A 105,665-nucleotide genomic window follows, 5' to 3' on the forward strand; every position below is an offset into this window, starting at 1 on the left:
GCCCACTTCCCCCTCGCCCGCCAGCGCCCTGGACACCCCTTTCGCCGTGCGCGGCACCCGCTGGCTCGCCGTCGGCAGCCTGCTGGGCCTGATCGTGCTCGGCCTGGCCTGGGAACTGTGGCTCGCGCCCTTGCGCGAAGGCGGGTCCTGGTGGGCCATCAAGGTGCTGCCGCTCACCGCGCCGCTGGCCGGCCTGCTGAAGAACCGCATGTACACCTACCGCTGGGTGAGCCTGCTGGTGTGGCTGTATTTCACCGAGGGCGCGGTGCGCGCCACCAGCGAGTCGGGCACCTCGATGTGGCTGGCCTGGCTGCAGGTGCTGCTGTGCGTCACCCTCTTCGCCGCCTGCGCGCTGCACGTGCGCATGCGCCTGCGCGCCGCCGGCAAGGAAGCCGTGGCCGCCGACGTGGCCAGCTCCAACGCGGCCGCCGAATCCCGCGTGGCCAAACCATGAGCGCAGCGCCGGGCCGTTCCCAAGCAAGCTCGCACCGCAGCCCGCTGGGCGAAGGTGTTCCAGTGAACACCACCCTGCTGCAAGCGCTGCGCGAGGCCGTGGGGCCGGCGCAGGTGCTGACCCACGAAGACCCCGCCGCCGACCTCTCCGCCTGGGAAAACGACTGGCGCAAGCGCGCGCAGGGCCGCGCGCTGGCCGTGGTGCGCCCGGGCAGCACCGCCGAGGTGGCCGCCGTGGTGCGCGCCTGCGCCCAGGCCGGTGCGGCGATCGTGCCGCAGGGCGGCAACACCGGCCTGGTGGTCGGCTCGGTGCCCGACGATTCCGGCACCCAGGTGGTGCTGAGCCTCACGCGCATGAACACCGTGCGCGAGATCGACGGCGCCAACCTCACCATGACCGTGGAGGCCGGCTGCGTGCTGCAGTCGCTGCAGGACGCGGCCGAGAAGGCGGGCTTCCTCTTCCCCCTGAGCCTGGCGGCCGAGGGCAGTTGCACGATCGGCGGCAACCTCGCCACCAACGCCGGCGGCACGCAGGTGCTGCGCTACGGCAACGCACGCGAGCTCTGCCTGGGCCTGGAGGTGGTGACCGCGCAGGGCGAGGTGTGGCAGGGCCTCACCGGCCTGCGCAAGGACAACACCGGCTACGACCTGCGCGACCTGTTCATCGGCAGCGAGGGCTCGCTGGGCGTGATCACCGCCGCCACGCTCAAGCTCTACCCGCTGCCCGCCGCGCAGCTCACCGCCTGGGCCGCCGTGCCCACGCTGGACGCGGCCGTGGCGCTGCTGGGCCTGGCGCACCAGCACCTGGGCGCGGGCCTGACGGGCTTCGAGGTGATGGGCCAGTTCGCCTTGAGCCTGGTCGACCGGCATTTCCCCGACCTGCGCGTGCCGCTCTGGCAAGAGAGCCCCTACTGCGTGCTGCTCGAGAACAGCGACAGCGAGTCGGAAGAACACGCGCGCGGGCAGTTCGAGCGGCTGCTGGAGACCGCCTTCGAGCAAGGCCTGGTGAGCGACGCGGTGGTGGCCGAGAGCCTGGCACAGGCGCGTGGCCTGTGGCACATCCGCGAGAGCATTCCGCTGGCGCAGGCCGAGGAAGGCCTGAACATCAAGCACGACATCAGCATCCCGGTCTCGCGCATCCCGGCCTTCTGCGCCGAGACCGACGCTTTGCTGCAGCGCGAGATGCCCGGTGTGCGGCTGGTGAACTTCGGCCACCTCGGCGACGGCAACCTGCACTACAACGTGCAGGCACCGGCCGGCGCAGATGCCAAAAAGTTCCTGGTTGAGCAGGAAACGCGCGTGAACACCCTGGTTTTCGATGCGGTGGCGCGCTACGATGGATCGATCAGCGCCGAACACGGCGTGGGCAGCCTCAAGGCCGCCCACCTGCCCCACTACAAGGACCCGGTTGCCCTGGGCCTGATGCGCGCCATCAAACAGGCGCTCGACCCCCAACAACTGATGAACCCTGGCCGCGTGCTCACCCTTCCATGAACCTCCGCCGTCCCGCCCGCCTGCTGCTCGTGTGTGCGCTCGCCGCCACCGGGTTGGCGCACGCGGTCGAGGCCAGCCAGCGCCAGGCCTGGCGCGAGCAGGCGCTGGCGTACGAACACGGGGAAGGCGTGGCGCGCGACACGAATGCGGCCATCGCGCTGTACTGCCGCGCCGCGCTGGCGGGGGATGCGGCCTCGGCCTACAACCTGGGCTGGCTCTACGCGAACGGCAGAGGCACGCCGCGCCACGACGGCTACGCCGCCCACTGGTTCGCTCGCGCTGCCCTGCTGGGCGACACCCAGGCCGAGGCCATGTTCCAGCGCCTGGGCACGCCGGCCGAAAAGCCCGACTGCGTGCTGCAGGCCGAGCGCGCCGACCAGCAGCGCACCAACCAGCTTGCCGAACAGGCGCGGCTCGACGCCGAGACGCAGGCTGTGATCACGCGCTACCGCGACTGGGTCAACACGCCCGAACAGCAGCGCATCATGAAGATCGTCTACAAGCTCGCGCCGCAGTTCGGCATCGAGCCCGGCCTGGCCTACGCGGTGATCAAGGCCGAGTCGAATTTCAATGTGCATGCCCTGTCGGACAAGAACGCCCAGGGCCTGATGCAGCTCATTCCCGAAACCGCCGCGCGCTTCCGGGTGAACAAGCCCTTCGACCCCGAGCAGAACATCCGCGGCGGCCTGTCTTACCTGCAGTGGCTGCTGGCCTACTTCAAGGGCAACGTGCCGCTGGTGCTCGCCGCCTACAACGCGGGCGAAGGCACGGTGGACCGCTTCCGCGGCGTGCCGCCCTACCCCGAGACGCAGGGCTACATCAAGCGCATCCAGCAGATCTTCGCCCTGCAGCAGCACCCCTTCGACGAGCGCATCACCGCGCCGTCGCCGGCCTTGCCCGGCATCGCGGCTGCCCGGCCCTGACCGGGGCCCGCAGGCCACGCGAGCGCGGCGTGCGCTCGACTCAGTAGTAACCCCATGAGGTAGTCCTACGACTATCAGGCGGGGGTGCGCGTTCCTAGAATTTTCGTATCACAAGCCATGCGCCCCAGCACCCGGGCATGGTCACAGGAGACGAAGCTTCATGAACATCGCGCAGCTGCTCGTGCGTTCGGCCCGAACCTTCCCCGACCGGGATGCCGTGCTGCTGGGTGCGCGTGTGTGCTGCGACTACCGCGAGCTGGCGCGCCGGGCCGGGGCGCTGGCCACCGACCTGACGCAGCGCCTGGGCCTGCGACCAGGCGAGCGCGTCGCCCTGCTGCTGCACAACTGCCCGCAGTACCTGGAGATCCTGTACGGCGCCTGGTTCGCCGGGCTGGTGGTGGTGCCGATCAACCACAAGCTGCATGCGCGCGAGGTGGAGTACATCCTGGCCGACAGCGGTGCGCGCGCGCTGTTCACCTCGCAAGATCTGGGCGCGGACCTGCGGCCCGACCCGGCCACCGCGATCGACGTGGACGGCGCGGACTACACCTCCATGCTCGCAAGCGATGCGGCAACACCGGTGCACCGTGCCCCCGAGGACATCGCCTGGCTGTTCTACACCTCGGGCACCACCGGCCGACCCAAGGGCGTGATGCTCACCCACCGCAACCTGCTGTCGATGACGCTCTGCTATTTCTCGGACGTGGACACCGTGCGGCAGGGGGACGCGAGCCTGTACGCGGCGCCCATGTCGCACGGCGCCGGCCTGTACAACCTCCCGCACGTGCTGGCAGGTGCGCGCCATGTGGTGCCCGACTCCGGCGGCTTCGACGCCGATGAAATCCTCGCGCTGGCCGGCCGCTTGCGCGATGTGTCGATGTTCGCCGCGCCCACCATGGTCAAGCGCCTGGTCGAGAGCGCGCAGGCCCGCGGCCTGGACGGCGACGGCATCAAGACCATCGTCTATGGCGGCGGGCCCATGTACGCCGCCGACATCCAGCAGGCCATCGCCGTGATGGGGTCTCGCTTCGTGCAGATCTACGGCCAGGGCGAATGCCCGATGGCGATCACGGCGCTCTCGCGGGAACACCTGGCCAATCTCGGTCATCCGCGCCACGCGCAGCGCATGGCCTCCGTGGGGGTGGCGCAGAGCAGCGTGGAGATCCGCATCGCGCAGCCCGACGGCACGGCGCTGCCCTGCGGCGAGACCGGGGAGATCCTGGTGCGCGGCGACCCGGTGATGCCGGGCTACTGGGGCAACACGCAAGCCACCGCCCAGACCCTGCGCGACGGCTGGCTGCACACCGGCGACATCGGCGAACTCGATGCCGACGGCTTCCTCTCTCTCAAGGACCGCTCCAAAGACCTGATCATCAGTGGCGGCTCGAACATCTACCCGCGCGAGGTCGAAGAGGTGCTGCTGCGCCACCCCGGCGTGCGCGAAGTGGCCGTGATCGGGCGCCCGCACAGCGAATGGGGCGAAGAGGTGCTGGCCTGCGTGGTCGCGCGCCCCGGCCATGCGCTGGACACCGGCGAGCTCGACGCGCTCTGCCTCGCCAGCATCGCGCGCTTCAAGCGCCCGCGCCGCTACCTGCTGCTCGACGAATTGCCCAAGAACAGTTACGGCAAGGTGCTCAAGACCGCTCTGCGGGACCTGGGCGATTCCCCCAACGACAGGAGACACAACCCATGAAACTGGTCACATTCGATCTGCCCGGCGGTCAACGCCACATCGGCGCCCTGCTCGCGGGCGAACAGCGCCTGGCAGACTTCACCGCGTCCTCCACCTCGCCCGCCATGCGCGACATGCTGGCGCTGATCGACGGCGGCGAGGCCGCGCTCAAGGAAGCGCGGCAACTGCTGGACAAACCTGCCGTCACGCACGCGCTGGCCGACGTGAAGCTGGCCGCGCCGCTGCCCGAGCCGCGCCAGATGCGCGACTTCCTGTGCTTCGAGAAACACTTCCGGCAGGCGCGCGCCAACCGCCACCTGTTCGGCGCCACCGACGGCGAGCGCGACCCGGCCAAGGTGGAGATTCCGCCCATCTGGTACGAGGAGCCGATCTACTACAAGTGCAACCGCTTCTCGGTGGTGGGCACGGGCGCGGACATCGTCAACCCGGCGTACTGCCAGATGCTGGACTACGAACTGGAGTTCGCCGCCATCCTGGGCAAGAGCGGCAAGAACATCCGCAAGGAAGACGCGCGCTCGCACATCTTCGGCTACCTGATCTTCAACGACGTGAGCGCGCGCGACCAGCAGATGCGCGAGATGGGCGGCACGCTCGGGCCCACCAAAGGCAAGGACTTCGACACCGGCAACGTGCTGGGCCCGTGGCTCGTCACGGCCGACGAGGTCGGCAACCCCTACGACCTGACCATGATCGCGCGCGTCAACGGCGAAGAATGGTCGCGCGGCAACAGCGGCGAGATGCACCACCGTTTCGAGGACGTGCTGGTCCACGCCTCGCGCGACGAGACGCTGCACGCAGGCGAGTTTTTCGGCTCAGGAACGGTCGGCAGCGGATGCGGACTGGAACTGGGCCGGTTTCTGAAACACGGCGATGTCGTCGAGCTGGAGGTGGAGAAGCTCGGCGTGCTGAAGAACCGTGTGGTGTTCCTTCCCTAAAACCATCTGGAGACAAGCCATGCACACCCTTATCGCGACCCTGCGTTCCCTTGTGCGCCCCCTGGCGGTGGCCACGCTGCTGAGTGCGGCGGCGGCCCCCGTCTGGGCCCAGAAGATCGTGTTCGGTTTCTCGGCGTCCACCGCGTTCGCCAACGCCTTTGTCGCGGCCAACGAGGGCATCTTCAAGAAGCACGGCCTGGACGTGGAAATGAAGCTGGTGCCCAACTCCGCCACCACGCCGGCGGCCCTGATGGCCGGCAGCCTGCAGATCGCCACGCCGACCGCGCCCAACACCATGCAGGCGGTCGAACAGGGCCTGGACCTGGTGGTGCTGGCCGGTGGCGGCTACTACACCAAGGGCATGGAAGACGTGGCCATCATGGTGCGCCCCGACAGCCCCATCAAGACCGCCAAGGACTTCGAGGGCAAGCGCGTGTCCACCCCGGGCCTCAACGCCTTCCTGCACGTGCTGTTCCGCAAGTGGATGGCCGAGAACGGCGGTGACTACAAGAAGGTGACCTTCACCGAGAACGCGTTCGCGCAATCCGTGGACGTGCTGCGCAACGGCCAGGTCGACGGCATCCTCGCGGTGCAGCCCTTCCTCTCGCGCGCCGAAGAGACGGGCGCCGGCCGCGTGGTTGCCTACTACATCGCCGCGCTGGAAGGCGAGGTGCAGTCGGGCTGGCACGTGGCCAACCGCAAGTGGGCCGACGCGAATCCCAAACAGGTCGAGGCCTTCCGTGCCGCCATTCAGGAAGCCTCGGCCCTGGCCCAGAAAGACCCGGGCGTGGTGCGCAAGGCCAACCTGGTCTACATCCCCTTCCCGGCCGAAGTGCAGGCCAAGTTCCCCGACCCGAAGTTCCGCCCGGTGATCACGCCCGAGGTGGTGCAAAACTGGAACAAGATCATGATGGACCAGGACATGCTCAAGAAGCCGATCGACCCGGCGAAGCTGATCTACAAGTGAGCCGCATGAGCCAAGCCAATGCGCCCGTCCTGTCCGTCACCGGGCTGGACTTCACCGTGGGTTCCCTCAACATCCTGAACGACATCTCGCTCACGGTGCATGAGAAGGAGTTCGTCTGCATCGTCGGCGCCTCGGGCTGCGGCAAGACCACGCTGCTGCGCCTGATGGGCGGCCTGCTGAGCCCCACCCAGGGCCGCGTGCTGTACCGGGGCCGTCCGATCGACGGGCCCGACCCGGAACTCGCGGTGGTGTTCCAGGACTACGGGCGCGCCCTGCTGCCCTGGCGCACCGTGGCCGGCAACGTGGAGCTGGCGCTGGAGGCGCGCCGCGTGCCCAAGAACGAGCGCGCGCCCATCATCCGCGACATGCTGGAACGGGTGGGCCTGGCCGAGCGGGCCGACGCCTACCCGATCCAGCTCTCCGGCGGCATGCAGCAGCGCCTGCAGATCGCGCGCTGCATGGCGCAGGCGCCGCAGGTGCTGCTGATGGACGAGCCCTTCGGTGCGCTCGACGCGATGACGCGCCAGACCCTGCAGGACGAAGTGGCCCGCCTGTGCGCCGACGCCGGCGTAACGGTGGTGTTCATCACCCACGACCTGGAAGAAGCGATCTACCTGGGCGACCGCGTGATCTCGATGGACAAGCACCCGGGACGGCTGTCGGAGACGCTGACGATCGAGCTGGAACGGCCGCGCGACCAGCTCACCACGCGGGAGGACGCGCGCTTCCTGGCCTACCGGCACCGCCTGTTCAACCTCCTGCCACCGGGGCACTGAGATGAATGCATCCATGGCGCGCGTGTTCAAGGGGGTGCTGTTCCCGGCGGCGGTCCTGATCTTCTGGGAATTCGCGGCCCGTTCCGGGCTGCTCAAGGCCGAGAGCCTGTCGTCCCCCTTCGCGATCTTCCGCGCGGCGGTGGGCGTGGTCGCCGACGGCAGCCTGTTCAAGGCCGCGCTGGAGACCTTCGGCGGCGCGGTCGGCGGGCTGGTGGTGGGGGCCACGGCGGGCATTCTGGTCGGCGTGGCCTTCGGCCTCTCACGCCACCTGTCGCAGCTGATGCGCGTGTCCACCGAAGCGCTGCGACCCATCCCCTCGGTCGCGCTGATCCCGCTGGCGCTGCTGATCCACGGCTACGGGTTCCAGATGGAGAGCAGCATCGTGGCCTTCTCGTGTTTCTGGCCGCTGCTGATCATCACCGAAAGCGCGGTGCGCGGCATCGAGCCGCGCCTGCTGGAGGTGGCACGCATGCTCAACTTCGGCCTGCGCGAACGCGTCACCAAGATCGTGCTGCCGGCGGCGCTGCCGCGCATCTTCGTCGGCCTGCGGCTGGCGGCCGCGGTGTCACTGGTGGTGGCGGTCACGGTAGAGATCACGGCCAATCCGATGGGCCTGGGCTACGCGCTCATCGTCGCGCAGGAAAGCATGCGGCCCGACCGCGTGTTCGCCTTCATCGGCTGGATCGGCCTGATCGGCTGGGCGCTCAACGCCTCGCTGCTGCGCGCGCAGCAGCGCTGGTTCGGGCGCATGGGCAACTGGGCGGAGCAATCGTCATGAAACAACGGCACGGTGTCCTGATGTGGTTTGCCAGCCTGGGTGTGCTGGCCGCGCTGGTCGGCCTGTGGCAGCTCGCCGCGCACCTGGAGCTGGTGTCGCCAGTGTTCTTTCCGGCCCCGCTGCGCAGCTTCGAGTCGCTCTGGGACCAGATGGGCACGGCCGACTTCTGGCTGGCCTTTCGCGAAACCCTCACGCGCATGGTGCTGGGCTTCGTGACCGCCTCGGTCGCGGGCATCGCACTGGGCGCGGCGATCGGCCTCTCGCCCCGGCTGCGCGCCTATGTGGAGCCCACGCTGGAGCTGATCCGGCCGCTGCCGGCTTCGGCCATGATCCCGGTCTTCGTGCTGCTGATCGGCCTGAACGACCGCATGATCGTGACGGCGATCGCGTTCTCCTCGCTCTGGCCGGTGCTGCTCAACACGGTGCACGGCTTCAAGACCATCGAGCCCCGGCTGCTGGAGGTGGCGCGCATCCTGCACCTCTCGCGGCTGGAGATGGTCTGGAAGATCGCCCTGCCCAACGCGCTGCCCGACATCTTCGCCGGGCTGCGGCTGGCGCTGACGGTCTCGCTCATCCTCGCGGTGGTGGCCGAGATGCTGGCCGGCACCATCGGCCTGGGCCAGAACATCACGCTGGCTGCGCGCTCGTTCCGCAGCGCCGACCTGTACGCCGGGATCATCGTGCTCGGCGCGGTCGGCTACGTGTCCAACATCCTGCTCCAACGCGCCGAACAGCACCTGCTGCGCTGGCGCACGCCCTGAACCCGGCATCCCCCACCCCAACCACAGGAGACAACCCATGAAATGGCAATACACCAAGGGACTGCACGACATCGGCAACGGCAACTACGCCTGGCTGCTGCCCGACGGCACCTGGGGCTGGAGCAATGCCGGCCTGGTGACCGACAGCGGCGAGTCGCTGCTGGTGGACACCCTGTTCGACCTCAAGCTCACGCGCGAGATGCTGCATGCGATGCGCAACGCGGTGCCCGAGGCCAAGGAGATCGCGCAGGTGGTCAACACCCACGCCAACGGCGACCACTACTTCGGCAACCAGCTGGTGGCCGACTCCGAGATCATCGTCTCGCAGGCCTGCGCCGACGAAATGCTCGCGCACCCACCCCAGGCCCTGATCGACCGCTTCCGCAACTACAAGGAACTGGGCGACGGCGGTGAGTTCCTCATGAAGGCGATGGGCCGCGTGTTCGATTTCCGCGGCATCGTCTACACCCCGCCGACCAAGACTTTCAGCGGCGAGATCGACCTCAAGGTGGGCAACAAGACCGTGAAGCTGGTCGAGGTGGGCCCCGCCCACACCAAAGGCGACGTGCTCGCCTACATCCCCGAAGACAAGATCGTCTACACCGGCGACATCCTGTTCAACGGAGGCCACCCCATCGTGTGGGCGGGCCCGGTGGACAACTGGATCCGCGCCTGCGACCTGATGCTCGGCTGGGACGTGGAGGTGGTGGTGCCTGGCCACGGCCCGATCACCGACAAGACCGGCGTGCGCGCGCTCAAGCACTACCTGGAGTACGTCAAGGCCGAGGCGCGCAAGCGCTACGACCAGGGCATGACGCTGGAACAGGCGGTGGACGACATCTCGCTGCGCGAGTTCAACTCGTGGACCGACGCCGAGCGCATCTACGTCACCGTCAACAACCTGTACCAGGAGTTCAGCGGCGACACCTCGCCGCCGGACACCGTGAAGCTGTTCGGCCTGATGGCGCACTACGAAGAGCGCCAGCGCAAGCTGCACGGCAACATCATCGGCTGCGGACCCAACTGCAACCACGCCAACCACTGACCCCCAGATCCCACCTCAAGGAGACACACATGGCCTGGAGAATCCGCCGCGTCGTGACCGGGCACGACGCCCAGGGTCGCTCGACCTTCATCATGGATGGCCTCGCGCCCAACATCAAGGAAATGGCGTCCATGCCGGGCGTGGCCTTGACCGACCTGTGGGAGACCACCACCGCCCCGGCTGACAACACCGGCACCGCAGACGCCGCCTCGCGCCCGGTCAAGCTGGAGCCGCCGCAAGTGGGCAGCATCCTGCGCATCGTGGAGTTCCCGCCCGACACCATGTGGCAAGGCGCGGACGCGGCCAAGGCCTTCGAGTCGATCGGGGCCGGCCACGCGCCCGACGCCCATTCGGACGACCCGATGCGGCACAAGACCAGCACCATCGACTACATCGTGGTGCTCAAGGGCGAGATCTACGCCATCCTGGACACGGGCGAAACGCTGCTCAAGGCCGGGGACATCCTGGTCCAGCGCGGGACCATGCATTCCTGGAGCGTGCGCGGCACCGAGCCCTGCATCGTGGCGGCCATCCTGATCGGCGCCACGCCGCACGCCTGAGCCGCGCCCACAGCCCGTTCAGGGCGAGGGCGGCATGCCCAGGATGCGTGCGATCAGCTCGCCGGTGGAGTTCACGTCCAGCTTGCGCATCAGGCGCAGACGGTGAGCCTCCACCGTGCGGTGGCTGACGTTGAGGTCCTTGGCGATCTGCTTGCTGGTCAGGCCGGTGATGACGCGGGCCGCGATCTCGCGTTCGCGGGCCGTGAGCGGCGCGTTCACCGGCCGGGCCTCGCTGATGTCATCGAACACCCAGATCACGGAAGCGAAGGGCGATTCCGGCGTGAAGGAGCGCCCGGACACCGCGCACCAGAACATGCGCCCGTTGGCGTGCCGCATGATGCGCTGGTCGCGGTGGTTGCCGTTCTGCCGCATGCTGGCCACCCAGGTCTCGCCGATGTGCTCGAACTCCTCGTGCGAGGGATACAGCATCTCGGTGGACTGCCCGACCAGGGCGCTCACCGGGTAACCGAACATCTCGGACATGGCCCGGTTGCAGCGCTCGATGATGCGCTGGCGGGTCACCATCAAACCCACCGGCGCGAGCTCGAAAATCATTTCGGGCTCGGCAATGGATTCAGACAGGGTCTTGGGCGTCATCGGGCGTGGGGGTGATGGGCCATTATGGCGCAGGGGTTCGGCGCGCCACCGCCTCGGGGCCGGGCCGAAACAGGCACAATTCCATCCATGACAGACCGCCCCATCCGCTCACAGTACGAAGATTTCATGCGCCACGTGTACACGACGGGCGTGCAGAAAACCGATCGCACCGGCACCGGCACCACCAGCGTGTTCGGCCACCAGATGCGCTTCGACCTGAACGAGGGTTTCCCGCTGGTGACCACCAAGAAGGTGTTCACCAAGGCCATCATCGTCGAGCTGCTGTGGTTCCTGCGCGGCGACAGCAACGTGAAGTGGCTGCAGGAGCGCGGCTGCACCATCTGGGACGAATGGGCGCGCGAAGACGGCGACCTCGGCCCGGTGTACGGCGTGCAGTGGCGCAACTGGCCCGCGCCCGACGGGCGCCACATCGACCAGATCAGCGAGGTGGTCAAGCAGCTCAAGACCAACCCCGATTCGCGCCGCATCATCGTGAGCGCCTGGAACGTGGCCGACCTCGACAAGATGGCCCTGATGCCTTGTCACGCGTTCTTCCAGTTCTACGTGGCCGACGGCAAGCTGAGCTGCCAGCTCTACCAGCGCAGCGCCGACATTTTCCTGGGCGTGCCGTTCAACATCGCCAGCTACGCGCTGCTCACCCACATGCTGGCGCAGCAGTGCGACCTGGAAGTGGGCGAGTTCATCTGGACCGGCGGCGACTGCCACATCTACAGCAACCACCACGAGCAGGTGGAGACGCAGCTCGCGCGTGCCCCGCACCCCTACCCCACGCTGCGCATCAAGCGCCGCCCCGCATCGATCTTCGACTACGAGCTCGACGACTTCGAGATCCTGGACTACCAGCACCACCCGGCCATCAAGGCGCCGGTGGCGGTCTGAGCCCGCGCCCGGCGCCGCGCGCGTGATCTCCCGCCGCCAGCTCTGGGCGCTGCTCGCCCTCACGCTCATGTGGGGCGTGAACTGGCCCATGATGAAGCTCTCGCTGCAGGAGCTCACGCCGCTGTACTTCCGCGCCAGCACCATGATGCTGGGCGCGCTCGGCCTGTTCATCTACGTCGCCCGCCGGGGCGAGCGCATGCGCCCCACGGGCGCCGAATGGGCGGCCATCGCCTGGCTTGGCCTGCCCAACGTGCTGGGCTGGCACACGCTCTCCATCTTCGGCGTGCAGGAACTCGCCTCGGGCCGGGCGGCCATCCTGGGCTTCACCATGCCGATCTTCACCGTGCTGATCGGCGCGGCCTTCTTCGGCGAGCGCATCACGCCGCGCGTGCGCGCGGCCGTGGTGTGCGCGGGCATCGCCATCGCGCTGCTGCTGTGGCATGAACTGCAAAGCCTGAGCGGCCGCCCCACCGGCATCGCGTGGATGCTGGGCGCCGCCTTCTGCTGGGGCGTGGGCACGCTGCAGTTCCGCCGCGCCCACCTCACGCTATCCCCCATGGTGGTCACCGTCTGGATGCTGCTGCTGGGCAGCGGCGTGGTGTGGGCGCTGGCCCTCGCGCTGGAGCCGCTGCCCCGGCTGGCCGGCTTCTCGGCGCCGATGTGGATCAGCCTGGCCTATGGCGTGTTCATCAACTACGGCGTGGCGCAGCTGATCTGGTTCGGCATGGCGCGCAACCTGCCGCCGGCCACCAGCGCGATGAGCGTCATGGCGATCCCGCTGGTGGGCACGCTGAGCGCGACCTTCATCGTGGGCGAGGTGCCGCACTGGCAGGACTGGGCCGCCATCGGCTTCGTGATGATGGCCATTGCCAGCGTGCTCTGGCCCGTCCGGCCTGCGCTGCCGGCGGCACAATAGGCGCATGCCCCAGCCCACCACCCGACTGCACCTGATCCTCGCGCGCGCCGCCAATGGCGTGATCGGCAAGGACAACGCCCTGCCCTGGCACCTGCCGGAAGACATGGCGCACTTCAAGCGCACCACGCTCGGCCACCCTGTGATCATGGGCCGCAAGACCTGGGATTCGCTGCCACCGAAGTTCCGCCCGCTGCCGGGCCGGCTCAACATCGTCGTCACGCGCGACACCGCCTGGCAGGCCGAAGGCGCTTCCCGCGCGAACTCGCTGCCGCAGGCCGTGTCGCTGTGCCCGGCGGGTTCGGACGCCTGGGTGATCGGCGGCGCACAGATCTACGCCGCCGCCCTGCCGCTGGCCGACACCGCCGTGGTCACCGAGATCGCGCGGGATTTCGAGGGCGATGCGCACGCGCCGGTGTTCGGCCCCGAATGGCAGGAGACCGCGCGCGAGACCCACACGGCCGCCAACGGCCTGCCCTTCGCGTTCGTGACCTACACCCGAACCACGACGCGGTAGACGCAGCGCGACGCGCCGGCGAGCACGTGCTGTTCGCGCGTGATGCGGCTCTCGCCGCCGATGATGTCCTGGAACAGCTGCAGCTCCGAGCGGCAGAAACCCTGACAGCTGCGCGCCGCGGCACAGATCGGGCAATGGTCCTCGATCAGCAGCCAGTCCTTGCCGTCGCGCTCGACGCGCGCCATGTAGCCCTCTTCGCTGCGCACCACCGCAAGCTGCTCCAGGCGCCTGGCCACGGTCTTGCCGTTGCAGCGCTGCTGGTACACGGCGCGGGCATCGGCCTCGCGCTGCGAGATCAGCCGCTCCAGGCCCTGTTCGCCAAACAACTGCCGCACCGAGCCGATCAGCTGCACCGTCAGCTGCGCGTGGGTGTCGGGGAAGCGGCGGTGGCCGGCCTCGGTCAGCGCCCAGTTCTGGCGGGGCCGGCCCACGCCGGCGGCGGCTTCCTGCTGGCCCTCGAGCCAACCCGCCGCGACCAGCTTCTGCACCTGCTGGCGCGCCGCTTCCGGCGTCAGGTCCAGCGCCAGCGCCAGACGGGCGGTGGAGGTCGGCCCCCGGGATTTGACAAGGAACAGGATGCGATCCGCCGTCGGGGATGCACCCTGAATATCCAGGTCTTTACTTGCATAAACCATGGCGCAATCCTAATATGCAAACATTCACTTGGATAATAACCGCGCCACCGCGCACTGTCGAGAATCGCCCATGTCGTCCCTCACCGCCCCTCTCCCTGCAACGGCTTCCTGGGGCGATCTGCTCAAGGGCAGGAACGGCTGGCTCGCGCTGGCCCTGACCGGTGGCGTGGCCCTGCACGCCATCAACGTGCACATCGTCACCACCGTGCTGCCTTCCGTGGTGCAGGACATCGGCGGACTGGACTGGTACGCCTGGAACACCACCTTGTTCGTGGTGGCGTCCATCATCGGCGCCGCGCTGTCGGTGCGCGTGCTGTCCTCGCTCGGGCCACGCGGCGCCTGCCTCGCGGCGCTGGGCCTGTTCGCCCTGGGCTCGGCCGTGTGTGCCAGCGCGGGCTCCATGGGCGGGATGCTGATCGGCCGCAGCGTGCAAGGCCTGGGCGGCGGCACCCTGGCGGCCCTGAGCTACGCCCTGATCCGTGTCGTGTTCGAGCCTGCCCTGTGGTTGCGCGCGGTGGCCCTGGTCTCCGGCATGTGGGGCATCGCCACGCTGTGCGGCCCGGCGGCGGGTGGGCTGTTCGCCGAGGCCGGCCACTGGCGCTGGGCCTTCTGGATCCTGCTGCCGATCTCGCTGCTGCAGGCGCTGGTGGTCGTGGTGCAGTTGCGCCCCGCGTCCGGCGCCGCGCCAACCCGTGGACCCAAGCCGCAGGTGCCGTTGGTGCAGGTGGGGCTTCTCGCGGGCTCCGTGCTGCTGATCGCGGCAGGAAGCCTGTCGCCGCAGTTGCTGTGGCAAAGCCTGGGCCTGGCCGGCGGTCTGGCCCTGGGCGCCGCCGCCATCGGGGTGGACCGCCAGGCGGCGGTGCGCCTGCTGCCTTCGGGCGCGACGGCGCTGGGTTCGCCGCTGGGCACCGTGTACGCCATCGTGGCGCTGCTGCTGGTGGGCATGACGACCGAAATCTACGTGCCCTACTTCCTGCAGGTGCTGCACGGCCACACGCCGCTGGCGGCGGGTTACCTCACCGCGGCGATGGCGGCCGGCTGGAGCGCGGGCTCGCTGCTGTCGTCGGGGCGCAGCGGCGCGGCGGCCGCGCGCCTGCTGCGGGCCGGCCCGCTGCTGACCACCCTCAGCCTGCTGGCCCTGGCCGTGGTGATACCGGTCGGTGCGGATCTGAACCCGGGTGTGCGCCTGCTGCTTTGCGGCCTGCCCCTGGCCGGCGCGGGAGCGGGCGTGGGCATGGGCTGGCCCCATCTGCTGAACCGCGTGCTGAGCCTTGCGCCGGCCGGGGAAGGTGGCATGGCATCGGCCGCCATCACCACCATCCAGCTCTACGGCATGGCCGTGGGCGCGGCGGTCGCGGGTCTGGTGGCGAACGCCGCGGGCCTCAGCGACCCGGGCGGGCCGGCGGGTGCGCGCGCCGCCGCGGTCTGGCTGTTCGCGAGCTTCGCCCTGGCGCCGGCGCTGGCGACCCTGCTGGCCCGCCGCATCACGCGCGCACCGGGCCCGTGAGGAGACACCATGCGCGAACGGCTCGAGAAGATGCTGGCCGAGGGCCGTGATGGAGCCCTGCTGCGTTTCGGCCTGGGCCAGGCCTGCCTCAAGGACGAGGACGCCGAAGCCGCCGTGCGGCACCTGACGCAGGCGACGGCACAGAACCCGCGCCACTCGGCCGCCTGGAAACTGCTGGGCGTGGCGCTTCGCCGGCTCGAGCGCCTGGACGCGGCCGAAGCGGCCTGGACGCAGGGCCTGGTGGTGGCCGAACAGCAAGGCGACCACCAGTCGGTCAAGGAAATGACGGTCTTCCTCAAACGCCTGCGACGGCCTGCGCCGGGGTGACAGGCCATCGGTTGGGTCTCGGTTCATCGCATACTTGGCACTTCCGGCCGCAGGGCCGGCAAACACCAACAACAACACGATGGGTCCATCATGAAACTCGCCACCTGGAACATCAACTCCCTCTCCGTGCGCCTGCCCCAGGTGCTCGACTGGCTGGCCGCCAATCCCGTCGACGCCCTCGGGCTGCAGGAACTCAAGCTCGTGGACGAGAAGTTCCCGCACGACGCGCTCAAGGAAGCGGGCTATCACGCGGCGGTCTTCGGCCAGAAGACCTACAACGGCGTGGCCATCCTGAGCCGCACACCGCTGACCGATGTGGTGCGCAACATCCCGAACCACGCGGACGAGCAGTCGCGCGTGATCGCCGCGACGCTGGACACACCCGAGGGCCCGCTGCGCATGGTCAACTGCTACTTCGTCAACGGCCAGGCGCCCGGCTCCGAGAAGTTCGCCTACAAGATGCTCTGGCTGGAGGCGCTGCACCGCTGGCTGCAGGAAGAACTGAAGGTGCACCAGCGCCTCGTGCTGCTGGGTGATTTCAACGTGGCGCCGGAAGACCGCGACTCGTTCGACCCCGTCGGCCTGAAAGACACCATCCACCACACGGTGGAAGAGCGCGCGCATTTTCAGGCCCTGCTCGATCTGGGATTGACGGACGCCTACCGTCTGTTCGAGCAGCCGGAGAAAAGCTACTCGTGGTGGGACTACCGCATGCTGGGCTTCCAGAAGAACCGGGGCCTGCGCATCGACCACATTCTGGTGAGCGGCGCGCTGCGCGACCGCGTGACGGCCTGCCACATCGACCGCCTGCCGCGCAAGAACCCACAGCCCAGCGACCACGCGCCGGTGGTGGTCACGCTGGGCTGAGCCCGTTCATTCCAGGTTCAGCTCCTGGATCTTGCGGGTGATGGTGTTGCGCCCGATGCCGAGCTTGTGCGCGGCTTCGATGCGGCGCCCGCGCGTGTTGGCCAACGCGGTCTGGATCAGCCGCGTTTCGAAGCGGCGGGTCAGCACATCCCACACGTCGGTGCGGCCGTCTTCGAGCAAGGCCTGGGCCTCGGCCTGCAGGCCGCTCTCCCAGGCCGGGGGGCCTGACCGGGCGTACTCGGCCTCGAGCAAGGCGGTCACCGGTTCGGCCGGCGCGATGGCCACCGGGCTGCTGGCATGGACCGGCTCGGGCACCACGGCCGGCATCGAAAAGACGGCCGGTGCCGCCGGAGCCTCCGACGCCGCCGACAGGACCGCCGACGGCGTGCCGGTCATGGACAGCACCTCGGGCGGCAGGTCCTTGAGCTCGATCACCTGGGCCGGGGCCATCACCGTGAGCCAGTGGCAGACGTTCTCCAGCTGCCGCACGTTGCCGGGGAAGTCGAAGGTGCCCAGCAGCTTCAAGGCCGCCTCGGAAATGCGCTTGGGCTCCACGCCGAGCTGCTTGGCGCTTTGCTGCAGGAAGAAGCGCGTGAGCATGGGCACGTCTTCGCGCCGCTCGCGCAATGCCGGCAGGCGCAGGCGGATGACGTTGAGGCGGTGAAACAAGTCCTCGCGGAACACGCCTTCCTTGACGCGCTGCTCCAGGTTCTGGTGGGTGGCGGCGATCACGCGCACATTGGCGCGCACGGCGCTGTGGCCGCCGACGCGGTAGAAGTGGCCGTCGGACAGCACGCGCAGCAGGCGCGTCTGCAGGTCGAACGGCATGTCGCCGATTTCGTCGAGAAACAGCGTGCCGCCGTCGGCCTGCTCGAAGCGGCCCCGGCGCATGGTCTGCGCACCGGTGAAGGCACCGCGCTCATGGCCGAACAGCTCGGACTCCAGCAGGTCCTTCGGGATGGCCGCGGTGTTGATCGCCACGAAGGGCCCGGCGGCGCGCGGCGAGTGCTTGTGCAGCGCGCGCGCCACCAGCTCCTTGCCCGAACCCGACTCGCCGGTGATCAGCACCGTGACCTGGCTCTGGCTCAGCCGCCCGATGGCGCGGAACACGTCCTGCATCGCGGGTGCCTGGCCGAGCATTTCAGGGGCGGCGCTCATGCGCTCTTCCGCCACTTCCTCGCGAAGGCTTTCGTCCACCGCGCGGCGGATCAGCTCGACCGCCTTGGGCAGATCGAACGGTTTGGGCAGGTACTCGAAAGCGCCGCCCTGGAAGGCCGAAACGGCGCTGTCCAGATCGGAGAACGCGGTCATGATGATGACCGGCAGGCCGGGCAGCTTTTCCTTGACCTTCTCCAGCAGCTCCAGCCCCGAACCACCGGGCATGCGGATGTCGCTCACCAGAATCTGGGGGCCTTCGTGTTCGGGCGTGTCGGTCAGGGCCTTGAGCACGTCCTGCGGGTTGGTGAAACTGCGCGTGGGCAGGTTCTCGCGCAGCAGCGCCTTTTCGAGCACGAAGCGGATCGATTGATCGTCGTCCACTATCCAGATCGGCTTCATTGAGTTGTCTTCCCTTCTTGTGGCGCGGCGTTCGACGGTCGTTAAGTCACTAGGGCAACGGAATCAGAATCTTGAAGTCCGTTTCGTTCGGCACGCTCTCACACTCGATCAGACCGTGGTGCTGCTGGACAAAGGTTTGCGCCAGCGTGAGCCCCAGGCCGGAGCCGCCATCGCGTCCCGATACCAGCGGGAAAAAGATGCGGTCCTTGATCGAGTCTGGAACGCCAGGCCCGTTGTCGATCACATGCAATTCCAGTGCCAGCCGATAGCGCTGCTTACCAAACGTCACCTGTCGACCCACGCGCGTGCGGAACACGATGCGCGCGTCGCCGGCCGCGATGCGTTCGCTCAGCGCCTGCGCGGCGTTGTGCGCGATGTTGAGCACGGCCTGAATGAGCTGCTCACGATCGCCGCGGAACTCGGGAATGGAGGTGTCGTAGTCGCGCACGACCTTCAGGCCCTTGGGGAACTCGGCCAGGATCAGCGAACGCACGCGCTCGCACACCTCATGGATGTTCACGTCGCCCACCACATGCGGCCGGCGGTGCGGCGCGAGCAGTCGGTCCACCAGCGATTGCAGGCGGTCGGCCTCGTGGATGATGACCTGGGTGTATTCGATCAGCTCGCGGGACTCCAGCTCCATCTGCAGCAACTGGGCCGCACCGCGGATGCCGCCGAGCGGGTTCTTGATCTCGTGCGCGAGATTGCGGATCAGTTCCTTGTTCGCCTGCGCCTGATCGATCAACCGCTCTTCGCGTTCCTGGCGCGCCTGCTGCTCCAGCGGCAGCAGTTCGACGATCACCTCACCCGGGTTGTCGGTCTGCGCCACCACCACGTGCACCGGCAGGGCTTCGTGGTTGATCCGCTTGAGCCAGGCGTCGTAGCGCAGCGCCGCGAACTGGTTGCCGCTGGCGCCCTGCAAGGCGTTCTCCAGCAGCGGCGGCTCGGTGAAGCAGTCCTGCAGCCGCGCACCGGTAATGCTGCGGCGGGACATGCCCAGCGCGTCCTCCAGCGCGGCATTGGCATAGAGCACACCGCCGTGCTGATCCACCACGGCCACGAGGGTGGCCAGGAGATCGAGGGACTGGAAACGGGCAGACACCGAAGAAAATTTGCGCTCGGCGAGTGAGCCAACCGGATCGGTCTCGGCGCGGCGCCGGGACGCGGGAAGGAGGGAGGGGAAGGCGGGCTTTTTCAAGCCACTCATTTTGCGGCAGAACCCACGCCGTTGGCGGACCCCGGCAGTCGGCCCAGCTCGCGCTGCAGACCGGCCACATCACTCTCGGCGCGCGCCACCGCGGCCTTGAGTTCGGCGACGCGATCGAGGTAACGCTGGTAGTTGCGCGACTCGATGCCCTGCTTCTCGGGCTCGCCGTTCGCGTATTCCTTGCGCGCCTGCGCCAGACGCTCCTGCGCCTTGCGCAATTCGGCTTCGAGGATGGCGCGCGCATCGCTGTCGCGCGCGCGCTGGGCGGAGGAATCGACGCGCTCGGACCCGCTGCCGCTGCGCGTGGGAGCGGCGGCCGCGGGCGGGGTGCGCGGCGGCGTGGGCCGCGTGCCCTCGATGATGGTGATGTTGCCGCCCTCCATCGGACTGCACCCCTTGGACTTGGCCACCTGCGCGTCGTTGGTGTACTCGTTGCCGCAGCGGTAGATGCGTCCCTGGGCATGGGCATCCAGAACGCACAGCGCAAGCGTGGCCACGGCCAGCGACCGGATCGTGAGTGAAGGCATCGGGTTCAAGGTGACATCAACTCCAGGAGGCGGTTGGGGTATGGGCGGGCGCACCGATATGCGTTTTTCAGTATGACCGAAAACTGTTTCAAAAGTGCCTGGCCTGCGTGTGAACGGTGGCGATTGGCCGCCCGAACAACAAAAAAGGGGCCACTTGCATGGCCCCTTTCGGGTTGGCCCAGGCAGCCCGGCAAAGCCGGGCAAGCCATCACAGGCTGTAGTACATGTCGAACTCGACGGGGTGAGGTGCCATGCGGAAACGCGTGACTTCGCTCATCTTGAGTTCGATGTAGGCGTCGAGCATGGAGTCGGTGAACACACCACCCTTGGTCAGGAAGCTGCGGTCCTTGTCGAGGTACTCCAGCGCCTGGTCGAGGCTGTGGCACACGGTCGGCACCAGCTTGTCCTCTTCGGGCGGCAGGTGGTACAGGTCCTTGGTGGCGGCTTCGCCCGGGTGGATCTTGTTTTCCACGCCGTCCAGACCCGCCATCATCAGGGCCGAGAAGGCCAGGTAGGGGTTGGCCGAAGGATCGGGGAAGCGCGCTTCGATGCGGCGGCCCTTGGGGTTCGCCACGTAAGGAATGCGGATCGAGGCGGAACGGTTGCGGGCCGAGTAGGCCAGCTTCACCGGGGCTTCAAAACCGGGCACCAGGCGCTTGTACGAGTTCGTGCCGGGGTTGGTGATGGCGTTGAGCGCGCGGGCGTGCTTGATGATGCCGCCGACGTAGTACAGGGCGAAATCGCTCAGGCCGGCGTAGCCGTCACCGGCGAACAGGTTCTTGCCGTCCTTCCAGATGGACTGGTGCACGTGCATGCCGGAGCCGTTGTCGCCGGCGTAGGGCTTGGGCATGAAGGTCGCGGTCTTGCCGTAGGCATTGGCCACGTTCCACACCACGTACTTGAGCACCTGCGTCCAGTCGGCGCGCTCGACCAGCGTGCTGAACCTGGTGCCGATTTCGTTCTGGCCGGCGCCCGCCACTTCGTGGTGGAACACTTCAACGGGAATGCCCAGCGATTCGAGGATCAGAGACATCTCGGCGCGCATGTCCTGCGTGCTGTCGACGGGGGGCACGGGGAAGTAGCCGCCCTTGACGGTGGGACGGTGGCCGCGGTTGCCGCCTTCGAGCTTGGCACCGCTGTTCCAAGGGGCTTCGTATTCCTCGATCTCGCACATCACGCGGCCGGGTTCGTTGCTCCAGCGCACGCCGTCGAAGATGAAGAATTCGGGTTCCGGTCCGAAGAAGGCGGTGTCGCCCAGGCCGGAGGCCTTGAGGTAAGCCTCGGCGCGCTTGGCGATGGAGCGCGGATCGCGGTCGTAGGCCTTGCCGTCACCGGGTTCGATCACGTCGCACTGCAGGAACAGCGTGGTTTCTTCAAAGAAGGGGTCGATGTTGGCGGTGTTGGGGTCGGGCATGAGCTGCATGTCCGAGGCTTCAATGCCCTTCCAGCCAGCCACCGACGAACCGTCGAACGCATGGCCCGAGCTGAACTTGTCTTCATCGAAGTGAGACACGGGCACGGTGACGTGCTGTTCTTTGCCCCGGGTGTCGGTGAAGCGGAAGTCAACGAACTTCACTTCGTTGTCTTTCACCATTTGCATCACGTCTGCGACGGTCTTGGCCATCAAATACTCCTGTAGCTGGGTGAGTGGAAAAATTGAAAACGACGCTGCTGATAAGCAGAATTTGTGCCACAAAGTGGTTCACGCGGGAGCGGCTTCACGGGGCAGCGGGAATTATGGCCCAGGCCGTGCGCCACAAAGGGTCGGCCGACGGGCACCCGGGGCCGTGAGAAGCGGTGGATTGCACCTTGTCGGGCGCAGACCGATCAATTCGCACCCATTGTGTGCATCCATCAATTGCACCGATTTGGTGCGGCTCAGTTTCGCACCATTTCGGGGCCCAACTTCGCGTCGTGCCGATGCAGGCCCGCCAGCAACTCGGCATACGCCGGCGCCACGGCCTCGGTGGCGCCCTTCACGCCCAGCTCGATGTGCCGGCCGAATTCCGGGTGATCGACACTGGGCAGGCTGAAGACTTTCACGGCGTGCGCGCGCTCGATCTGCTCCATGAGCGGGGTCAGGGTGGCTTCCATGGCGCCGAACACGATCACCGAACGCTCCTGCCAGGCCCCCTGGCGATGCCACTGCGCGTACTCAGTATCGAGCACGCCTTCGATCATGGGCCAGGCCATGACCGGAAAACCAGGCACGAAATGCACGCTGCCGCCGCCCGAACCGTCGCAACTGAAGCCGGGAATCTTGTTGTACGGGTTGAGGATGAGGCGCGCGCCCACGGGGAACACGCCCATGTTGTAGCGGTGCACGTTGTCGGGCCGCTCGGGGTCGAACACCTCGCCGCGCTCGGCGGCGGTGTCGCGCATGCGCGACTCGATCAGCTCCTTGGCCTGCGGGTGCAGGGCCAGGTCCAGGCCCAGCGCAGCGGCGGCGCACTGGCGCGTGTGGTCGTCGGGCGTGGCGCCGATGCCCCCGCAGCAGAACACCGCGTCGCTGCCCGCGAATGCCTCGCTCAACGTGGCCGTGATGCGGTCGCGGTCGTCGCCGACCAGCTTGGCCCAGGAAAGGGACAGGCCGCGCTGCGCCAGCAGCTCGATGATCTTGGGAAGGTGTTTGTCGCTGCGCTTGCCGGAAAGGATCTCGTCACCAACGATGATCAGGCCGAAGGTGGGTGTCATGAAAGAGTGGGTGGGTGGTTGAACGAAGGCCCTGCTTCCTCGGCAGGCAGGGTCAATGGGGCGAGTGCGACCGGCTCGGCGTCCCGCACCTCCGCCGTGGCTGCCTGCGCCCGCTGGCGCTGCAGCACGGTCAGGCAGAAGTGGGCGAACCAGAGCGAGGCGAACGCGAACACCAGCGTGTAGATCCAGATCGCCACGGGCACCAGCAAAGGCGCCAGCGCAATGAACATCGCACCCGACGCCCACAGCAGGCTGGGCGCGGCGCCCAGATAGCCGCTGAGCACCCCCATGACAAGCAGGCTGCCTCGGTGCTGGCGCAGGATGGCTTTGCGCTCGTCGCCGCTGGCGTGCGCGGCAAGCGCGTCGAAGGCAAACACGCGGTAGGTGAGCCAGCCCCAGATCACGGGCGGAAGAATGAGCACCAGGGGCGGCACCAGCCACAGCGGCATGGACACGATCAAGGCCAGCACCGCCAACAAGGTGGAACCCAGTGACCACAGGACGCTCACCAACAGCGACCCGCCCTGCTTGCGCTCGAGGCTGGGAAAGCGGCGCTGACCGACCAGCTCCACCATCGCCGGCGTCATGAACATGGCCACCAGCAACAGGCACAGCAGCACGATCACCGGCGTGGCCAGCACCAGCACCAGCAGCGGCGCGAACACGGTGCGCAGCGAGCCCAGGCCGAGGCGCTCCAGCCAGCCCAGGAACATCTGGATGAGGTCGAACGCCTCCAGCCAGGCCGTCACCGAGGTCACGGCGTTTTCCCAGAAGAAATAACCCAGGCCGAACGACAGCACCACCATCAGGATCAGCGGGAGAAACGACAGGGCGATCACCCGCGGATGCATGCAATAGGCGATGGCGCGCCAGAAGGAATCGAACAGCAGGGACATGGCGGCAAGAATACATCCAATCCATGTCACAACCGCCCGCCACCGCCGCGCTAGGATCGCCCTCATGACACACATCGACATCGCGGGCGTCGGCCTGGAAGTGGCCCACATCCCCGGGCCGGCGGAACGTGCTCCCCTGGTCTTCCTTCACGAGGGCCTGGGCAGCGTGGCCATGTGGCAGCTGCGAGGGCGGCACTGGCCCGCCGAGCTGTGCGCCGCCACCGGGCGCGCCGGGTGGCTGTACTCGCGCCGGGGCTACGGGCAGTCCGCCCCCGTGGCCGACGTGCGCGGCCCTTCCCGGTGGCAGGGCCCGTGGCACATCGGCCGCCATGAGCCCGACTACATGCACCACGAAGCCTGGCAGGTCCTGCCAGCGTTGCTGCAAGCCCTGGGCGTGTCCCGACCTGTGCTCGTGGGCCATTCGGACGGCGCGACCATCGCCCTGCTGTACGCCAGCCGCCATCCGGTGACAGCCTGCGTGGCCATGGCACCCCACGTGTTCATCGAAGACATCGCGCTCAATGCGATTGCCCAGGCCAAGGTCCTCTATGAAAGCGATCCCGAAGGGCTTCGTCAGCGCCTCTCGCGATACCACGCCGACGTGGACAACGCCTTCTGGCAATGGAACGATGTCTGGCTCAGCGACGCCTTTCGCCGATTCGACATTCGCACCGAATGCGAATCCATCACTGCCCCCCTGCTCCTCGCGCAAGGCCTGGGCGACGAATACGGCACGCTGGCCCAGCTGGATGAGATCGCCCGGACAGCGCCCCACGCGCAACGCATCGAGTTGCCCGAATGCGGCCACAGCCCCCACCGCGATCAGCCCGACGCGCTGACCAGCGCGCTGGTGAACTTTCTGGCCGGCGTGGGCTAAGGACCTCACTTTGGTGCGTCAAACGGCAACCAAACCCCAAGAAGTTCACACCAACCGCGTACACGCCAAGCCACAAATCCCGCCGAAAGTCCGGCAAACCTCTACACTTTGATACAAATCGACGCCACCCCCCGCCACACATGAATACTTGGAACAACCCATGGCTGCTCGCCGTCCTTGCGCCCGCTCTGCTGGCCGTGGGAGCGTTCCTGCACCGCGTCTGGGTGGACAAGCAGGCACGGGAGCGTCGCCGCATCCCCAAGCACTGGCCACTGAGCACCCGCGCGCTGGCCAACAGCGAAGAAGCCCGCGTCTGGCACTGGCTGGCCCGCGCCTTCTACGACCACCACGTCATGATCAAGCTGCCGGTCACGCGCTTTACCCTGCCGCGCGACAAGGAGCAAGGCATGGACTGGTACAAGCTGCTCGGCGGCGTGTATTGCACCTTCACCGTGTGCCGCTCGGACGGGCGCGTGCTCGGTTGCCTGGACGTGCCGGGCAGCGCGGGTTTGCCGCGCAGCACCCGCACCCTCAAACATTCGCTGCTGACCCAGTGCGGCCTGCCCTATTGGGTGGTGCGCTCCAACAGCCTGCCGACGGTGGCAGAGATCCGGGCCGAGTTCCTGGGTGAGTCCTCGCTCAACCACGCCATGCGCGAACGCGAGATGGAGGAGCGCGCCATCATTGCCGCACAGGCCAATCTGCGCACGGCCCTCACACGCCAGCGCAGCAACCGCAACAGCGACTTCAGCCCGCTGTCGAACTGGCCCAACAGCACCACCGGCGACCCGCGCAGCGACTTCAACTCCCAGTGGCAGGAAAACTCCTTCCTCATGCCGCTGGACAGCCGCAAGGGCGACCTGCTCTGAAGGGGCGGGGCGGGCCCGCCGCGCTAGGCGCCGGCGGCCGCTTGTTTCTGCGTCAGCGCCAGCACCTCCGCCGCTGTGAGCCACCGCCACTGACCGGGCTTGAGCTCGGGCGACAACACCAGGCCACCGATGGACGACCGGTGCAGGCCTTCCACCCGGTTCCCCACCGCCGCGACCATGCGCTTGACCTGGTGGTACTTGCCCTCGGTCAAGGTCAGCCGCAGATGCAGTTCGCTGACCGCCTCACAGGCCTGGGCCTTCACCGGCTGGGGATCGTCGTCCAGCACCACGCCGTCCAGCAGGCGACTGACCTGCCGCGCATCCAGCGGGTGCTTGACCTGGGCCTCGTACACCTTGGGCACGTGGTGGCGCGGCGAGGTCATGCGGTGGATGAACTTGCCGTCGTCGGACAGCAACAGCAAGCCCGTGGTGTCCTGGTCCAGCCGCCCGACCGCCTGCACGCCCGCAGCGGCCCCTCCCCCACGCTGGCGCAAGGGACCGGGCAGCAGCGTGTAGACGCTGGGATAGGTGCTGGGCTTCTGCGAGCACTCGTAACCCGCCGGCTTGTTCAGCAGCAGATAGGCCCGCGCGTGGTAATGCCACAGCTCACCCTGCACGCGAAACACCAGCCCCTCCTCCTCAAAGAGAGCTGAGGGATCGGTGCAGGGCTGTGTGTCTTCGCCCACCGACACCAGGCCTTGCTGCACCAGGCCGCTGCAGATGCGGCGGGTGCCGAAGCCTTGGGAAAAAAGAATGTCCTGCAATTGCATCATGGTGTGGGAATTGTCGCCGCTCACACGACTCAGACCACGACACCAGCACCGCCCTCACTGACAAGCATGAAGCAACGGATCAAGACCTGGCTCAGCACCCAGGACAGCCTGCGCCACCACCGCTGGCTGCGCTGGATGGGGCCCGTGTTGCAGCAACCCCGGTTGTGGCACTTCAGCCGCAAGGGCATTGCGATGGGCGTGGCGGTGGGCATCTTCTTCGGGCTGCTCGTGCCGATCGCGCAGATGCCCCTGTCGGCCGCCGCTGCCGTGCTGCTGAGGGCCAATCTGCCGATGGCCGTGGCCAGCACCTTCGTGACGAATCCGGTGACCTTCGGGCCGGTGTACTACGGCGCCTACCGCCTCGGCAAGGTGGTGCTGGGCGAACCCGGCGTCACCGAGAGCGAGGCCATGGCCGCGCTGGGCAGCTCGCCAGCTCAAGACCCGATTGACGCTGCGCCATCGACCTGGTCGCAGCGCATCGCCCGAGGCATCGAACACCTGAGGACAGCGGGCAAACCGCTGGCCGTGGGCCTGGCCATCGTGGCCACCCTGAGCGGGCTGATCGTCTATTTCCTCATCAGCGGGCTGTGGATTCTCAAGACGCGCTGGGAGCGCAGGCGCCGGCTGCGCGGGCGTTCGCCGCCGGAGGCTTGAAACCACCGTCGAAAAAAAGCCCGCCCGGCAGGATGCCGGGCGGGCTTTTCAATGAGATGGTGGAGCTGGGGGGATTTGAACCCGAGGCCGCCCCAAGCGGGCCGCGCCTTACCGGCTATCGGTGCGATTCTAGTGCGAATCGCGGAAGCCACCGGGCACTGTATAGTTTTCCAGTGTCTTACATCGGCCCCGATACCTCACGAACGAATCGCGCCTGCGAGAAGTGCGCCCACTTCGGCGGCTGGCCGGGCGACGTGGGCATGGCCGCGTGGTGCCTGGAGCACCGCTACAACAACGCGCTGTCCTACCATGGGTGTTGCAGCTGGGAGGCCCAGCCGGTCGGTTGGGTTGAGCCACCGGACCCCGGCCCTACCCCAGGGCTGGCGATCTACGGGAATGGGCGTCCCAGCGGCGCCCGAATTCGCTGATCAGAAGAACTCGGCCCAGATAAGGGCCCCGATAGCCAGACCCCAGATCACGGCCAGGGTGACCACCATCTCGGTCATGGCGTCAGCGCGTCGTAGGAGCCTTCGCAGGTGAGGCCGGCAATGCGGGCTTTGTCAGCATGTTTCGCAACTCGTTCCTCAGCCTCATCAAGCCTTCGCTGCACGTCGGCAAGCAGTCGCTCGGTGGCTTCGGCTGCCTGGCTTCCGCCGGGAGAGGTGGGATCGGTGCGGCAGGCGCGGGCACGGGCGGCAGCGAGTTCGTCGCGCAGGCCGCGACCAGCAGCAGCGGCACCAGCAACAGCGCCCTCCAGGGCGTCCGACTTCTTCCGGGCATCATTGACCTCCTTCTGTACGGCCGCGGTGCGGCGGTTTCCTTCATCGAACGCGGCCCGCACGGCGCGGCCCGACTCTCGTTCCCAGTCCACGCGCTGGCTCACCACCTCCAGCTCGGCCAGGCGCAGGCGGTTGGTCTGCAGGGCCGCGAAGGCGCCCACCACCAGCACGCACGCGATGGCGGCCTTGGTGATCACGCCTCGCCCCTCGTGGCCGGTGCCGACCCGATCTGCAGGGACACGTGGGGCAATGGCCAGGACAGCGGCCAGCGGTAGCCCGACACGCGGTCTTCGGGGAAGGCGCGAATGTTCACCTCGTCGCCCTGGTTGCCGCCCAGGATGAGCAGCCGACCGTCGATGGTCAGGCCCTCCAGGAAGCCCACATGCCCGCCACCGTCGCGCGTGAACACCACGATGCAGCCAGGCGCCGGGCCGTCGAGCTTCTGCCCCCAGGTGAGGTAGGACTTGGCCGACTCGAAGCGGCTGGAGACGATCCCGACGTTCTCCAGGCAGAAGCCCACGAAGGCCGCGCACCAGGGCGTTTCATCGTCCTTGATCCCACCGCGCTTGATCGCCTTCCACATCTGCACGATCAGCGGATGGTGGTTGACGCCCTTGATCTCGCGCACACCGATGTGCCGGCGTGCTTCCTGAATCCATGCGGGGGTGCTCATTTCATGATCTCCTTTGCATCGCGTACCAGCTCGGCCAGGTCCATGGCCTTGCGCTTGTCGGCCCAGGCGAACCCGGCCCGGACGATCACCCAGCCCGGCAGGCCGCACGCGAAGATCAGGCCGCCAAGGGCCATCAGGCCCACCACGCCACCCACCGCCAGGTGCTGCAGCTGCAGGTACTCCACCGCCATGGCGCCGCCGCCCACGCTGGAGACGACTGTGCAGATCAAGGCCATGGCCCACTCGCGCTTGCTCTTGGGCTGGACCCACAGCATCACGACCACAGCGGCCAGGCCGGCCGGGATGCCGAAGGCGATGGCCGCCTTGTAGAGCAGGTATCCGCCGGCGGCGGTGGATGAGGTCGGTTCGCTCATGGCAGCGGGATGTGGGGAGAGGTGGGGTCAAAGCGATTCGTGAAAGCTGCCACCAGGCGCGCGACGGCGCCGCGCCACCCCTCGTCGAACACCAGTCGCTCACAGCGCTGGGAGAACGTGTTCTCTCCCTTGCGCGGCAAATCCCACAGGAGCAGCGCGAAGGTGGTGTAGTTGAGGTAGGCGCTCAGCAGGCCGGCGCACGCGTAGACCGGAAAAAGCACCCGCCAGCCGCCCTTGCGCTCGTACTGGATGCCCAACAGGAACGCGGGGGCCAGCGCCAGCGGCAGATAGATGAGCTGGGCCAGCAGCAGCTCGATGAAGGTCCGAGGCAGCAGCAGGACCAGGATCTGCAGCACCTCGCGCACGAGGGGCAGAAGAAGCGAGAGCACGCCAGCCAGTTGGGAAAGGGTCAGGATGTCCATGGCCGGTGATGGTCAAGTCCCGTACCCCGCTGCGCGCCGAAAAGTTATCCCCGCGCGTGCCCGTTGGTCGGCTTCAGGCGTCGCGCACCAGGATCAGGATCTCCACCTCCTTCACGCGACCGCCCGTGGTGGCGAGGCGCACCGTCACCTTGTAGCGGCCCAGGTGCACACCGCCGGACAGCCACACCTTCACGACCTTGCCGACAACCGCGTGCGACATCACCGTGATGCCCGGGTCTGCCGTCACCACAGCCGTGGCGGCGGTGTCGGTCAACCCATCCAGGTACTCGGTGAAATCGATGTCGTAGTCCTGCACGTCGGCAGGCTGCTTGGTGAACTTTTCCAGGATGCTCATGGTGGTGGCCTCAAACGGTGGCGGTGTAGTCGCCAGGGGGTACATCGGCGCCGATCTCATCGGCGGGCACATAGGCGGTGAAGGCACCGGCCGGCACGGCCGCCACCACCGTCGCGGCTGGCACGTACGCGACGTAGATCGACGGTTCGGAAGACAGCGTCACGGCCGTGCCAGGCACGAACGAGGTCAGCAGCTCCATGAAGGCGCCGAAGGCCGTGCCGTTGCCCGCTGCGCTCGCCGCGCCAGGCAGCAGGCCTGCGCCAGCGGTCAGCAGTGCACCAGGCGCCAGCGTTCCGCTGCTGGCCGAAGCGCTGCCCGGGATCAACGAAGCGGCCACCGACAGCGTCTTGCCCGTGGCGGTGCCGCTGGTAGATGCCGACGCGGATCCTGGAACGAGAGACGCCGCGACAGGCAGCGTGGCGCCGGCCTGGGTGGGGCTTCGAACCGCCGATGCAGCGCCAGGCAGCAGACTCGCGGCCACGGTCAGCGTGGCGCCCGCGCCGGTGCCGCTGCGCGTGCCATCAGCGGCCCCAGGGATCAGACTGGCCGCCGCGGTGAGCGTCGCACCTGCGGCCACCCCACTGCTGCCGCTGGACGCGCTGCCCGGAATCAGGCTCGCGGCGCTCGTGAGCACCTGGCCCGCCGCCGTTGGGCTGCGAACCGCAGTGGCAGCGCCGGCCACGATCGAGGCGGCCACCGTCAGCACCTGGCCGGCGGCTGTCGGGCTTTGGACGGCCGACGCGGCCCCTGCAATCAGGGAGGCAGCCACCGGGAGCGTAGCACCTGCTGCGGTCGCGTTGCGCTGGCCGGTGGCGCTGCCTCCGATGATGCTGGCAGCAGCTGTGACCGTGGCGCCGTTCGCCGTGCCGCTGGTGGCGGTGCTCGGCTTGCGGATCACGTAGGCGAGCGTGCTCCAGGAATCGCTGGCGATGCGCCATTCGGCCGCCGCCATCGCCTCGCTGTTCGTCGTCTCAAGGTTGCGCGCCGCGAGGGTGCCGGACACCACACCGCGGTCCACGCTGTTGAGGGTGGACCAGGCCGCAGCGTTCGCGATGATCGGATCGTCATCGACAGCGCCCCACATCACCAAACGGCCGCCGCCGTCGGTGCTTCCAGCGCTGAATGCCGGCGACAGCATGCTGGTCTCGGCCGTGCCGGCGCTGGCGCGCGTGGTGGCCGCACCGATCGGCGTCGAGGCGTCGAACTCACCCGCCCGCACCTTGAGCACTGCAGCCGTCCACTGCTCGCTGGCGTTCGGCGTGAAGGTGCGCGTGCTGGCACTCCATGCACCGGTGGCGATGTAGCGCCAGGCCTGGCAACGCACCTCCGTGCCGTTCGAGGCCACCGGGCCGGCAATGGAAGTCGGCACTTCGCCGTTGGGCCCGTTCGGGGCAGTGATCGCGGTCGTGTCCGTGCTGTCGTCCCACGCCAGGTGAAACAGCAGCATGTCGCCGGCCACCGCGGCGGGGTGGCTAACGGCCCAGCTCGAGCTCGCCGTGTTGTTGCCGCTCGCTGTGACGTCGCCCGACACCGGGAAAGCGACCGTGGGCGTCACGGTGTCCAGGGCGCGCGCGGCGACCGTGGCAATGGCGATGGCCGACCCGTTGGTGTTCTGCGTGGTGGCCGACTCGGTGCCGTTGGCCGTGATGGCCTTCTTCCGGATGCGCGAGCTGGCCCAGTAGGTGAAGGCCCCGGTGGTTTCCTTCGTGTCGAGGGAGGTCCAGCCCGCCTCATTCGCGGGGTAGCTCCCGGACGTGGCGTTCAGACGCGTGTCGACCGCCAGGGCCAGGCCGTTCGCCAGGCCGCTGCCGCTTGCCGTTGCAGCGGTGGTGCCCACTCCGGTGGCCTGCGCGCGGTCCGTATCCGTGGGGAAGGTGCCGCCCACATCCTGCAGGAAGCTCACCCAGCAGCCTGCGCCGGCCACCGGGTTGGTGGCGGCCAGCACTGGCGTGAAGGTTCGGCCCGTGCCCCAATTCAGCACCGACGCCGTCGCGATGGCCACGGCCTGGGCCACCGAAGAGGCCGCGACACCGTCGATCGCGAACGTGCCCGCGAAGTCGCTGGTCAGCGACACGAGGGCCGCGTCCGGGGTTCCGGCGTCGTCCGACTCGTGCACCTCGACCACCACACGCTCGGCCCACTCAGGAACGGCGATCGTTTGAACTCCAGGCGCGGCCGTCTGCCCCAAGTCGAAGAACAGCGGCACCCCGATGACGCTGGGGCGAAGCACCAGGGCGCTGCCGTCGCCACAGGGCACGGCAGGGTTGTCCAGCATGTCGGGCTGGCCGGCCACCGTGTCGTCGTACCGCGTGCCCCCGGCCTCCATCGGCCAGTCATGCAGCAGGCCGCGCGTGCGAGCTGGGACGGTCGAGCGGAATTCACGGCGCCACTCCGCCTCGGTCAGGAGGCCAGACCACATCCGCCAGTGACTGATCGTGCAGTCGATGTAGCCGGTGATCTCCCCATACCCGCCGATCTGGAACGAGCGGTCGCCCAGGGTGCCAGCGTCTGGCGCGAAGGTCAGGCTCAGGATCACCACGCCGTCCAGCTTGGCGCGCAGCGTGCCGGCCTCGTGCTCGATGCTGATCCCGTTGTATTCGCCGGGCGCGAGGTTGAAGGTGGTGCCGTTGGTGGTGGTGGCGCCGCTCTTGCGCCCGCGCAGCTCCACCGAGGTGCCGCCGGCAATCTGGAACAGGCCCCAGTAGTTCGTGGCCGTCAGGTCGCCGAAGAAGCCGCACACCAGCGAGTCGATGTTCGTCGCGGCCTCGATGCGCACGCGCCCGCCGGCGGAGAGCGAGGTGTTGAGCGCTGGGACGGCGTGCCCGTCAGGCTCGTAAACGTAGACCGCCTGCAGGTCCGTGTCGATGCGGACGGCCATGGTTCGGGGTCTCTCAGGTCTTCAGCGGCAGGGCCTTCGCCTCGATGACGGCGCCCGGTGCAACGGCGTCCACGGCGCCAGCGGCCTTGCCATCGCGCTGAGCTTGCAGCGCCGAGATCTGCGCATTGAGTTCGTCCACGCGCTTCTCTTCGAGCCTGGCGTCGATCAGCTTGCGAATGTGCAGTTGCTGCTCGCGCAGTTCCTCGCGCTTGTGCATGAGGGCCTGGTTGACCTGCTCCAGCTGTTCCAGGCTCATCTCGCTCAGCTTGAAGCTGCCCGTGGCGGAGCCGTCGGCGTTCGCGGTGGTGGTGGGCTTCGCGGGTTGCTTGAATTTCGGCATGGTGCGCTCCATCAGGTGTTCGTGATGCGGAAGGTGCTGGCGTTCAGCGTGAAGGTGCCGGCCACGCTGATGACGTCCACGCCGAAGTCGTTGACGGCGACCAGCTCGTCGGCGCTGGATGCGCCGCCGCGCGCCTTGTAGTACACGGCCTTGCGAGCGGTGATCGTGCTGGTGGGCCACGTGGTGCCGCCCAGCGTGATGTCCAAGCGGTCGTTCGCGGTGTCGAGCGAAACGCTCACGGTGACGGTGTTGCCCCCCGCCGTGTAGCCGGTGCCGACCACCTCGTTCGTCACGTCGTTGCGGAAGTCGTGCGCGTCCTTGTCCTCGGCGTAGCCCGAGGTGGTCAGCATCGCCTTGAAGGCGTCCGTGTCGAAATCGATGTTCCCGCGTGCCCACAGCTCCAGGGCGCGGTTGTAGATCAGTGAGGACATGGGGGTTTCTCCATTCGGGCGGGTTGGTCAGTGCCGCAGAATGGTCAGCCCCCCCGATGGGCGTCATGCCGGAAAGTGATCGCGCCGCCCTAGAATTCAGCGATGGACAACGACACCCTGCGCATCGTTCTGGCCGCCGCCCTCGCGCCCCTCGTCTGGGCGCCCGTCCACTGGCTAGTTGATCGACGCGCCGCCAAGAACGCCGCCCGCGACGCCGCCCGCCGGGTAGATCAGCTGGAGCGCGCGGAGAACTTCGGGCGACAGCTCGCGCGCCGACTGCGCAGCCTGCTCGGCCGCTGGTGAGAGCGCCTGTCCGATCGCCCGCTCGGTGCGCATCGCGCCGGCCCGATCGGAAATCAGACCAGCCACCGGCCCCACCACTGGAATTCGCCCCACCGCGCCACTGCTGAGCTGGGACAGCAGGTTCATGACGGCCGCGCCCGTGCCGCTGGTGTTCGTGCCGTACTTGGCGCCGGCCGGGATACTGTTGATGTCGCTGGCCACCTTGCCGGCCAGGTTCAGGCGCACGATCTCGGCGGGGGTGAAGAAGACTTCCAGCTTCTGCGGCCCCATGGCGCGCAGCGTGTTGAGGTAGCGGTCAGCCGTGAAGGCCTTGTCGCCGCTGGGGTTCTCACCGAACGCCGCGCGCTTCAGGTGGTCGGCGACCTGGGCCCGAGCCTGGGCCATCGCGTCCGGGCTGTTCTGCAGCACGTTGCGCATGGACTGCACGTCGCCCACGTCGGCATTCAGGATGAAGTTGCGCACGAAGCTGTCCGGCGCCTCGTTGTCCAGCGCCGCCTTGAGCGCGGGCGTGGCCTCGATGGTGGCGAAACGGTCACGCGCGGCGCGGCGCGCCTGGTCGAACGCGGCGCGCGCTGCGGCGCCTTCGTCGATCGGGGCGGCCTGCGGCGGGATGGCCGGGCCCAAGGCGGTGCCGGGCACGGGCTGCTGCGGGAACTCCACACCAGCGGAAAGCGCGGTACCGGGCGGCGCAGGCAGTTCAGGCGCCATGCGCGGCACCACATCCGTCACGCCGTCGTCAAACACCTCACCGGCGGCGCGCGCCACGTCGTCGGCCATGCCGCCAGCACCTGCTGCAGCCTGGGCCGGCGCGGCGGCCAGAGGCGTGCCGTGCAGCGCGTCGCGCACCACGCCCACGGCACGGGCCCCAGCCGCGTCCCCTGCCCGCTCGGCCTTGCGCTGGGCCTGCGACAGCAGGGTGTCGATCTGCACCGCCGCGTCCACGTTGAACGGCGCGCGGCCGTCGGAAATCGTGTTGAGCAGAGAACGCACCTCGGACGGCAGGAACGCGCCGAACATGCCTTCGTCCAGCGCGCGGTTGGCGTTCGTGCTGAAGGTGGCGCGTTCCAGGTCGGCGGCCCGGCCGGCGTTCATGCCGCGCGCGGTGGTGTACAGCTCGTCCACGTTGGAGCGCACCGGCGCGTCGGCCGCGCGCAGGGCGTCCATGAAGGTCTGGCCGGCCGTCACGCGGTCGGTGGCCTCCCGGGCCCCCATGTGGTCGAACACTTCGCCGAGGCGCTGGTTCTGCAGGTTGAAGCGGTCGGCCAGGTCGTTGCCCATGCCGCGCGCGCCGCGGTTGAGCTGCACGCCGGACAGGTTCTTCTCGTTTGCGAACTGCATCGGGTCGCGCGTCATCTGCCCCATGGTCGGCGCAGCGTCTCCCGCCAGGCCCACGGCCTCGAACTGCGCACGGCGCACCATCGCAGCAGGATCCAGGCGCGCGCCAGTGCGGCCCGCCTCTTCGACCTGCCGGCGCACCGATTGAAGGATCACGTCCGGCGCGTCTTGCAGGTTCATGCCCTGCGACTGCAGGATGTTGTTCACGCGGATGTTGACGCCGTCGGGGGTGAACACCTGCCCGCGAGGCGTGGGCGAGGTCAGGGCCTGCAAGCCGCGCGCGCCGGCCTGGGTGACCTTGGCGACGGCCGGGGTCATCACGCCCCCGGTGGCCGCGCCCAGGGCGGCCTGGCCAGCCTTGGCGCTCCAGAAGTTCTCCGTGTTATCCACCACCGGCTGGAACAGCGCCGAGACGCCGCCAGCGACGGCCCCGCCGCGCGCGAGCTGGCCCACGGTGGTCGCGCCCTTGAGTGCGCTGCCGCCGACGTAGTTCACCGGGTTGACCAGGTTGCCGCCGAGGCGCGCCCAGTCGAACCCCGGATCCTCGCGCTCCCCCGTGATCAGGCCACCGAGCGTCGGAGGTTGCGAGGCGCGGCGCTGTTGGTCATACCCCTTGTTGACGCCTTGCACGATGCTGTCCACGCCCTGCACGCCCGAAGAGCGCGCCACGGGCAGCCCCTTGTCGGCCAACCAGTTGCCGGCGTTGTCCACCGCCCGCCCCACGCTCTCCGGCACCAGGCGGCGCAGCAGCTGCGCGCCGGCGTCGATCGGGTCGCGAAGGCCCATGGCCAGCCCGCTGGTTGGCGCGTCGACCTTGGGAGCCGAGGGAGCCGCAGGCGCAGCCTTCGGCCCGCCGCCGAAGTTCTGCTGCGCGTAGGCCAGCACATCCTGCTCGCTGGCGCCGTCTGGCGCGGAGATCTCGTAGGTGCCGCCGTCGGGGCCGGTGATCTTGAACTTGGCCATGGGTTACTCCACTCGCTGGATCGACCAGCCACTGCCTGATCCGCCGCCAGGAGCATCCCAGCCGCCAGACGCGCCACCCGGCGCAGATGGCCGTGGAGGCTTTGGCACCAGTGCCTCAGCACGCCCGGCAGCAATCTCTGCAGACCGGATCACGTTGGCCAAACGGTCCTTCTTGTCTGCCACCGTCTTCGGCTCGTCACCGATCTGCGGGAAGAAGGATTTCGCATAGCCGCGCAACTGCTCCTTGGTGTACGCGGCGCCGGTGCCCAACGTCAGCGCGGCGTCCAGCATGTCCAGCTGTGCAGCTTCGATCTGCTGGCGCGTCTCTCCGGTAAGCAGGTTGGCAGGCGTGTCACCACCAACGAGGGGAATCGCGCGCACCGCCTCGGCGGCATATCCTGGCTTGGCAGCTGATGGTTTCGATTCCAGCGCAGCCTGCAGCTGGGCCTGCGAGCCGCGAAGACGCGCCAGCAGCGTGGCAGCCTTGCGCTCGCCTTCGCTGATGTTGTTCGCAGAACCGGACGGCTTGGCGCCAGCTGGCTTGCCGTCGGGGCCGATCACCGCGGTTGCAGTGCCGGTGCGTGGGTTCACCAACAGCAGACCCTGGTCGGTCTGCTGCAGCACCCCCTTCGCGCCCTGCTCGCGCTCCTGCTTGGTCTTTTCTGCCGTGGCATAGCTGCTCGCTGCGGATGCATTGGAGGCTTTGGCGCGGGCCCTATCGGCCTCGATCTCCGCCATGGTCTTGTCGCCGAAGAGCGCGCGCAGGCCTGCGTTCGCGACATCCTGGGTGCCTGTCACCTGGTTGAGTGCGGTCCCGGTGGTGCCCACCGCCGCAAATGGCGTGAATTCCTTTTTCCCGCGCACGGTGTTCAGACGGCTCATCAGCATGTCGTTGCCACCGCGCGCCGCCGCGACGGCCTCGCCGGTGATGTCCTGGTCCTGATACTCGCCGACAGCCTTGGCGATATTCAAGCTGTTGCTGTCGCCCACGGTCAGCGCGGTGTTGGTGAGCCCGAGCGTCTGCAGGATTCGCGCGGCCGTGTCGTCCTGGTAGATCTTCGGCGCGGGCAGCACCGGGCCGACGCCATCGGCGGGCGTGACGTACTGGCCGGGCATCTGGCCGGTGCGCATGAAGCCCCCGAACTCGCCCTGCTGGTGCAGCGGCACACCGCGCTGCGTCATGGCCGTCTCAAGCATGGAGCCCAGGCTGCTGCGCGCGCGCTGATCCTCGATCTCGCCGGCCTTGCCCTGGTAGAGCGCGGTCTGTGCGTTGCGCAGGTCGAGCTGGCTCTGCGCTTCGCGCGCCTGCTCGCCAGCCTGTGCGGCCATGGCGGGCGCCATCGCGATCGAGCGGAACAGGTTGCCCACGCCGCCGGCAAGCTCCTGGCCACCGCCGCCGGCCCCGCTGGTTGCAAGTCGGAATCGCATCAGATGCCTCCAGCATTCCAGGCCGAGGCAGATCGCCGGCCCACTTCCATGAGATTGGGATTGGCGTACGTCCCGAGCGACGGCATGCCAGCCTTCGCCGCGCCCACACCCGACGACGCAAGGCGGCCGGCACCGTACGCGCTCAGCGCACCACCCACGATCTGCGAGCCCAGGCTGGGCGTCACCATGTTCGCCTGATGGCTGCTGATCTGGTTCATGTTGGCCGCGCCGTCCTGAATGCGCCCGATCTCCCCGGCCGTGTCGCCCAGGCCCACGGCTTCGTTGCGGCGCAGCTGGCCAGCCGAGCCGATGCGCCCCATCAACTGGGCCAGCGTGCGCAGGGATTCGGTGCTCTTCGCCTTCTCGCGCGCGGTGGCCGCCAGGAAGTCAGCGGACCCGGCGGCCGTGGGGATCGTGCTGCCCACCTGAACACCCTGCGCCGTGATGGGCGTGCCCTCCACGGCCTGGCGGTAGTCGGCCTCCAAGTTCTGCGCGATCTCCTGCTGCTGCTCGGCCCGGTTGTCCGGGTTGAACTCCAGTGCTCTGCGCATCGCGACGTCGGTCGCCTTGTTGCGGGCGTCGAGCTGCTCCTGCTGTCCAGCCACGGCGATCCGCTTCTGCTTCTTCAGTGCCTGGTTTTGGCCGTGCGCCGTGATCGCTGCGCCCGCGAGCATGAGGCCAATGGTGATCGGATCCATCTCCTACCTCACTTCCGAACGGTGCCGCCGTAGGAACTCCCGGCGAACAGGTTGTTGGAGTAGCCCGGGGTGCTGGTGCCCTGCGTGCTGGTGGTGGGATACCGCGCCTTCAGCTGCTGGTTGGTCAGGTAGGCCTGGCCCATGTCGTCGAACAGGCGGCCCACCGTGGCGCCTTGCGACGTGGCGCGCGCCGTGTCCGCAGCAGCAGCCATCTGGGCCGACGCCATGGAAGCCGCGGTGCCGGTGTCCATGCCGGACTGCGCCAGGGAAATCAGGTTCTGCCGCGTCTTCTCGTCCACGCTGCGCAGATCGGCAGCAGCACCCTGCCCGGCCGCCGTGGCGCGAATCTTCCCTTCGCCGTAGCGCGTGGTGAGGTCTGCGCCGGCTTCGGCATCCACCGAGCCCCCCAGCAAGCCAGAGCGCGCGAGGCCAAAAAGATTCTGGTTGCTGGCCTGCGTGAACTGCTTGTCGAGGTCGCGCGTGGCCACGTCGCGGGTGGCATCCTGAATGTCGGTGTACATGGCCTCCCGGCGCTCGCCAGCGCCTTGCGAGTCCTGCCACTGCTTCATGGCGGAAAGGAAGCCCGCTTCGTCGAAGGATGGTTCGGCCGCCAGCTGCTCCACCTGCGGCACCAGGTCACCGAAGGAGCCGTCGAGCATCCGCGACGCCGGGGCCGCTGCCGTGGTGAACTGCTCGCGGGTAGGAGCCGCCACGCCCTTGCCCCCGAAAGTGGCGTTGATCGTGTCCACCGCCGCTTGCACGCGGCGCTGGCGCTCCGCCTCGTCGGCTCGCATCTGCCCGGCACCACCATCACCGCCCTTGTGCAGGCGGCGGTCGAAGCGGCGGGGGTCGGAAGTCGAGTAGATCAGCATTTGAGCCTCACCAGGTCATATGTGTGTTGGAAGCCCAGGCCGCTCAGAACCCGGGTCATGGCCGGGGCCGTGCAGGCCTCGATCTCGTCAGCGCCCGATTCTTTGGCCCAGGCCACGAACTGGGGCCAGAAAGTCACCGCAGCGCGGGCCAGATCGCAGCCGCCCAGAGCCATGACGTTGAGCACCAGCTTGCGCGGGTAGTGGCGGAACTCGAAGAGCATGGCCAGGCGTGGCGCGCCGTCTTCGATCATCAGCGCGGCTATGGCGGTCCCGCCCTGCACCATCTCCTGCAGGTCTTCCAGCGTGAACTCGCCGCGCGCCGCGTGCGCCACCACCGGCGCGACCAGCTCCGCCACCGCCGGCCAGTGCTTCTCGATCAGCGCGGGCGTGTTCAGGAACAGGACGTCCATCACTGGGGCCCCAGGTCGTCGAAGTAGATCGTCAGCCGGTTGACCTGCACTTCCAGGTCGGGGTGCCCGATGAATCGCAGCTTGAACTCGGTGCCGCTGCCCTCCACCGGGAGCACGTCGCCGTTGTAGGTCCAGCCACCGTTTGCGCTGCCCACCTCGATCGTGTCGGCCAGCTCACCGGTGCGCCCGCCGTTGATCGAGACGTACACCTCCACGCTCAGGACGTTCAGGCCGTCGAAGTCCATGCCCGTGAGCGCCTTGAGGTTCCCCGGGGCCTTGAAGTCGAGCCACTGCGTCTCGGCCATGACGTAGGTGCTCTCGCTGTTCACCTCGCCGTCCAGCAAGAACACGTCCGGGCGCATCACGTAGAGCGCCAGTTCGTTTTCCTTGCGCAGGTACAGGCTGTTGCCCAACTGGGCCCAGGCGTGCACGTTGGCCGCGCCGTTGACGCCCAGCCCGTGCCAAGCCCAGGCATTGAGCTTGGCTTGGCGGCTGTAGGTCCATGCCGCCCAGCCGTACTCGCCCAGACGAGGCACCAGCGCGACGTTGCGCTGCGGAATCTGGCCAGCCGAGAACGGCCGTGCGGAGAAGTTGCCCGAACCGAACATGCTCAGCCCTCCGTCCAGCGGCCAGGCGCGCTGATCCAGTACTGCGACACAGGCCCTGCCGCGAGGCTGACGACGGCCGGCGCCTGGCCACCGTTGCTGAACCGGGTCAGGCTCTCCGGCGACTTCGTGAACGACTTGATGGGCAAGCCCACGTCCACGTCGGTGGGAAAGAGCGCGTTGGAGAGCGTGGTGAGGGAACGCACGCCGCTCTCAGACAGGAACAGCAGGTCGCCGTAAAGCGGCACGATGGAACTGTGGTGCCGCGTGCCAACCCCATCGACCACGCGCTCCAGCGCCATGGCGGTGGGGTCCGGGTCGATGTTCCAGAGCTGGATCGACTGGTCGGTGAACACCGCCAGCTTGCCCTGGTAGAGGCCCAGCCCGTAGACGCGCTGGCCGCTGGCGAAATGCTGCGAGGTGGGCAGGAACCCGGCGTTGTTGGCCGCCGTCCAGTCGGTGGGGTCGCCGACCTTGCAGAAGCGCACGGTCTGGCCATCGTCGGAGGCGGCGAAGATGCGCCCGGCGGCCGTCACCATGATCCCCGACTTCGGCATGGTGGCGTCCACGATGCTCGTAGGCGTCACCACGTGCGTTCCCGTGTTCACCGCAAAGACAGCGGCGTGGTTCGTCACCCCATCGTCGGGCGAGAGGACCGCCACAAAGCCGTTGTTCCACCGCGCGACACCCAGCAGGCGCGCGCGCGAAGCCTCCGCGAAGTTGCCACCCGAGCCGGTCGAGATGAACGCATAGACGATGCGATCGCCGGTGTCCAAGTTCACCACCTCGCTGCTGGCGCCCGGGCTGACCACATCCCAGCACGAGAACGTCCACAGGTAGCCTGCATTCGACTCCAGGCCCTTCCACTGCGGACCCAGCTCGAAGCCGCCGACAGCAGGCTTCCACTTCGGGCGACTGCGCAGCCAGCCGCCGGGCTGCACGTCCATGTTGATCATCTTGCGCAGGCTGTTCGCGGGCGCGACGCTGGAGGGGCGCGCGAGCAGCAGGCCCCCATCGAAGCGATCAAAGGTGACCGACGACATCAGCCCACCTGCCGAAAGCCGTTGGCCGTGGCCACCACGCGGGGCCGGCCGGGAGAGCACGCGGTGGGCGGCAGGAAGCGGCGGTTCTCGTTCTGGCTCACCTTCGCCTTGTAGAGCATGGTCTTGAACGACTGGCCGGCGGTGTCGGCGTCGGCCTTGCCGTAGTGCGCCTTGCCCAGCGCGATGGCGTAGCCCATCACCAGGCGCTCAGGTGCGCTGGGCTTGTCCGTGGGCTGCGTGAAGCGCGTCAGAACGCGGTTGTGATCGATGAAGAGCCTGTAGGTCTGGTCCGGGATGGGCCACACCTCCAGGGAGAACACGCCGTCGATGTACCGCGAGTCGTAGCGCTCCGGGATCGCGCGCAGCGACTGGTCGGCCCGGATCGCATGAGAGATGCCCTGGGGAAGCTGCACACGCTCTGAATCGCCCTGCTCGATCCAGACCGTCTGCACACTTCCCCGGGCAATCGGCTCCGCTTCGTCGGAATCCCATGGGTACTCGGCCACATTGGCCTGCAGCGTGATCGTGGACGTGATCGGCAGCCCGTCATCGAGCTGCCCATACACGTAGTCGTTGGCCTCGGTGAGGATGTCTTCCAGGGCCGGCGTGTTGCCCAGCGTGGCATGCAGCCCGCAGCGGCTGCGCAGCGTCTGCAGCATGGCCTGGAAGTTCTTGACGGGCGGCAGGGTGCTCATCGGTGGTCCTTGAAAGGCTGCAGTGCCGGGCCGCGGCCCGGCTCCATCACAGCTTGATGCAGGTCAGCACGGCGATGTTGCGCATGCGGGTTTCGTTGGCGACGCGGGGCGCGCCGTTCGTGCCGTCGGAAATCGGTGGTCCCACACGGGTGCCCGACGGATTCGTGACGCTGGCGTTGCCAGTGGTGCCGCCAAAGCCGTTGGAGGAGCCGGTGCCGCCCAACTGCGTCAGGCTCATGTCGTGGCCTTGGAACGCGTCCAGCTGCTCGGAGCCGAGCAAGCGCCCAGCATCCACGCCGCGGCCGTCGTCCCAGCCACGTCGCACGTTGGCCCGGAAGTTCTGTACCGGCAGGCGCTTGTTGGCGGCGTAGTCAGCGGCAGCACTCGCACCTCGCGTGCTGGCCGCGCCGGTGCTGGTCTGGATGGCGAGGACAGTCTGTGGAAACTCGGTCCACAGCAGCGTGAAGAGCGCCGCGGTGTCGGCGTTGGCACGGTTGGTGGCACCAGAAGCGGCATTCCCGATGGTGCCGCCGTCGCCCTTGATCCAGCCCGCCGGCGCGGTACTGCGCAGGAAATCGCGCACCTCGCCCACCTCCGGAGGCACAACGCCGATGGCGGCCTGAGCAGCAGCCTGGCTGGCGGCGGTTGCCACGGCCTCGCCCACGGCAGTCATACCCAGCGACGCTCGCCATTCGGCGCGCGCGGCGCTTGTCGATGGCGCCGGAATGCCCAGGCCGACCAGCTTGCTGCCAGCCGAGAAGCTGACCGCCAGGCCGCCGTTGGAAGATCCGCGCACCGTGGTGCGGGTGAGCTGGTTGGCCGCCGAGTAGGTGCCCAGGCCGTATTCCCATTCGCCAGAGGGGCGCCCCGACTCGTCGACGGCCTCGATGTAGTACGGCACGGTGTCGGTCACCGCGCACACGGCTGCGAAGGTTCGATAGCCCAGCACCGCCCCAGCGAGCGTGAAGGGGCCAGTACCTGCGGAGGTACTGGCCTCCAACACGCGGTTTTCGATGACGTGGGTCATGGCTCAGGTGGTGCTGGTGTGGTCAGGCCGGTGCGCCGGCGGCTTCGATGGCCTCGATGATCTTGGCCTTTGTGGCAGCAGGATCGACAGCCACGCCCATGGCGGCGGCGTGTTCCAGCAGCTGCGGCTTGCTCATCTTCGCCAGGGAGGGCGCTGCGGGCTGCTCGCCGGTGCCATCGAAACCACCCAGGCCCGCGTCCACCTGGTCCGGCGCGTCGCCGACCTTGAAGGATTCGCAGGCCTTGGCCACCTTGCTCTTGAAGTTCACGCCGAAGGCGGCTTCGACGGCCTCGGTGCCGTACTTCCTGGCCAGGCGGTCGCCCTCGTCCTCGACCGTCACCACCGTGGGTTCGGTCTTGATGCCGCGGACTTGGACGTTTTCTTCGCCGAACACCGCCTTTTGCACCTCGACCTCGTGCTCGGGCACGGTCACAGGGAGGATGGTCATGGCGTCGCGCGCCACCAGGAGCGCGATGGTGGAAACAAGGATTCGAGAAGTCATGGAGATCTCCAGGGTGTGCAGGGATGAAAGGGAAAAGGGCCCGGCGAGTGCCGAGCCCTGGCCACCGTCAGGCGGCGACGATCACCGCGTTGGCATTGCGGCGGTTCGTCTTCATGGCGCACCGCAGATCCAGCGATGCGTAGGTGGCGCGCACGTTGTGCGGCGGCGTGGGGTTGTAGACGGACATCTCGTCGTCTTCGTACTTCACGTGCTTGGTGTTCAGGAAGTAGCAGCGCTTTTCCCACAGCGAGGCGGCCACCGGTGCTTCCAGCGTGTCGAGCACGCTGAAGGTCGGATCCCACTCGATCTCCACGCCCTTGAAGAACAGGCCGGTGCGAGCGCCCTGGCCGGTGGCCACGTCGATCTGCTTGGGCTTGCCCGCCTCGGTGTTCTGCGTGAGCGTCAGGATGCTGGCGTAGGCGTCGATGAAGGTCGAGCCGGCCAGGATCTTGTTCGGTGCACCGCCGTTGCGGATGCACGCGCGCCAGGCAGCTTCCATCGTCGCGCGCAGGGCGTTGGTGGCCACCGCACCGGCGAAGTAGTTGCGCCACATCGCGCTGGTCGCAGCGTTGATGCCACCCACCGTACCCACGGCCGGGGTGCGAGACACCAGCGCGTCCAGGCCCACCACAGCGTCAGCACTGGCCGTGCCATCGCGGTGCAGCTCCAGGTCCAGCTTCTCGATGAAGCCCAGCTCGAGCGCTTCCATGTGCTCGGTCAGGATGTTGTAGAGGATGACCTTCTCGTTGGGCTCCAGGACCAGCTTGCCCTTGCTGGCAGGATCCGGGTCGACGCGGATGCCGGCGGAGAACAGCATGTCCCAGTCGAGGTACAGGCCGTCCAGGGCGACGCGCCATGGGAACTGAGCCTGCTTGACGGTGGAGCGCTTGTTGAAGGTGCGGGCGGTTTCGCCGAACGACCAGGCGAAGTTCGAGCCGTACGAGTCGCGCACGTTCTCCACCGAGAACTGGCGGGCGGGCAGCAGCGTCTTCTTGCCCGACATCAGCATCTTGATGAAGGGCCGGTCGGTGCCGATCTGATCGACCGGGCGGTTGCGCATGTAGTTGTCGAGCGCGGCGACGGTGACCGTTGCGAGGTCGGGTCCGGAAATGGGCATGGTGCCTCTCCTGTGCAAAGTTGATGAGCTCTGCACGCCACCCACCGCACCCTGTGGTCGAGGCTTTTTGCCGGCGCTGCCCTGCCGGCGGTGACCTCGGCTTACAACCTGATGGGCGGCACCTGCAAGGTGCTGAAGGCCGCGACCCCTTCTTGCTTGCGATTTCCCCGGCGTGTGCGCCGCCTCTGAAGCGCCGGTTGCGAACCCGGCTCACGACTTGCATCAATGGCGACTGCGGGACGGAGTGTCAGCCGCGTGTCAACCCGCCCGGCCAAAAAGTGATCGGGCGGGCCCTGCGGTCACAGGCCGGCTGCTGCGAAGGCGCTTTGCACCGCGTCCAGCGCGTTCTTGGGCGCGGTGGCCACGGGCGCGCCGCTGCTGACGTTGCCGGGCCGCAATGGTTGCGGCACCGCAGGCGCGGGGGCCGGCGCCGGCGGCGTGTAGGCGTCGTACATCATCAGGATGGCCGCCTGCCATTGGTGCGGCTCGTAGGTGGTGACGAACTGCTGCAGCTTCACCGGGTCAGCGAGATGCCCCTTGATGAACGTCACCTTCGCGTCGTGGCCGGGCAGGTGCTTCCGCTGCTCCAGCGTGGCGTCCATCTGCGTGGCCGCCTTCTGCACGTTCGCCTGGAACAGCTGGAAGTCATCGGTCTGCTGCTGGGTGCGCTGTGCCGTCTGGTTCTGCGTGCGCAGGCGCACCATCTCCAGCGCGTCCTCGCGCGACAGCGTCATGCCCGCCACGCGCTGCTGCAGGTCGGGGTGCTGGGCCAGCAGGTCGACGCCCGCGACTTCGGTGCCCAGGCGGGTGGCGATGTCGGCCCGCAGGCCTTCGATCTGGTTCAGTGCGGCCTGCAGGTCTTGCGGGCTGCTCGACTTGTACAGCCGGCCCAGCGTGAGCACGGTGTTGAATTCCTCGGGCGCCAGGCCGCTGTCGCTCACCATGCGGCGCACGCTGTCGAGCTGCTCCGTGGCCTCAGTGGCGCGGCGCTCCAACTCGGGCACGCTCTTCACGCGCTCGGTCAGCTCGTTCCAGCGAGCCTTTGCGCGCTCGGTGATTCCTTCGGGCGGCGTCTCGTCGAACTGGCCAGGCGCTGCGGGTGCGGCGGCAGGAGCGGCAGGAGCGGCTGGGACAGGGGCAGCGGCGGCCGGGGCCGGCGCAGCGGGCGCGCCAGCAGCTGCAGCAGGGTCAGTGCCCACGGCATCCAGCAGCGTGTTCAGGCCTTGGAACGGGTCGGCCGGCGCTTCAGCCGCGGGGGCAGCAGCAGGTGCTTCGGCGGGCGCAGCGGCCGGCGCCTCTGCTGGTGCGGCGCTGGCGTCCGGGCTGGGCGCGGGAGCCGGTGCACTGCCACCGCCGGCCGCGCCGGGTTCGTCGTTGAAGAATCGTCGGATGAGGGTATTGATGAGCATGGGTTTTCACTGCAGGGTAGTGAGCGCCGGGGCTGGGCCGCCCGGCATCGGCATGCCCGACGCGGTGCCGGGAATCTGGGGGAGCCCAGGCGCGGGCGCAGCCATCTGCGGCGCTGGCTTGGGCGGAAGGAATCGATCGACGTCGATGGTTTCGTCGAAGCGTGCGGCGGTCTCGCGCACCAGTTCGCGCTCGGGCTCGCTGTCGCCGCCCTGCATGTCGATCTGGCGAATGACCATCACCATCTCGCGAATCAGCGGGAGCGCGCGCGTCCAGATCTCCTGTTCCTTGAGCTTGTTCGGCGCGGCCGTCGAGCCGGCCCGGATCTTCATCTGGATCAGGTTGAACACCGTCTCTGGCGAGGGGTTCTCCGGCCACTCGTAGGTCGGCGATGGTGGCGGCTCCGGCTGGGGCATTGGCGCACCCATCGCAGCGCTGGCCATCGCCATGAGCGGATTCGGTGGCTCGGGCGGCGCGGGCTGTGGTCCCATGATCGTTTCCACCATCGGGCGTGTCATGGAGAGCAGGCACACCTCGCTGGCGAACTGGGCGATCTCGGTCAGCCAGTCCTCGATCTGGTCGCGGAACTCGGCCACGCGCGCGGCCAGCGACTGGTCGGATATGGCGGCCTCGGTGGCGGTCTTCGCCTGAACCACCACGGAGCGCGCGGCATCCTGCAGACCTGACACCATCTCCCAGTCGTTGCGGATCGGGCTGGTGTCGTACACCGCCGGGTCGATCTGCAGCTGCGTGCCCTGCTTCAGGAAGTTCTCCAACGGCTGCCCGTTGGTGTCCACGGTCACGATCTCGCCGATGCCTGGGATCACCAGCTTCTTGATGGACTTCGCGTCCGCGTCGGCGCTGGCCGTGAAGTGCGGCCGGATGTTCTGGCGCACCTCGGCGAACTTGTCGCGAGTTTCGTTGTGCTCCTGCTGCAGCTTCTCCAGCACGTCGACCATGCTCTGGGCCACGAACTCGCCGTCGACCGACTGGAACGGCAGCAGGAAGTAGGGATACCAGCGCTCGCCCAAGCGCTCGGGGTGGTACGGCTCTCGGGCGAACTTGGATTCGATGCCCGCCACCAGGGTGTAGATGGTGTTGTCGAGCTTGCTCCAGGCCTCGTACACCATGACCATGGGGTCATCGCCGCCGGCCACCAGCGTCGCGCCGGCGTAGAGCCCACGGCGAGGTGCGTCCTCGCTGGAGTCCTTGCCCACCTTGAAGATCGTGGCGCGGTCCAGCAGGCTGGCGCCCTCGGCATCCACGAGGTCGGGAAACAGGCCCTTGGCCTTGGACTTGCGCATGGGGATCTTCTCGATCAGCCAGTCGCCGGAGGCATAGTCCCAGATGTCCTCCACCGCGGGGTCGCTCAGCAGGCGCTCGGTGCGCACCAGATCCATGGTCAGGCCCTCGGCGGCCACCACCTCGCGCTGCGCTTCGAGCCCGGCGATCGCCTGCTCCAGCTCGCGCTTCTTCGCCTCCTTGTCGCCCCGCTGTTCCGGATCCTCGATCTCAGCCAGCAGCGCGTCGATGTGCGCCAGGTTGTCCTGCGTGTCCTCGATCCGCGCCTTGATGTGCGGGTCTTCCTTCATGTCGCGCTGCCACTGCACCTTGACCACGCCAAAGCTGCAGGTCATGGCCGCCTTCACCGCGCGCTTGGCCTTCTGCTTGAGCTTGGCATCTTCCAGCATGGTCTGGGTGACCGTGCTCACGGTGTCGGCGAACAGGCGCAGCGGGCGCGACTTGTTCGTGGGCTCGCCCGACATTTCCGGGTTCTTGGCGTACACCTTGGACAGCACCACGCTGATGGTCGAGGCGATCAGGTTCGCCCGGTCCTTGTTGTAGGCCGCGGTATCCGGTTCGGCTTTGTCGTCGATGCCGCGCACCACCTTGCGGTTGTGGGCAACGCGCTTGTGGAAGGTGCCCCAGTGCTTCTCGGACGCCTTGACGCGCTCCATCCACGTCTTGACCAGCGGGTCGGCCTGCTGGTTGGTGCTGGTGCCGTTGGGCGCCTCCATCGAGGCCAGGTTTACGCTGGGCGCGGGCGCGTCGAGAGGTTGCTGCATGGTGCTGGTCCTGGGGGTGTTGGGCGGTAATGTTGGCCGCTACGCCCCAGGGAACGCCGGAAAGTGATCAGCGCGCGACCTCGTGGCGGCCGTCCTCCAACACCCTGGCGCCCCCTGCGGTGGCCGGGTCCGGGCTGTCGCTGCCCACGGCCTCGGCCGGCGTGCTGGTGCGACGCATCAGGCCCGCCTTCAGCATGTCGAAGCAGTGGTCTTCCGCCTCGGTGTCCACGTCGTCCGGGTCGTCCGGGTCCGGCTCGATCGCCGGCACCGTGCGGATGGTGTGCTCGCACGAGCTGAAGATGGCCAGCTCGTCCAGTTCCAGAGCCTGCTTCACGAGCAGCGCGCCGGCCTTGCGGCTCCCGGGCCCGGCCCACCACGGGCGGAAGTTGAGCCCGGCGCGGCGGAAGGTCTGCGAGTGGGTGTTCTGCGCGCCGTACTGCGCGCCTCCCTTGGCGAACAGGTCGGGGCCGGTCAGGCGCAGTCCGATCTCGTATCCCAGGCGCTCGTCGTGCGCTTCCCTCGCCAGGATCCGGGCGGCCACCTTGTCGGGCGTTTCCTTCGTGCCGGTGTTGGCCAGCATGCGGCCCTTCTCGTCCTTGGCGATGCCGTAGAGCTCGCGCCAGAGGTAGGTCTTTCCCTCCGGATCCTTGGCGAACCAGCCCACGGCGTAGGGCTTGGCGTAGCCCCAGTCCATGGCCTGCCAGAGCTTCCAGTGGGCTGGGATGACGAACGGCTTGACGATGTGGCGCTCCGGATCCCAGGCGTCTTCCAGGAACGCGCCGATGTGGATGTCCCAGTCGCCGAACAGCCAGGCCTTGCGGCGGTTCGGGTCTTTCGTGCCCTCCAGGGTCTTCAGGTACTCCGGGTCATTGGCGAGCAGCGTGGTGTTCTCGCGGATGTCGCCGTGCACGTAGGTGCGCTCCCGGCCGGTGTCGCCGTCGCGGATGATGGTGCCGGGCGGCACGCCGGCGCGGCCGAGCTGGTACCGGGCCTTCACGGCGGCATGGCCCCGGCCGTAGGGGTTGCAGGTCGCGCGCACCATGCGGGGCATGCCAGCCACCGAGCTGCGGCAGCAGCTGTGCATCATCTCGAAGAAGTTCAGGTCGCGCCAGTTGGTCAGTTCCTCGAAGCCGATCCAGGGGTATTCGTGGCCGTGGTAGTCCCAGTAGTCATCCTCCTTCACGCCCACGCGCAGCAGCAGCTCTTCGCCGTCGGGGAAGATCCATTTGAAGTCGGCGTGGCTTTCCAGGAAACGGGCGTTCGGGAAGAACTTGCGGAACCACCGCTTCGACTTCTTCACCACGTCGGCCAGCTGCTTGTAGGTCTCCCGGAACAGGATGCCGCGCCACTCAGCGCCAAAGCCGCGCCCGACGAACTGGGCGAAGGACATCAGCAGCGCGTCGGTCTTGCCCGGGCCGCGCGTGCCCTCGTACAGGCACTCGAACACCGGGCAGGCGAGGAACAGGGTCTGGCTGCCGGGGTGCGGCTTCCAGGCGATGGGGGGCAGCGGTGGGGGAAGGATCATCCGCCTGGCGTGGCCTTCTGCACCTGCGCCGACCAGGCCGCCGCGTCGGTCATGATCCCCGGCACCACGAGCACCCCGCCGCCAGGCGCTGGTGCTGGCAGCGGCTTCCCTCCGCTGGTGTGGTCGATGCTGCCGCGCTCGCGGTACTTGTTCGGCCGCCGGCTCTTCAGCATGAAGATCATGAGCGTGTCGCTGGGCTTGCGCACCGTCAGGAATCGCGGGTTTCCCTGCTCGTCAACCGCCTGCACCGGCTTGTAGACCGTCACCATCCGGCCCTTGGCGTTGCGCTCGCGCGTCTCGACCATCTTCAGCGTGCCGTCCGGGTTGTGCTCGTAGATCGGCGTGAGCTGGCCCTGGTAGATCACCGGCTCTTCCACGCCATGCACAGCCCGGCGCACCGCCTCGCGCTCCAGCACCTCGGTGCCCTCTTCCAGCGATTCGTCCCAGGCCTCGGCGAATTCCGCGTCGCTTTCCTTCCAGCGGTAGACGGTCTTTCGGTTCACGCCCGCCTCGTGCGCAGCCTCTCCGATGGTCGCCCCTTCGCTCACGGCGGACAGGAAAACCAACATGGCCAGCTCGTTCACCTCTTTTTCTGGCGTGGCTTTCGTGGCTGCCTTACGTCCCATGCTTCACCTTCTTCCAGTGCTCGTAGGCCTCGGCAGGAGTGGCGCCCTGCCCCACGTACCAGAAAGGCAGCTGCGGGCCACGGGCACTTCTGCCCAGACTGTTCACGCTGGAAGCGCATTCCCACCACTGGCCGCGCAGTGCTATGTGCGGCTTGGTCTGATCACTTCGCATGGCTTACTTCCTTTGGTACTACTTGGACCAGCTCAGGCTTGATCACGAGGGTTCCGAACCGGCGGTTCTTGGCGGAGAGGTATCGGCAGACCAGGCGCTCGTGGTCGTCCTTTTGCCCTCCCCCGCTTCTCCGGCCGCCACGGTATGCGACGACTTCAGCGAGCGCGCCGGTTGGTGTTCGGACGGTGGCGCCGATGGGCACGCTCTCCACGTCGATGGGCCTGGGGATCAGGGGCTTGGCGGGCCGGGCTTTGGGCAGGGGTTCGTCGAACAGGTCGAGCTGGCGGGCTCGGGCTGTCGCCTCCTGCAGGCAGCGCTGTGCGCGATCGCGCGAGGACCGCGACCGGGCGAGCGCAACCGAGACGAGCGGCCACAGGCCCAGCGCCTCAAGCTGTGCACGAACCTCGATCGAGATCGCTGGCGTCACCCCTTCGCCCTCCCTGGGAAATTGCGCCGGCGCGCTTCGGCGCTGGCCTGTTTGTCCAGGCTGGTGAGGTGCCACATGCCGCAGACCTTGCAGCGGTAGGCGGTCTGTGGGCTGTGCTTGGCCATGCCCTTGACGCCGCGGGCGTTGAAGTCCCGGGCGGCCGTGCGGGTGTCGAACGGCTTCTTGTCGAAGCAGGATCGCTGGGCGGTGGCCATGGTGAAGTCCTTGCCCAGGCGCTGGATGCGCTTCTCGCGGCTCATGCTGCAGCCCTTGCTGCCAGGAACACCCGTCGGATGGTGATGGCCAGGGCGCCCTGCTCGTCCAGCTTCTTCAGCTTCCACATCTGACCGTGCAGGCCAAGCAAGGGGCCGCGGTGGCACGAAGCACACAGCGCGATGGCCAGCCACCAGAGGCCCTGCACGATCTCGTGCACCTCGGATGGGTTGGCTTCGCCGCCGCCGGCATCGCACACCGAGCACGGCTGCAGCGCGACGTAGCGGATGTAGTCCGCCTCGGCGACCGTGGGGGCCTTCTTGTTCTTGGACTGCACGGTCTGCCTTTACGCTGGGTAAGGAACGCTCGGGGGCTGGATGCTCTGGTACAGGCGCTCTTTCAGCTCGAAGCCCATCAGCGGCCAGATCTTCTGCACGGCGTTGGCGCGCGCGATCTTCTTGCCGATCTCGGCGTCGAAGTTCTCCGGGCTGGCGCATGCGCTCTCGCCGGTGACGGTGAAGCCGTTGCGCAACACCAGCACGCAGAAGGTGAGCAGGCGAAGCGGTGAGGCAGCGCCAACAGGCGGCTGGTCGGAAAGCGGCGTTCCTGCTGCGGCCGCACCTTCAGCGCCCTCGGCGGCGGTGAAATACCACCAGCTGGCGATGCTCGCCTCGATGTCGGCAGGAGTGACGCGCGGTGCGGTCTTGCCTTTGGCCTGGATTTCGCGCTCGATGGCGCTGTCGCTGGTGTCTGGGGATGCGATGTGGTTCATGGATTCCTCTGAGTTGCGGCCGGTAGAGGGCGCGGCCGCGTCGCCCTCAATCGGTCTTCTCGGAAAACGTGATGCCGCAATCGACCACGCCGTAGGCCTGCACGGCGACGATGAACTCCGAGAACTCGTCGTCGCTCAGCCTCTCGGTGGACTTCGGCAGCTCTTTACCGGCATCGTCGAACTGGGCCGGGCAGAACAGGTCCTTCAGGTGGCGCTTCCACACGGCTGGCGTGTAACGGACGCGCTGCTCTGCGATCGGGTCCCACAGCCACACCTGAAAGGCGAAGTCGGACAGGATGGGCCCGTGGAACATCTTGCGCAGCTCGTGGCGCAGGTGCGTGTTCACGGTCTCGAAGATCACCCGGCCGGCCGCGCCGGTGCGCGTGTGCGGCTTGATGACGTCCTGGTACAGGTGGTTCACAGCCTCGTGCGCCTGGCGCGGGCTGGCTACGTCGTATGCGTGCCTCACCGGAACACCCCCGCGAAGCGCTGCAGCACGGTCGGCGCTGCCTTGGGCTCCCAAGCCTTGGCTGGGGGCAGGTTCCACTGGTCGGTGGCCACCTCGGTGTCGGCATCCTTCGGATCCGGTTCCTCGGTGTGTTCGAGCGCGAAGTCAGGATCGGCGGCGCCCTGCTCCAGCACGGAGGCCGGCAGGATGTTGGCCCAGGTGGATCTCATGTGTGCCTCCGGATCCAGTGAGTGCGCACGCCCTTGAACCACGCCCACGAATAGAGGAAACACAGGGCGAAGATGCCCCACTGCTCGTTCGCGTAGCTGGTCCAGAACCAGAAGGGCTGTGCGCACAAGCCGCTGATGCAGGCCCAGCGCTGCACGCGGGCGCGATGGTCCTGGCTCAGGCGGATGGCGGCCACGCCGAACAGCGCGATGCCGACTTGCTCAATGCCCGTCATGCGCTGTTCCTCATCTGCCAGTGCGCGATCAGGATCGACTCGGCGCGGTTGTGGTCTTTGGCCCGGGCGATGTCGGTGCACCCGGGATACAGCGCGCGGGCGGTGGCCAGCGCCTTGGCCTTGCGCTCAGCGTCCTTGAGATCGGAGTCGATCAGACCGTAGAAGCGCTTCCAGGTCTGGGGGTGGGCGTAGGTCACCGGCAACCGGAAGCACTCCAGCACGCACTCGATCGCGCCCAGCGTGCGCAACAGCGAGCCTTGCGTCTGCACACTGTTGTTCTTCCCGCCCATGGCGCCCACCGCCTCCACCACCGCGGCGATGGGCTCGCCGGCCGGGCACAGCTCCAGCAGCATGGTCTTCAGCGCCAGGCCGTCCACCTTGCTTTTCACCAGCGCCTTGGGGCCGACACCGGGGATCGGCATGGTGGGGATGTCGAAGACGGCCAACAGGCCGTTGTGACCGAGCACGGCGCACGCGCCGGTCAGGCCAGGGTCGATGCCGAGCACGATCACAGGTCACCGCCTTTCACCCGAACCCGGGATTCCGGCTTCGGCTGGTCCTCGGGCCAGTCTTTGAAGAGGGTGTTCTCTCCCACGTACATCACCTCCACCTTGCCCGCGGCCCCGCCGCGCTGCTTGGCGACGATCAGTTCGGCGATGTAGTCCCACTCCGTGGGCAGGCCCGGCTTCGCGCGGCATTCCCGGTACACGAAGATGCACACGTCGGCGTCCTGCTCCACGGACCCGCTATCGCGGAAATCGGACATGAGCGGGCGCTGGTCGGTGCGCTGCTCCACCTTGCGGTCGATCTGGGCGAGCATCAGCACGGTGATGCCCAATTCCTTGGCGAGGCCCTTGAGGCCCTTGGTTATCTCGTCGAGCTGGTAGGCGCGCGACATCTTGCTGTCCGTGCCAGCCATGAGGCCGAGGTAGTCCACGATCAGCAGGCGCAGCCCGTGACGACGCTTGAGCGCGCGAGCCTTGGCGCGCACCTGGTTGATGTTGAGGCCCACCTGGTCGCTGGTGTAGAACGGCGTGCGGCGCAGGCGTTCCGTCGCTTCGGTGATCCGCGGCCAGTCGAAATCCCGCAGTCGCTCGCCGCGCTGGACGCGGCTCAGGTGGATCTGCGACACCATCGACATGCGGCGCTCGTGCACCTCGGTGCGCGGCATCTCCATCGAGAGCATGCCAACCGCGTGGCCGGCCTCGGCGAACGTGTTACCGATGCTCATGGCCAGCGCGGTCTTGCCCATGCTCGGGCGGCCCCCCAGCGCGATCAGGTGCCCCTCGCGGAGCCCGCCATTCAGCAGTTCGTCGAGTTCGGCCAGGCCGGTGGGCACGAAGGTCTGACCGCCCGTGCCCTGGGCTTGATCCTCGATGCGACCGAGCAGCGCCACCATGCCGTCTTCCGTGCCCTCCCAGTCGTCGCGCGGCGCGCCTTGGTCGCCCAGCGCAATGATCTGCTGCTGCGCCTGGTCCAGCACCTCGGCGGCCGTGCGGTCGCCCGGGTTGAACGCCGCGGCGGCGAGTTCGTCGCTGGCGGCCACCAGCTGGCGCAGCACCGACTTCTCGCGCACGATCTCGGCGTACCGCCGCACGTTGGCCGCGCTGGGCAGGTACTGCGCAAGCCCGTTGAGGTAGCCCAGGCCTCCAGCGTCCTCGGCCTTGCCCTGGTCGCGCAGGCGCTCGAAGACCGTCACCACGTCGGCGGGCTTGCTGGCGTTGATCAGCGCGGCGATGGCGCCGAACAGCACGCGGTGCTCGCTGCGGTAGAAGTCGGCTTCGGCCAGCAGGTCGGCCACTCTGTCCCATGCGGCGTTGTTGAGCAGCAGCGCGCCCAGCACCGCCGTCTCGGATTCGATGGAGTGCGGCGGCACGCGCAGCGTGGCGGCCTCGGGGTCGGCCATGAAGTCTTCGGGTTCGGTCATGTTCATGCGGGGTCCAGGGTTTTCTCGATCACGTGCTTCATGCCGCGATCGGTGAGCAGGAAATCGAGGTCGCAGCGCCAGTTCGCGTGTTCACCGCTGCGTGGCGTGCGGCCCATCAGGAAATCGTTCTGGGCGGCCCGGGCGAAGTAGTCGCGGAACCACTGCAGCGCCTGCTCGGTCGTCTCGGCGCGTCGTGACCCATCAGCCCGCCGGGACTGCAGGGCAAAGGTCCAGGCCTTGGCCAGGGCCCGCGTGCGGTCCTTGGTCGCCAGCCTCACCTGCGGCAGGTCCGGCAGGATCTCGTGGTACAGGTCGATCAGGGCCTGCGTCGGGCAGGTCGGCAGCTTTGCTGGCGACGAGGAACCGACAGGTTCCTTCTCCTCCGAAGATGAAGAAGAAGATGAAGAAGAAGGGGGGGGATTCTCGAAACCCGGAAGGGGGGTTTCGTAACCCCCCTTGTCTTTGCGCGGACGCCCCCCCTTTGAACCGGCCTCCGCGCCCTTGATCCCATGTTCCGCACCACCCGTTCCACCAGCTGCCCGGCGGTTGCGCAAGTCCTCATCGCGCACCATGCGACTGCTGAAGATGACACCCTCATCGGTGCGGCGCGCCACCCCTGTGTCGAGTAGCTCATCCAGCAGGGCCTCACATTCCTTGGCAGACAGGCCGACCTGCCGGCCGAGCTGCGCGGGCGTCATGCCCTTGCCGTTGATGGTCAGGTGCCCGTAGGGCTCGCACTCGTGGGCAAGGCACATGACGTTGATCCACAGCCCCTGCGCGGCCATGGAGCAGGACTGCAGCTCCACGTCCTTGCGCCAGTCGGCCGGGTAAAACTGGAAGGCCGGACGCTTCACGGTGCCGCCTTCCCCATGTCCAGCGCTTCGGCGCTCTGGAACCACGCGCCCGCCTCCAGCTCGGCCGTGAGGCGGGCCTTGTGCTCAGGGCTGCGGCTTCGGATCGCCGCGTACATGTCGTGCATGTGCTGGTAGCCTTCGTCCGGCCGTTCTTCCTTGAAGGCCTTCTGCATCAGCTCACCGCAGTGCTTGATGTGGAGGTCGAGCTCCTGCTCGGTCATGGGTGGGGGCGTGGTGCTCATGCGGCCTCCAACATGTCAAACAGCGAGGGCATGCTGGCTTCCTGCTCCGCCAGCCGCAGGTAGTGCACCTGGTCGGCGAAATAGGCGGCGCTCAGTTCCGAGCCGCGAGCCAGACGGCCCAGCTTGATGGCGCGCACGCCCACCGTGCCCAGTCCATGGAAGGGGTCGTAAACCACCTCGCCGCGGTTGCTGTAGCGTTCGATCACGCGGTCGACGATGTCGAACTGCAACGGGCAGACGTGCTTCTCGACAGCGCGCCGGTGCTGGTCGCTGTTGAGCGTGTGCATGCGGTTCACGTCGTGCCACACGTCCGGGTGATGGCTCCCGGGGGCCAGGCTCATGAAGGTGCTGGGCAGCGCGTTGCGCGCCTGCAGCTGTTCGCCGATGCTCACGTGGTGCTCGAAGTCGTACACACGGCGCAGGCTGTCTTCGGTGAAGTACTTGGCCAGCTTGGCCGGGCCCATGGCCGCCATTTCCTCGGCATCCAGCAGGCGGTTGCCGCTCGAGCGCCAGAGGGCGTGTGCATCCACCTGCCAGCGCGCCAGGCTGTATTCCTCGACGGTCTTGCGCACCGGCAGATCGGCGTAGCCGCGGCTCCGATCGGTCTGCGGCTTGTGGAACAGCAGGATGTATTCGGGCGAGCCGACACCCATCTTCGTGCCGTCCTTGCGCATTTCCGAGTAGCCCAGGCGGTAGGTCTGGTTGTTCTCGCGCACCACGTCGGTGACCACGGTCACCATGCCCATGTAGTCGAAACCGTGCTTCAAGCCATGGAACAGCGCCTCGGCGTGGAACGGACTCACGGTGGGCACGCCGGCACCGGTGACGTTGCCGAAGTTGATCCGGTCCTTCACGTGGCAGGCGTAGATGCGGCCCGGCTGCAGGATCCGCAGCAACTCGGGCGTGAGGAAGTCCATCTGCGCCCAGAAGTGATCGTTCCCCTCGGTGTGGCCGAAGTCGTTGTACGAAGGCGTGTATTCGTAGTGGTTGGCGAACGGGATCGACGTGACGATCAGGCCCACCGAGTTGTCGGCCTGCTCGCGCGCCTCCAGCACACAGTCGTTGTTCGCCACCTCGAAGCGCTCGCCCTTGACGACGCGGCGCTCCACACCGATCGAGCGCGCCAGCGTGTCCTGCATGGCCAGATGGTTCAGGCCATAGGTGCGGATGATCTCGGCCATGCGGGCCTGCATCTCGTCGTGCTGGGCCCACTTCTCCTTCAAGGTGGACAGCACCTCGCGCTCGGCCTCGGTGTGCACGATGTCGATACGCACGCGCTCGGCCTGCCCGAAGCGGTGCACGCGGTGGATGGACTGGATGAAGTCGTTGAACTTGAACCCGACGCCCGCGAAGATTTCTCTGTGGCAGTGGCGCTGGAAGTTGCAGCCGCTGCCCGCGATGATGGGTTTGGTGGACAGGATCTGGTGGCGGCCGTCGCTGAAGTCCACGATGCGCTGCTCGCGTTCCTCCAGGTCCTGGGTGCCCCACACGCTGACCGCCTCGGGCACGGCCGCCTGAATGGCGTGGCGCTCGTCCTCGAGGTCGTGCCAGACGATGAAGTGATCATCGGGAGAGCACGCGATCAGCTCCTGCACGCGCTGCACGCGCGCCGGCATGCTGTTGCGCTTCTCGGTGGCCGCCGCCGACAGGCCCATGGCCACGTCGGGAATCAGCAGGCCCTGGCCGTTCTTCTCGCTGCCGGACGCCTCATAGTCGCTCGGCACCTCGTGGTACCGGACGTCCAGCTCGGGCAGCACATAGCCTTCGTCGCTGTGGCCCAGGTCGCTCGGGCGCTGGATGAACACCGCCCAGCTCGCCACCCACATCCAGAATTCCTGTTCCTTGTGCGGGTACAGCGTGAGGTTGCCGGCCTTCTCGCTGTCGCGCTGGAAGAAGCGGGTCAGGGCTTGGCCGGTGTCCATCACGCCCAGGTAGCCGGCGTAGTGGATCAGCTCCTTGAAGCGGTTCGGGCTGGGTGTGGCCGTGGCCACGAACTTGAACTCGACGGGAGCGAAGGCCGGCAGGAATTCCTGATAGGTCTTGCTGCCGTAGCTGCGCAGCACGCTCGCTTCGTCCAGGCTGGTGGCGCGGAAGCGCGCGGGCGTGATCTTCCCTTCGCGCACGCTCTCGTAGTTCGTCAGGTAGATGGTCGCGGGATCGTCGATCTCGGCGTCTGTGCGCACGAAGCGCAGGTCCACCGCGTGCTCACCGGTGAAGCGCAGCGCGGCCTCGCGCGTGAACTCCTGGCGCACGCCCAGCGGCAGCACCTGCAGGCGGTAGGCGTCGGGGTGGCGCGCTCCGACCAAGCGCAGGATTTCGAGCTGCGTGGCAGTCTTGTGCAGGCCGAAGCTGGCGAAGATGGCGCGGTTGCCACCCTTCACAGCCCAGCGAGCAATGTCGCGGGTGTGCGGCTTCAAGGCGGGGTTGACGTCGCCCTCGGGCACGTCGAACCCGTCGAAGCTGGCCAGCCTCACCTTGGCGCGCAGGAAGTCTTCGTACGCGCCCATCAGATGGCCGCCTTGCTGATGCGCCGCGTCTTGGCGGGATCGTTCTTCACGCTCACGTGCCGACCAGTGGCCTTGAGCTGCTTCTGCGCGCGATCGGACAGGCCGCCCACCACCGGCACCACGGACGCGCTCTTGTGGCCCCCGTGTGCGCCGGCCGTGGCCTGCTTGCTGGTGAGGTTGCAGAAGATGCTGGGGCCGCGCGCCATGCGAGCCGCAAGGTCAAACCCGTTGCCGCGGCTGATCGGCGTCTTGGTGCCGGGCCAGTAGAAGGATGTGGTCATGCTGATGCCCTCGCGTGGAAGGTTTCCATCAGCACGCGCACCTTCAGCTCGGCTTCCTTGCGCGCTTCGCGCTCGATCGCGAGCAGGCGCTCGGCCTCGGACTGGATCTGCACCAGCGTGCAGCCCACCTGGAATGCCTGCCACTCCGGATAGATGCGGTTGCCCACCACGTCGCAGAAGAACGGCACCAGGTCGGCCTGCAGGGTCGCCGTGCCGGCTTTGATGCGGGAGAAGTACCCAGCGTCGATGCCCAGCGCCAGGTAGATCTCCTTGTCTTCCAGCCCGGACGACTGGCACGCCAGCGCGAACGCTGCGGCCCCGGTCTTCTGTCGCCGGATCAGCTCGATCGGCATGTCGTTGGCCGGCGCGCGGCGCGACAGCGCCAGCTCACCCTGCTCAACCGGATTCAATTCTTTTGACGCCACTTGACTACCCCCTTCGGGCAAAGAAAAAGCACGATCCAAGTCATGAACTCGAATCGCGCTTTGGATGTGGATGGATCAGGCCTGCCCTGCGGTGGCGGCCTGGGATGCGATGCCCGTGGGTGCGGGTTCTGCAACACGCTCCCGGATGAGGCGCTGTGCGGCGGCCCGGTCGGTCAGGGGCAACTCATCCAGGGTCAGGTGGCCGCCACCCAGTGCGACGAACACGTCGGCCATGCCCAGCTCGATCTGCTTGTTGGCATAGGCCACCTGGTTGCAGTAGCCGCGACTGGTCCCCGCCTGTTGGGCAAAGGACTCGCGCTCGGCGACGGGCAGATTCGTGAAGAAGGTTTTGAAGTCCATGCCGGAAAGTTTACCCGTGGGTAACGCAAAGTCAATACCCGAAGGTAAATTACCCTCTGGTAACTTCGTCTGCATGGACGTTTTTGACCGCCGAAGGGCCAAACTGCGCGAGTTGCTGCAGACGCTGTCAGCCGCTGAGCTGGCGCGCGCCTCCGGCGTCGCCGCGAGCTACATCAGCCGCGCGCTGAAGGAGCCGGGTGACGAGGGCTACAAGAACATCGGAGAGGTGACCGCGCGCAAGCTCGAAAAAGGCGGCCGCAAGCAGGAGGGCTGGATGGATGAGATCCAGCCCAGGCTGCACTTGGCGCACAGTCGCGCCTCCGAGCCCATCGCGGAATACAACAAGGCAAACGGAGACGTGGTGATTCGACAGTTCGATGTGGGCGGAGGGATGGGTGGCGGGCGCTTGCTGCTCGACGATCAACCTGGAGTGATCAAGAGCTGGCACGTAGACCATGACTGGCTGCGCCTGAACGTGCGCAGCTACTCGGCGATCGAGAACCTGTGCATCGTGACGGGGTTCGGCCCCTCAATGCGGCCGATGTTCAACCCCGGTGACCCCCTGCTTGTGGACCGCGGCATCAAGGTCGTGGAGGTCGATGCGGTGTTCTTTTTCCGCGTGGGCGAACACGGCTTCATCAAGGCCCTGCAGCGGATCCCGACGGCCGACGGCCTGATCCTGCGCGCGAAGTCGAAGAACCCGGACTACGACCCCTTCGACATCGACCAGAAGACCATGGACTTTGAGGTGCTGGGCAAGGTGCTCACCGTCTGGAAGAGCGAGCAGTTTTAGAACGCGAGCGCACGGAAACCAATTCAACAGGGAGACTTCATGGGTAGCTTTTCAATCTGGCACTGGCTCGTAGTTCTGATCTACATCGTGGTCGTTGCGTGGCCTCTGTGGCGGATCGTTGGCAAGACTGGACTGCACCCAGCCTTCTCTCTCGCGCTGCACATCCCTCTGGTCAACATTGCGGGACTGTGGTACCTGGCCTTTGCCAAGTGGCCCGCACGCCGCGATTGACCGCTCGTTCGACCATCTGAAGGAAAACCATGCGCTCAATCGTTGCCGTCACCGCACTTCTCGCCGCCCTGTCGGGCTGCGCAAACCACGTCTACAGCCTGAGCTATTCGCCCATCACCAAGGAATACGCCCAGCAGCTCGATCAGGTGGCGCTAGGGATGACAAAGCCCCAACTGCGCACCCTCTTCCCTGACATGGTGACCCGTGGCCAGACTGCTGTGGGCGGCAAACAGGTGGAGGCCATGGAGCTCTCGCACAACTACTGGACGGGCGTCGGGGGACGCCTGCAGGAGGACCAGCTGTGGTTCTACTTCTACGAAGGCCGCCTGGTGAAGTGGGGCCGCCCCAATGACTGGCCAGCGCCGAACGAACTGATCATTCGGCAAGGCTGAGCGCCCCGACCATCGCAAACACAGCCCGCCGCGCGCGGGCTTTTTCACGCCTGGGCAAACCCTCGAATGAAAAAAGTTTACCTGCGGGTATTGACTAACTGATTACCTGCGGGTAAATTCTCTCCATCGACTCCACATCGGAGGCGGCAAAGGAGAGAGCAGATGGCAATGACGACAGCCCAGGCGCACAAGGTGATCTGTGCCGCCATCCACAAGGGCCCGAAGGTTGAAACGCCGGCCAGCCGCGTCAAGGCGCGCCGCGCTGCCAAGGAAGCGAAGGTCCAGGCCCTGCAGGAGGCCATCACCCGAATCAAGGGCCAGGCCCGCGAGATGCCGGCGTGGGAGAAGGGCTACTTCTCGGCGATCACCTCGATCGAGCTGCTGATCAAGGAAATCGAGGTGGCGGCATGACCTTCTACTTTGGATCGTGGCGCTGCAACTGCACGTCCTTGCAGGCTGTCGAAGGAAAGATCCCCAGCAAGTGCCCGAACCATGGGCGCGAGCTGCTGGGCCCAATCTGCAAGGTGGAAGCCCCGGCTGACACCGAGATTGGCGTCAAGGCTGCAGCTGGCGGGGTGGCGGCATGAACTGCTTGACCATCGACAACGTGGAGCGCCGGGAGAGCTGCCCGGTGCTGTCCGCCCAGCAAGTGGACGAAGCGCTGGACGCCGAGCGCCGTGCTGAGAACGAGGCGGCCTACGAGCACCACATCAACGCGGCGTGCACGGCCATCCAGCGCATGCCGTTCGATCTGGTGACACCTGCCTACATCGGGCAGGTACTGAACACGCTGGCCAGCAAGGCGACCCAGGCGCTGCTGGCCGAGGTGGCCGAGTCGCTGGACATCCTGGCCGATGAGGTGACGCCGTGAGCGCCGCCATCCAAGCGCAGCGGGATGCGCTGCTCGCCGCGGCCCGCAAGGTCGATCAGGCCGAGAAGACCGCCACGGACTTGCTGGAGTTCGACACGCTGTTCGATGCCGCCATGGTGGAACTGCGTGCCGCCATTGCCCTGGCCGACGATGCATCGATCGCTCTGCCACCGGAGGCCGCCGCCATCGGTGCCGCCCTGGACTGCAGCTCTCTGGAACAGGGAGAGCCGGCATGAGCGGCAGCACCCACCAATACAGCTGCGATCAGCTGGGCGTGTGCCAGGACCGCCCCATTCGTTGCCGCGGGTGCAAGCCTTCTGAGGGCACGCGCACCGCCGAGTTGATCCTGGGCAACAACCCTGCATCGCTGGACGAGTTCTACCGCTACCCGCGCACGCTGGAAGAAGCCTTCGGCCCTGGCCATCGCTACCTGAACGACGGCCCGGCGCCCATGGATGCGCCCGACCGGATCGTGGTGCGCGCTTCCGGTTTTGCCTTCGCGTTTGTGGTCGCGCTGAGCGCCGCGGGAGTGCTGGCATGAGCCTCACAGGCGACCCATACCTGCTCCACCGCGTGGACACCAGCCAACTCGCGCACGACGACGGCGTGTCCATCGGGCACTGCGTCAACCGTCGCCCCGAGCACGAAGACGTGGAAACGATCGATCAGGTCGGCCTCGACGTGATGTTCCTCACCGCAGTTTTCTACGCCGCCTGCGCCCTGATCTTGTTCATCGGCGCGTTTGTCGGCTACCTCACGTACCCGTGGGTGCGTGGCCTGTTTCTCTGATCAACCACCGAAAGACCCTATGTCCACAACCGATGTGATCGAAGTCGCCGCGCCTCCACCGGCGCGCCGCGCAAAGAACCTGCCCGCACCCACACCCGCAGTGCTTCTGCAGATGGCCGTCCAACAGGGCGCTGACCTGGACAAGCTGGAAAAGCTCATGGAGCTGCAGCTGCGCTGGGAGCGCAACGAAGCGAAGAAGGAATTCGACACGGCGTTCGCAGCCTTCAAGGCCGAGGCGGTGCGCATCATCAAGAACCGCGACGTGACGGCGGGTCCCCTGGCCGGCAAGAAGTACGCCGAACTCTTCACCGTGGTCAACGCTGTGACGCCGGCCCTCTCGGCGCACGGGCTCAGCTCTTCGTGGCAGATCACCAAGGACGAAAAGGACTGGATCGAAGTCACGTGCACGATCAAGCACAGTGCCGGGCACAGCGAATCGGTGTCCATGGGCGGGCCGCCCGATGTTGGCGGCGCGAAGAACGCCATCCAGTCGCGCGCGTCGACGGTGAGCTACCTGCAGCGCTACACGCTCAAGGCGATCACCGGCTTGTCTGAGCAGGACGACGATGACGACGGCGGCCACCGCCCGGGCCAGGGTTCTGCCGGCGGAGCGGGCGAAGAGCAGCAGGAGCACCCGAAGCTGCAAGCCGGCCGGGACGCGTCCATGAACGGCATGGATGCGCTCACCGACTGGTGGGGGAAGTTGACCGCGCAGGACCGCAAGGCGCTCAACGGCCACTTCCCTGGCCTGCGTTCCGTGGCCCAGCGCGCCGACCGGGGAGGCTGACATGCAGGACCTTCTGATCCGCTGCAGCTCCATCGGCAAGCTGATGACCGAGCCCAAGACGAAGGCCGAAGGCCCGCTGTCGGTGGGCGCAAAGACCCACATCCGCAGCCTGGTGTCGCAGGCCATCTTCGGCGTGGACTTCGAGGTGTCCAGCAAGGAAATTGAAAAGGGCATCGAGGTCGAGCCCGAGGCCATCGCCCTGCTCAACCGCGTGCGCGGCCTGTCGCTGGCGAAGAACACCGAGCGCAAGTTCAATGCCTGGATCACCGGCGAGTGCGACCTGTTCGACGCCGTCGCACGCCGCGGGCACGACCTGAAGTGCTCGTGGTCCGTCTCCACCTTCCCCATCGCGCTGGTGGACTGCGTGGACAAGCTCTACGAATGGCAGATGCGCGGCTACATGTGGCTGTGGGATGCGGCCGAGTGGGAGGTGAACTACGCCCTGATCACCACGCCCGAGCACCTGACCCGCTGGGAGCCCGCGTCCATGCACTTCGTGGACCACATCCCCGAGCACATGCGCCTGACCACCTGGACCGTCACGCGCGACCCCGATCTGGAAGCCGCCATGGTCGAAAAGATCAAGGCCGCCCGCCAGTACTACGCCCAGGTCCTGGCCGAGTTCACCACCTCTCACGCGCTGCCCGGCGCTGCCCCTGTGCGCGCCGCCGCTGCGGCAGCACGCATCCCTGAAACCTTCGACTTCTGAGGCCCCCATGACGACTGAAACCCCAATCGACCTGATCGACCGCGCCGAGATCAACGCGGGCGGCGTGCTCGTGCAGTACTCCAAGACCGAGGCCGCCCTAGCCGCGCTGCGCGAGAAGTACACCGGCGCCACCTTCGACCTGACCACCACCAAGGGCGACAAGGAAGCGCGCGCCGCGCGCCTGGAACTGACGACGCTGCGCACCAGCCTGGAGAAGCGCCGCAAGGAGTTCAAGGCACCAGCGCTGGAGTTCGGCAAGAAGATCGACGCCGAGGCCGCGCGCATCACCAGCGAGATCGAGGCACTGGAACAGCCGATTGACGCGCAGATCCGCGCCGATGAGAACCGCCGGGCCGCCGAAAAGGCAGAGCGCGAGCGCATCGAACGCGAGCGCGTCGCCGCCCATCAGAACCGCCTCAACACGATCCGCGCGTGCGTGGGCCGGGCCCAGGGCCTGCCGTCGGAGCGCATTGCCAACGGCATCGCGCAGGTCGAGGCCATGGTAACGGATGCGGCCACCTGGGAAGAGTTTGCGGGTGAGGCCGCCACCGCCCAGGCCGAGACGCTGGCGGCCATGCGCTCCATGTTCGATGCCGCCAAGGCGCGCGAGGACGAAGAGGCGCGCGTCGAGCAGCAACGCCTGGAGAACGAGCGCCAGGCCGCCGAGAACCGCGCCGCCGCCGAGCGCCTGGCGGAAGCGCAGCGCGAGCTGGACGCCAAGGCCGCCGCACTCCAGGCCGAGCAGGACGCGATCGCGGCCCGCCGCGCGCAGGAAGAAGCCGACGCCCAGCGCGAGGCAGACGACGCCATCAAGTCGGCGGCCACGCCCGCCCCCGTGGCCGCGCCCGCCGCAGCGCCTGCCGCCGCCCCAGCGCCGGATGCCGGCGAGAAGCCCACGCTCAAGCTGGGCGATGTGAATGCCCGCCTGGGCTTCACCGTCACCGCCGAATTCCTGGACCTGCTCGGTTTCCGCGCGCACGTCGAGCGCAGCTCGAAGCTGTACCGCGAGAGCGACTTCCCCCGCATCTGCGCCGCCATCGTGCGCCACGTCCAGGCCGTCGCCCAGCCCCTGGCCGCCTGACCCTTTTCCCGGGCACATGCCGGCGCGCCGCGAGGTTTTCCTCCCTGACCGCAACAAACGCCTTGCGCGCCGGCGCCCTCTTTCTTTCCCACCACCACCCCGCAACCACCTGGAGCACTTCCCAATGCGTATCGAGTTCATCGGCAAGACCAAGGCCACCATCACCGCGATCGACATCCAGTCCCTGAAGATGGGCCAGACCGACGTGAAGCCGGCCGTGTGCCTGCACCTGCAGCTGACCCTGGCGAACAACACCCTGAAGATGCTGGACAAGCATCTGCTGCCCTTCCTGTTCGAGAAGGGCACCGGCAAGTCGGACCCGCAGCGCGCGCTCGATGGCGTCGACGTGCTGTCGGACCTGCCGCAGCTGACCGACATCGCGGTGAAGATCGGCGCCCTTCACTGGGAGGGCGAGCAGACCGGCTGCACCCTCAAGATCTACCAGGGGGTGACCGGGGACCACGACATCAAGCTGGGCGACTGCACCGTGCGCAAGATCAAGATCGACCCCCAGGAAGGCGGGGCGGTGGACTGGGATCTGCAGGTCTACACCTCGGACGTGGACCAGGACACCATCGGCGCGCTGGGCGTGCTGAAGAGCCTGACCCGCGACATTGAGCTGGAAGCGGCCCAGCCCGCGAGCAAGCAGCTCACGCTCAACGACGGCAAGGGCGAGAAGAAGCTGACGCCCGCGCAGGCTCTGCAGAAGTCGGTGAACACCGGCGCCGCCAAGGTGGACAAGGGCGAAGCGCCCGCCGACAAGCACAAGGACGGTGCGTGGCCATTCCCGCGCGATGGTGCTGGCGCAACTGGCGCACCTGCCTGACCATGCGAACCGCCCACCGCCGCGCCGCGCACGCCAAGCGCGCCGAACCATCGAAGTTCTGGCAGCCGTCGATCACGCCCGCCCAGGTATCCACCTGCAAGCTGGCGCACTGGGATCTGATCGAGCGCTTCACCAGCGGCCGGGCCACGCAGGGCGACCTGCTGGACTGGATCGAAACCGGCTTCACCTACAGCGAGCTGATGCGCCTGCTGGAGGCCGACGGCACGCCTTTCACCGAAGAGGCCAAGGCCGCGATCGCCGAGCAGCTGGAGACCTACACCGGTGTGCTCGAGCGATTCCGCACCACCGGGCGCGTGGGCTTCAACAGCGCCCAGCTGCTGACCGCGCGTGCCGCCGCCGAGGTGATGGACCAGCTGATCGAAATGGACCGCTTCGGGTTCGCCGTGCGCGCGGCCCTGTGGTCGAACGCGCAGATGGATCGGCTGTCGCTCCGCGGCAACCCTTAGCGCGCTGGTAGTCCGATCCACCCCTATTACCTACTTGGAGAAAACAGATGAAGTACCGCAAAAAGCCCGTTGTGATCGAAGCCGTTCAACTTCGTTGGGACACATGGTCCGAGATGTGTGAACACGCTGGCGTGGGGAATCTCTCGGACGGCAAGCCCGAAGGATTTTGGCCTGATGGAGTCGGTCGCGGTCGTATCGGCATGCGCATCCCGACGCTCGAAGGCCTGATGGAGGCGACCGAGGGCGATTGGATCATTCGAGGCGTTAAGGGCGAGTTGTATCCGTGCAAGCCGGACATCTTCGAGGCGACTTACGAGCCCGCCTAACCCCCTAAACAACCTACTGAGATTGAACATGAGCAAAGCAACTGAACTGGCGAAACGGCTTTCACAGTTGGCAAACCTCGAAGCCAACGAATTGGCTGATGTGATGAACGAGGCCGCCGACGAACTGGAGCGCCTTGACCGCGTGAATGCGGAGCTGGCGCTGTTTGCTGCCCGCTGGCAACAGTTGGAGCACATGTACTCAAAAGGGGCAACTGCGAACACGCTGGGCCACTACATCGGTAGACCTGAACGGCTGGACTACGCCGCAAAACTTCGCGTCGAGCACGACGCCGCCCTCACCTCTTCTGGAGACCACCTGTGAGCAATACCAAACTGCCGGCGCTGCCGGGCGCAGTGCAAAACGTCCTCTTGGGCGACGACTGGCAGGACGTTTACACCGCCGACCAGATGCACGCCTACGCCAAAGCCTACGCCGCCCCTCTTATTGCACGGGTGGCAGAGCTTGAGGCAGCGCTTGAAAAGCTGACCCTGAGCAAGATTGATCGCGAATGTCTGCGCATCGGGCAGCAGATCCATCGGGCCGCAGGCGACCTGCCAGAGACCTACGAAATCGAGATTGAGATCGAGCGCGGCAGCGGATCGGTTTACCTGTGCAAGCCCGACTACACAAAGGTCGCATTCAACGATCACGTAGATGGCTTGAGCGAGAGCATCAAAGATGCCGTTGACGCTGCCATTGCAGCAAAGGACTGACATGACGAACAAAGAAATCTCCGAACAAGCCGACGCATGGATGGCCGTGTGCAGCACGCTGTCCGAAGTGATGCCGGGATGGGCAAATCACCCCGGAAACGGCATTGAAAGCGCTGTCGCAGCAATCCGCAAACTCGCCGACCGTGACGCCCAATGGAATGCATTTATCGCGGGGCAGGCCGGTGAGCCGGTGGCGTGGCGGTATCGGTTCCACACAGATGACTCATTGGCAGGCAAGCCGAACGTGAGGGGGTGGATGTTGACTGACATCAGGCCTCCTACTCGCTCGGGGGATATTGAGGTTGAGCCGCTGTTCGCCTCCCTTCCTGCTCCCCAAGCAGTGCAGGCCGGGTGTGGCCACTGCGAAAAAGGCGGTTGGTGTGGTAGGCGAGATTGCGAGAACATCGCCGCCTCACCCTCTCCAGATGGCAACGCCGAGCCGATGACTCTGGCGGATGCGGCCAAGTCGTTCCCCTACGGACCATTCGGGCATCCACACGTCGAGGTCAGCAAGGCCGAGCAGGCAGAAGCGCCGAGCGAGGAGCGCGAGGAAATCGAAGCGGTGATCGCTTGCCTGGGCGACGATGCTGCACAGTTGCGTGATGAGAACCCCGAGGACGAGCGGGCTGACAACATGGACCACGCCGCCACGCTGTTGGAACGCTTGCTCGCCACCCAGCCCACGGCCAGCAATGCGGGAGAGCGGTCGTGAAAATAACTCAAGAAGAGTTGAAGCAATTGCTGGAATACGAGCCCGATACCGGCGTCTTCCGCTGGAAAGTCAGCCGTGGATCGAAGGCCAAAATCGGCGAGATTGCCGGGTTTGTGGACATGCACGGCTACCACAAGATTGGTTTGAATGGTCGCGCTTATCGAGCGCACAGGCTTGCTTGGCTTTGGGTGTACGGGGACTTCCCGAAAGGCGACACAGACCACATCAACGGCGACAAGCTCGACAACCGTATCTCCAACCTGCGCGACGTGTCCAGATGCATCAACAACCAAAACTGGCGCAGAGCAAATGTTGACAGCAAGTCACAAGTTCTTGGCGTCTCGAAGCAGGGCAACAAGTACCGGGCGCAAATCTACATCAACGGGAAGACGAAGAAGCTCGGCTATTTCTGGACCGCCGACGATGCTCATGCGGCCTACCTGGAAGCAAAGCGAAAACACCATGAAGGCTGCACGATATGACCACCCCATCCCACACCGAGCTGGCAGCGCAGGCGCGCAGAGCAGCGAAGTCGCTCGAAATCCTCGATATGGAAAACACCGCAGAACTCATGCGCCAATGCGCCGCCGCCCTGGAGACACCCGAGCGAGGGCTGGGGAAGTGCCACAAGAACCGCAATGATTACTGCAAGTGCTCGCGCGCCGCGATGCTTTGCGACGGGGTGGGCTCAACCCCACCCACAGCACCGGCTCAAGATGCGCAGGGGATTCCGCTGGACGACGTGCTCTCGACCATTGGACTCGCCCACGACGCGAGCCTAGATGGCGCACACGCAACATGTCGGCAATTACTGCTGGACGCGCTTTCTTCGCTGAAATCTCTCTCCGCCACCCCATCCCCGCAGGCAGAGAGAGTGCCGCTGTCTCCAAGCCGGCTTGCTGAACGCCTTGAAGGCGTGGACTACACACCATCTGACCGTCGGGCCTTCATTGATGGCGTTCGCTTCGCCGAAACCTATCACGGCATCGTCACCAAGGAGAGCAGCAATGGCTGATTTGATCCCCAGCAACAACGAGCATTTCATGCGGGCCTATCTCGGCCCAGAGGGCGATGTGTGCATGACGTGGCCGAAGAACCTGTCGATCAGGGGCCTGACCTTCATGCGGCAGTCGGTAAATCTGCAGATCGATGCCTTTCTCGACTTCGCCCGTCGCGAGACCGAGAAGGAGGAAGCCGCCCGGCTCGAATACGAATCGTGGTTCCCGATCTTGGGGACCAGCAATGTCTGACACCACCCCCATTCCACCAGCAAGCGAGAGGGAGAGGGATGCGTTTGAGGCGAGAACCCGAAAACTCAGCCCGTGCGCAAACTTGTCGCGCCAAAAGGAAGTTTTTGGCGGCCACTATCGGACCAAAACGATTCAGTGGGCATGGGAACAATGGCAAGCCGCCATTGAATGGCAGAAGCAGCAAGCCCGTGCCGCCCTCTCCCACCCCTGCACTCCGCCAGGGTGGAAGGACATGGCCTACGCAAAACTTGGCGCTGTGCGGGACAAGATGACGCCACAGCACGTCGATGCGGTCCAGCGCTTCCTGCGAGACGAGTACGCTGCCCCTCCCCCTCCAGAACAAGGAGGCAAGGGATGAGCACGCTGACATTGCCGTTGAAACGCGAGTACTTCGAGGCGATCCGCGACGGCTCGAAAACCGAGGAATTCCGGCTGCGCAATGCGTACTGGTGCAAGCGCCTGGAGGGCCGAGCGTTCGACCGCGTGGTGCTCACCCTGGGCTACCCCGCCGCCGACAACCACGAGCGGCGCCTGGTCCTGCCCTGGCGCGGGCTGCGCGTCACGACCATCACGCATCCGCTGTTCGGCGCCGCACCGGTGGAGGTTTTTGCAATCGCAGTGAACCCCGCAGCGGCCCCATCAACACAGGAGACCACTACGTGAGCAACGACGCGAACTATCGCTGGATCAAGCTCGCCAAGCATTGCGAGATCACCGGCGACACCCCGGATGCCGTGCACGCCCGGCGGCGCAAACACCTCTGGACCGAGGGCGTACAGTGCAAGCTCGGCGCCGACGGCAACCTGTACATCAACCCCGAGGAGTGGAACAAATGGGTGGAAAACCCGCCATCGCATGTCCGCGCGGCGTGAAGATCAGGGACTTCACCCACGGCCAGCGCATCCAGATCGCATTCAGCTTCGAGGGGAAAGAGTGCCGCGAGCTGCTGCCGCCCCGGTCGATCACCAAGTCCGCCATCCAGCACGCCGAGGGCCTGCGCCTGGAGATCCTGCGAAAGATCAACGACGGGGTGTTCCGTTACGGCGACTACTTCCCAGACAGCCCGAAGGCCAAGCAGGGGAAGAGCAATTCCCAGAAGCTGATCGGCGACCTGCTGGACGCCCAGCTCGTGATCTACGAGCGCCAGGTGACGGCCGGCACCCTGTCGCCCAGCACGCTGGACGGCTACCGCAAGGCAATCAAGAGCGAGCGCATGGCCTTCTGGCGCCCCAAGACCCTGCAGGAGGCCACGCCCAGCGCGATGCGCGAATGGATCGGCGGCTTCCAAGTCACGGCCAAGTTCACCCGGAACCTGCTCACGCCCCTGCGCAGCGTGTTCGAGGACGCCCTGAACGACGAACTGATCACGTTCGACCCGTTCGAGCGCATCGCCCTGCCCAAGCTGCTCAAGCAGACCAGTCGCTCGAGCGAATACGAGGTCGATCCCTTCGACGCCGACGAGCGCGCGAAGATCATCGAAGCGGCCCGGCCCGACGAGTGGCCCACGGTCCAGTTCTGGTTTGAGGTCGGCCTGCGCCCTGGCGAGCTGCAGGCCCTGCGCTGGCCCAAGGTCAAGGCCAAGGCGGTGCGGATCGACATCAACCAGGTGGCGAAGACCGAGAAGGCCCCCAAGACGAAGGCCGGCATCCGGGATGTCGACCTGACCCCCACGGCCATCAAGGCGCTCGACGCCCAGCGCCTGATCAGCGGGGAGGCCGGGCAGCACGTCTGGCTGAACCCGCGCACGGGTAAGGCCTGGACGACCGACGCCCAGATCAGGAAAACCCTGTGGGTTCCCCTGCTGGAGCGGGCCGGGGTGCGCTACCGCAACCCCTACCAGGCCAGGCACACCTACGCGAGCGCGCTCCTGACCGCCGGCGCCAACCCCTGGTACGTGGCCCAGCAGCTCGGCCACGAGGACGTGCAGATGGTCTTCAAGATCTACGGGAAGTTCATCGCCCAGGACTACCAGAAGCCCAAGGCGCCGAGGCTTCGGGTGGTTGGGGACGACGCGTGACCGCGTGCGAATTTCCCCCGTCGCAGGTGCGAAATCGGTGCGAGATCAACGCCAACTTGTGACAGTTTGGGCCGGTTTCTGGAACCCGGCACCCTCTGTCTCTCATTGGCGTTGACCGCTTTGTATGGTGGAGCTGGGGGGATTTGAACCCCCGTCCGCAAGCCTTCTTCGAGCAGTTCTACATGTGTAGCCGTCTGTTTTGGGTCTCGCCGCCCGAGTCGCGCAGTGGCACGCTAAACGGGAAGCCAGCATCCTTGAATCTCACCCTGCGCCAAGGTGCCCGACGCAGAGCCAGCCCATGTAAATTACCTCGCAGCCGGGAGGTCTTGCGACCCCCTTGCCCAGCCCATCGGCCTGCTGTTGCGAGGCTCACCGGTGTTTAAGCGGCGAGTGCGAAACGTTCGTCGTTTGCAGTTGGTTTTTTTCTGCGGATTAACGAGGTGACAGAACCTCGACATGCCCTGCTGCGCGTCCGAACCCACGTCGAAACCAGTACAGCCCCAGGAAGACAGAGTTTAAGGCAGTTCCAGCAATTTCAAGAGCTGCAGGGGAGAAGAAACCTCGGCGTCCGCGCCCCAGCTGGCCACATCGGCACCAAACCCGAGGTAACCATAGCGCGCGGCCACGGTCGGCATGCCGGCGGCCTTGCCCGCGCGGATGTCGCGTTCGTCATCACCCACGTAGATGCATTGGCTCGGCTGCAACTGCAACCGGCGCGCCGCCTCCAGCAGAGGCTCCGGGTGTGGCTTGGCATGCGGCGTGGTGTCGCCGCTGATCACCACGGAAGCGGTCTCGAACAGCGCCATGGCCTGCGAAAGCGGGTGGGTGAAGCGCTGCGACTTGTTCGTGACCACACCCCAGCGCAACCCGCCACCCACGATGCGGGCGAGCAGGTCGCTCACGCCGTCGAACGGCTGGGTGCGCTGGGTCATGCAATCCTCGTAGGCGCCGAAGAACTCCTCCTTCAACGCGGGGTAGTCTTCGTGCTCGGGCGTGATGCCGAACGCGACGCGCAGCATGCCGCGGGCGCCCGATCCGGCGTGTGGCCGGTATTGCTCCAGCGGCAGCGAGGCCATGCCCCGGCGCACGCGCATCCCGTCGGCGGAAGCCCCCAGGTCCGACGCGCTGTCGATCAAGGTCCCGTCCAGGTCGAAAAGGACGGCATGCACACCCTGGAAAACCGTCATGGCTTGCGCGTCGCGAACAGGTAGTTGACGCTGGTATCGCTGCTGAGCCAGTAGCGCTGCGTGAACGGGTTGTATTCCATGCCGCGGGTCTGGTCGAGCTCCAGCCCGGCCGCGCGGCAGTAGCTGGCCAGCTCGCTGGGGCGGATGAACTTGGCGTACTCGTGCGTGCCCTTGGGCAACAGCTGCAGCAGGTACTCCGCCCCCAGCACGGCGAAGAGAAACGCCTTGGCATTGCGGTTGAGGGTGGAGAAAAACACCCAGCCCCCGGGTTTCACCAGGGTCGAACAGGCGCGCACCACCGAAGCCGGGTCGGGCACGTGCTCCAGCATCTCCATGCAGGTGACCACGTCGAATTCACCGGGTTGCTCCAGCGCCATGGCTTCCGCGCTGATCTCCTGGTAATTGACGTTGGCAGTGCCTGCCTCCAGCGCGTGCAACTGCGCGACCCGCAGGGCCTTCACCGACAAATCGATGCCAGTCACGTTGGCGCCCTTGCGGGCCATGGAATCGGACAGGATGCCGCCGCCGCAGCCAATGTCGAGCACCCGCTTGCCGGCCAATCCGGCCAATCCATCGATCCACCCCAGGCGCAGCGGGTTGATCTGGTGCAAGGGGCGGAATTCGCTGTCGGGATCCCACCAGCGGTGGGCGAGATCGGAAAACTTGGCCAGCTCGGCCGGATCGGCATTGACGTTCGGATTCATGCGTTGATTATCGCCAGCACAATAAAAAAACCGCGCCGAAGCGCGGTTTTTGGAGCGGAACTGAAGGAAATCAGTTCTTGCGGGTGCCGACCACTTCGACTTCCACGCGGCGGTTCTTGGCGCGGCCTTCGCGGGTGGCGTTGTCGGCCACCGGCTGGGTCAGGCCCTTGCCTTCGGTGTAGATGCGGTTGCTTTCGATGCCCTTGCTCACCAGATAGGCCTTGACGGCTTCGGCGCGGCGGTTGGACAGCTTCTGGTTGTAGCCAGCGGCGCCGGTGGAGTCGGTGTGACCCACAGCGATCACGACTTCCAGAGCAATGCCGGACACCTTGCCAGCCAGATCATCCAGCTTGGCCTTGCCTTCGGGCTTGAGCACAGCCTTGTCGAAGTCGAAGAAGGCGTCAGCGGCGTAGGTCACCTTGGAAGCGACGGGAGCCGGTGCGGGGGCAGGAGCGGGAGCGGGAGCCGGTGCGGCGGCAGGAGCCGGGGCCGGAGCGGCAGGAGCGGGTGCAGGAGCGGCGGCAGGAACGATCGCGCCGTCGCAACCTTGTGCGGCGGTGGCGGGCGTCCAGCTGGCATCGCGCCAGCAGAGTTCATTGGTGCCGTTTTTCCAAACCAGTTCGCTGGTGCCATTGCGCCAGTTGTCGATGGTTTGTGCGCCGGCGGCAGTTGCCATGGCGGCGGTTGCCAACAGCATTGCCACTTTGTTGAGTTTTTTCATGGTTTTCCTCTATATAAGCCGCAGACAGACTGCGTGACAAGAACGACGCTTCAAGTGACCACCACTAAAAACGTTGGAATTTATTGTGCCACAAGCACGGAATGCCCGGCCCGCCGGCCAATGCGGCGTTGTCGCCTGATACAGCGCGCCACCTCATTCGTTGTGGATGTACAACAAACGACCCAAGAAGCTGTAGGAGAACGTGCCGTCTAAAATCCCAGGTTGCCTTCCGGTCCATCCACGCACTTATTCCCTCGCTCATGACACAGTTTGCCAAAGAGACCCTGCCTATCAGTCTTGAAGAGGAAATGAGGCGCAGCTACCTCGACTACGCCATGAGCGTGATCGTGGGACGCGCGCTGCCAGACGCGCGGGACGGTCTCAAGCCGGTGCATCGCCGCGCGCTGTACGCGATGCACGAGCAGAACAACGACTGGAACCGCCCGTTCCGGAAGAGTGCCCGTATCGTGGGTGACGTCATGGGTAAGTACCACCCCCACGGCGACAGCGCGATCTACGACACCATCGTGCGCATGGCCCAGCCTTTCTCGCTGCGCCACATGCTGGTGGACGGCCAGGGCAACTTCGGCTCGGTCGACGGCGACAACGCCGCGGCCATGCGTTACACGGAAGTGCGCCTGACCAAGATCGCGCACGAGATGCTCAACGACATCGACAAGGAAACGGTCGATTTCATCCCCAACTACGACGGCTCGCTGCAAGAGCCCTCCGTGCTGCCCTCGCGGCTGCCCAACCTGCTGGTCAACGGTTCGGCCGGCATCGCGGTGGGCATGGCCACCAACATCCCGCCGCACAACCTCAACGAGGTGGTGGACGCCTGCCTGCACCTGCTGAAGGCCCCTGAGGCCACCATCGACGAACTGATGGAAATCGTCCCGGCGCCCGACTTCCCCACCGCCGGCATCATCTACGGCATCAACGGCGTCAAGGATGGCTACCGCACCGGCCGGGGCCGCGTGGTCATGCGCGCCAAATGCCATTTCGAGGACATCGACCGGGGTCAGCGCCAGGCCATCATCGTGGACGAGCTGCCCTACCAGGTCAACAAGAAGACGCTGCAGGAGCGCATCGCCGAGCTGGTCCACGAAAAGAAGATCGAAGGCATCAGCCACATCCAGGACGAGTCGGACAAATCGGGCATGCGCCTGGTGATCGAACTCAAGCGCGGCGAAGTGCCCGAGGTGGTGCTCAACAACCTGTACAAGCAGACGCAGCTGCAGGACACCTTCGGCATCAACATGGTGGCCCTGGTCGACGGCCAGCCGCGCCTGTGCAACCTGAAGGACCTGATCCAGGTCTTCCTGGAGCACCGCCGTGAAGTCGTCACCCGCCGCACGGTGTTCAACCTGCGCAAGGCGCGCGAGCGCGGCCACGTGCTCGAAGGTCTGGCCGTGGCACTGGCGAACATCGACGAGTTCATCCGGATCATCCGCGAATCGCCCACCCCGCCGGTGGCCAAGGCCGAGCTGATGACCCGCCAGTGGGACAGCCAGCTGGTGCGCGAGATGCTGACCCGCGCGCGCGCCGACGGCGGCGTGGTCAACGCCGACGACTACCGCCCTGAAGGTCTCGAACGCGAGTTCGGCATGAGCAGCGACGGGCTCTATCGCCTGTCGGAGACCCAGGCACAGGAAGTCCTGCAGATGCGCCTGCAACGCCTGACCGGCCTGGAGCAGGACAAGATCGTGGCGGAGTACAAGGAGGTCATGGCCGAGATCGACGACCTGCTCGACATCCTGGCCAAGCCCGCCCGCGTCTCCACCATCATCAGCGACGAACTCACCCTGCTCAAGCAGGAGTTCGGCCAGACCAAGCTGGGCGCGCGCCGAAGCGAAATCGAGCACAACGCGCAAGACCTCGCCACCGAAGACCTGATCACGCCCACCGACATGGTGGTCACGCTCAGCCACAGTGGCTACATCAAGAGCCAGCCGCTGTCGGAGTACCGCTCGCAGAAGCGCGGCGGCCGCGGCAAGCAGGCCACGGCGACCAAGGAAGACGACTGGATCGACCAGCTCTTCATCGCCAACACGCACGACTACATCCTGTGCTTCTCCAACCGCGGCCGCCTGTACTGGCTCAAGGTGTGGGAAGTGCCGGCGGGTTCGCGCGGCTCGCGCGGCCGCCCGATCGTCAACATGTTCCCGCTGCAGGAAGGCGAGAAGATCAACGTGGTGCTGCCGCTGACCGGCGAGATGCGCAGCTTCCCGTCCGACCGCTATGTGTTTATGGCGACCTCCATGGGCACCGTCAAGAAGACGGCGCTCGATGAGTTCAGCAACCCGCGCAAGGCCGGCATCATCGCCGTGGACCTCGACGAGGGCGATTTCCTGATCGGCGCGGCCCTGACCGACGGGCAGCACGACGTGATGCTGTTCAGCGACGGCGGCAAGGCCGTGCGCTTCGACGAGAACGACGTGCGCCCCATGGGTCGCAATGCCCGCGGCGTGCGCGGCATGCTGATCGAGGACACGCAGAGCGTGATCGCCATGCTGGTCGCCGAAGACGAAGAGCAGAGCGTGCTGACCGCCACCATCAACGGCTATGGCAAGCGCACGCCGATCGCCGAATACACCCGCCACGGGCGTGGCACCAAGGGCATGATCGCGATCCAGCAGAGCGAGCGCAACGGCAAGGTCGTGGCCGCCACGCTGGTGCACAACGACGACGAGATCATGCTCATCACCGACAAGGGCGTGCTGGTGCGCACCCGCGTCTCCGAGATCCGCGAAATGGGCCGCGCCACGCAAGGCGTGACACTCATCGCGCTGGACGAAGGCGCCGAGCTCTCGGGCCTGCAGCGCATCGTGGAGAACGATGCCAACGTGCCGGAACTGGGCGACGACGCGAACGCCGCGGACGCGGCCGACGACGCAGGCACCGAGCCGTGATGGCCCGGCCCTACAACTTCTCCGCCGGACCGGCGGCCATGCCCGCCGAGGTGCTGCAGCAGGCCGCGACGGAGATGCTCGACTGGCGCGGCAGCGGCATGAGCGTGATGGAGATGAGCCATCGCGGGCAGGAATTCGGCGTCATCCTCAAGGCCGCCGAAGCCGACCTGCGCGAGCTGCTCGCCGTGCCCGACCACTTCCGCATCCTCTTCATGCAAGGCGGTGGCCTGGCCGAAAACGCCATCGTGCCGCTGAACCTGTCGCGCGGTGAAACGGTGGATTTCGTGGTCACCGGCAGCTGGAGCCAGAAGTCGCTGAAGGAAGCGCGCCGCTACTGCGACGCGCGCGTGGCCGCCAGCAACGAGACCGACCAGCACACCACCCTGCCCGCGCCGGCTTCCTGGCAACTCGACCGCAGCGCGCGCTACGTGCACCTGTGCAGCAACGAGACCATCAACGGCGTGGAGGTGCACGAACTGCCCGATCTGCGGGCACTGGGTTCCGACGCACCGCTGGCGATCGACTTTTCGTCCCATGTGGCATCGCGCCCGGTGGACTGGTCGCGCGTTGGCCTGGCCTTCGGCGGCGCCCAGAAGAACCTGGGGCCGGCCGGCCTCACGCTCGTGGTGGTGCGCGAAGACCTGCTGGGCCACGCCCTGAAGGCCTGCCCCAGCGCGTTCGACTACAAGACCGTGGCCGACAACCACTCCATGTACAACACGCCGCCGACCTTCGCCATCTACATGGCCGGCCTCACCTTCCAGTGGCTCAAGCGCCAGACCGAAGGGGCGCTCAGCGGTGTCGCCGCCATGGAAGCGCGCAACATCGCCAAGGCCGAGCTGCTGTACGGCTACATCGACCAATCGTCCTTCTACACCAACAAGGTGGCCAAGGACTGCCGCTCCCGCATGAACGTGCCCTTCTTCCTGCGCGACGATTCGCGCAACGAGGCCTTCCTCGCGGGCGCCAAGGCGGCCGGCCTGCTGCAGCTCAAGGGCCACAAGTCCGTGGGCGGCATGCGCGCCAGCATCTACAACGCCATGCCGATCGAGGGCGTTCGCGCCCTGGTGGACTACATGCGCCAATTCGAACAAACACAAGCCTGAAACAAGCCTGAACCGATGACCCTTCCCTCACAGTCCGAAGCCCTGGGCACCCTGCGCGTGCAGATCGACGCGCTGGACCAGCAGCTGCTGTCGCTGCTCAACGAACGTGCTCGCGTGGCCGAACAGGTCGGCGACATCAAGCGCGCGGAGGGTTCGCCCTTTTTCCGGCCGGACCGCGTCGCGCAGGTCATCGAGAAGATCCAGGGCGCCAACCAGGGCCCGCTGCTCAACCAGCATGTGGCCTCGATCTGGCGCGAGATCATGTCCGCCTGCCTGGCGCTGGAGGCGCCCCAGCGCGTGGCCGTCCTGGGCCCGCAAGGCACCTTCTGCGAACAGGCGGCGATCGAGTTCTTCGGCGGCGCCGCCAACCTCATCTACTGCGCCAACTTCGACGAGGTGTTCCACGCCACGGCCGCCGGCACGGCCCAGTTCGGCGTTGTGGGCATGGAGAACTCCACCGAAGGCGTGGTGGCGCGCTCGCTGGATCTCTTCCTGCGCTCGCCCGTGCACGTGGTGGGTGAGGTCAGCCTGCTGATCCGCCACAACCTGCTGCGCCAGGTCAACCACCTGGACGGCATCGAAGTCGTGATGGCACACCCGCAGGCCCTGGCCCAATGCCAGAACTGGCTCACGCAGCACCTGCCCAACGCCGAGCGGCGCGCGGTCTCCAGCAACGCCGAAGGCGCGCGGCTCGCGGCCGAGAACCCGGCCTGGGCCGGCTTGGCCAGCGAACGCGCCGCGGCCCAGTTCGGGCTGCACATCGTGTCGCACGCGATCCAGGACGAGGCCTACAACCGCACCCGCTTTGCCGTGATCGCGCTGCCCCAGACGCTGGCCATGCCGCCGGCCTCCGGCCGCGACTGCACCAGCCTCGTGGTGTCCGTGCCCAACCGGCCCGGCGCCGTGCACGACCTGCTGGTGCCGCTGAAGAACAACGGCGTGTCCATGACGCGCTTCGAGTCGCGCCCGGCCAAATCGGGCCAGTGGGAGTACTACTTCTACATCGACATCGCGGGCCACCCGTCGCAACCGCACGTGGCCGCCGCGCTGGAGGAACTCAAAGGGCTCTGTGCTTTCTACAAGGTGCTGGGCGCATACCCGGTGAGCGAATGATGTTTGAACAACTGGGATTGATCGGCTGCGGGATGATGGGCGGCTCGTTCGCGCTCGCGCTCAAGCGCGCCGGGCTGGTCAAGCGCGTCGTCGGCTACAGCAAGTCGCCCTCGACCACCGAACGCGCGCGCCAGCTCGGCGTGATCGACGTCGAGGCACCCTCGGCGCTGCTCGCGGTCTCGGGTGCCGACCTCGTGCTGCTGGCCGTGCCGGTCTCGGCCACCGAAGCCACCTTCAAGGCCATCCGCCACCTGGTGCGCGGCAACGTGCTGATCATGGACGTGGGCTCGACCAAGCGCGAGGTGATCGATGCGGCGCGCCGGGTGCTGAAAGACCAGGTGGGCGTTTTCGTTCCCGCGCACCCGATCGCCGGCAAGGAAGTCGCCGGTGTCGAACACGCCGATGCGGACCTCTACCACGGCCGCCAGGTGATCCTGACCCCGATCGAACGCACGCAGACCGCCCAGCTCGACAAGGCCAGCCAGCTCTGGACCGCGCTGGGCTGCCACGTCAAGCAGATGTCGCCGGAAGCGCACGACGCGGCCTATGCCGCCGTCAGCCACCTCCCGCACATGGTGGCCTTCGCGCTGATGAACGCCATCCAGGGCCAGTCCGACGGGCCGGACTTCCTCTCGCTGGCGGGCCCGGGCTTCCGCGACTTCACCCGCATCGCGGCGAGCGACCCGGCCATGTGGCGCGACGTGCTCATGTCCAACCGCGAAGAGCTGCTGGCGCAGTCGCGCCACTTCCAGCGTGCCCTGCATGCCCTGGAGACCGCCATCAACGCCGGCAACCCGGACGCGCTGGAAGCCCTGATCGAACAAGCCAGCAGCGCCCGCGCGCACTGGCGCATGACCGCCGTCAAACCCCGCAGCTGAGCGGCGCCCCGGGCGACGCTTCCTTTTCTTCGCGCATGTTTGCCATTCACCACCTCGACATCCCGCCGCTGGCCAGTGCCGGCGGCACCGTGCGCCTGCCCGGCTCCAAGAGCATCTCGAACCGCGTGCTGCTGCTCGCCGCGCTCAGCCTGGGCCACACCGACATCGCCGACCTGCTCGATTCCGACGACACGCGCGTGATGCTCAAGGCCCTGGCCGATCTGGGCTGCCGCATCGAGCCCCAGCCCGACGGCGCCCTGCGCGTGCACGGCCTGGGCGGCGCCCTGCCGGTGCCGCAAGCGAAACTGTTCCTGGGCAACGCCGGCACCGCCATGCGGCCGCTCACCGCCTCGCTCGCCCTGCTCGCCGCCCGCCATGGCGGCGAGTTCGAGCTCAGCGGCATCGCGCGCATGCACGAGCGCCCCATCGGCGACCTGGTCGACGCCCTGCGCCAGCTCGGCTGTCCGGTGGCCTGCCTGGCCAACGAAGGCTACCCTCCGCTGCGACTCGGCAATGGCCAGACCCATGCCCTGCAGCTGGACCAGCCCATCCGCGTTCGCGGCGACGTGTCCAGCCAGTTCCTCACCGCCCTGCTGCTCGCCCTGCCCCTGGTGGCGCAGGAGCGCGACATCGTCATCGACGTGGTGGGCGAACTCATCTCGCGGCCCTACATCGAGATCACCCTCAACCTGCTGGAGCGCTTCGGTGTGGCCGTGCGGCGCGACGGCTGGCAGCGCTTCACCATCCCGGCCGGCAGCCGCTACCAGTCGCCCGGCCGCATCGCGGTCGAGGGCGATGCCTCGTCCGCCAGCTACTTCATCGCCCTGGGCGCCCTCGCGCCTGCCACGCCGGGCGCCGACGGCATCACCATCGAAGGCGTCGGCCTGTCGTCCATCCAGGGCGACATTCGCTTCGTCGAAGCGGCCCGCCTCATGGGCGCGGACATCTCGGGCGAAACCAACCGCCTGCACATCCGCCGCGGGGCCTGGCCGCTCAAGGCCGTCGACCTGGACTGCAACCACATCCCCGACGCCGCGATGACCCTGGCCGCCATGGCCCTGTACGCCGATGGCACCACCACGCTGCGCAACATCGCCAGCTGGCGAGTCAAGGAAACCGACCGCATCGCCGCGATGGCGAACGAATGCCGCAAGCTCGGCGCCACGGTGGAGGAAGGCGAGGATTTCATCCGCATCACGCCGCCCGCCCGGGCGCAGGACTGGCGGGCCGCATCGATCCACACCTACGACGACCACCGCGTCGCCATGTGCTTCTCCCTCGCCGCGTTCAACCCGGCGAACCTGCCGGTGCGCATCGAAGACCCGAAATGCGTCGCCAAGACCTTCCCGGACTACTTCGAGACCCTGTTCCAGGTTTGCACCACGCCCCGCGAGCGCATCCCCGTGATCTGCGTCGACGGGCCCACCGCCTCCGGCAAGGGCACCCTGTCGGCCGAGGTGGCCGAGCAGCTGGGCTACCACCTGCTGGATTCGGGCGTGCTGTACCGGCTGGTCGGGCTGGCGGCTGAAAAAGCCGGCCTCTCTACCGCCGAACCCGACCTGAAAGACCCCGCGCACGCCCGCCGCCTGGGCGAACTCGCCGCCGGCCTGCAGGTGCGCTTCGAGGGCCTGCGGACCCTGTTCGAGGGGCAGGACGTCACCGACGCCCTGCGCACCGAAGCCGCCGGCATGGCGGCCTCGCGGGTGTCGTCCGTGCCCGCCGTGCGGGAGGCCTTGCTCGGCCTGCAGCACGCCTTCCGCCAGCTGCCGGGCCTGGTGGCCGACGGCCGCGACATGGGCACGGTGATCTTCCCCGACGCCCCGCTCAAGGTGTTCCTCACCGCCAGCGCCGAGCAGCGCGCCGTGCGGCGCCATAAGCAGTTGATTTCAAAGGGAATTGCTGCTAACATTGACAGTCTTTTGGCAGATTTGAAGGCACGTGACCTGAGGGATACCTCCCGCACCCACGCCCCCCTCAAGCCTGCCGAAGATGCCTTGCAACTGGACAACTCCGGCATGGACATCGAGCAATCGGTGCAGCAGGTCCTGGACTGGTGGCAAGGCAGAACGGCGTTCTCGGGCAACTGAGCGCGCCACCTTGATGGCCCCAACGGCACCGCCGGGCGTTCCCTGCCCGCAGGCCCGAGGGTTCTTTTCACTTAACCCCGCGGTGTCACGCACCGCAACGTCAACACCGCCCACACGTCGCATCCGTTCCAGCCGCATTCCCGTGGTTGTTGCACCGACGCTGAGTGGTTGAGGAAATTCAATGTCTGAATCTTTTGCCGCCCTATTCGAAGAGTCCCTGAAACGCGCTGAAATGCGCTCGGGCGAAGTCATCACCGCCGAGGTCGTGCGCATCGAGCACAACCACGTGGTGGTCAACGCCGGCCTGAAGTCGGAAGCCTACGTGCCCCTGGCCGAGTTCAAGAACGACCAGGGCGAACTCGAAGTGCAGGTCGGTGACTTCGTCTCCGTCGCCATCGACTCCGTGGAAAACGGCTTCGGCGATACCCTGCTCTCGCGCGACAAGGCCAAGCGCCTCGCTTCCTGGATGTCGCTGGAAAAAGCGCTCGAATCCGGCGAATTCGTCACCGGCACGACCTCCAGCAAGGTCAAGGGCGGCCTCAAGGTCATGGTCAACGGCATCAGCGCCTTCCTGCCGGGCTCGCTGGTCGACAGCCGTCCGACCAAGGACCTGACCCCGTACGAGAACAAGACCCTGGAATTCAAGGTCATCAAGCTCGATCGCAAGCGCAACAACGTGGTGCTGAGCCGCCGCGCCGTGGTGGAAGCCTCCATGGGCGAAGAGCGCGCCAAGCTGATGGACACCCTGAAGGAAGGCGCCATCGTTCACGGCGTGGTCAAGAACATCACCGAATACGGTGCGTTCGTGGACCTCGGCGGCATCGACGGCCTGCTGCACATCACCGACATGGCATGGCGCCGCGTGCGTCACCCGAGCGAAGTGGTCACGGCCGGTCAGGAAATCACCGCCAAGATCCTCAAGTTCGACACCGAGAAGCACCGCGTCTCGCTGGGCCTCAAGCAGATGGGCGACGACCCGTGGATGGGCGTTTCGCGCCGCTACCCGCAAGGCACCCGCATGTTCGGCAAGATCACCAACATCGCCGACTACGGCGCGTTCGTGGAACTTGAACCCGGCATCGAAGGCCTGGTGCACGTCTCCGAAATGGACTGGACCAACAAGAACGTGGCCCCGTCCAAGCTGGTGTCGCTGGGCGACGAAGTCGAAGTCATGGTGCTCGACATCGACGAAGACAAGCGCCGCATCTCGCTGGGCATGAAGCAGTGCCGTGCCAACCCCTGGCACGAATTCGCCGAGCAGACCAAGCGCGGTGACCGCGTCAAGGGCCCGATCAAGTCGATCACCGACTTCGGCGTGTTCGTCGGCCTGGCCGCCGGCATCGACGGCCTGGTGCACCTGTCCGACCTGTCCTGGAACGAGCCCGGCGAAGCCGCCGTGCGCAACTACAAGAAGGGCCAGGAAGTCGACGCGATCGTGCTGGCCATCGATGTGGAGCGCGAGCGCATCTCCCTGGGCATCAAGCAGCTCGACGGCGACCCGTTCACCACCTTCGTGTCGGTGAACGACAAGGGTTCCATCGTGACCGGCAAGGTCAAGACCGTGGATGCCAAGGGCGCCGAGATCGATCTGGGCGAAGACGTGCTGGGTTACCTGCGCGCCAGCGAAATCAGCCGTGACCGCGTGGAAGATGCGCGCAACGTGCTGAAGGAAGGCGACGAAGTCAACGCCGTGGTGGTGAACGTGGATCGCAAGACCCGCAACATCCAGCTGTCGATCAAGGCCAAGGACGCCGCCGACCAGCAGGAAGCCATGGCCAACCTGAGCCAGCAGTCTTCCCGCGAAAACGCCGGCACGACCAGCCTGGGCGCCCTGCTGCGCGCCAAGCTGGACAACAACCAGAACTGAAGCGAAACCGGTTCAGCGCCGGGTGAGGCACCCGCCCGCGAGGGCGGCCTCTTGCCCGGCGCTGTCACCCCAACGCCCCCACTCCATTCGACATGACCCGAAGCGACCTCGTTGAAGCTCTGGCCAGCCGTTTCGGCCAGCTCACCCACCGCGATGCCGAGTTCGCCGTCAAGGCGATCCTGGACGCCATGGGCGAAGCCTTGGTGAAGGGCCATCGCATCGAGATCCGGGGTTTTGGCAGCTTCTCCGTCAACCGGCGCTCGCCTCGCATCGGACGCAACCCGCGTTCCGGTGAGAGCGTGATGATTCCGGAGAAACGCGTGCCGCACTTCAAGCCGGGCAAGGCCCTGCGCGAAGAGGTGGACAAGAAGACCGCCGAGATTCTGGGCCGCGAAACCCAGAAGCGGGCCTGATACAAGGGCCGCTCGCTACAATCGTCCCACCACAAAGGGGACGACGTGAAATACCTGATGTGGCTGCTTAACGCAGCCATTTTTTTTGTGCTGTTCGCCTTCGCGCTCAACAACCAGGACAGCGTGACGCTGCACCTGTTCTTCGGCGCCAGCTGGCAGGCGCCCCTGGTGCTGGTGATCCTGGTGGCGCTGGTGATCGGGGTCTTCCTGGGGGTGGCCGTGATGCTGCCGCTGTGGCTGCGCGCGCGGCGCAACCGCCGCCACCCCGCCTCTGCTTCGGCGCTGAACAGCACCGCCTTTGAAGGCGACACCACCCTGCTCCCTCCCGACCCGATCGACCGCCGGCATGGACTTTGATTTCACCTGGCTGCTCTGGGGCCTGCCGCTGGCGTTCGCGCTGGGCTGGGTGGCGTCGCGCTTCGACCTGCGCCAATGGCGCATGGAAGGCCGTCAAGCCCCCAAAGCCTACTTCCGCGGCCTCAACCACCTGCTCAACGAACAGCAGGACCAGGCCATCGACGCCTTCATCGAAGCCGTGCAGGGCGACCCCGACACCGCCGAGCTGCACTTCGCCCTGGGCAACCTGTTCCGGCGCCGGGGTGACTACGACCGCGCCGTGCGCGTGCACGAGCACCTGCTCTCGCGCGCCGACATCAGCCGCAAGGACCGCGACCGCGCCCAGCACGCCCTGGCGCTGGACTTCCTCAAAGCTGGCCTGCTGGACCGCGCCGAAACCGCCCTGCACAAGCTGCAGGGCTCGGACTTCGAGGGCGAAGCCCTGCTCGCGCTGCTGGGCATCTACGAACGCTCGCGCGACTGGCCCCAGGCCAAGCGCATCGCCCAACGCCTGGAAGATGCGGAACAAGGCAGCTTCGCCACCCGCCTCGCGCACTACCTGTGCGAAGAAGCCGAGCTCGCCCAGCGCGGCGGCGACAGCGCCACCGCCCTGCAACGGCTCAACGAAGCCGTGCAGCGCGCGCCCCAGCTGGCGCGCGGCTGGATGGCCTTGTCGGCCCTGAAGACGCAGGCTGGCGATGCCTCGGGCGCCTTCGACGCCCTGCTGCGCATGAACCAGCACGCCCCGCAAAGCCTGCCCCTGGCGGCCCGCGCCCTGGCCGACCTGGCCCGCCAGACCGGCCGCGAAGCCGATGCCCTGAAGCTGCTGCAGGCCAGCCACGACCGCGCCCCGGCGATCGACGTCACCGAAGCGCTCGCCAGCCTGAGCAGCGGCACCGAGGCCGTGCGCAGCCGTTACCTCAGCCACCTGGAGCGCGAACCTTCGCTGGTCATCACGACCGAGTGGATGGCCGGCGAGACGCTCTCCAACCCCACCGCCCAGGCCAGCGTGCAGAAGGCCCTGGAGCACGCCAGCGCGCCGCTGCGGCGCTACCGCTGCGCGGCCTGCGGCTTCGAAGCGCGCCAGCACTTCTGGCAGTGCCCGGGCTGCCAGGCCTGGGACAGCTACCCGGCAAGGCGGGTGGAAGAGCTCTGAAGCTCAGGCCTTGCCGTAACCACCTCCGCCCGGGGTGTGGATCTCGAAGATGTCACCGGCCTTCATCTCGGCCTGACCGATGTGTGCCAGGTCTTCGACACGTCCATCCGAGCGCACCACGCGGTTGATGCCGAGTTGCCCGGGCTCACCACCGGCCATACCGAAGGCGGGATGCACGCGGCCGTTGGACAGGATGCTCGCCGTCATCGGTTCCAGGAAACGCACGCGGCGCACGCCGCCGTCGCCGCCGTGCCAGCGCCCGGCCCCGCCTGAGCCGGCCCGGATCTCGTAGCTCTCCAGCCGCACCGGGAAACGGAATTCCAGCACCTCGGGGTCGGTCAGGCGCGAGTTGGTCATGTGGGTCTGCACCACGCTCGTGCCGTCGAAGCCCTCACCCGCGCCGCTACCGCCCGAGATGGTCTCGTAGTACTGGTGCGCGGTGTTGCCGAAGGTGAAGTTGTTCATCGTGCACTGGCTCGCCGCCATCACGCCCAGCGCGCCGTACAGCGCGTTGGTGATGCAACTGGAGGTCTCCACGTTGCCCGCCACCACCGAGGCCGGCGGGTTGGGGTTGAGCATGGAGCCGGGCGGGATGATCACCTTGAGCGGTTTGAGGCAACCCGCGTTGAGCGGGATGTCGTCATCGACCAGGGTGCGGAACACGTACAGCACCGCCGCCATGCACACCGCCGTGGGTGCGTTGAAGTTGTTGAGCTGCTGCGGCGAGGTGCCGGTGAAGTCGATCTCGGCGCTGCGCTCGGCCGCGTTCACCCGCACGTTCACCCGGATCTGTGCGCCGTTGTCCAGCGGCAGCGTGTACTGCCCGTCCTTCAGGCGCGTGATCACGCGCCGCACCGACTCCTCGGCGTTGTCCTGCACGTGGCGCATGTAGGCCTGTACCACGTCCAGGCCGAACTGCTCAACCATCTTGCGCAGCTCCTGCACACCCTTTTCGTTGGCGGCGATCTGCGCCTTGAGGTCGGCCATGTTCTGCTGCGGGTTGCGCGAGGGGAACTCGCCGCTCTGCAGCAGCGCGATCATCTCGGCCTCGCGCAGCACGCCCCGGTCCACCAGCTTCACGTTGTTGATCTGCACGCCCTCTTCCTCGATGCGCGTGGAGAACGGCGGCATGGAGCCCGGCGTGGCACCGCCGATGTCGGCATGGTGCCCCCGGGAACCCACGTAGAACGTGGGCTCGCTGCCCAGGTAGACCGGCGTGATCACCGTCACATCGGGCAGGTGCGTGCCACCGTGGTAGGGATCATTGAGCACGTACACATCGCCCGGCTGCATCCGCCCGGCGTTCTCCTGGATCACCGTCTTGATGCTCTCGCCCATCGAGCCCAGGTGCACCGGCATGTGCGGCGCGTTGGCGATGAGGTTGCCCTGCGCGTCGAACAGCGCACAGGAAAAATCCAGGCGCTCCTTGATGTTCACCGAGTACGCCGTGTTCTGCAGCTGCAGGCCCATCTGCTCGGCGATGTTCATGAACAGGTTGTTGAACACCTCCAGCAGCACCGGGTCCACCGTGGTGCCCACGGCGTGGCTCATCGCGCGCGGCACGCGGCGGTCCAGCACCAGGTGGTCCAGGGCCGTGAGCACCGCTTCCCAGCCCGGCTCCACCACCGTGGTCGCGTTCTTCTCCGCGATGATCGCCGGCCCGGGGATCACGTCGCCCGGGCGCAGGTCCTCGCGCACCACCAGCGCGCTGTCCAGCCACTGGCCACCCGAGTACATGCGCACCGTCTCGCGCCGGGGCAACTCGCGCGGTTCGTGCGTCGCCAGGCGCGGCTCCTGGGGCGCGTCGCCGGCCAGCACCGCCTCCACCGACACCGCCTCCACCACCAGCCGCTTGCCCTGCATGAGGAAGGCAAAGCGCTGCCGGTACGCGGCCTCGAAACGCGCCTCGATCTCGGCCACCTCGCCAAACGGCACCACCAGCGCCGAGTCGCTGCCTTCGTAACGCACATGCACCCGCCGGTGCACGATCGCCTCGCCGGCGTTCACCTGCTGGCGCCCCAGCTCGGCCCGAGCCGCGTCGGCCAGGGCATCGAGCGCCTCGGCAATGCCGGGCAGGGAAGTGGCCACCAACGGCCGTTCGATCGCCTGCTCTCGGATCACGTTCTGGTCGGCCAGGCCCATGCCGTAGGCACTGAGCACGCCGGCCAGCGGGTGCACGAACACGCGCGTCATGCCCAAGGCATCCGCCACCAGACAGGCGTGCTGCCCGCCCGCGCCGCCGAAGCACTGCAGGGTGTAGCGCGTCACGTCGTAGCCGCGCGCCACCGAAATCTTCTTGATCGCGTTGGCCATCTGCTGCACCGCAATGTGGATGAAGCCCTCGGCCACCTCCTCCGGCTGCCGCCCGGTCTGCGCCGCCAGCTCGGCGAACTTCGCCCGCACCGCGTCCTGGCTCAGCGCTTCGTCGGCCCTGGGGCCGAACACCTTGGGAAAGTGGGCCGGCTGGATCTTGCCTGTCATCACGTTGGCGTCCGTCACCGCCAGCGGGCCGCCGCGCCGGTAGCTCGCCGGGCCGGGGTTGGCGCCCGCGCTCTGCGGGCCGACCCGAAAACGCGAACCGTCGAACGACAGGATGGAGCCGCCCCCCGCCGCCACGGTGTGAATGCTCATCATCGGCGCGCGCATGCGCACCCCCGCCACCTGGGTCTCGAACTCGCGTTCGAACTCGCCCGCGTAGTGCGACACGTCGGTGGACGTGCCGCCCATGTCGAAGCCGATCACCTTGCCATGGCCCGCCAGACCCGCCGTGCGCGCCATGCCCACGATGCCGCCGGCCGGGCCGGACAGGATCGCGTCCTTGCCCTGGAAGGCATGGGCGTCGGCGAGGCCGCCTGAGGACTGCATGAAGAACAGCTTCACGCCCGGCATCTCGCCGGCCACCTGCTCCACGTAGCGGCGCAGGATGGGCGAGAGATAAGCGTCGACCACCGTGGTGTCGCCCCGGCTCACGAACTTCATCATCGGGCTGGTGCCATGCGAGCTGCTCACCTGCGTGAAGCCCACCTCGCGCGCGATGCGGCTCGCGTCGGCCTCGTGCGCGGTGAAGCGGTAGCCGTGCAGGAACACGACCGCCACGCTGCGCAGGCCGCGCGCGAAGGCTGCCTGCAGGTCGGCGCGCAGCGCCGCTTCGTCCAGCGGCTGCAGCACCTCGCCGTGCGCGGCCACGCGCTCCTGCGCCTCGATCACCTCGGCGTAGAGCAGCTCGGGCAGCACGATGCGGCGGTCGAACAGGCGCGGACGGTTCTGGTAGGCGATGCGCAGCGCATCCCGGAAACCGCGCGTGGTCACCAGCAGCGTGGGCTCGCCCTTTCGCTCGAGCAGCGCGTTCGTGGCCACCGTGGTGCCCATCTTCACGCACTCGACCTGTTCGGGCGTCACCGGCTCACCGGCCTTCAGCCCCAGCAGGTGGCGAATGCCGGCCACCGCCGCATCGCGGTACTGCTCCGGGTTTTCCGAGAGGAGCTTGTGGGTGACCAGGGTGCCGTCCGGCCGCTTGGCCACGATGTCGGTGAAAGTGCCGCCCCGGTCGATCCAGAACTGCCAGCGAGGTGTGTGGTTGGAATTCACCATGGTGTTCAAAGAGATGCGGCGCTGCGCGCGGCTTGGTCGTAAATGCCGGAGAGCACGCGCAGCAGGCGCGCGAGCTGGCCGATGTCGTGGTTGAGCGCGTCGTCCGCCTTGAGCGCATCGATCAGGCAGCTCTCGCGGATCTCGCGGTAGCGCGTGACGTAGCCCTTGCCTGCCTCGGTGGGCGCGTAGGTCACGTCCTTGCCGTTCTTGCTCGACTCCACCATGCCCAGGCTCTGCAGCTTCTTGAGCGAGTAGTTGACGAGGTGCGTGTCCTCCACATTCATGATGAAGGCGATGTCGGCCAGGCGCTTGTCGCGCGCGCGGTGCGAAACGTGGTGCAGCACCAGCACGTCCAGCGCGGTGAGGTCCTTCAGGCCGGCGGCACTCATGCAGTGCACCACCCAGCGGTGGAAGGCGTTGCCGGCCACGATCAGGCCGAACTCGAACTCACTCATCTCCGCGCTGCGCGGCGACACCAGGTGCGCGGAAGACACGATGGGCGAGCTCGGCGAGGCTGGCTTGGCACTTGCTTTGGAACGGGCCATGGCAAAAAGTCTGCGTCGTTTCGGTGCGGCGAAGTTTAGGCTTTATGTTGACGATTTGCCAACGATTTATTGACATTCAGGGAAATTACCGATCACACTTCGCCCACTCGCCGATAGAGTCTTCCGAGCCGCAACCGCAGCTCGATCCGTGTCCCATACCCACCTGGAGCCCTCAAGATGAAACGTCGCCTGTTCAGCCTTTCCGTGGCCGCTGCCACCATGGCCATGAGCCTCCCCGCCCTGGCCCAGACCAAATGGGACCTGCCGGCGGCCTACCCCGCCACCAACTTCCACACCGTCAACCTCACGGCCTTCGCCAACGACGTGGACAAGGCCACCGGCGGCAAACTCAAGATCACGGTGCACGCGGGCGCCTCGCTCTTCAAGGCGCCCGAGATCAAGCGCGCGGTGCAGGGCGGCCAGGCGCAGATCGGCGAGATCCTGCTGGCTGCCTATCAGAACGAGTGGCAAATGTTCGGGGCCGATGGCCTGCCCTTCCTGGCCACGAGTTATGCCGACTCCATGAAGCTCTACAAGGCGCAGAAACCCATTCTGGAAAAGAAGCTGGCCGAGCAGGGCATGACCCTGCTCTATACCGTGGCGTGGCCGCCCCAAGGTATCTACAGCAAGAAACCGGTGGCCAGCGCCGCCGACCTCAAGGGCAGCAAGTGGCGCGCCTACAGCCCGGCCACCTCACGCATCGCCGAACTGGTGGGCGCGCAGCCCGTCACTGTGCAGGCAGCAGAGCTCTCGCAGGCATTGGCCACCGGCGTGGTCGAATCCAACATGACTTCGGGCGCCACCGGCGTGGACAGCAAGCTCTACGAACATCTGAAGTACTACTACGACGTGCAGGCCTGGCTGCCGAAGAACGCGATCATCATGAACAAGCGCGCTTTCGACGCCCTGGACAAGCCGACGCAGGATGCCGTGCTCAAGGCCGGTGCCGAAGCCGAAGCGCGTGGCTGGGCCGCCTCGCAAAAGGTCAACACCGACACCCTGGCCATCCTGAAGGCCAACGGCATGGCAGTGGAAGCGCCTTCTGCCGCACTCAAGGCCGACATGCAGAAGGTCGGTGAAACCATGGTCAAGGAGTGGCTGGAGAAGGCCGGGCCCGAAGGCCAGGCCATGCTGGACGCTTACCGCAAGTAAATCCCTCGCAACACTGCCCGGCCCCCCGGGCAGTGTTTTTTTCACCTGTCCCATTTCCTTCCGATGCGAAAACTACTGGATGCCCTCTACACCGGATCGGCATGGCTGGCCGCGCTGTTCATGATCGGCGTGCTCGTCATGGTGCTCATGTCCATGCTGGGGCGCATGTTCCAGTTCTACATTCCGGGCACCGATGCCTACGCCGGCTACGCCATGGCCGGCGCCGGCTTCCTGGCACTGGCCCACACGCTCAAGAGCGGCGAACACATCCGCGTCACGCTGATCATCGGCAAGCTCACGGGTGGCATGCGGCGCGGCCTGGAGCTGTGGTCCCTCTCCGTGGCGGTGCTGCTCTCCGGTCTGCTGGCGGTCTACGCCTGGCGGCTGGCCTGGCAGTCGCACGCCTTCCACGACATCTCCACCGCCAGCGACGCCACGCCCCTCTGGATTCCGCAGATCCTCATGGGACTGGGCACCACGGTGCTGCTGATCGCCTTCCTTGACGAATGGGTGCTCGAGCTTCGCCGCCAGCGCTCGCACGACAGCGTGGAGACACACCATGAATGAAGTCGTCGTCACGACCTTGCTGATCGTCTCGCTGTTCGCTTTGCTGGGCAGCGGTGTCTGGATCGGACTCACCCTTGCGGGCGTGGCCTGGATCGGCATGGAGCTGTTCTCCTCGCGCCCGGCAGGTGACGCCATGTCCATCACCATCTGGGGCTCAGCCAGCAGCTGGACGCTGACCGCCTTGCCTCTGTTCGTGTGGATGGGCGAAATCCTCTTTCGCACCAAGCTCTCCGAAAGCATGTTTCGCGGCCTGGCACCCTGGGTCAACGCCCTGCCCGGCCGGCTGCTGCACACCAACATCCTGGGGAGCACGATCTTCGCGGCGGTGTCCGGCTCATCGGCTGCCACCTGCGCCACCATCGGCAAGATGAGCATCCCCGAGCTTACGAAACGCGGCTATCCGCCCGAGAAGATTGTCGGTTCGCTGGGAGGAGCCAGCACGCTGGGCCTGCTGATCCCGCCGTCGATCATCATGATCGTCTACGGCGTAGCGGCCGAGGTTTCGATCGCCAAGCTGTTCGTGGCCGGTGTGCTGCCCGGCCTGATGCTCGCGGCGCTGTTCAGCGGCCATCTGATGATCTGGGCCCTGATCCACCCGGACCAGGTCCCTCGCAGCGATGACCGCATGAGCTTCAGGCAGAAGCTCGGTGAATCCCGCCACCTGATCCCCGTGATCCTGCTCATCGGCGGCGTGATCGGCACCATCTACACCGGCATCGCCACCGCAACGGAGGCCGCCGCTGTGGGCGTGGTGGGTTCGCTCATCCTCTCCGCTGCACAAGGTTCGCTGAACTGGGGCACGTTCCGCGATTCGCTGCTGGGTGCCACGCGCCTGTATTGCATGATCGCGCTGATCCTCGCGGGCGCTGCTTTCCTCACCCTGTCCATGGGCTACATCGGCCTGCCGCGCCACCTGGCCGAATTCGTCACCGGACTGAACCTGTCGCCGGGGGTGCTGCTGCTGGCGCTGGCGGTGTTCTACATCGTGCTGGGATGCTTCCTCGACGGCATCTCGATGATCGTGCTGACCATGGGCGTCATCCTGCCCACGGTCACCGCCGCCGGCATCGACCTGATCTGGTTCGGCATCTTCGTGGTGATCGTGGTTGAGATGGCGCAGATCACCCCGCCCGTGGGTTTCAACCTCTTCGTGCTCCAGGGCATGACCAAACGCGAGATCACCTGGATTGCCAAGGTCTGCCTGCCCTATTTCTTCATCATGGTCCTGGCGGTGCTCCTGCTCTGGTGGTTCCCGCAGATCGTGAGCTGGCTGCCCTCCCGCATGTAACAAAAGGCCATCCTCTAAGATACGCAGGCCCTGCACCCGCCCCGGGTGCAGGGTTTGTTTTTTTGAAGGTATTCCCCCGTGTTCAAGAATGTGACGATCTACCGCATCGCGCCCGGCTGGGAAGCGACGCTGGAAGACATGGAAGCCGCGCTGGACGCGGCCCGTTTCGTGCCCTGCGGCGCCTCGCAGGACAAGTCCGTCGGCTGGATCGAGCCGCGCGGCGAGGCCCACGGCCCGCTGGTGGAATCCGTGGCCGGCCAGCGCATCCTGAAACTGCAGATCGAGACCAAGGGCGTGCCCGGCTCGGTCGTGAAGAAAAAGGCCCAGGAAGAAGCCGACCACATCGAGGCCACCACCGGCCGCAAACCCGGCAAGAAGGAAACCAAGGCCCTGCGCGAAGACGCGCTGCTGGCCCTGCTGCCCCAGGCCTTCGCGCGCCAGATGACCGTGTGGGTCTGGATCGACCTGCAGAACGGCTGGCTCGTCACCGACGCCAGCAGCCAGGGCAAACTCGACGAAGTCGTCACCGCCCTAGTGCGCGCCTTCGACGGCCTGGCCGTCACCCTGCTGCAGACCGCCGTGACGCCGCAGACCGCCATGACGCAATGGCTCTCGGCCACCACGCCCGACGAATGGCCCGGCGGCTTCGCGGTGGAGCGCGAGTGCGAGCTCAAGTCCGGCGACGAAGAAAAATCGGCCGTGAAATTCACGCGCCACAACCTCGCCACCGACGAGGTGCGCAAGCACATCACCGAAGGCAAGCTGCCCACCCGCCTGGCCATGAGCTGGGAAGGCCGCATCGGCTTCACGCTCACCGAATCGCTGCAGGTCAAGAAAATCAACTTCCTCGAAGGCGTGTTCGACGGCCGGCCTGAAGAAGGCGAGAACGGCTTCGACACCGACGTGGCCCTGTCCACCGGCGAGCTGCAGAAACTCATCCCCGAACTCATCGAAGCCCTGGGCGGCGAGATGGCCTTCGGCGCCGCTGCCGACAGCGCGCCTTCGGCGCCGGCACCTGCCGCGCGCGAAGCCGTCACCGCCGACGCGGACGACGACGGCCCGCCGTTCTGATCCTCTCCCGCTGAAGCGCGATCCCCATGCACAGCGTCATCGCCATCTCCCTCGGTGCCGTGCTCGGCGCGCTGGCCCGATGGCGCCTGAGCCTGTGGCTCAACCAGGGCGCCGCCGTGCTGCCCTGGGGCACGCTGGCGGCCAACTGGATCGGCGCCTACATCGTGGGCGTGGCCGTGGTGTTCTTCCAGAGCCAGACGCAGATCGACCCGGTCTGGCGGCTCGCGGTCATCACCGGTTTTCTCGGCGCGCTGACCACCTTCTCCACCTTCTCGGCCGAAGTCATCGCCATGCTGCAACAAGGCCGCTTCGCGCTTGCCGTCGGCACGGCCGGCCTTCACCTGCTGGGCTCGCTGCTGCTCACCTGGGTGGGCATGCGCAGCGCCGCGATCTGGTTCACGCCGGCCTGAACTCGCTGCGGTAGAGCCCCGGCGTCATCGCCGTGTGCTGCTTGAACTGCCGGGTGAAATGGGCCTGGTCGGCGAAGCCGCACACATAACCCACCTGGGCCGTGGGCATGCTGTCCGCCGCCAGCAACCGGGCCGCCCCGGCGAGCCGGGCCTGGGACAGCAACTGCGTGAAGCTCACCCCCTGGCCCGCCAGGCGGCGCTGCAGCGTGCGCGGCGACGAGGCCGCCTCCCGCGCCAGCGCGTCCACCGTCCAGCCCCGCCCCGGGTCGGCGGCGAGGCGGGCCTGGAGGTGGGCGACCCAGCCCTCCGGCGTCGCGGCGCCCCGTTCGATCTGCGGGCGTTCGGGCCGGGCCTGCCAGCGCAGTTCCCAACTCGACACATCGCTCGGCCAGACGGGCGAGTGCCACGCGCCCTGGCTGCGGCTCCACACCGCCTGGCCAACCGGCCGGGCCTGCACGCCCGGCGTGCGCAGGTACTCACACAGCGCCACCAGAAAGCCGAACACCAGCAGGTCCTCGGCCGGCGTGGGCGGGTGGCGCGGGTCCAGCGACACGTGCCGCAGGCACAGCAGGCCGGGCCCGGGCTGGCTCACGCGCACGCGGTGGCGCGAATGCACGAAGCGCTCCAGGCGCTGCCAGCGCTGCAGCAGGTCGGGCGGGTCGCGCGCGAGCGAGAGCGCGAGCAACAGCGGCTCGTCGTCCATGCCGTGCACGGCTTCGCCCAGCCGCACGATCACATCCGGCCCATGGGCCTGCCACAGCCGCTCCAGCCAGGCGCGCTTGTCCGCCAGCGGCACGTGCGCGCGGCGAACCGCGGGCGGGCCGTCGGCCGCCAGGCCCTGCCGCTGCAGGCCGGCGCGCACCAGGCGCAGCATGGCTTCGGAAGCAAAGTCGTTCATGTCCTTGTCTGGGCCAGCAGGCCGGTGTCGATCGGGAACCGCTGGATGCGCACGCCGGTGGCCTCGCGCACCGCGTTGGCGATCGCCGCCGCCGTGGCCACGATGGCGGTCTCGCCCGCCCCGCCGGGCGCGCCGTCCGCGTCCACCAGCACCACCTCCAGCGGTGGAATCTGGTCCAGCGATGGTATCGGCGCTTCGGCAAAACTGCCCGGGCCGATGCGCGAATCGACCGCCGTCAGCCGGTCGCTCAGCGCCATGCCCAGGCCCCACACCAGGTTGCCCTCGCACTGCGCGCGCACCTGGTCGGGGTTGATCACGGTGCCGCAGTCGTGCGCGCAGACCAGCCGCGTCACCCGCAGCTGGCCGCGCGCGTCCAGCTCCACCTCGGCCACCACGGCCACGTAACTCACCTGCTTGTAGACGCCGCAGGCCACGCCGCGCCCGCGCCGCAGCCCCGGCGCAGCGGGTGGCAACGCGCCGGCCCGTGCGTCCACCGCGCGCAGCACCCCCGCCAGCCGCGGGTCTTCGGCGTGCTGCAGGCGAAACGCCACCGGGTCCACGCCCGCCTGCCGCGCGCATTCGTCAATGGCCGACTCCATCGCCAGCCCGTTGGGCCCCGCGCCCAGACCGCGCCAGGGTCCGGTGAACACCGGCAGGCGGTTCAGCGCGAACTCGGCGCGCTTGCGCGCGCAGCGGTAAGGCAGCTGCGCCCCGCGCGCCACGCCCGCGTCGGTCACGAAGTCGGTCAGGCGCTGCATCCAGGCCGGCAGGCCCGCGTTGGTGAACAGGATGTGGCTGCTGCCGAACGCATGCCACCACTGGTCGAGCCGGCCGTCGCGCAGGCGCACGCGGATGCGGTGGCTCGACGGCGGCCGGTGAAAGCCCTGGCGGAACTCCTGCGCGCGCGTCCACTGCAGCTTCACCGGCTGCCGCACCGCCTGCGCCAGCACCGCGGCCTCCAGCTCCACCGTGCAGATCGTCTTGCCGCCGAAAGCCCCGCCCACGCGGCTGGCGTGCACGCGCACCCGGTCTTCGTCCAGCCCCAGGCGCTGGCAGACCACGTCGCGCTGGTAGTACACGTCCTGCGACCCCACCCAGAGGTCCAGCCGGCCCTCGGCATCGAACGCCGCCACCGCCGCGCGCGGCTGGATCGGCGCGTGCGCCGCCAATGGGATGTCGATGCGCAGGTCCACGTCCCACTCACCGTGCGCGTCGATGGCGTCCTCGTGCACCCGGTACTTGAATCCACCTTCTGCGAGGTGGCGGTCCACGTCCACCAGCTGGTCGATGTCGGCCTGCCCGAAACCGCCTTGAGAAAGCCAGCGTGCGTCCAGCGCCGCCTCGATGCGGTCCAGCGCCCCGGGTGTGCGCGCGACGATGCCGATGCCCTCGCTCGACGCCTGCTGCAGGCGCTGATCGCGCACCAGCGCCACGAAGCCCTTCACCGCCCGCGCGGCAGCCTCGTTCATCGAACCCAGCGTGGAGGCGCGCTCGGCCGACACCGGCGCGCGCAACACGCGACCGAACAGCAGGCCCGGCAGGCGCACGTCTGCCACATAGACCGGCGCGCCCGTCACGATGGCCTGCCCCTGTTCGATCGGCACGGCCCGGCCCACATGGCGGCCCCCGCGCTGGAACGCACGCAGTTGCGCCATGGGCCGGGGCTCGGCCATGCGCTCGCCCTCGCTGTGCCCGGCCGCCAGCGCCTCGCGCAGCGTGGCACAGGCCTGGGCCAGCGGCAGGGCGAAGTCCTTCACCGACTCGCTGCCCACGGTGGCGCGCACGCGCGCCATCTCGCCGGTGTGCGGCAGGCGCAGCGTGAGCTGGTCCCAGCCGATGCCCAGTTCCTCGCACGCCACCTGCTTGAGCGCGGTGCCGATGTTCTGGCCCATCTCCACGCGCGGCAACAGCAGCTCGTAGCGGCCCTCGCGGTGCCGCACCCAGCCCAGCGCGTCCTCGTAGCCCGCCACCGGCCGCTTGGGAATCACCGGCAGGGCGCAGCCGGCCAGAAAGGCCACGCTCAACACCCCGCCGGCCTGCAGGAAACCGCGCCGCTTCACGGCCGTCCCCGCTGCAAGGCCGCCGCGCGCTGCACGCCCGCGCGGATTCGCTGCTGCGTGCCACAGCGGCACAGGTTGCCCGCCAGCGCCTCGTCCACGCGCGCCGGGCTGGGCGCCGGGTCCTGCCGCAGCAGGGCCACGGTGGCCATGATCTGGCCCGCCTGGCAATAGCCGCACTGCGGCACGCGCTCGTCCAGCCAGGCCTGTTGCACCGGGTGCAGGCCGCCTTCACGGCCCGCCAGCCCCTCGATGGTTTCCACGGCCTGGCGCTGCACCGCGCTCACCGGCAGCAGGCAGCTGCGCTGCGCCTGGCCGTCGAGCAGCACGGTGCAGGCGCCGCACTGGCCCGCACCGCAGCCGAACTTGGTGCCCACGAGGCCCAGGTGTTCGCGCAACACGGCGAGCAGGGTCTCGTCCTGCCAGTCGGGGTGGATGTCGAACCGCTGGCGGTTCACGAGGATGTGCATGGCAAGGCTCCGGTGAGGGGGATGCCGCACTGTCCCAGCCGCCGCGCCGCGCGTCTTGAAGATTCGCGCCACGCCCGCATCCGGCCCTACTGACGTTCGGGGCAATCCCATTCCAGGAAAATACGCGCATGTTCCATTTCAACCTCGTCCAACCCACGTTCGCGGCATAGCTGCGTCCTTTCGATGGAAATCGGAAGGCGATGACCTTCCGGCCCCACAACCCCGGCAGGCATGGTCTTCCGGGGTTTTTGTTTTTTCAGGTTCCCACATGTTCACGCGCACTTACGACAAGCTGATCGCCACGATTTCCGCCCGCCGGAACGTGGGATGCGTGCGCGTGCGCCCGTGGTCCGGCCGACCCATTCCCTCCTGAGTCAGCTCCGGTGAATCCATGCCGGGGCGGCTTGATCGTCCTGACATGTGGACCCTCGAAGGGGTCCGGAAAGATTCACCATGAACCGCACCAACAACAACGGCATCCGCAACATCGGCATCATTGCCCATGTGGACGCGGGCAAGACCACGACCAGCGAACGCATCCTCTACTACACGGGCGAAAGCCACCGCATGGGCGAAGTGCACGATGGCGCTGCCCACATGGACTTCGACCCCGAGGAGCGCCGACGCGGCATCACCATCAACAGCGCCGCCACCACCGTGCATTGGCGCGGCGTGCAGATCAACCTGATCGACACCCCCGGCCACATCGACTTCAACATCGAGGTGGGCCGCGCGTTGCGCGTGCTCGACGGTGCCGTGGTGGTGCTGGACGGGGTGGCCGGCGTGGAGCCGCAGACCGAGACCAACTGGCGCCTGGCAGACCGGCACGAAGTGCCACGCATCGCCTTCGTCAACAAGCTCGACCGCACGGGCGCGAACTTCGAGCGCGTGATCGCGTCGATGCGCGAACGCTTGGGCGTGCAGGCCGTCCCGGTGCACCTGCCGATCGGCGCCGAAGGCGAATTCCGCGGCGTCGTGGACCTGGTGCGCATGCGCGCCCTGCTGTGGGCGCGTGACGATGCATCGCAGCCGGTGCAGGAAGCCGCCATTCCATCTGCCCTCCTGGCCGAAGCCCAGGCGGGTCGCGCGCGCCTGCTGGAAGCCGTGGTCGAGCAAGACGACGAGGCCCTGGAGGCCTGGCTGCGCGGCGAAGAGCCCTCGGTGGAACGGCTGCAACGCTGCATCCGTGCGGGCGTGCGCCAGCGTGCCTTTGTGCCCGTGCTGGCAGGTTCGGCCTTCCGCAATCGGGGTGTCGAGCCGCTGCTGGACGCGGTGGTCGACTGGCTGCCCGCGCCTGGGGAGCGCGAAGGCACCACCACGGGCCTCGACAGCGCGCCGCTGGCCGCCCTGGCATTCAAGGTGGTGGCCGACGAGCACGGCAGCATGGTCTTTGTGCGCCTGTATGCGGGCCGGTTGCGGCGTGGCGACTCGGTGCTCAACACCAGCACTGGTCGCATGGAGCGCGCGGCCCGCCTGTATGAGGTACATGCCGACAAGCGCATCGAACGCGATGAACTCGTGGCGGGCGAGATCGCCGCGGTGGTCGGCTTCAAGGACACCCTTACGGGCCAGACCCTGAGCGACCCCAGGCACCCGGTGCAGCTGGAGTCCATCGCCGTGCCGGAGCCGGTGATCCACATGGCGCTGGAGCCGCGCACCAAGGCCGACCAGCAGGGCCTGTCCAAGGCGCTGCAGAGCATGCTGCGCGAGGACCCGAGCCTGCGCGTGCGCCAGGACGATGAGTCGGGGCAGACCATTCTGTCCGGCATGGGCGAGCTTCAGCTGGAGGTCGCCGTGCACAAGCTGCACGACCGCCATGGCGTGGGCGTGGTGGTGGGCCGTCCCCAGGTGGCCTACCGCGAGACCATTGCCACGGCAGCGGAGCTGACGCACGTGCACAAGAAACAGACCGGCGGCCCCGGCCAGTTCGCGCAGCTCACGCTGCGCCTGGAACCTCTGGAGCGAGGTGCAGGCGTGCAGTTTGAGAGTCGCATCGTCGGCGGCGCGATTCCCCGCGAGTTCATTCCCGCGGTGGAAGCGGGCGTCCGGCGCGCGGCCGAAGCCGGTCCGGCTTCGGGCTACCCGGCCGTGGACTTCCGCGCCGTGCTGCTGGATGGCGCGTTCCACGAGCGCGACTCCTCGGCCATGGTCTTCGAGCTGGCGGCAAGCCATGCGCTGCGCGATGCCTTCGCCAAGGCCCGGCCACATCTGCTGGAGCCGGTGATGGCCGTGGAGGTGATAACGCCCACGGAATACCTGGGCGACGTGATCGGCGATCTGCACCGCCGCCGTGGCCAGGTGCGAGGGCATGAAGTGCGCGGCACGGCCACGGTGGTCGACGCGCTGGTGCCGTTGAAGGAGATGTTCGGCTACATCAGCACGCTGCGCGCACTTTCATCGGGCCGTGCGCAGTACACGATGCAGTTCGACGGCTACCAGGTGGCGCCGCCGGCTGTGGCCGAGTTGGCTGTGGCTTGACCAGAAGGGTGCCATCTTGCGGGATGGCACCCTTTTCTTTGGCACTTGAACTCACGGCGCGTCGCAAGGCCCTACTAAGATGTCGTCATGAATGATGCCAACATCGATGCAGTGGTTGAACTCGAAGAGCGGCTGGCGCGCGCGATGCGCACCTCCGACGTCCCGGTTCTGGACGAACTGCTGGCGGACGATCTGCTGTTCACGAACCACCTAGGCCTGGTGGTGACGAAACTGGAAGACCTTGACGTTCATCGATCGGGCTTGTTGAAGCTCGACTCGCTCGTTGCGTCGGACCGCAGCATCCGGCAGCTCGGCAACGTGGCCATTGTCGCGGTGCGGGTGCAGCTGGCTGGACGCCATGCCGACCACCATTTTGAAGGCACGTTCAGATACACCCGCGTTTGGGCACTGCTGGGCGCCCGCTGGCGGATCGTCGCCGCACACGCGAGCGTGGTGGCCGCATAACACGGTCGGCCACAGGCTGCGGCAGAATGCACCCACGGGCCGCGCACAGCCGGCCCGCTTCCGCCCCGGGCCCCATCACGCCCGAGGGCACAAGACTCCTGTTGAACCCGGCACGAGCAGATCACGGTCGCGCAACCGCGCGGCCCCCGGCGATCCGTCCTTTCAACCCAGGAGTTCCACACCCATGCCTGCACCGGCCACCTCCCCGCGCCTCGCGGTCCTCATCGCCCTGTCCGCGCTGGCGATCCTGCCGCTCAACATGTTCGTGCCCTCGCTGCCGAACATCGCCACCGACCTCGACGCCGACTTCGCGCTCGTCAACCTCGCCGTCGCCGGCTACGCGATCGCCACCGCCGTGGCGCACCTGATCGCAGGCGCAATGTCCGACCGCTTCGGGCGCAAGCCCGTCGCGCTGGCCGCGCTGGCGGTCTACACCCTCGCCTCCGTCGGCTGCAGCCTGGCGACCGACATCACCACCTTCCTGGTGTGCCGCATGCTCCAGGCCACCGTCATCGCCGGCTATGCCGTGTCCCTCGCGGCCATCCGCGACACCTCGGACGAAGGCGGGGCCGCCAGCCGCATCGGTTATGTCTCCTCGGCCTGGGCCCTGGCGCCCATGATCGGCCCCACCGTGGGCGGCCTGCTCGACAGCGCCTTCGGCTGGCGCGCCAACTTCGTCGCCTTCGCCGTGCTCGGGCTCGCGGGCCTTTGGCTGGTGGCCTTCCACCTGAAGGAGACCAACCACCACCGCACCGCCTCCTTCGCCCTGCAACTGAAGGGCTACGGCGAGCTGGGCCGCTCGCTGCCGTTCTGGGCCTATGGCCTGTGCATGGCCTTCGGCATCGGCACGCTGTACGCCTTCCTGGGCGGTGCGCCGCTGGTGGCGGCGCAGCTGGGCGGCTTGTCGAGCACGGCCCTGGGCGCCTACATGGGGCTGGTGCCGGCGGGCTTCATGCTGGGCAGCTACCTCGTCGGGCGCGCCAGCTCAAGACACCCGCCGACCCGCCTGATCCTGGTGGGCCGCGTGCTCACCGCCCTGGGCCTGCTGGTGGGGCTGGTGCTGATGGCCTCGGGCCTGACGCACCCGCTCGCCTTCTTCGGCCCCTGCGTCTTCGTGGGCCTGGGCAACGGCCTGACCATGCCGGCGGCCAACGCGCGCATCCTGTCCCTGCGCCCGCACCTCGCGGGCACGGCGTCCGGCCTGGCCGCCGCGGTGACGGTGATCGGCGCCGGCGTGGTCGCGTTCTGCTCGGGCCTGGTGGTCAACGCCTCGAACGCCCACCTCGCCGTGCTGGGGGTGATGTGGGCCAGCTCGCTGCTGTCGCTGCTCGTGGCCCTGTTCATTGTTCGCACCGAACGCTAAACCCTGTGCCGCTCGATGAACGCCCGCGCCTCGGCCGGCCGGGTGATCTCCGTCCATTGGAGGTGGGCGTAGCACGGATCCTCGCGAAGGCCGGCGTACTTGCGCCGGTTCTTCTCGAAGGTGCGGAACGACCACAGCAGGATGGAATCGCGAGAGAAGAACGCCATGCGCAGCGACTCGCGGTTGCCGTGAAACAGTTCTTCGCGCGTCACGATCCGGCCGACCGTGCGCCAGAGCACGCGCCAGAACACCGTCCAGCGGCCGTAATTGAGCCACACCACGTGCGTGGCCCGGGGCCACAGCACGTCGCGCACGGCACTGTAGTTGCCATCGGCCACCCAGCGTTCGCCCGCCGTGGCCACCGACACGCTGCGCTCGAACTGTTCGTGGGGCACCGCCTGCCAATCCGGCCCCCAATAGGCTTGGTCCAGCTCGACGTGCCGGCACTGCGCCGCTTTGCCCAAGGCCTCGGCGAAGGTCGATTTGCCGGCGCCACTTGTTCCTACAACCAGAAATCGCATGCGCGCGATGCTAGCCCACCGCGCGGCCTGCTCAGGCCATTTGCCGGGGGCCCAGGTTGATGGGGTGTTGGGAGTATTCGCCTGCGCCTCACGTCCGTCTGTGGGGTAGCCCACACAGGGGAAGACCCTTTCACCACGCCCCGTACTGCTCGACCACGCCGCGCCACAGAGCCAGCAGCTCGGCCCGCGCCGCGCGGTCGCCCGCGGATTTCCAGACCGCCGTCTGCACCAGCACCAGGCGCCGCGCAGGGTCCACAAAGATCACCTGGCCGCGCACACCGATGAGGGCAAACCGCGGCCGTGCCCCTGGAAAGATCCAGAAATGGTTCCCGTAGCCAAAGTAGGAACTCGCCACAAAGGGCTGAGCATGGGGCGCGAAGGTGGTCGATTGCCGCACCCACGCCGCGGGAATGACCTGCCTGTCGCCGATCCGTCCCCCATTGGCCAGCAACATCCCGAGACGACCGTAGTCCCGCAGCGTCGCGTGCAGGAACGCGAAAGCCGCTTCCTGGCCCGCGGCATCGACCAGGAAACTCGCGTCGTCCTGAGCCCCCATGGGCTGCCAGATCCGTTCACTCAGGTAGTCGGCCGGCGCAACACCGGTGGCACCGCGCAGCACGAGACCGAGCGCCTGCGTGTCCGCAGACGAGTAGTAGAACAACTTGCCCGGTGCGATCCGGCGCTGGACATACGGGAACAACACCGCGGCCCCACCCCGCGAGCGGCGCCCGATGGTGTCTTCGATCAAGGCACTCAGGTCGTCGCGGCCGTCGTACTGCTCCGAGAACCGGACACCCGATGACATCTGGAGCAGATCGCGGATCGAAGCCGCACCATAGGGGTTGCCCGTCAGCTCGGGCACGTAGACCTGCGCCAGGTCGTCGAGAGAACGAATATGCCCTTCCTCCACGGCGATGCCGATGAGCAGGCCCACGATGGACTTGGCCATCGACGCAGACAGGAAGCGCGTGGCCGGGCCGCGCCCGTACTGGTAACGCTCGAGCACCACCGTGTCGTCCTTGATCACCATGAGACCCGTGACCCGCTGGCGGTCCAGATAATCGTTCACGTCGAGGCGTCGGCCATCGTGCTCATACGCAAAACGCGTTTCCTCAGGCGCACTGGCCAGAGGCCTCGAATGCGCGCCCTTTCTGACGGCGCGATGGGCCAGCGCCTGCTCCAAGGCCCCACTGAAGGAGTCCAGCAGGTGCTCGGGCTGCTCGTCCGCCACAAGATGCGGTGCCAACGGGACGGGACCGCCGGGTGGATAGCCTTGCCCGCCCCTCAACAGCGCCTCGTCCGGCGCGGCGGCATGGGCGACGCAGGCCAGCATGAACGCAAGGCAGGCCGTTACAGCAGGTAAAGAGGTCATCAGAAGATGCTAACGCTGCCCGGCTCGCGGTAAGGTGCGGAGTTCCTCTTGTTCAACGCCCAAGGAGACCCGGAATGATCCCCAAGAACACGATCTGTCTCTGGTTCGACCGCGACGCCCTGGAGGCCGCGACCTTCTACGCCAAGACCTTCCCCGACAGCGCGGTCGGTGCCGTGCACCGCGCGCCGGGTGACTATCCCTCGGGCAAGGAAGGCGATGTGCTCACGGTGGAGTTCACCGTGGTGGGCATCCCCTGCATCGGGCTCAACGGCGGCCCGGTGTTCCCGCACAGCGAGGCCTTCTCTTTCCAGATCGCCACCGACGACCAGGAGGAGACCGACCGCCTTTGGAACGCCATCGTGGGCAACGGCGGCCAGGAGAGCGAGTGCGGCTGGTGCAAGGACCGCTGGGGCCTGTCGTGGCAGATCACGCCGCGCACGCTCACCGAGGCCTTCACCGGCTCCGACCGCGCGGCCGCCAAGCGCGCCTTCGACGCGATGATGTCCATGAAGAAGATCGACGTGGCCGCCATCGACGCGGCACGGCGCGGCTGACGCCTCAGCGCGTCGCGTAGCGCGCCAGCACCGCCGCCGCCTGCTGCACCAGCCGCTCGCGCAGCGCAGGCGGTGAGAGCACCTCGATCTCGTCGCCGAAGGCGAGCAACTGCCGCGCGCCCTGCTCCACCGATTCGACGCGCAGCGTCACCTCGTCGCTCACCGGGTCGCTGAACGGCACGCGCGCGTTCGCCAGCCACGTCATCCCCCGCGGCGTCACGCGCGCCCGCACCTCCAGCGAACGCAGCTCCGCCTCGAAGCGCGCAGCGGACGCCTGCCAGGTGCCCGCGAGGTCGAACGTCCTGGGCCGCCGAAAAGCGGCCCCCACCTTCAGCTCCAGCAGGCTTGCGAGCCGGTAGGTGCGCACGCCGTCGCCTTTCGCCGGGGCCGCGTCCACCGCGCGCGCCACCAGGTACCACGCGCCGGCCTTGAGCACCAGGCCCAGCGGCTCCAGCACGCGCCAGGCCTTGCCGCGCCAGCTTTCGTAGCGCACCTCGATGCGGCGCGCGCGCCAGACCGCGTCGGCCACCTCGCGCAGGAAGTTCGGCGCGTCCTGTGCGCGGTACCAGTCCACCGGGTCGATGTGCAGGCGCTGGCCCACGCGGTCGGCCTGTTCGCGCCATTCCCCCGGCAGGCTCGCCACCATCTTCAGCCGCGCCGAAGCCGCCGCCGCACCCAGGCCGAGCTCGGTGGCCGGCCCGGGCAGGCCGGCGAGCAGCAGCGCCTGGGCCTCGGGCTCGGTCATGCCGGTGAGCCGGGTGCTCCAGCCCTCGCGCAACTGAAAGCCGCCCTGGCGCCCCCGCTCGCCCCACAGCGGCACACCAGCAGCCGAGAGCTGGTCGATGTCGCGCAGCACGGTGCGTTCGGACACTTCCAGCGCCTGCGCCAACGCGCCGGCCGTCAGGCGGCCGCGCGCCTGCAGCAGCATGAGGATGGAGAGCAGTCGGCTGGCTTGCATGCGAGCGATTTAAACATGACACACCGTGTCATGTTATGCGGCGGATCATGGTTGCACTGTCTTTCAAGGAGCTTTTGCCATGACCGAATCCCCCATCGTCGAGCTGCGCCGCTACACCCTGCACCCGGGCCGGCGCGAGGCGCTCATCGAACTGTTCGACCGCGAGTTCGTCGAAACCCAGGAAGCCCAGGGCCTGCGCGTGATCGGCCAGTTCCGCGACCTCGACGACGCCGACCGTTTCGTCTGGCTGCGCGGCTTCGCCGACATGGCGCGCCGCGCCCAGGGCCTGGCCGCGTTCTACGGCGGCCCGGTGTGGCAGGCGCACCGCGACACGGCGAACGCCACCATGCAGGATTCGGACGACGTGTTCCTGCTGCGCCCGGCCTGGCCCGGTTCGGGCGTCGATGGCGAGGCAACACCCCGGCGCGCCCAGCCCGGCACCGCCGACACACCGCCCGGCCTGCTGGACGCGGCGGTGTTCCCGCTGCGCGCACCCGCCGGCGGCGACCTGCTGACGCTGTGCCGCGAGGTGCTCTCGCCGGTGCTGCGCCAGGGCGGCGCGCGGCGCATCGGCTGGTACGTGACGGAGCCCAGCCCCAACAACTTCCCGCGCCTGCCGGTGCGCGAAGGCGAGCCGGTGCTGGTGGGCTTCGCGCTGTTCGACAGCCCCGCCGCCTTCGACGCCTTTGCGCGCGGCGGCGCCTGGGCGCGCGACGCTCAGCCCACGCTCGCCCCCTGGCTGGCCGGCCCGACCGAAAGCCACCGCCTCACCCCCCCCGCCCGGTCCGCCCTG

The 105,665-nt window shown here is 67.4% G+C and carries 122 protein-coding genes and 1 other RNA gene; 63 read left to right on the forward strand and 60 right to left on the reverse strand.

Annotation, left to right across the window (positions count from 1 at the left end; translation table 11 throughout):
• From AC07ZS_RS07300 to AC07ZS_RS07350, 11 genes are all read left to right on the forward strand, one after another.
• Positions 1-454 (forward strand): DUF2069 domain-containing protein (locus tag AC07ZS_RS07300; RefSeq protein ID WP_494797924.1); only part of this gene is annotated, 454 nt, incomplete at its 5' end.
• A gap of 62 nt (positions 455-516) precedes the next feature.
• Positions 517-1,947 (forward strand): FAD-binding oxidoreductase, encoded by a 1,431-nt coding sequence (locus AC07ZS_RS07305; RefSeq protein WP_494798040.1) that lies wholly within the window; start codon positions 517-519, stop codon positions 1,945-1,947.
• On the forward strand, positions 1,944-2,870 hold the full coding sequence (locus tag AC07ZS_RS07310) for a transglycosylase SLT domain-containing protein (protein ID WP_494797925.1): 927 nt from the start codon (positions 1,944-1,946) through the stop codon (positions 2,868-2,870). The genes AC07ZS_RS07305 and AC07ZS_RS07310 overlap by 4 nt, the downstream gene beginning before the upstream one ends.
• A gap of 160 nt (positions 2,871-3,030) precedes the next feature.
• On the forward strand, positions 3,031-4,563 hold the full coding sequence (locus AC07ZS_RS07315; RefSeq protein WP_494797926.1) for a class I adenylate-forming enzyme family protein: 1,533 nt from the start codon (positions 3,031-3,033) through the stop codon (positions 4,561-4,563).
• Positions 4,560-5,498, forward strand: a complete 939-nt coding sequence (locus AC07ZS_RS07320; RefSeq protein WP_494797927.1) for a fumarylacetoacetate hydrolase family protein — start codon at positions 4,560-4,562, stop codon at positions 5,496-5,498. The genes AC07ZS_RS07315 and AC07ZS_RS07320 overlap by 4 nt, the downstream gene beginning before the upstream one ends.
• 19 nt (positions 5,499-5,517) lie before the next feature.
• On the forward strand, positions 5,518-6,465 hold the full coding sequence (locus AC07ZS_RS07325; protein WP_494797928.1) for an ABC transporter substrate-binding protein: 948 nt from the start codon (positions 5,518-5,520) through the stop codon (positions 6,463-6,465).
• Between the two features lie 5 nt (positions 6,466-6,470).
• The gene (locus AC07ZS_RS07330; protein WP_494797929.1) at positions 6,471-7,241 is read left to right on the forward strand and encodes an ABC transporter ATP-binding protein; all 771 of its coding nucleotides are present in this window, start codon (positions 6,471-6,473) and stop codon (positions 7,239-7,241) included.
• 1 nt (position 7,242) lies between these two features.
• Positions 7,243-8,019: an ABC transporter permease gene (locus AC07ZS_RS07335; protein WP_494797930.1), complete on the forward strand. Its 777-nt coding sequence runs from the start codon at positions 7,243-7,245 to the stop codon at positions 8,017-8,019.
• Positions 8,016-8,780, forward strand: a complete 765-nt coding sequence (locus tag AC07ZS_RS07340; RefSeq protein WP_494797931.1) for an ABC transporter permease — start codon at positions 8,016-8,018, stop codon at positions 8,778-8,780. Before AC07ZS_RS07335 ends, AC07ZS_RS07340 begins: the two co-directional genes overlap by 4 nt.
• Before the next feature lie 37 nt (positions 8,781-8,817).
• Entirely contained in the window at positions 8,818-9,825 is a 1,008-nt protein-coding gene (locus AC07ZS_RS07345) for an MBL fold metallo-hydrolase (RefSeq protein ID WP_494797932.1), read from the forward strand.
• Positions 9,826-9,854: 29 nt separating this feature from the next.
• The gene (locus AC07ZS_RS07350) at positions 9,855-10,385 is read left to right on the forward strand and encodes a cupin domain-containing protein (protein ID WP_494797933.1); all 531 of its coding nucleotides are present in this window, start codon (positions 9,855-9,857) and stop codon (positions 10,383-10,385) included.
• Positions 10,386-10,403: 18 nt separating this feature from the next.
• Here the strand turns inward: AC07ZS_RS07350 and AC07ZS_RS07355 are convergent, their stop codons facing one another.
• Entirely contained in the window at positions 10,404-10,982 is a 579-nt protein-coding gene (locus tag AC07ZS_RS07355; protein WP_494797934.1) for a LuxR C-terminal-related transcriptional regulator, read from the reverse strand.
• Between the two features lie 87 nt (positions 10,983-11,069).
• Between AC07ZS_RS07355 and AC07ZS_RS07360 the strand changes: the two genes are divergently transcribed.
• Genes AC07ZS_RS07360 through AC07ZS_RS07370 form a run of 3 tightly spaced genes read left to right on the forward strand, consistent with a single transcriptional unit; the run spans position 11,070 to position 13,312 of the window.
• A complete protein-coding gene (locus tag AC07ZS_RS07360) occupies positions 11,070-11,882 on the forward strand; it encodes a thymidylate synthase (protein ID WP_494797935.1) in 813 nt (270 codons plus the stop codon).
• Between the two features lie 22 nt (positions 11,883-11,904).
• Positions 11,905-12,798, forward strand: coding sequence for a DMT family transporter (locus tag AC07ZS_RS07365; protein WP_494797936.1), 894 nt, complete (start codon positions 11,905-11,907; stop codon positions 12,796-12,798).
• A 4-nt stretch (positions 12,799-12,802) separates the two neighbouring features.
• A complete protein-coding gene (locus AC07ZS_RS07370) occupies positions 12,803-13,312 on the forward strand; it encodes a dihydrofolate reductase (RefSeq protein ID WP_494797937.1) in 510 nt (169 codons plus the stop codon).
• Here the strand turns inward: AC07ZS_RS07370 and AC07ZS_RS07375 are convergent.
• A complete protein-coding gene (locus AC07ZS_RS07375) occupies positions 13,288-13,947 on the reverse strand; it encodes a helix-turn-helix transcriptional regulator (protein ID WP_494797938.1) in 660 nt (219 codons plus the stop codon). The two genes, AC07ZS_RS07370 and AC07ZS_RS07375, sit on opposite strands and share 25 nt — an antisense overlap.
• Positions 13,948-14,017: 70 nt before the next feature.
• Between AC07ZS_RS07375 and AC07ZS_RS07380 the strand changes: the two genes are divergently transcribed.
• From AC07ZS_RS07380 to xth, 3 genes are all read left to right on the forward strand, one after another.
• Complete coding sequence (locus AC07ZS_RS07380; RefSeq protein WP_494797939.1) at positions 14,018-15,454, forward strand: MFS transporter; 1,437 nt, start codon at positions 14,018-14,020, stop codon at positions 15,452-15,454.
• 9 nt (positions 15,455-15,463) lie between these two features.
• Positions 15,464-15,781: a tetratricopeptide repeat protein gene (locus AC07ZS_RS07385; protein ID WP_494797940.1), complete on the forward strand. Its 318-nt coding sequence runs from the start codon at positions 15,464-15,466 to the stop codon at positions 15,779-15,781.
• Positions 15,782-15,871: 90 nt separating this feature from the next.
• On the forward strand, positions 15,872-16,648 hold the full coding sequence (gene xth, locus AC07ZS_RS07390; RefSeq protein WP_494797941.1) for an exodeoxyribonuclease III: 777 nt from the start codon (positions 15,872-15,874) through the stop codon (positions 16,646-16,648).
• A gap of 6 nt (positions 16,649-16,654) precedes the next feature.
• On the opposite strand, the gene ntrC is transcribed toward xth, so the two are convergent.
• The 6 genes from ntrC to AC07ZS_RS07420 form a co-directional block, all read right to left on the reverse strand.
• Positions 16,655-18,205 (reverse strand): nitrogen regulation protein NR(I), encoded by a 1,551-nt coding sequence (ntrC, locus tag AC07ZS_RS07395; RefSeq protein WP_494797942.1) that lies wholly within the window; start codon positions 18,203-18,205, stop codon positions 16,655-16,657.
• Positions 18,206-18,254: 49 nt separating this feature from the next.
• Positions 18,255-19,412, reverse strand: a complete 1,158-nt coding sequence (gene glnL, locus AC07ZS_RS07400; protein WP_494797943.1) for a nitrogen regulation protein NR(II) — start codon at positions 19,410-19,412, stop codon at positions 18,255-18,257.
• Complete coding sequence (locus tag AC07ZS_RS07405; protein ID WP_494797944.1) at positions 19,409-19,939, reverse strand: hypothetical protein; 531 nt, start codon at positions 19,937-19,939, stop codon at positions 19,409-19,411. The genes glnL and AC07ZS_RS07405 overlap by 4 nt, the downstream gene beginning before the upstream one ends.
• Before the next feature lie 208 nt (positions 19,940-20,147).
• On the reverse strand, positions 20,148-21,563 hold the full coding sequence (gene glnA / locus AC07ZS_RS07410; RefSeq protein ID WP_494797945.1) for a type I glutamate--ammonia ligase: 1,416 nt from the start codon (positions 21,561-21,563) through the stop codon (positions 20,148-20,150).
• Between the two features lie 254 nt (positions 21,564-21,817).
• The gene (locus AC07ZS_RS07415) at positions 21,818-22,633 is read right to left on the reverse strand and encodes a competence/damage-inducible protein A (protein WP_494797946.1); all 816 of its coding nucleotides are present in this window, start codon (positions 22,631-22,633) and stop codon (positions 21,818-21,820) included.
• The gene (locus tag AC07ZS_RS07420; RefSeq protein WP_494797947.1) at positions 22,630-23,529 is read right to left on the reverse strand and encodes an EI24 domain-containing protein; all 900 of its coding nucleotides are present in this window, start codon (positions 23,527-23,529) and stop codon (positions 22,630-22,632) included. Before AC07ZS_RS07420 ends, AC07ZS_RS07415 begins: the two co-directional genes overlap by 4 nt.
• Positions 23,530-23,593: 64 nt before the next feature.
• On the opposite strand from AC07ZS_RS07420, the gene AC07ZS_RS07425 reads away from it, so the two are divergent.
• Positions 23,594-24,406, forward strand: coding sequence for an alpha/beta fold hydrolase (locus AC07ZS_RS07425; protein WP_494797948.1), 813 nt, complete (start codon positions 23,594-23,596; stop codon positions 24,404-24,406).
• Positions 24,407-24,546: 140 nt separating this feature from the next.
• The gene (locus AC07ZS_RS07430) at positions 24,547-25,275 is read left to right on the forward strand and encodes a hypothetical protein (RefSeq protein WP_494797949.1); all 729 of its coding nucleotides are present in this window, start codon (positions 24,547-24,549) and stop codon (positions 25,273-25,275) included.
• Between the two features lie 23 nt (positions 25,276-25,298).
• On the opposite strand, the gene AC07ZS_RS07435 is transcribed toward AC07ZS_RS07430, so the two are convergent.
• Entirely contained in the window at positions 25,299-26,045 is a 747-nt protein-coding gene (locus AC07ZS_RS07435) for a pseudouridine synthase (protein ID WP_494798041.1), read from the reverse strand.
• Positions 26,046-26,114: 69 nt separating this feature from the next.
• Between AC07ZS_RS07435 and AC07ZS_RS07440 the strand changes: the two genes are divergently transcribed.
• Positions 26,115-26,702, forward strand: coding sequence for a DUF2062 domain-containing protein (locus tag AC07ZS_RS07440; RefSeq protein WP_494797950.1), 588 nt, complete (start codon positions 26,115-26,117; stop codon positions 26,700-26,702).
• A 502-nt stretch (positions 26,703-27,204) separates the two neighbouring features.
• Here the strand turns inward: AC07ZS_RS07440 and AC07ZS_RS07445 are convergent.
• From AC07ZS_RS07445 to AC07ZS_RS07635, 39 genes are all read right to left on the reverse strand, one after another.
• Complete coding sequence (locus tag AC07ZS_RS07445) at positions 27,205-27,678, reverse strand: DUF2514 family protein (RefSeq protein ID WP_494797951.1); 474 nt, start codon at positions 27,676-27,678, stop codon at positions 27,205-27,207.
• A complete protein-coding gene (locus tag AC07ZS_RS07450) occupies positions 27,675-28,154 on the reverse strand; it encodes an NlpC/P60 family protein (RefSeq protein WP_494797952.1) in 480 nt (159 codons plus the stop codon). The genes AC07ZS_RS07445 and AC07ZS_RS07450 overlap by 4 nt, the downstream gene beginning before the upstream one ends.
• Positions 28,151-28,528 (reverse strand): hypothetical protein, encoded by a 378-nt coding sequence (locus tag AC07ZS_RS07455; protein ID WP_494797953.1) that lies wholly within the window; start codon positions 28,526-28,528, stop codon positions 28,151-28,153. The genes AC07ZS_RS07450 and AC07ZS_RS07455 overlap by 4 nt, the downstream gene beginning before the upstream one ends.
• The gene (locus AC07ZS_RS07460; RefSeq protein WP_494797954.1) at positions 28,525-28,950 is read right to left on the reverse strand and encodes a hypothetical protein; all 426 of its coding nucleotides are present in this window, start codon (positions 28,948-28,950) and stop codon (positions 28,525-28,527) included. The genes AC07ZS_RS07455 and AC07ZS_RS07460 overlap by 4 nt, the downstream gene beginning before the upstream one ends.
• Before the next feature lie 73 nt (positions 28,951-29,023).
• The gene (locus AC07ZS_RS07465) at positions 29,024-29,305 is read right to left on the reverse strand and encodes a phage fiber-tail adaptor protein (protein ID WP_494797955.1); all 282 of its coding nucleotides are present in this window, start codon (positions 29,303-29,305) and stop codon (positions 29,024-29,026) included.
• Between the two features lie 10 nt (positions 29,306-29,315).
• Entirely contained in the window at positions 29,316-32,183 is a 2,868-nt protein-coding gene (locus AC07ZS_RS07470) for a hypothetical protein (RefSeq protein ID WP_494797956.1), read from the reverse strand.
• Positions 32,184-32,196: 13 nt separating this feature from the next.
• Positions 32,197-32,523: a hypothetical protein gene (locus AC07ZS_RS07475; protein WP_494797957.1), complete on the reverse strand. Its 327-nt coding sequence runs from the start codon at positions 32,521-32,523 to the stop codon at positions 32,197-32,199.
• Positions 32,524-32,534: 11 nt separating this feature from the next.
• Positions 32,535-32,954 (reverse strand): hypothetical protein, encoded by a 420-nt coding sequence (locus AC07ZS_RS07480; protein ID WP_494797958.1) that lies wholly within the window; start codon positions 32,952-32,954, stop codon positions 32,535-32,537.
• A gap of 174 nt (positions 32,955-33,128) precedes the next feature.
• Complete coding sequence (locus AC07ZS_RS07485) at positions 33,129-35,555, reverse strand: hypothetical protein (RefSeq protein ID WP_494797959.1); 2,427 nt, start codon at positions 35,553-35,555, stop codon at positions 33,129-33,131.
• Between the two features lie 3 nt (positions 35,556-35,558).
• Positions 35,559-36,983: a hypothetical protein gene (locus AC07ZS_RS07490; protein WP_494797960.1), complete on the reverse strand. Its 1,425-nt coding sequence runs from the start codon at positions 36,981-36,983 to the stop codon at positions 35,559-35,561.
• A complete protein-coding gene (locus tag AC07ZS_RS07495) occupies positions 36,983-37,681 on the reverse strand; it encodes a hypothetical protein (RefSeq protein ID WP_494797961.1) in 699 nt (232 codons plus the stop codon). Before AC07ZS_RS07495 ends, AC07ZS_RS07490 begins: the two co-directional genes overlap by 1 nt.
• Before the next feature lie 8 nt (positions 37,682-37,689).
• Positions 37,690-38,553, reverse strand: coding sequence for a hypothetical protein (locus AC07ZS_RS07500; RefSeq protein ID WP_494797962.1), 864 nt, complete (start codon positions 38,551-38,553; stop codon positions 37,690-37,692).
• Positions 38,547-38,963, reverse strand: coding sequence for a hypothetical protein (locus AC07ZS_RS07505; RefSeq protein ID WP_494797963.1), 417 nt, complete (start codon positions 38,961-38,963; stop codon positions 38,547-38,549). The genes AC07ZS_RS07500 and AC07ZS_RS07505 overlap by 7 nt, the downstream gene beginning before the upstream one ends.
• Positions 38,963-39,571, reverse strand: a complete 609-nt coding sequence (locus AC07ZS_RS07510) for a hypothetical protein (protein WP_494797964.1) — start codon at positions 39,569-39,571, stop codon at positions 38,963-38,965. The genes AC07ZS_RS07505 and AC07ZS_RS07510 overlap by 1 nt, the downstream gene beginning before the upstream one ends.
• Before the next feature lie 2 nt (positions 39,572-39,573).
• Entirely contained in the window at positions 39,574-40,611 is a 1,038-nt protein-coding gene (locus AC07ZS_RS07515) for a hypothetical protein (protein ID WP_494797965.1), read from the reverse strand.
• Positions 40,611-41,306, reverse strand: a complete 696-nt coding sequence (locus AC07ZS_RS07520; protein ID WP_494797966.1) for a phage adaptor protein — start codon at positions 41,304-41,306, stop codon at positions 40,611-40,613. Before AC07ZS_RS07520 ends, AC07ZS_RS07515 begins: the two co-directional genes overlap by 1 nt.
• A gap of 46 nt (positions 41,307-41,352) precedes the next feature.
• Entirely contained in the window at positions 41,353-42,333 is a 981-nt protein-coding gene (locus tag AC07ZS_RS07525) for a hypothetical protein (protein WP_494797967.1), read from the reverse strand.
• A 22-nt stretch (positions 42,334-42,355) separates the two neighbouring features.
• On the reverse strand, positions 42,356-42,835 hold the full coding sequence (locus tag AC07ZS_RS07530; RefSeq protein ID WP_494797968.1) for a hypothetical protein: 480 nt from the start codon (positions 42,833-42,835) through the stop codon (positions 42,356-42,358).
• 67 nt (positions 42,836-42,902) lie between these two features.
• Entirely contained in the window at positions 42,903-43,952 is a 1,050-nt protein-coding gene (locus tag AC07ZS_RS07535) for a phage major capsid protein (protein WP_494797969.1), read from the reverse strand.
• Positions 43,953-44,251: 299 nt separating this feature from the next.
• Positions 44,252-45,361, reverse strand: a complete 1,110-nt coding sequence (locus tag AC07ZS_RS07540; RefSeq protein ID WP_494797970.1) for a hypothetical protein — start codon at positions 45,359-45,361, stop codon at positions 44,252-44,254.
• Between the two features lie 6 nt (positions 45,362-45,367).
• Positions 45,368-47,425 (reverse strand): hypothetical protein, encoded by a 2,058-nt coding sequence (locus AC07ZS_RS07545; protein ID WP_494797971.1) that lies wholly within the window; start codon positions 47,423-47,425, stop codon positions 45,368-45,370.
• Between the two features lie 67 nt (positions 47,426-47,492).
• Positions 47,493-48,950: a terminase gene (locus AC07ZS_RS07550; protein WP_494797972.1), complete on the reverse strand. Its 1,458-nt coding sequence runs from the start codon at positions 48,948-48,950 to the stop codon at positions 47,493-47,495.
• Positions 48,947-49,576 carry a hypothetical protein gene (locus AC07ZS_RS07555; protein ID WP_494797973.1) on the reverse strand — a complete coding sequence of 210 codons (630 nt, stop codon included), beginning with the start codon at positions 49,574-49,576 and terminating at the stop codon, positions 48,947-48,949. Before AC07ZS_RS07555 ends, AC07ZS_RS07550 begins: the two co-directional genes overlap by 4 nt.
• On the reverse strand, positions 49,566-49,748 hold the full coding sequence (locus tag AC07ZS_RS07560; RefSeq protein ID WP_494797974.1) for a hypothetical protein: 183 nt from the start codon (positions 49,746-49,748) through the stop codon (positions 49,566-49,568). The genes AC07ZS_RS07555 and AC07ZS_RS07560 overlap by 11 nt, the downstream gene beginning before the upstream one ends.
• Positions 49,738-50,175 carry a hypothetical protein gene (locus AC07ZS_RS07565; protein ID WP_494797975.1) on the reverse strand — a complete coding sequence of 146 codons (438 nt, stop codon included), beginning with the start codon at positions 50,173-50,175 and terminating at the stop codon, positions 49,738-49,740. Before AC07ZS_RS07565 ends, AC07ZS_RS07560 begins: the two co-directional genes overlap by 11 nt.
• The gene (locus AC07ZS_RS07570) at positions 50,172-50,435 is read right to left on the reverse strand and encodes a hypothetical protein (RefSeq protein ID WP_494797976.1); all 264 of its coding nucleotides are present in this window, start codon (positions 50,433-50,435) and stop codon (positions 50,172-50,174) included. Before AC07ZS_RS07570 ends, AC07ZS_RS07565 begins: the two co-directional genes overlap by 4 nt.
• On the reverse strand, positions 50,432-50,725 hold the full coding sequence (locus tag AC07ZS_RS07575; RefSeq protein WP_494797977.1) for a hypothetical protein: 294 nt from the start codon (positions 50,723-50,725) through the stop codon (positions 50,432-50,434). The genes AC07ZS_RS07570 and AC07ZS_RS07575 overlap by 4 nt, the downstream gene beginning before the upstream one ends.
• A 9-nt stretch (positions 50,726-50,734) precedes the next feature.
• Positions 50,735-51,160 carry a Gp49 family protein gene (locus tag AC07ZS_RS07580; RefSeq protein WP_494797978.1) on the reverse strand — a complete coding sequence of 142 codons (426 nt, stop codon included), beginning with the start codon at positions 51,158-51,160 and terminating at the stop codon, positions 50,735-50,737.
• A 46-nt stretch (positions 51,161-51,206) separates the two neighbouring features.
• Entirely contained in the window at positions 51,207-51,629 is a 423-nt protein-coding gene (locus AC07ZS_RS07585; RefSeq protein ID WP_494797979.1) for a hypothetical protein, read from the reverse strand.
• The gene (locus tag AC07ZS_RS07590; RefSeq protein WP_494797980.1) at positions 51,626-51,838 is read right to left on the reverse strand and encodes a hypothetical protein; all 213 of its coding nucleotides are present in this window, start codon (positions 51,836-51,838) and stop codon (positions 51,626-51,628) included. The genes AC07ZS_RS07585 and AC07ZS_RS07590 overlap by 4 nt, the downstream gene beginning before the upstream one ends.
• Positions 51,835-52,071 (reverse strand): hypothetical protein, encoded by a 237-nt coding sequence (locus AC07ZS_RS07595; RefSeq protein WP_494797981.1) that lies wholly within the window; start codon positions 52,069-52,071, stop codon positions 51,835-51,837. The genes AC07ZS_RS07590 and AC07ZS_RS07595 overlap by 4 nt, the downstream gene beginning before the upstream one ends.
• A complete protein-coding gene (locus AC07ZS_RS07600) occupies positions 52,068-52,583 on the reverse strand; it encodes a hypothetical protein (RefSeq protein WP_494797982.1) in 516 nt (171 codons plus the stop codon). Before AC07ZS_RS07600 ends, AC07ZS_RS07595 begins: the two co-directional genes overlap by 4 nt.
• The gene (gene dnaB, locus AC07ZS_RS07605; RefSeq protein WP_494797983.1) at positions 52,580-54,004 is read right to left on the reverse strand and encodes a replicative DNA helicase; all 1,425 of its coding nucleotides are present in this window, start codon (positions 54,002-54,004) and stop codon (positions 52,580-52,582) included. Before dnaB ends, AC07ZS_RS07600 begins: the two co-directional genes overlap by 4 nt.
• Positions 54,001-54,852 carry a hypothetical protein gene (locus AC07ZS_RS07610; RefSeq protein WP_494797984.1) on the reverse strand — a complete coding sequence of 284 codons (852 nt, stop codon included), beginning with the start codon at positions 54,850-54,852 and terminating at the stop codon, positions 54,001-54,003. Before AC07ZS_RS07610 ends, dnaB begins: the two co-directional genes overlap by 4 nt.
• On the reverse strand, positions 54,849-55,094 hold the full coding sequence (locus AC07ZS_RS07615; protein WP_494797985.1) for a hypothetical protein: 246 nt from the start codon (positions 55,092-55,094) through the stop codon (positions 54,849-54,851). The genes AC07ZS_RS07610 and AC07ZS_RS07615 overlap by 4 nt, the downstream gene beginning before the upstream one ends.
• A complete protein-coding gene (locus AC07ZS_RS07620) occupies positions 55,091-57,601 on the reverse strand; it encodes a DNA methyltransferase (RefSeq protein ID WP_494797986.1) in 2,511 nt (836 codons plus the stop codon). The genes AC07ZS_RS07615 and AC07ZS_RS07620 overlap by 4 nt, the downstream gene beginning before the upstream one ends.
• Positions 57,601-57,882, reverse strand: a complete 282-nt coding sequence (locus AC07ZS_RS07625) for a hypothetical protein (RefSeq protein ID WP_494797987.1) — start codon at positions 57,880-57,882, stop codon at positions 57,601-57,603. Before AC07ZS_RS07625 ends, AC07ZS_RS07620 begins: the two co-directional genes overlap by 1 nt.
• Complete coding sequence (locus tag AC07ZS_RS07630) at positions 57,879-58,292, reverse strand: transcriptional regulator (RefSeq protein WP_494797988.1); 414 nt, start codon at positions 58,290-58,292, stop codon at positions 57,879-57,881. Before AC07ZS_RS07630 ends, AC07ZS_RS07625 begins: the two co-directional genes overlap by 4 nt.
• A gap of 90 nt (positions 58,293-58,382) precedes the next feature.
• A complete protein-coding gene (locus AC07ZS_RS07635) occupies positions 58,383-58,667 on the reverse strand; it encodes a hypothetical protein (protein WP_494797989.1) in 285 nt (94 codons plus the stop codon).
• A 16-nt stretch (positions 58,668-58,683) separates the two neighbouring features.
• Between AC07ZS_RS07635 and AC07ZS_RS07640 the strand changes: the two genes are divergently transcribed.
• From AC07ZS_RS07640 to AC07ZS_RS07750, 23 genes are all read left to right on the forward strand, one after another.
• A complete protein-coding gene (locus AC07ZS_RS07640; RefSeq protein WP_494797990.1) occupies positions 58,684-59,460 on the forward strand; it encodes a S24 family peptidase in 777 nt (258 codons plus the stop codon).
• Between the two features lie 260 nt (positions 59,461-59,720).
• Positions 59,721-60,083, forward strand: a complete 363-nt coding sequence (locus AC07ZS_RS07645) for a hypothetical protein (RefSeq protein WP_494797991.1) — start codon at positions 59,721-59,723, stop codon at positions 60,081-60,083.
• Positions 60,084-60,245: 162 nt separating this feature from the next.
• On the forward strand, positions 60,246-60,494 hold the full coding sequence (locus tag AC07ZS_RS07650; RefSeq protein WP_494797992.1) for a hypothetical protein: 249 nt from the start codon (positions 60,246-60,248) through the stop codon (positions 60,492-60,494).
• Entirely contained in the window at positions 60,491-60,670 is a 180-nt protein-coding gene (locus AC07ZS_RS07655) for a hypothetical protein (protein ID WP_494797993.1), read from the forward strand. Before AC07ZS_RS07650 ends, AC07ZS_RS07655 begins: the two co-directional genes overlap by 4 nt.
• A complete protein-coding gene (locus AC07ZS_RS07660) occupies positions 60,667-60,954 on the forward strand; it encodes a hypothetical protein (RefSeq protein WP_494797994.1) in 288 nt (95 codons plus the stop codon). Before AC07ZS_RS07655 ends, AC07ZS_RS07660 begins: the two co-directional genes overlap by 4 nt.
• Positions 60,951-61,190: a hypothetical protein gene (locus AC07ZS_RS07665; RefSeq protein WP_494797995.1), complete on the forward strand. Its 240-nt coding sequence runs from the start codon at positions 60,951-60,953 to the stop codon at positions 61,188-61,190. The genes AC07ZS_RS07660 and AC07ZS_RS07665 overlap by 4 nt, the downstream gene beginning before the upstream one ends.
• On the forward strand, positions 61,187-61,495 hold the full coding sequence (locus AC07ZS_RS07670; protein ID WP_494797996.1) for a hypothetical protein: 309 nt from the start codon (positions 61,187-61,189) through the stop codon (positions 61,493-61,495). Before AC07ZS_RS07665 ends, AC07ZS_RS07670 begins: the two co-directional genes overlap by 4 nt.
• Positions 61,492-61,743: a hypothetical protein gene (locus AC07ZS_RS07675; protein ID WP_494797997.1), complete on the forward strand. Its 252-nt coding sequence runs from the start codon at positions 61,492-61,494 to the stop codon at positions 61,741-61,743. Before AC07ZS_RS07670 ends, AC07ZS_RS07675 begins: the two co-directional genes overlap by 4 nt.
• Before the next feature lie 19 nt (positions 61,744-61,762).
• Positions 61,763-62,530, forward strand: a complete 768-nt coding sequence (locus tag AC07ZS_RS07680) for an ERF family protein (protein ID WP_494797998.1) — start codon at positions 61,763-61,765, stop codon at positions 62,528-62,530.
• Position 62,531: 1 nt separating this feature from the next.
• Positions 62,532-63,239, forward strand: coding sequence for a hypothetical protein (locus AC07ZS_RS07685; protein WP_494797999.1), 708 nt, complete (start codon positions 62,532-62,534; stop codon positions 63,237-63,239).
• Positions 63,240-63,246: 7 nt separating this feature from the next.
• Positions 63,247-64,320: a hypothetical protein gene (locus AC07ZS_RS07690; RefSeq protein WP_494798000.1), complete on the forward strand. Its 1,074-nt coding sequence runs from the start codon at positions 63,247-63,249 to the stop codon at positions 64,318-64,320.
• 124 nt (positions 64,321-64,444) lie between these two features.
• Positions 64,445-65,146, forward strand: coding sequence for a hypothetical protein (locus tag AC07ZS_RS07695; protein WP_494798001.1), 702 nt, complete (start codon positions 64,445-64,447; stop codon positions 65,144-65,146).
• A 2-nt stretch (positions 65,147-65,148) separates the two neighbouring features.
• Positions 65,149-65,613 (forward strand): hypothetical protein, encoded by a 465-nt coding sequence (locus AC07ZS_RS07700; RefSeq protein ID WP_494798002.1) that lies wholly within the window; start codon positions 65,149-65,151, stop codon positions 65,611-65,613.
• Between the two features lie 47 nt (positions 65,614-65,660).
• Complete coding sequence (locus AC07ZS_RS07705; protein WP_494798003.1) at positions 65,661-65,939, forward strand: hypothetical protein; 279 nt, start codon at positions 65,661-65,663, stop codon at positions 65,937-65,939.
• Positions 65,940-65,967: 28 nt separating this feature from the next.
• Entirely contained in the window at positions 65,968-66,261 is a 294-nt protein-coding gene (locus AC07ZS_RS07710; RefSeq protein ID WP_494798004.1) for a hypothetical protein, read from the forward strand.
• On the forward strand, positions 66,258-66,653 hold the full coding sequence (locus AC07ZS_RS07715) for a hypothetical protein (protein ID WP_494798005.1): 396 nt from the start codon (positions 66,258-66,260) through the stop codon (positions 66,651-66,653). The genes AC07ZS_RS07710 and AC07ZS_RS07715 overlap by 4 nt, the downstream gene beginning before the upstream one ends.
• Position 66,654: 1 nt before the next feature.
• Positions 66,655-67,365 carry a hypothetical protein gene (locus AC07ZS_RS07720; protein WP_494798006.1) on the forward strand — a complete coding sequence of 237 codons (711 nt, stop codon included), beginning with the start codon at positions 66,655-66,657 and terminating at the stop codon, positions 67,363-67,365.
• Positions 67,362-67,847 (forward strand): HNH endonuclease signature motif containing protein, encoded by a 486-nt coding sequence (locus AC07ZS_RS07725; protein WP_494798007.1) that lies wholly within the window; start codon positions 67,362-67,364, stop codon positions 67,845-67,847. Before AC07ZS_RS07720 ends, AC07ZS_RS07725 begins: the two co-directional genes overlap by 4 nt.
• Positions 67,844-68,380 carry a hypothetical protein gene (locus AC07ZS_RS07730; RefSeq protein ID WP_494798008.1) on the forward strand — a complete coding sequence of 179 codons (537 nt, stop codon included), beginning with the start codon at positions 67,844-67,846 and terminating at the stop codon, positions 68,378-68,380. Before AC07ZS_RS07725 ends, AC07ZS_RS07730 begins: the two co-directional genes overlap by 4 nt.
• Positions 68,373-68,615, forward strand: a complete 243-nt coding sequence (locus AC07ZS_RS07735) for a hypothetical protein (RefSeq protein ID WP_494798009.1) — start codon at positions 68,373-68,375, stop codon at positions 68,613-68,615. Before AC07ZS_RS07730 ends, AC07ZS_RS07735 begins: the two co-directional genes overlap by 8 nt.
• Before the next feature lie 354 nt (positions 68,616-68,969).
• Complete coding sequence (locus AC07ZS_RS07740; protein WP_494798010.1) at positions 68,970-69,278, forward strand: ASCH domain-containing protein; 309 nt, start codon at positions 68,970-68,972, stop codon at positions 69,276-69,278.
• Complete coding sequence (gene xisR, locus AC07ZS_RS07745) at positions 69,275-69,487, forward strand: excisionase family protein (protein WP_494798011.1); 213 nt, start codon at positions 69,275-69,277, stop codon at positions 69,485-69,487. The genes AC07ZS_RS07740 and xisR overlap by 4 nt, the downstream gene beginning before the upstream one ends.
• Positions 69,448-70,632, forward strand: coding sequence for an Arm DNA-binding domain-containing protein (locus tag AC07ZS_RS07750; protein ID WP_494798012.1), 1,185 nt, complete (start codon positions 69,448-69,450; stop codon positions 70,630-70,632). Before xisR ends, AC07ZS_RS07750 begins: the two co-directional genes overlap by 40 nt.
• Before the next feature lie 125 nt (positions 70,633-70,757).
• On the opposite strand, the gene ssrA is transcribed toward AC07ZS_RS07750, so the two are convergent.
• The 4 genes from ssrA to ompA all read right to left on the reverse strand — a co-directional run bounded on the left by ssrA (position 70,758) and on the right by ompA (position 73,244).
• Positions 70,758-71,134: a transfer-messenger RNA gene (gene ssrA, locus AC07ZS_RS07755) on the reverse strand.
• Positions 71,135-71,147: 13 nt separating this feature from the next.
• Complete coding sequence (locus AC07ZS_RS07760) at positions 71,148-71,819, reverse strand: HAD-IA family hydrolase (protein WP_494798013.1); 672 nt, start codon at positions 71,817-71,819, stop codon at positions 71,148-71,150.
• On the reverse strand, positions 71,816-72,523 hold the full coding sequence (ubiG, locus tag AC07ZS_RS07765) for a bifunctional 2-polyprenyl-6-hydroxyphenol methylase/3-demethylubiquinol 3-O-methyltransferase UbiG (protein WP_494798014.1): 708 nt from the start codon (positions 72,521-72,523) through the stop codon (positions 71,816-71,818). Before ubiG ends, AC07ZS_RS07760 begins: the two co-directional genes overlap by 4 nt.
• A 70-nt stretch (positions 72,524-72,593) precedes the next feature.
• A complete protein-coding gene (ompA, locus tag AC07ZS_RS07770) occupies positions 72,594-73,244 on the reverse strand; it encodes an outer membrane protein OmpA (RefSeq protein ID WP_494798015.1) in 651 nt (216 codons plus the stop codon).
• A gap of 260 nt (positions 73,245-73,504) precedes the next feature.
• Between ompA and gyrA the strand changes: the two genes are divergently transcribed.
• The 9 genes from gyrA (at position 73,505) to lapB (ending at position 85,112) form a co-directional block, all read left to right on the forward strand.
• Positions 73,505-76,156 carry a DNA gyrase subunit A gene (gene gyrA, locus AC07ZS_RS07775; RefSeq protein WP_494798016.1) on the forward strand — a complete coding sequence of 884 codons (2,652 nt, stop codon included), beginning with the start codon at positions 73,505-73,507 and terminating at the stop codon, positions 76,154-76,156.
• Entirely contained in the window at positions 76,156-77,262 is a 1,107-nt protein-coding gene (serC, locus tag AC07ZS_RS07780) for a 3-phosphoserine/phosphohydroxythreonine transaminase (protein ID WP_494798017.1), read from the forward strand. The genes gyrA and serC overlap by 1 nt, the downstream gene beginning before the upstream one ends.
• A 15-nt stretch (positions 77,263-77,277) precedes the next feature.
• On the forward strand, positions 77,278-78,375 hold the full coding sequence (pheA, locus tag AC07ZS_RS07785; protein WP_494798018.1) for a prephenate dehydratase: 1,098 nt from the start codon (positions 77,278-77,280) through the stop codon (positions 78,373-78,375).
• A complete protein-coding gene (locus AC07ZS_RS07790; protein WP_494798042.1) occupies positions 78,375-79,253 on the forward strand; it encodes a prephenate dehydrogenase in 879 nt (292 codons plus the stop codon). Before pheA ends, AC07ZS_RS07790 begins: the two co-directional genes overlap by 1 nt.
• Before the next feature lie 35 nt (positions 79,254-79,288).
• A complete protein-coding gene (locus AC07ZS_RS07795) occupies positions 79,289-81,340 on the forward strand; it encodes a bifunctional 3-phosphoshikimate 1-carboxyvinyltransferase/cytidylate kinase (RefSeq protein ID WP_494798019.1) in 2,052 nt (683 codons plus the stop codon).
• 181 nt (positions 81,341-81,521) lie between these two features.
• A complete protein-coding gene (rpsA, locus tag AC07ZS_RS07800) occupies positions 81,522-83,207 on the forward strand; it encodes a 30S ribosomal protein S1 (protein ID WP_494798020.1) in 1,686 nt (561 codons plus the stop codon).
• A gap of 92 nt (positions 83,208-83,299) precedes the next feature.
• Positions 83,300-83,620 carry an integration host factor subunit beta gene (locus AC07ZS_RS07805; RefSeq protein ID WP_291114839.1) on the forward strand — a complete coding sequence of 107 codons (321 nt, stop codon included), beginning with the start codon at positions 83,300-83,302 and terminating at the stop codon, positions 83,618-83,620.
• 45 nt (positions 83,621-83,665) lie between these two features.
• A complete protein-coding gene (locus tag AC07ZS_RS07810; RefSeq protein WP_494798021.1) occupies positions 83,666-83,977 on the forward strand; it encodes a LapA family protein in 312 nt (103 codons plus the stop codon).
• The gene (gene lapB / locus AC07ZS_RS07815; RefSeq protein ID WP_494798022.1) at positions 83,967-85,112 is read left to right on the forward strand and encodes a lipopolysaccharide assembly protein LapB; all 1,146 of its coding nucleotides are present in this window, start codon (positions 83,967-83,969) and stop codon (positions 85,110-85,112) included. The genes AC07ZS_RS07810 and lapB overlap by 11 nt, the downstream gene beginning before the upstream one ends.
• A gap of 3 nt (positions 85,113-85,115) precedes the next feature.
• Here the strand turns inward: lapB and AC07ZS_RS07820 are convergent, their stop codons facing one another.
• Together AC07ZS_RS07820 and AC07ZS_RS07825 are read right to left on the reverse strand one after the other, a co-directional pair.
• Positions 85,116-88,703, reverse strand: coding sequence for a hydantoinase B/oxoprolinase family protein (locus AC07ZS_RS07820; RefSeq protein ID WP_494798023.1), 3,588 nt, complete (start codon positions 88,701-88,703; stop codon positions 85,116-85,118).
• Between the two features lie 5 nt (positions 88,704-88,708).
• Positions 88,709-89,248, reverse strand: coding sequence for a winged helix DNA-binding protein (locus tag AC07ZS_RS07825; protein ID WP_494798024.1), 540 nt, complete (start codon positions 89,246-89,248; stop codon positions 88,709-88,711).
• Between AC07ZS_RS07825 and AC07ZS_RS07830 the strand changes: the two genes are divergently transcribed.
• The 6 genes from AC07ZS_RS07830 to crcB all read left to right on the forward strand — a co-directional run bounded on the left by AC07ZS_RS07830 (position 89,199) and on the right by crcB (position 93,736).
• Positions 89,199-89,321, forward strand: a complete 123-nt coding sequence (locus tag AC07ZS_RS07830) for a hypothetical protein (RefSeq protein ID WP_494798043.1) — start codon at positions 89,199-89,201, stop codon at positions 89,319-89,321. The two genes, AC07ZS_RS07825 and AC07ZS_RS07830, sit on opposite strands and share 50 nt — an antisense overlap.
• A gap of 104 nt (positions 89,322-89,425) precedes the next feature.
• On the forward strand, positions 89,426-90,400 hold the full coding sequence (locus tag AC07ZS_RS07835) for a TRAP transporter substrate-binding protein (RefSeq protein WP_494798025.1): 975 nt from the start codon (positions 89,426-89,428) through the stop codon (positions 90,398-90,400).
• 63 nt (positions 90,401-90,463) lie between these two features.
• Positions 90,464-90,967, forward strand: coding sequence for a TRAP transporter small permease (locus AC07ZS_RS07840; protein WP_382159113.1), 504 nt, complete (start codon positions 90,464-90,466; stop codon positions 90,965-90,967).
• Positions 90,960-92,255, forward strand: a complete 1,296-nt coding sequence (locus AC07ZS_RS07845; protein ID WP_494798026.1) for a TRAP transporter large permease — start codon at positions 90,960-90,962, stop codon at positions 92,253-92,255. The genes AC07ZS_RS07840 and AC07ZS_RS07845 overlap by 8 nt, the downstream gene beginning before the upstream one ends.
• Before the next feature lie 78 nt (positions 92,256-92,333).
• Entirely contained in the window at positions 92,334-93,326 is a 993-nt protein-coding gene (locus tag AC07ZS_RS07850) for a recombination-associated protein RdgC (RefSeq protein ID WP_494798027.1), read from the forward strand.
• Positions 93,327-93,352: 26 nt separating this feature from the next.
• Entirely contained in the window at positions 93,353-93,736 is a 384-nt protein-coding gene (gene crcB, locus AC07ZS_RS07855; protein ID WP_494798028.1) for a fluoride efflux transporter CrcB, read from the forward strand.
• On the opposite strand, the gene AC07ZS_RS07860 is transcribed toward crcB, so the two are convergent.
• Genes AC07ZS_RS07860 through AC07ZS_RS07870 form a run of 3 tightly spaced genes read right to left on the reverse strand, consistent with a single transcriptional unit; the run spans position 93,723 to position 97,161 of the window.
• Complete coding sequence (locus AC07ZS_RS07860; RefSeq protein WP_494798029.1) at positions 93,723-94,634, reverse strand: helix-turn-helix transcriptional regulator; 912 nt, start codon at positions 94,632-94,634, stop codon at positions 93,723-93,725. The two genes, crcB and AC07ZS_RS07860, sit on opposite strands and share 14 nt — an antisense overlap.
• A complete protein-coding gene (locus AC07ZS_RS07865; protein WP_494798030.1) occupies positions 94,631-96,694 on the reverse strand; it encodes a xanthine dehydrogenase family protein molybdopterin-binding subunit in 2,064 nt (687 codons plus the stop codon). The genes AC07ZS_RS07860 and AC07ZS_RS07865 overlap by 4 nt, the downstream gene beginning before the upstream one ends.
• Positions 96,691-97,161: a (2Fe-2S)-binding protein gene (locus AC07ZS_RS07870; protein ID WP_494798031.1), complete on the reverse strand. Its 471-nt coding sequence runs from the start codon at positions 97,159-97,161 to the stop codon at positions 96,691-96,693. The genes AC07ZS_RS07865 and AC07ZS_RS07870 overlap by 4 nt, the downstream gene beginning before the upstream one ends.
• Before the next feature lie 453 nt (positions 97,162-97,614).
• On the opposite strand from AC07ZS_RS07870, the gene fusA reads away from it, so the two are divergent.
• The 3 genes from fusA to AC07ZS_RS07885 all read left to right on the forward strand — a co-directional run bounded on the left by fusA (position 97,615) and on the right by AC07ZS_RS07885 (position 101,467).
• On the forward strand, positions 97,615-99,639 hold the full coding sequence (gene fusA / locus AC07ZS_RS07875; protein ID WP_494798032.1) for an elongation factor G: 2,025 nt from the start codon (positions 97,615-97,617) through the stop codon (positions 99,637-99,639).
• A gap of 87 nt (positions 99,640-99,726) precedes the next feature.
• Entirely contained in the window at positions 99,727-100,104 is a 378-nt protein-coding gene (locus tag AC07ZS_RS07880) for a nuclear transport factor 2 family protein (RefSeq protein ID WP_494798033.1), read from the forward strand.
• Positions 100,105-100,288: 184 nt separating this feature from the next.
• Positions 100,289-101,467, forward strand: coding sequence for an MFS transporter (locus AC07ZS_RS07885; protein WP_494798034.1), 1,179 nt, complete (start codon positions 100,289-100,291; stop codon positions 101,465-101,467).
• Here the strand turns inward: AC07ZS_RS07885 and AC07ZS_RS07890 are convergent.
• Together AC07ZS_RS07890 and AC07ZS_RS07895 are read right to left on the reverse strand one after the other, a co-directional pair.
• Complete coding sequence (locus tag AC07ZS_RS07890; protein ID WP_494798035.1) at positions 101,464-101,988, reverse strand: P-loop NTPase family protein; 525 nt, start codon at positions 101,986-101,988, stop codon at positions 101,464-101,466. The two genes, AC07ZS_RS07885 and AC07ZS_RS07890, sit on opposite strands and share 4 nt — an antisense overlap.
• A 130-nt stretch (positions 101,989-102,118) precedes the next feature.
• Positions 102,119-103,360 (reverse strand): serine hydrolase domain-containing protein, encoded by a 1,242-nt coding sequence (locus AC07ZS_RS07895; protein WP_494798036.1) that lies wholly within the window; start codon positions 103,358-103,360, stop codon positions 102,119-102,121.
• A 74-nt stretch (positions 103,361-103,434) separates the two neighbouring features.
• Between AC07ZS_RS07895 and AC07ZS_RS07900 the strand changes: the two genes are divergently transcribed.
• Positions 103,435-103,914, forward strand: coding sequence for a VOC family protein (locus tag AC07ZS_RS07900; RefSeq protein ID WP_494798037.1), 480 nt, complete (start codon positions 103,435-103,437; stop codon positions 103,912-103,914).
• A 4-nt stretch (positions 103,915-103,918) separates the two neighbouring features.
• Here the strand turns inward: AC07ZS_RS07900 and AC07ZS_RS07905 are convergent, their stop codons facing one another.
• Complete coding sequence (locus tag AC07ZS_RS07905) at positions 103,919-104,872, reverse strand: helix-turn-helix transcriptional regulator (protein WP_494798038.1); 954 nt, start codon at positions 104,870-104,872, stop codon at positions 103,919-103,921.
• A 79-nt stretch (positions 104,873-104,951) separates the two neighbouring features.
• Between AC07ZS_RS07905 and AC07ZS_RS07910 the strand changes: the two genes are divergently transcribed.
• Positions 104,952-105,665 (forward strand): NIPSNAP family protein (locus AC07ZS_RS07910; RefSeq protein WP_494798039.1); only part of this gene is annotated, 714 nt, incomplete at its 3' end.

The sequence above is a fragment of the Hydrogenophaga sp. GW456-12-10-14-TSB4 genome (genome assembly GCF_059424305.1).

What these genes read in the sequence shown, in the direction of transcription:
- AC07ZS_RS07310 (WP_494797925.1), top strand. Translation starts at nt 1,944, where the DNA reads ATGAACCTCCGCCGTCCCGCCCGCCTGCTGCTCGTGTGTGCGCTCGCC.
- AC07ZS_RS07315 (WP_494797926.1), top strand. Translation starts at nt 3,031, where the DNA reads ATGAACATCGCGCAGCTGCTCGTGCGTTCGGCCCGAACCTTCCCCGAC.
- AC07ZS_RS07320 (WP_494797927.1), top strand. Translation starts at nt 4,560, where the DNA reads ATGAAACTGGTCACATTCGATCTGCCCGGCGGTCAACGCCACATCGGC.
- AC07ZS_RS07325 (WP_494797928.1), top strand. Translation starts at nt 5,518, where the DNA reads ATGCACACCCTTATCGCGACCCTGCGTTCCCTTGTGCGCCCCCTGGCG.
- AC07ZS_RS07330 (WP_494797929.1), top strand. Translation starts at nt 6,471, where the DNA reads ATGAGCCAAGCCAATGCGCCCGTCCTGTCCGTCACCGGGCTGGACTTC.
- AC07ZS_RS07335 (WP_494797930.1), top strand. Translation starts at nt 7,243, where the DNA reads ATGAATGCATCCATGGCGCGCGTGTTCAAGGGGGTGCTGTTCCCGGCG.
- AC07ZS_RS07340 (WP_494797931.1), top strand. Translation starts at nt 8,016, where the DNA reads ATGAAACAACGGCACGGTGTCCTGATGTGGTTTGCCAGCCTGGGTGTG.
- AC07ZS_RS07345 (WP_494797932.1), top strand. Translation starts at nt 8,818, where the DNA reads ATGAAATGGCAATACACCAAGGGACTGCACGACATCGGCAACGGCAAC.
- AC07ZS_RS07350 (WP_494797933.1), top strand. Translation starts at nt 9,855, where the DNA reads ATGGCCTGGAGAATCCGCCGCGTCGTGACCGGGCACGACGCCCAGGGT.
- AC07ZS_RS07355 (WP_494797934.1), bottom strand. Translation starts at nt 10,982, where the DNA reads ATGACGCCCAAGACCCTGTCTGAATCCATTGCCGAGCCCGAAATGATT.
- AC07ZS_RS07360 (WP_494797935.1), top strand. Translation starts at nt 11,070, where the DNA reads ATGACAGACCGCCCCATCCGCTCACAGTACGAAGATTTCATGCGCCAC.
- AC07ZS_RS07370 (WP_494797937.1), top strand. Translation starts at nt 12,803, where the DNA reads ATGCCCCAGCCCACCACCCGACTGCACCTGATCCTCGCGCGCGCCGCC.
- AC07ZS_RS07375 (WP_494797938.1), bottom strand. Translation starts at nt 13,947, where the DNA reads ATGGTTTATGCAAGTAAAGACCTGGATATTCAGGGTGCATCCCCGACG.
- AC07ZS_RS07380 (WP_494797939.1), top strand. Translation starts at nt 14,018, where the DNA reads ATGTCGTCCCTCACCGCCCCTCTCCCTGCAACGGCTTCCTGGGGCGAT.
- AC07ZS_RS07385 (WP_494797940.1), top strand. Translation starts at nt 15,464, where the DNA reads ATGCGCGAACGGCTCGAGAAGATGCTGGCCGAGGGCCGTGATGGAGCC.
- xth (WP_494797941.1), top strand. Translation starts at nt 15,872, where the DNA reads ATGAAACTCGCCACCTGGAACATCAACTCCCTCTCCGTGCGCCTGCCC.
- ntrC (WP_494797942.1), bottom strand. Translation starts at nt 18,205, where the DNA reads ATGAAGCCGATCTGGATAGTGGACGACGATCAATCGATCCGCTTCGTG.
- glnL (WP_494797943.1), bottom strand. Translation starts at nt 19,412, where the DNA reads ATGAGTGGCTTGAAAAAGCCCGCCTTCCCCTCCCTCCTTCCCGCGTCC.
- AC07ZS_RS07405 (WP_494797944.1), bottom strand. Translation starts at nt 19,939, where the DNA reads ATGCCTTCACTCACGATCCGGTCGCTGGCCGTGGCCACGCTTGCGCTG.
- glnA (WP_494797945.1), bottom strand. Translation starts at nt 21,563, where the DNA reads ATGGCCAAGACCGTCGCAGACGTGATGCAAATGGTGAAAGACAACGAA.
- AC07ZS_RS07415 (WP_494797946.1), bottom strand. Translation starts at nt 22,633, where the DNA reads ATGACACCCACCTTCGGCCTGATCATCGTTGGTGACGAGATCCTTTCC.
- AC07ZS_RS07420 (WP_494797947.1), bottom strand. Translation starts at nt 23,529, where the DNA reads ATGTCCCTGCTGTTCGATTCCTTCTGGCGCGCCATCGCCTATTGCATG.
- AC07ZS_RS07425 (WP_494797948.1), top strand. Translation starts at nt 23,594, where the DNA reads ATGACACACATCGACATCGCGGGCGTCGGCCTGGAAGTGGCCCACATC.
- AC07ZS_RS07430 (WP_494797949.1), top strand. Translation starts at nt 24,547, where the DNA reads ATGAATACTTGGAACAACCCATGGCTGCTCGCCGTCCTTGCGCCCGCT.
- AC07ZS_RS07435 (WP_494798041.1), bottom strand. Translation starts at nt 26,045, where the DNA reads ATGCAATTGCAGGACATTCTTTTTTCCCAAGGCTTCGGCACCCGCCGC.
- AC07ZS_RS07440 (WP_494797950.1), top strand. Translation starts at nt 26,115, where the DNA reads ATGAAGCAACGGATCAAGACCTGGCTCAGCACCCAGGACAGCCTGCGC.
- AC07ZS_RS07450 (WP_494797952.1), bottom strand. Translation starts at nt 28,154, where the DNA reads ATGAGCACCCCCGCATGGATTCAGGAAGCACGCCGGCACATCGGTGTG.
- AC07ZS_RS07455 (WP_494797953.1), bottom strand. Translation starts at nt 28,528, where the DNA reads ATGAGCGAACCGACCTCATCCACCGCCGCCGGCGGATACCTGCTCTAC.
- AC07ZS_RS07460 (WP_494797954.1), bottom strand. Translation starts at nt 28,950, where the DNA reads ATGGACATCCTGACCCTTTCCCAACTGGCTGGCGTGCTCTCGCTTCTT.
- AC07ZS_RS07465 (WP_494797955.1), bottom strand. Translation starts at nt 29,305, where the DNA reads ATGAGCATCCTGGAAAAGTTCACCAAGCAGCCTGCCGACGTGCAGGAC.
- AC07ZS_RS07470 (WP_494797956.1), bottom strand. Translation starts at nt 32,183, where the DNA reads ATGGCCGTCCGCATCGACACGGACCTGCAGGCGGTCTACGTTTACGAG.
- AC07ZS_RS07475 (WP_494797957.1), bottom strand. Translation starts at nt 32,523, where the DNA reads ATGCCGAAATTCAAGCAACCCGCGAAGCCCACCACCACCGCGAACGCC.
- AC07ZS_RS07480 (WP_494797958.1), bottom strand. Translation starts at nt 32,954, where the DNA reads ATGTCCTCACTGATCTACAACCGCGCCCTGGAGCTGTGGGCACGCGGG.
- AC07ZS_RS07485 (WP_494797959.1), bottom strand. Translation starts at nt 35,555, where the DNA reads ATGGCCAAGTTCAAGATCACCGGCCCCGACGGCGGCACCTACGAGATC.
- AC07ZS_RS07490 (WP_494797960.1), bottom strand. Translation starts at nt 36,983, where the DNA reads ATGCGATTCCGACTTGCAACCAGCGGGGCCGGCGGCGGTGGCCAGGAG.
- AC07ZS_RS07495 (WP_494797961.1), bottom strand. Translation starts at nt 37,681, where the DNA reads ATGGATCCGATCACCATTGGCCTCATGCTCGCGGGCGCAGCGATCACG.
- AC07ZS_RS07500 (WP_494797962.1), bottom strand. Translation starts at nt 38,553, where the DNA reads ATGCTGATCTACTCGACTTCCGACCCCCGCCGCTTCGACCGCCGCCTG.
- AC07ZS_RS07505 (WP_494797963.1), bottom strand. Translation starts at nt 38,963, where the DNA reads ATGGACGTCCTGTTCCTGAACACGCCCGCGCTGATCGAGAAGCACTGG.
- AC07ZS_RS07510 (WP_494797964.1), bottom strand. Translation starts at nt 39,571, where the DNA reads ATGTTCGGTTCGGGCAACTTCTCCGCACGGCCGTTCTCGGCTGGCCAG.
- AC07ZS_RS07515 (WP_494797965.1), bottom strand. Translation starts at nt 40,611, where the DNA reads ATGTCGTCGGTCACCTTTGATCGCTTCGATGGGGGCCTGCTGCTCGCG.
- AC07ZS_RS07520 (WP_494797966.1), bottom strand. Translation starts at nt 41,306, where the DNA reads ATGAGCACCCTGCCGCCCGTCAAGAACTTCCAGGCCATGCTGCAGACG.
- AC07ZS_RS07525 (WP_494797967.1), bottom strand. Translation starts at nt 42,333, where the DNA reads ATGACCCACGTCATCGAAAACCGCGTGTTGGAGGCCAGTACCTCCGCA.
- AC07ZS_RS07530 (WP_494797968.1), bottom strand. Translation starts at nt 42,835, where the DNA reads ATGACTTCTCGAATCCTTGTTTCCACCATCGCGCTCCTGGTGGCGCGC.
- AC07ZS_RS07535 (WP_494797969.1), bottom strand. Translation starts at nt 43,952, where the DNA reads ATGCCCATTTCCGGACCCGACCTCGCAACGGTCACCGTCGCCGCGCTC.
- AC07ZS_RS07540 (WP_494797970.1), bottom strand. Translation starts at nt 45,361, where the DNA reads ATGCTCATCAATACCCTCATCCGACGATTCTTCAACGACGAACCCGGC.
- AC07ZS_RS07545 (WP_494797971.1), bottom strand. Translation starts at nt 47,425, where the DNA reads ATGCAGCAACCTCTCGACGCGCCCGCGCCCAGCGTAAACCTGGCCTCG.
- AC07ZS_RS07550 (WP_494797972.1), bottom strand. Translation starts at nt 48,950, where the DNA reads ATGATCCTTCCCCCACCGCTGCCCCCCATCGCCTGGAAGCCGCACCCC.
- AC07ZS_RS07555 (WP_494797973.1), bottom strand. Translation starts at nt 49,576, where the DNA reads ATGGGACGTAAGGCAGCCACGAAAGCCACGCCAGAAAAAGAGGTGAAC.
- AC07ZS_RS07560 (WP_494797974.1), bottom strand. Translation starts at nt 49,748, where the DNA reads ATGCGAAGTGATCAGACCAAGCCGCACATAGCACTGCGCGGCCAGTGG.
- AC07ZS_RS07570 (WP_494797976.1), bottom strand. Translation starts at nt 50,435, where the DNA reads ATGAGCCGCGAGAAGCGCATCCAGCGCCTGGGCAAGGACTTCACCATG.
- AC07ZS_RS07580 (WP_494797978.1), bottom strand. Translation starts at nt 51,160, where the DNA reads ATGAACCACATCGCATCCCCAGACACCAGCGACAGCGCCATCGAGCGC.
- AC07ZS_RS07590 (WP_494797980.1), bottom strand. Translation starts at nt 51,838, where the DNA reads ATGAGATCCACCTGGGCCAACATCCTGCCGGCCTCCGTGCTGGAGCAG.
- AC07ZS_RS07595 (WP_494797981.1), bottom strand. Translation starts at nt 52,071, where the DNA reads ATGACGGGCATTGAGCAAGTCGGCATCGCGCTGTTCGGCGTGGCCGCC.
- dnaB (WP_494797983.1), bottom strand. Translation starts at nt 54,004, where the DNA reads ATGAACATGACCGAACCCGAAGACTTCATGGCCGACCCCGAGGCCGCC.
- AC07ZS_RS07615 (WP_494797985.1), bottom strand. Translation starts at nt 55,094, where the DNA reads ATGAGCACCACGCCCCCACCCATGACCGAGCAGGAGCTCGACCTCCAC.
- AC07ZS_RS07620 (WP_494797986.1), bottom strand. Translation starts at nt 57,601, where the DNA reads ATGGGCGCGTACGAAGACTTCCTGCGCGCCAAGGTGAGGCTGGCCAGC.
- AC07ZS_RS07625 (WP_494797987.1), bottom strand. Translation starts at nt 57,882, where the DNA reads ATGACCACATCCTTCTACTGGCCCGGCACCAAGACGCCGATCAGCCGC.
- AC07ZS_RS07635 (WP_494797989.1), bottom strand. Translation starts at nt 58,667, where the DNA reads ATGGACTTCAAAACCTTCTTCACGAATCTGCCCGTCGCCGAGCGCGAG.
- AC07ZS_RS07645 (WP_494797991.1), top strand. Translation starts at nt 59,721, where the DNA reads ATGCGCTCAATCGTTGCCGTCACCGCACTTCTCGCCGCCCTGTCGGGC.
- AC07ZS_RS07650 (WP_494797992.1), top strand. Translation starts at nt 60,246, where the DNA reads ATGGCAATGACGACAGCCCAGGCGCACAAGGTGATCTGTGCCGCCATC.
- AC07ZS_RS07655 (WP_494797993.1), top strand. Translation starts at nt 60,491, where the DNA reads ATGACCTTCTACTTTGGATCGTGGCGCTGCAACTGCACGTCCTTGCAG.
- AC07ZS_RS07660 (WP_494797994.1), top strand. Translation starts at nt 60,667, where the DNA reads ATGAACTGCTTGACCATCGACAACGTGGAGCGCCGGGAGAGCTGCCCG.
- AC07ZS_RS07670 (WP_494797996.1), top strand. Translation starts at nt 61,187, where the DNA reads ATGAGCGGCAGCACCCACCAATACAGCTGCGATCAGCTGGGCGTGTGC.
- AC07ZS_RS07675 (WP_494797997.1), top strand. Translation starts at nt 61,492, where the DNA reads ATGAGCCTCACAGGCGACCCATACCTGCTCCACCGCGTGGACACCAGC.
- AC07ZS_RS07680 (WP_494797998.1), top strand. Translation starts at nt 61,763, where the DNA reads ATGTCCACAACCGATGTGATCGAAGTCGCCGCGCCTCCACCGGCGCGC.
- AC07ZS_RS07685 (WP_494797999.1), top strand. Translation starts at nt 62,532, where the DNA reads ATGCAGGACCTTCTGATCCGCTGCAGCTCCATCGGCAAGCTGATGACC.
- AC07ZS_RS07690 (WP_494798000.1), top strand. Translation starts at nt 63,247, where the DNA reads ATGACGACTGAAACCCCAATCGACCTGATCGACCGCGCCGAGATCAAC.
- AC07ZS_RS07695 (WP_494798001.1), top strand. Translation starts at nt 64,445, where the DNA reads ATGCGTATCGAGTTCATCGGCAAGACCAAGGCCACCATCACCGCGATC.
- AC07ZS_RS07700 (WP_494798002.1), top strand. Translation starts at nt 65,149, where the DNA reads ATGCGAACCGCCCACCGCCGCGCCGCGCACGCCAAGCGCGCCGAACCA.
- AC07ZS_RS07705 (WP_494798003.1), top strand. Translation starts at nt 65,661, where the DNA reads ATGAAGTACCGCAAAAAGCCCGTTGTGATCGAAGCCGTTCAACTTCGT.
- AC07ZS_RS07710 (WP_494798004.1), top strand. Translation starts at nt 65,968, where the DNA reads ATGAGCAAAGCAACTGAACTGGCGAAACGGCTTTCACAGTTGGCAAAC.
- AC07ZS_RS07720 (WP_494798006.1), top strand. Translation starts at nt 66,655, where the DNA reads ATGACGAACAAAGAAATCTCCGAACAAGCCGACGCATGGATGGCCGTG.
- AC07ZS_RS07730 (WP_494798008.1), top strand. Translation starts at nt 67,844, where the DNA reads ATGACCACCCCATCCCACACCGAGCTGGCAGCGCAGGCGCGCAGAGCA.
- AC07ZS_RS07735 (WP_494798009.1), top strand. Translation starts at nt 68,373, where the DNA reads ATGGCTGATTTGATCCCCAGCAACAACGAGCATTTCATGCGGGCCTAT.
- AC07ZS_RS07740 (WP_494798010.1), top strand. Translation starts at nt 68,970, where the DNA reads ATGAGCACGCTGACATTGCCGTTGAAACGCGAGTACTTCGAGGCGATC.
- AC07ZS_RS07750 (WP_494798012.1), top strand. Translation starts at nt 69,448, where the DNA reads ATGGGTGGAAAACCCGCCATCGCATGTCCGCGCGGCGTGAAGATCAGG.
- AC07ZS_RS07760 (WP_494798013.1), bottom strand. Translation starts at nt 71,819, where the DNA reads ATGACGGTTTTCCAGGGTGTGCATGCCGTCCTTTTCGACCTGGACGGG.
- ubiG (WP_494798014.1), bottom strand. Translation starts at nt 72,523, where the DNA reads ATGAATCCGAACGTCAATGCCGATCCGGCCGAGCTGGCCAAGTTTTCC.
- ompA (WP_494798015.1), bottom strand. Translation starts at nt 73,244, where the DNA reads ATGAAAAAACTCAACAAAGTGGCAATGCTGTTGGCAACCGCCGCCATG.
- gyrA (WP_494798016.1), top strand. Translation starts at nt 73,505, where the DNA reads ATGACACAGTTTGCCAAAGAGACCCTGCCTATCAGTCTTGAAGAGGAA.
- serC (WP_494798017.1), top strand. Translation starts at nt 76,156, where the DNA reads ATGGCCCGGCCCTACAACTTCTCCGCCGGACCGGCGGCCATGCCCGCC.
- pheA (WP_494798018.1), top strand. Translation starts at nt 77,278, where the DNA reads ATGACCCTTCCCTCACAGTCCGAAGCCCTGGGCACCCTGCGCGTGCAG.
- AC07ZS_RS07790 (WP_494798042.1), top strand. Translation starts at nt 78,375, where the DNA reads ATGTTTGAACAACTGGGATTGATCGGCTGCGGGATGATGGGCGGCTCG.
- AC07ZS_RS07795 (WP_494798019.1), top strand. Translation starts at nt 79,289, where the DNA reads ATGTTTGCCATTCACCACCTCGACATCCCGCCGCTGGCCAGTGCCGGC.
- rpsA (WP_494798020.1), top strand. Translation starts at nt 81,522, where the DNA reads ATGTCTGAATCTTTTGCCGCCCTATTCGAAGAGTCCCTGAAACGCGCT.
- AC07ZS_RS07805 (WP_291114839.1), top strand. Translation starts at nt 83,300, where the DNA reads ATGACCCGAAGCGACCTCGTTGAAGCTCTGGCCAGCCGTTTCGGCCAG.
- lapB (WP_494798022.1), top strand. Translation starts at nt 83,967, where the DNA reads ATGGACTTTGATTTCACCTGGCTGCTCTGGGGCCTGCCGCTGGCGTTC.
- AC07ZS_RS07820 (WP_494798023.1), bottom strand. Translation starts at nt 88,703, where the DNA reads ATGGTGAATTCCAACCACACACCTCGCTGGCAGTTCTGGATCGACCGG.
- AC07ZS_RS07830 (WP_494798043.1), top strand. Translation starts at nt 89,199, where the DNA reads ATGGGCGAGCTCGGCGAGGCTGGCTTGGCACTTGCTTTGGAACGGGCC.
- AC07ZS_RS07825 (WP_494798024.1), bottom strand. Translation starts at nt 89,248, where the DNA reads ATGGCCCGTTCCAAAGCAAGTGCCAAGCCAGCCTCGCCGAGCTCGCCC.
- AC07ZS_RS07835 (WP_494798025.1), top strand. Translation starts at nt 89,426, where the DNA reads ATGAAACGTCGCCTGTTCAGCCTTTCCGTGGCCGCTGCCACCATGGCC.
- AC07ZS_RS07840 (WP_382159113.1), top strand. Translation starts at nt 90,464, where the DNA reads ATGCGAAAACTACTGGATGCCCTCTACACCGGATCGGCATGGCTGGCC.
- AC07ZS_RS07845 (WP_494798026.1), top strand. Translation starts at nt 90,960, where the DNA reads ATGAATGAAGTCGTCGTCACGACCTTGCTGATCGTCTCGCTGTTCGCT.
- crcB (WP_494798028.1), top strand. Translation starts at nt 93,353, where the DNA reads ATGCACAGCGTCATCGCCATCTCCCTCGGTGCCGTGCTCGGCGCGCTG.
- AC07ZS_RS07860 (WP_494798029.1), bottom strand. Translation starts at nt 94,634, where the DNA reads ATGAACGACTTTGCTTCCGAAGCCATGCTGCGCCTGGTGCGCGCCGGC.
- AC07ZS_RS07870 (WP_494798031.1), bottom strand. Translation starts at nt 97,161, where the DNA reads ATGCACATCCTCGTGAACCGCCAGCGGTTCGACATCCACCCCGACTGG.
- fusA (WP_494798032.1), top strand. Translation starts at nt 97,615, where the DNA reads ATGAACCGCACCAACAACAACGGCATCCGCAACATCGGCATCATTGCC.
- AC07ZS_RS07880 (WP_494798033.1), top strand. Translation starts at nt 99,727, where the DNA reads ATGAATGATGCCAACATCGATGCAGTGGTTGAACTCGAAGAGCGGCTG.
- AC07ZS_RS07885 (WP_494798034.1), top strand. Translation starts at nt 100,289, where the DNA reads ATGCCTGCACCGGCCACCTCCCCGCGCCTCGCGGTCCTCATCGCCCTG.
- AC07ZS_RS07890 (WP_494798035.1), bottom strand. Translation starts at nt 101,988, where the DNA reads ATGCGATTTCTGGTTGTAGGAACAAGTGGCGCCGGCAAATCGACCTTC.
- AC07ZS_RS07895 (WP_494798036.1), bottom strand. Translation starts at nt 103,360, where the DNA reads ATGACCTCTTTACCTGCTGTAACGGCCTGCCTTGCGTTCATGCTGGCC.
- AC07ZS_RS07900 (WP_494798037.1), top strand. Translation starts at nt 103,435, where the DNA reads ATGATCCCCAAGAACACGATCTGTCTCTGGTTCGACCGCGACGCCCTG.
- AC07ZS_RS07905 (WP_494798038.1), bottom strand. Translation starts at nt 104,872, where the DNA reads ATGCAAGCCAGCCGACTGCTCTCCATCCTCATGCTGCTGCAGGCGCGC.